General features: G+C 72.9%; 105 protein-coding genes, 2 tRNA genes and 1 riboswitch (1 of these 108 running past the window's edge). Of the genes, 43 read left to right on the top strand and 64 right to left on the bottom strand.

The window, feature by feature from the left end; all coding sequences use genetic code 11:
* Positions 1-236, top strand: the end of a protein-coding gene (nagB, locus tag E2B92_RS21215; protein WP_126883777.1) for a glucosamine-6-phosphate deaminase. Its footprint begins 550 nt before the window's first position; the window shows 236 of its 786 coding nt (coding positions 551-786); the start codon falls outside the window, past its left edge; its stop codon occupies positions 234-236.
* Between the two features lie 57 nt (positions 237-293).
* Here nagB and E2B92_RS21210 read toward each other — a convergent pair whose 3' ends face one another.
* The 4 genes from E2B92_RS21210 to E2B92_RS21195 all read right to left on the bottom strand — a co-directional run bounded on the left by E2B92_RS21210 (position 294) and on the right by E2B92_RS21195 (position 5,141).
* Positions 294-1,811, bottom strand: a complete 1,518-nt coding sequence (locus E2B92_RS21210) for a glycoside hydrolase family 3 protein (RefSeq protein ID WP_126883776.1) — start codon at positions 1,809-1,811, stop codon at positions 294-296.
* 8 nt (positions 1,812-1,819) lie between these two features.
* Positions 1,820-2,638, bottom strand: a complete 819-nt coding sequence (locus E2B92_RS21205; protein WP_126883810.1) for a carbohydrate ABC transporter permease — start codon at positions 2,636-2,638, stop codon at positions 1,820-1,822.
* A gap of 56 nt (positions 2,639-2,694) precedes the next feature.
* Entirely contained in the window at positions 2,695-3,717 is a 1,023-nt protein-coding gene (locus E2B92_RS21200) for a carbohydrate ABC transporter permease (protein WP_126883775.1), read from the bottom strand.
* Between the two features lie 137 nt (positions 3,718-3,854).
* The gene (locus tag E2B92_RS21195) at positions 3,855-5,141 is read right to left on the bottom strand and encodes an extracellular solute-binding protein (protein WP_126883774.1); all 1,287 of its coding nucleotides are present in this window, start codon (positions 5,139-5,141) and stop codon (positions 3,855-3,857) included.
* Between the two features lie 294 nt (positions 5,142-5,435).
* Between E2B92_RS21195 and E2B92_RS21190 the strand changes: the two genes are divergently transcribed.
* The 6 genes from E2B92_RS21190 (at position 5,436) to E2B92_RS21165 (ending at position 13,055) form a co-directional block, all read left to right on the top strand.
* Positions 5,436-6,200, top strand: coding sequence for a GntR family transcriptional regulator (locus tag E2B92_RS21190; protein WP_126883773.1), 765 nt, complete (start codon positions 5,436-5,438; stop codon positions 6,198-6,200).
* Between the two features lie 126 nt (positions 6,201-6,326).
* On the top strand, positions 6,327-8,555 hold the full coding sequence (locus tag E2B92_RS21185) for a carbon starvation CstA family protein (protein WP_126883772.1): 2,229 nt from the start codon (positions 6,327-6,329) through the stop codon (positions 8,553-8,555).
* 8 nt (positions 8,556-8,563) lie between these two features.
* Entirely contained in the window at positions 8,564-8,776 is a 213-nt protein-coding gene (locus tag E2B92_RS21180) for a CstA-like transporter-associated (seleno)protein (protein WP_126883771.1), read from the top strand.
* An 82-nt stretch (positions 8,777-8,858) separates the two neighbouring features.
* Entirely contained in the window at positions 8,859-9,362 is a 504-nt protein-coding gene (locus E2B92_RS21175; protein WP_126883770.1) for a GNAT family N-acetyltransferase, read from the top strand.
* A 54-nt stretch (positions 9,363-9,416) separates the two neighbouring features.
* Positions 9,417-9,539, top strand: a riboswitch (cobalamin riboswitch).
* A 139-nt stretch (positions 9,540-9,678) separates the two neighbouring features.
* A complete protein-coding gene (locus E2B92_RS21170) occupies positions 9,679-12,039 on the top strand; it encodes a ribonucleoside-diphosphate reductase subunit alpha (RefSeq protein WP_126883769.1) in 2,361 nt (786 codons plus the stop codon).
* Positions 12,039-13,055 (top strand): ribonucleotide-diphosphate reductase subunit beta, encoded by a 1,017-nt coding sequence (locus E2B92_RS21165; RefSeq protein WP_126883768.1) that lies wholly within the window; start codon positions 12,039-12,041, stop codon positions 13,053-13,055. The genes E2B92_RS21170 and E2B92_RS21165 overlap by 1 nt, the downstream gene beginning before the upstream one ends.
* A 25-nt stretch (positions 13,056-13,080) precedes the next feature.
* On the opposite strand, the gene E2B92_RS21160 is transcribed toward E2B92_RS21165, so the two are convergent.
* From E2B92_RS21160 to E2B92_RS21120, 9 genes are all read right to left on the bottom strand, one after another.
* On the bottom strand, positions 13,081-13,818 hold the full coding sequence (locus tag E2B92_RS21160) for a D-Ala-D-Ala carboxypeptidase family metallohydrolase (protein WP_126883767.1): 738 nt from the start codon (positions 13,816-13,818) through the stop codon (positions 13,081-13,083).
* Positions 13,819-13,971: 153 nt separating this feature from the next.
* Entirely contained in the window at positions 13,972-14,604 is a 633-nt protein-coding gene (def, locus tag E2B92_RS21155) for a peptide deformylase (protein WP_126883766.1), read from the bottom strand.
* 99 nt (positions 14,605-14,703) lie between these two features.
* A complete protein-coding gene (locus tag E2B92_RS21150) occupies positions 14,704-15,684 on the bottom strand; it encodes a tetratricopeptide repeat protein (protein ID WP_126883765.1) in 981 nt (326 codons plus the stop codon).
* A gap of 105 nt (positions 15,685-15,789) precedes the next feature.
* Positions 15,790-17,082 carry an HD-GYP domain-containing protein gene (locus tag E2B92_RS21145; RefSeq protein WP_399430989.1) on the bottom strand — a complete coding sequence of 431 codons (1,293 nt, stop codon included), beginning with the start codon at positions 17,080-17,082 and terminating at the stop codon, positions 15,790-15,792.
* Complete coding sequence (locus E2B92_RS21140) at positions 17,079-18,533, bottom strand: HD-GYP domain-containing protein (protein ID WP_133087641.1); 1,455 nt, start codon at positions 18,531-18,533, stop codon at positions 17,079-17,081. The genes E2B92_RS21145 and E2B92_RS21140 overlap by 4 nt, the downstream gene beginning before the upstream one ends.
* A gap of 195 nt (positions 18,534-18,728) precedes the next feature.
* On the bottom strand, positions 18,729-19,028 hold the full coding sequence (rsrA, locus tag E2B92_RS21135; protein WP_126888367.1) for a mycothiol system anti-sigma-R factor: 300 nt from the start codon (positions 19,026-19,028) through the stop codon (positions 18,729-18,731).
* Positions 19,025-19,681: a sigma-70 family RNA polymerase sigma factor gene (locus E2B92_RS21130; RefSeq protein WP_198944053.1), complete on the bottom strand. Its 657-nt coding sequence runs from the start codon at positions 19,679-19,681 to the stop codon at positions 19,025-19,027. The genes rsrA and E2B92_RS21130 overlap by 4 nt, the downstream gene beginning before the upstream one ends.
* A gap of 269 nt (positions 19,682-19,950) precedes the next feature.
* Positions 19,951-20,589, bottom strand: a complete 639-nt coding sequence (locus tag E2B92_RS21125) for an alpha/beta hydrolase family protein (protein WP_126888365.1) — start codon at positions 20,587-20,589, stop codon at positions 19,951-19,953.
* Positions 20,590-20,614: 25 nt separating this feature from the next.
* Positions 20,615-21,436 (bottom strand): SOS response-associated peptidase, encoded by an 822-nt coding sequence (locus E2B92_RS21120; RefSeq protein WP_126888364.1) that lies wholly within the window; start codon positions 21,434-21,436, stop codon positions 20,615-20,617.
* A 51-nt stretch (positions 21,437-21,487) separates the two neighbouring features.
* Between E2B92_RS21120 and E2B92_RS21115 the strand changes: the two genes are divergently transcribed.
* The 4 genes from E2B92_RS21115 (at position 21,488) to E2B92_RS21100 (ending at position 25,115) form a co-directional block, all read left to right on the top strand.
* Positions 21,488-22,180: a M50 family metallopeptidase gene (locus E2B92_RS21115; protein WP_126888363.1), complete on the top strand. Its 693-nt coding sequence runs from the start codon at positions 21,488-21,490 to the stop codon at positions 22,178-22,180.
* Between the two features lie 131 nt (positions 22,181-22,311).
* Positions 22,312-23,628, top strand: a complete 1,317-nt coding sequence (aroA, locus tag E2B92_RS21110) for a 3-phosphoshikimate 1-carboxyvinyltransferase (RefSeq protein ID WP_126888362.1) — start codon at positions 22,312-22,314, stop codon at positions 23,626-23,628.
* Between the two features lie 4 nt (positions 23,629-23,632).
* Positions 23,633-24,646 (top strand): ribosome small subunit-dependent GTPase A, encoded by a 1,014-nt coding sequence (gene rsgA / locus E2B92_RS21105; RefSeq protein ID WP_126888361.1) that lies wholly within the window; start codon positions 23,633-23,635, stop codon positions 24,644-24,646.
* Between the two features lie 145 nt (positions 24,647-24,791).
* Complete coding sequence (locus E2B92_RS21100) at positions 24,792-25,115, top strand: DMT family transporter (RefSeq protein ID WP_126888360.1); 324 nt, start codon at positions 24,792-24,794, stop codon at positions 25,113-25,115.
* On the opposite strand, the gene E2B92_RS21095 is transcribed toward E2B92_RS21100, so the two are convergent.
* Entirely contained in the window at positions 25,081-25,722 is a 642-nt protein-coding gene (locus E2B92_RS21095) for a TetR/AcrR family transcriptional regulator (protein WP_126888359.1), read from the bottom strand. The two genes, E2B92_RS21100 and E2B92_RS21095, sit on opposite strands and share 35 nt — an antisense overlap.
* A 124-nt stretch (positions 25,723-25,846) precedes the next feature.
* On the opposite strand from E2B92_RS21095, the gene hisN reads away from it, so the two are divergent.
* Complete coding sequence (gene hisN, locus E2B92_RS21090; RefSeq protein ID WP_126888358.1) at positions 25,847-26,647, top strand: histidinol-phosphatase; 801 nt, start codon at positions 25,847-25,849, stop codon at positions 26,645-26,647.
* 192 nt (positions 26,648-26,839) lie between these two features.
* The gene (locus tag E2B92_RS21085; protein WP_126888357.1) at positions 26,840-27,256 is read left to right on the top strand and encodes a CBS domain-containing protein; all 417 of its coding nucleotides are present in this window, start codon (positions 26,840-26,842) and stop codon (positions 27,254-27,256) included.
* A 69-nt stretch (positions 27,257-27,325) separates the two neighbouring features.
* On the opposite strand, the gene E2B92_RS21080 is transcribed toward E2B92_RS21085, so the two are convergent.
* On the bottom strand, positions 27,326-28,777 hold the full coding sequence (locus E2B92_RS21080) for a catalase (protein ID WP_126888356.1): 1,452 nt from the start codon (positions 28,775-28,777) through the stop codon (positions 27,326-27,328).
* Between the two features lie 153 nt (positions 28,778-28,930).
* Between E2B92_RS21080 and E2B92_RS21075 the strand changes: the two genes are divergently transcribed.
* Complete coding sequence (locus E2B92_RS21075; RefSeq protein WP_126888355.1) at positions 28,931-29,347, top strand: Fur family transcriptional regulator; 417 nt, start codon at positions 28,931-28,933, stop codon at positions 29,345-29,347.
* Between the two features lie 120 nt (positions 29,348-29,467).
* Here the strand turns inward: E2B92_RS21075 and E2B92_RS21070 are convergent.
* The 4 genes from E2B92_RS21070 to E2B92_RS21055 all read right to left on the bottom strand — a co-directional run bounded on the left by E2B92_RS21070 (position 29,468) and on the right by E2B92_RS21055 (position 35,056).
* Positions 29,468-29,541 (bottom strand) — tRNA-Met (locus E2B92_RS21070).
* Between the two features lie 292 nt (positions 29,542-29,833).
* Positions 29,834-31,702 carry a tetratricopeptide repeat protein gene (locus tag E2B92_RS21065; RefSeq protein WP_126888206.1) on the bottom strand — a complete coding sequence of 623 codons (1,869 nt, stop codon included), beginning with the start codon at positions 31,700-31,702 and terminating at the stop codon, positions 29,834-29,836.
* Between the two features lie 248 nt (positions 31,703-31,950).
* A tRNA-Met gene (locus E2B92_RS21060) sits at positions 31,951-32,024 on the bottom strand.
* A gap of 77 nt (positions 32,025-32,101) precedes the next feature.
* Positions 32,102-35,056, bottom strand: coding sequence for a UPF0182 family membrane protein (locus tag E2B92_RS21055; protein WP_126888207.1), 2,955 nt, complete (start codon positions 35,054-35,056; stop codon positions 32,102-32,104).
* A gap of 167 nt (positions 35,057-35,223) precedes the next feature.
* Here E2B92_RS21055 and E2B92_RS21050 point away from each other — a divergent pair, with 167 nt between their 5' ends.
* Entirely contained in the window at positions 35,224-35,784 is a 561-nt protein-coding gene (locus E2B92_RS21050) for a PPA1309 family protein (RefSeq protein ID WP_126888205.1), read from the top strand.
* A gap of 81 nt (positions 35,785-35,865) precedes the next feature.
* On the opposite strand, the gene E2B92_RS21045 is transcribed toward E2B92_RS21050, so the two are convergent.
* The 4 genes from E2B92_RS21045 to E2B92_RS21035 form a co-directional block, all read right to left on the bottom strand.
* A complete protein-coding gene (locus E2B92_RS21045; protein WP_126888204.1) occupies positions 35,866-36,954 on the bottom strand; it encodes a YlbL family protein in 1,089 nt (362 codons plus the stop codon).
* Positions 36,955-37,028: 74 nt separating this feature from the next.
* Positions 37,029-37,199 (bottom strand): hypothetical protein, encoded by a 171-nt coding sequence (locus tag E2B92_RS33010; RefSeq protein WP_185923719.1) that lies wholly within the window; start codon positions 37,197-37,199, stop codon positions 37,029-37,031.
* 189 nt (positions 37,200-37,388) lie between these two features.
* Positions 37,389-37,850, bottom strand: a complete 462-nt coding sequence (locus tag E2B92_RS21040) for a molybdenum cofactor biosynthesis protein MoaE (protein WP_126888203.1) — start codon at positions 37,848-37,850, stop codon at positions 37,389-37,391.
* A 181-nt stretch (positions 37,851-38,031) separates the two neighbouring features.
* Entirely contained in the window at positions 38,032-39,162 is a 1,131-nt protein-coding gene (locus tag E2B92_RS21035) for an SDR family oxidoreductase (protein WP_126888202.1), read from the bottom strand.
* A gap of 190 nt (positions 39,163-39,352) precedes the next feature.
* Here E2B92_RS21035 and E2B92_RS21030 point away from each other — a divergent pair, with 190 nt between their 5' ends.
* Entirely contained in the window at positions 39,353-40,795 is a 1,443-nt protein-coding gene (locus tag E2B92_RS21030; protein WP_126888201.1) for a zinc-dependent metalloprotease, read from the top strand.
* Positions 40,792-41,322 (top strand): NUDIX hydrolase, encoded by a 531-nt coding sequence (locus E2B92_RS21025; RefSeq protein ID WP_126888200.1) that lies wholly within the window; start codon positions 40,792-40,794, stop codon positions 41,320-41,322. Before E2B92_RS21030 ends, E2B92_RS21025 begins: the two co-directional genes overlap by 4 nt.
* Positions 41,323-41,394: 72 nt before the next feature.
* Here the strand turns inward: E2B92_RS21025 and E2B92_RS21020 are convergent, their stop codons facing one another.
* The 4 genes from E2B92_RS21020 to E2B92_RS21005 all read right to left on the bottom strand — a co-directional run bounded on the left by E2B92_RS21020 (position 41,395) and on the right by E2B92_RS21005 (position 45,226).
* Complete coding sequence (locus E2B92_RS21020) at positions 41,395-42,150, bottom strand: AIM24 family protein (protein WP_126888199.1); 756 nt, start codon at positions 42,148-42,150, stop codon at positions 41,395-41,397.
* Positions 42,151-42,168: 18 nt separating this feature from the next.
* Complete coding sequence (locus E2B92_RS21015; RefSeq protein WP_126888198.1) at positions 42,169-42,849, bottom strand: AIM24 family protein; 681 nt, start codon at positions 42,847-42,849, stop codon at positions 42,169-42,171.
* Positions 42,850-42,862: 13 nt separating this feature from the next.
* The gene (locus E2B92_RS21010) at positions 42,863-44,542 is read right to left on the bottom strand and encodes a TerD family protein (RefSeq protein ID WP_133087640.1); all 1,680 of its coding nucleotides are present in this window, start codon (positions 44,540-44,542) and stop codon (positions 42,863-42,865) included.
* Positions 44,543-44,650: 108 nt separating this feature from the next.
* A complete protein-coding gene (locus E2B92_RS21005; RefSeq protein ID WP_126889587.1) occupies positions 44,651-45,226 on the bottom strand; it encodes a M48 metallopeptidase family protein in 576 nt (191 codons plus the stop codon).
* A gap of 232 nt (positions 45,227-45,458) precedes the next feature.
* Here E2B92_RS21005 and E2B92_RS21000 point away from each other — a divergent pair, with 232 nt between their 5' ends.
* Positions 45,459-46,604, top strand: a complete 1,146-nt coding sequence (locus E2B92_RS21000) for a ThiF family adenylyltransferase (protein WP_133087639.1) — start codon at positions 45,459-45,461, stop codon at positions 46,602-46,604.
* A 64-nt stretch (positions 46,605-46,668) separates the two neighbouring features.
* Positions 46,669-48,048, top strand: a complete 1,380-nt coding sequence (locus E2B92_RS20995; RefSeq protein ID WP_126888085.1) for an ABC1 kinase family protein — start codon at positions 46,669-46,671, stop codon at positions 48,046-48,048.
* A 41-nt stretch (positions 48,049-48,089) separates the two neighbouring features.
* On the opposite strand, the gene E2B92_RS20990 is transcribed toward E2B92_RS20995, so the two are convergent.
* The 5 genes from E2B92_RS20990 to E2B92_RS20970 all read right to left on the bottom strand — a co-directional run bounded on the left by E2B92_RS20990 (position 48,090) and on the right by E2B92_RS20970 (position 51,980).
* Positions 48,090-48,287 carry a hypothetical protein gene (locus E2B92_RS20990; protein WP_126888084.1) on the bottom strand — a complete coding sequence of 66 codons (198 nt, stop codon included), beginning with the start codon at positions 48,285-48,287 and terminating at the stop codon, positions 48,090-48,092.
* Positions 48,288-48,396: 109 nt separating this feature from the next.
* On the bottom strand, positions 48,397-48,723 hold the full coding sequence (locus tag E2B92_RS20985) for a hypothetical protein (RefSeq protein WP_126888083.1): 327 nt from the start codon (positions 48,721-48,723) through the stop codon (positions 48,397-48,399).
* Positions 48,720-49,088, bottom strand: coding sequence for a WhiB family transcriptional regulator (locus E2B92_RS20980; protein WP_126888082.1), 369 nt, complete (start codon positions 49,086-49,088; stop codon positions 48,720-48,722). The genes E2B92_RS20985 and E2B92_RS20980 overlap by 4 nt, the downstream gene beginning before the upstream one ends.
* 170 nt (positions 49,089-49,258) lie before the next feature.
* Positions 49,259-49,591: a hypothetical protein gene (locus E2B92_RS20975; protein WP_126888081.1), complete on the bottom strand. Its 333-nt coding sequence runs from the start codon at positions 49,589-49,591 to the stop codon at positions 49,259-49,261.
* A gap of 169 nt (positions 49,592-49,760) precedes the next feature.
* Entirely contained in the window at positions 49,761-51,980 is a 2,220-nt protein-coding gene (locus E2B92_RS20970; protein WP_126888080.1) for an ATP-dependent DNA helicase UvrD2, read from the bottom strand.
* Between the two features lie 191 nt (positions 51,981-52,171).
* Between E2B92_RS20970 and E2B92_RS20965 the strand changes: the two genes are divergently transcribed.
* Positions 52,172-52,414 (top strand): mycoredoxin, encoded by a 243-nt coding sequence (locus E2B92_RS20965; RefSeq protein ID WP_126888079.1) that lies wholly within the window; start codon positions 52,172-52,174, stop codon positions 52,412-52,414.
* Between the two features lie 8 nt (positions 52,415-52,422).
* Here E2B92_RS20965 and nudC read toward each other — a convergent pair whose 3' ends face one another.
* The 5 genes from nudC to E2B92_RS20940 form a co-directional block, all read right to left on the bottom strand.
* Entirely contained in the window at positions 52,423-53,370 is a 948-nt protein-coding gene (nudC, locus tag E2B92_RS20960) for an NAD(+) diphosphatase (protein ID WP_126888078.1), read from the bottom strand.
* A gap of 60 nt (positions 53,371-53,430) precedes the next feature.
* Positions 53,431-54,852, bottom strand: a complete 1,422-nt coding sequence (locus E2B92_RS20955) for a dipeptidase (protein WP_126888077.1) — start codon at positions 54,850-54,852, stop codon at positions 53,431-53,433.
* A 10-nt stretch (positions 54,853-54,862) separates the two neighbouring features.
* Positions 54,863-58,423 (bottom strand): ATP-dependent helicase, encoded by a 3,561-nt coding sequence (locus E2B92_RS20950; RefSeq protein ID WP_126888076.1) that lies wholly within the window; start codon positions 58,421-58,423, stop codon positions 54,863-54,865.
* A gap of 34 nt (positions 58,424-58,457) precedes the next feature.
* Entirely contained in the window at positions 58,458-62,018 is a 3,561-nt protein-coding gene (locus E2B92_RS20945; RefSeq protein ID WP_133087638.1) for an ATP-dependent helicase, read from the bottom strand.
* 143 nt (positions 62,019-62,161) lie between these two features.
* Positions 62,162-62,638 (bottom strand): MGMT family protein, encoded by a 477-nt coding sequence (locus E2B92_RS20940; RefSeq protein ID WP_443070292.1) that lies wholly within the window; start codon positions 62,636-62,638, stop codon positions 62,162-62,164.
* Between the two features lie 188 nt (positions 62,639-62,826).
* On the opposite strand from E2B92_RS20940, the gene E2B92_RS20935 reads away from it, so the two are divergent.
* From E2B92_RS20935 to E2B92_RS20925, 3 genes are all read left to right on the top strand, one after another.
* Complete coding sequence (locus E2B92_RS20935; protein WP_126888515.1) at positions 62,827-65,469, top strand: lysylphosphatidylglycerol synthase domain-containing protein; 2,643 nt, start codon at positions 62,827-62,829, stop codon at positions 65,467-65,469.
* A gap of 137 nt (positions 65,470-65,606) precedes the next feature.
* Complete coding sequence (locus tag E2B92_RS20930) at positions 65,607-67,244, top strand: alpha/beta hydrolase (protein ID WP_126888516.1); 1,638 nt, start codon at positions 65,607-65,609, stop codon at positions 67,242-67,244.
* Between the two features lie 80 nt (positions 67,245-67,324).
* Positions 67,325-68,878, top strand: a complete 1,554-nt coding sequence (locus E2B92_RS20925) for an alpha/beta hydrolase (RefSeq protein ID WP_126888517.1) — start codon at positions 67,325-67,327, stop codon at positions 68,876-68,878.
* Between the two features lie 64 nt (positions 68,879-68,942).
* Here the strand turns inward: E2B92_RS20925 and moeZ are convergent, their stop codons facing one another.
* The 7 genes from moeZ to E2B92_RS20890 form a co-directional block, all read right to left on the bottom strand.
* Complete coding sequence (gene moeZ, locus E2B92_RS20920; RefSeq protein ID WP_126888518.1) at positions 68,943-70,121, bottom strand: adenylyltransferase/sulfurtransferase MoeZ; 1,179 nt, start codon at positions 70,119-70,121, stop codon at positions 68,943-68,945.
* Between the two features lie 61 nt (positions 70,122-70,182).
* Positions 70,183-70,935: a spherulation-specific family 4 protein gene (locus E2B92_RS20915; protein WP_126888519.1), complete on the bottom strand. Its 753-nt coding sequence runs from the start codon at positions 70,933-70,935 to the stop codon at positions 70,183-70,185.
* Positions 70,923-71,912 carry an NAD-dependent epimerase/dehydratase family protein gene (locus E2B92_RS20910; RefSeq protein WP_126888520.1) on the bottom strand — a complete coding sequence of 330 codons (990 nt, stop codon included), beginning with the start codon at positions 71,910-71,912 and terminating at the stop codon, positions 70,923-70,925. Before E2B92_RS20910 ends, E2B92_RS20915 begins: the two co-directional genes overlap by 13 nt.
* A gap of 125 nt (positions 71,913-72,037) precedes the next feature.
* The gene (locus tag E2B92_RS20905; protein ID WP_312846100.1) at positions 72,038-73,078 is read right to left on the bottom strand and encodes a hypothetical protein; all 1,041 of its coding nucleotides are present in this window, start codon (positions 73,076-73,078) and stop codon (positions 72,038-72,040) included.
* A 286-nt stretch (positions 73,079-73,364) separates the two neighbouring features.
* Positions 73,365-75,251 (bottom strand): DUF3492 domain-containing protein, encoded by a 1,887-nt coding sequence (locus tag E2B92_RS20900; protein ID WP_133087636.1) that lies wholly within the window; start codon positions 75,249-75,251, stop codon positions 73,365-73,367.
* Positions 75,252-75,444: 193 nt separating this feature from the next.
* The gene (locus E2B92_RS20895) at positions 75,445-76,740 is read right to left on the bottom strand and encodes a DUF3152 domain-containing protein (protein ID WP_126886042.1); all 1,296 of its coding nucleotides are present in this window, start codon (positions 76,738-76,740) and stop codon (positions 75,445-75,447) included.
* Positions 76,741-76,748: 8 nt separating this feature from the next.
* Positions 76,749-77,720: an alpha/beta fold hydrolase gene (locus E2B92_RS20890; protein WP_126886044.1), complete on the bottom strand. Its 972-nt coding sequence runs from the start codon at positions 77,718-77,720 to the stop codon at positions 76,749-76,751.
* Positions 77,721-77,875: 155 nt separating this feature from the next.
* Here E2B92_RS20890 and E2B92_RS20885 point away from each other — a divergent pair, with 155 nt between their 5' ends.
* The 4 genes from E2B92_RS20885 (at position 77,876) to E2B92_RS20870 (ending at position 79,620) form a co-directional block, all read left to right on the top strand.
* Positions 77,876-78,103 (top strand): hypothetical protein, encoded by a 228-nt coding sequence (locus tag E2B92_RS20885; protein ID WP_126886045.1) that lies wholly within the window; start codon positions 77,876-77,878, stop codon positions 78,101-78,103.
* Between the two features lie 145 nt (positions 78,104-78,248).
* Positions 78,249-78,890, top strand: a complete 642-nt coding sequence (locus tag E2B92_RS20880; RefSeq protein ID WP_126886047.1) for a TetR/AcrR family transcriptional regulator — start codon at positions 78,249-78,251, stop codon at positions 78,888-78,890.
* 85 nt (positions 78,891-78,975) lie between these two features.
* The gene (locus E2B92_RS20875) at positions 78,976-79,203 is read left to right on the top strand and encodes a DUF3107 domain-containing protein (RefSeq protein WP_185923617.1); all 228 of its coding nucleotides are present in this window, start codon (positions 78,976-78,978) and stop codon (positions 79,201-79,203) included.
* Positions 79,204-79,347: 144 nt separating this feature from the next.
* On the top strand, positions 79,348-79,620 hold the full coding sequence (locus E2B92_RS20870; protein ID WP_126886051.1) for a hypothetical protein: 273 nt from the start codon (positions 79,348-79,350) through the stop codon (positions 79,618-79,620).
* A gap of 18 nt (positions 79,621-79,638) precedes the next feature.
* On the opposite strand, the gene E2B92_RS20865 is transcribed toward E2B92_RS20870, so the two are convergent.
* A complete protein-coding gene (locus E2B92_RS20865; protein WP_126886053.1) occupies positions 79,639-80,385 on the bottom strand; it encodes a ferritin-like fold-containing protein in 747 nt (248 codons plus the stop codon).
* Positions 80,386-80,865: 480 nt separating this feature from the next.
* Here E2B92_RS20865 and E2B92_RS20860 point away from each other — a divergent pair, with 480 nt between their 5' ends.
* Both E2B92_RS20860 and E2B92_RS20855 read left to right on the top strand, forming a co-directional pair.
* On the top strand, positions 80,866-82,872 hold the full coding sequence (locus tag E2B92_RS20860) for a DEAD/DEAH box helicase (protein WP_235023906.1): 2,007 nt from the start codon (positions 80,866-80,868) through the stop codon (positions 82,870-82,872).
* Positions 82,873-82,976: 104 nt separating this feature from the next.
* The gene (locus E2B92_RS20855) at positions 82,977-83,858 is read left to right on the top strand and encodes an alpha/beta fold hydrolase (protein ID WP_126886057.1); all 882 of its coding nucleotides are present in this window, start codon (positions 82,977-82,979) and stop codon (positions 83,856-83,858) included.
* Here the strand turns inward: E2B92_RS20855 and E2B92_RS20850 are convergent.
* Positions 83,843-84,760, bottom strand: a complete 918-nt coding sequence (locus E2B92_RS20850) for an NYN domain-containing protein (protein ID WP_126886059.1) — start codon at positions 84,758-84,760, stop codon at positions 83,843-83,845. The two genes, E2B92_RS20855 and E2B92_RS20850, sit on opposite strands and share 16 nt — an antisense overlap.
* A gap of 180 nt (positions 84,761-84,940) precedes the next feature.
* On the opposite strand from E2B92_RS20850, the gene E2B92_RS20845 reads away from it, so the two are divergent.
* Positions 84,941-85,093 (top strand): hypothetical protein, encoded by a 153-nt coding sequence (locus tag E2B92_RS20845; protein ID WP_126886069.1) that lies wholly within the window; start codon positions 84,941-84,943, stop codon positions 85,091-85,093.
* 105 nt (positions 85,094-85,198) lie between these two features.
* Here E2B92_RS20845 and E2B92_RS20840 read toward each other — a convergent pair whose 3' ends face one another.
* The 3 genes from E2B92_RS20840 to E2B92_RS20830 all read right to left on the bottom strand — a co-directional run bounded on the left by E2B92_RS20840 (position 85,199) and on the right by E2B92_RS20830 (position 87,526).
* Positions 85,199-85,804 carry a MarC family protein gene (locus E2B92_RS20840; protein WP_064068460.1) on the bottom strand — a complete coding sequence of 202 codons (606 nt, stop codon included), beginning with the start codon at positions 85,802-85,804 and terminating at the stop codon, positions 85,199-85,201.
* A 77-nt stretch (positions 85,805-85,881) separates the two neighbouring features.
* Positions 85,882-86,751 (bottom strand): PHP domain-containing protein, encoded by an 870-nt coding sequence (locus E2B92_RS20835; RefSeq protein ID WP_126886071.1) that lies wholly within the window; start codon positions 86,749-86,751, stop codon positions 85,882-85,884.
* A gap of 136 nt (positions 86,752-86,887) precedes the next feature.
* On the bottom strand, positions 86,888-87,526 hold the full coding sequence (locus E2B92_RS20830) for a DUF6758 family protein (protein WP_126886073.1): 639 nt from the start codon (positions 87,524-87,526) through the stop codon (positions 86,888-86,890).
* A gap of 173 nt (positions 87,527-87,699) precedes the next feature.
* Between E2B92_RS20830 and E2B92_RS20825 the strand changes: the two genes are divergently transcribed.
* Positions 87,700-88,920, top strand: a complete 1,221-nt coding sequence (locus E2B92_RS20825) for an MFS transporter (RefSeq protein ID WP_126886075.1) — start codon at positions 87,700-87,702, stop codon at positions 88,918-88,920.
* 6 nt (positions 88,921-88,926) lie between these two features.
* On the opposite strand, the gene E2B92_RS20820 is transcribed toward E2B92_RS20825, so the two are convergent.
* A complete protein-coding gene (locus tag E2B92_RS20820) occupies positions 88,927-89,511 on the bottom strand; it encodes a suppressor of fused domain protein (protein WP_126886077.1) in 585 nt (194 codons plus the stop codon).
* Between the two features lie 449 nt (positions 89,512-89,960).
* Here E2B92_RS20820 and E2B92_RS20815 point away from each other — a divergent pair, with 449 nt between their 5' ends.
* On the top strand, positions 89,961-91,094 hold the full coding sequence (locus E2B92_RS20815) for a magnesium and cobalt transport protein CorA (RefSeq protein WP_126886079.1): 1,134 nt from the start codon (positions 89,961-89,963) through the stop codon (positions 91,092-91,094).
* 14 nt (positions 91,095-91,108) lie between these two features.
* Positions 91,109-91,615 carry a hypothetical protein gene (locus E2B92_RS20810; RefSeq protein WP_126886080.1) on the top strand — a complete coding sequence of 169 codons (507 nt, stop codon included), beginning with the start codon at positions 91,109-91,111 and terminating at the stop codon, positions 91,613-91,615.
* Between the two features lie 40 nt (positions 91,616-91,655).
* On the opposite strand, the gene E2B92_RS20805 is transcribed toward E2B92_RS20810, so the two are convergent.
* Positions 91,656-92,441: a hypothetical protein gene (locus tag E2B92_RS20805; RefSeq protein WP_185923619.1), complete on the bottom strand. Its 786-nt coding sequence runs from the start codon at positions 92,439-92,441 to the stop codon at positions 91,656-91,658.
* 176 nt (positions 92,442-92,617) lie between these two features.
* Between E2B92_RS20805 and E2B92_RS20800 the strand changes: the two genes are divergently transcribed.
* From E2B92_RS20800 to E2B92_RS20790, 3 genes are read left to right on the top strand one after another with little or no spacing between them, the layout of a single operon-like run.
* Positions 92,618-93,898, top strand: a complete 1,281-nt coding sequence (locus tag E2B92_RS20800) for a magnesium transporter MgtE N-terminal domain-containing protein (RefSeq protein WP_126886084.1) — start codon at positions 92,618-92,620, stop codon at positions 93,896-93,898.
* The gene (locus E2B92_RS20795) at positions 93,888-94,433 is read left to right on the top strand and encodes a DUF1003 domain-containing protein (RefSeq protein WP_126886086.1); all 546 of its coding nucleotides are present in this window, start codon (positions 93,888-93,890) and stop codon (positions 94,431-94,433) included. The genes E2B92_RS20800 and E2B92_RS20795 overlap by 11 nt, the downstream gene beginning before the upstream one ends.
* Before the next feature lie 42 nt (positions 94,434-94,475).
* Entirely contained in the window at positions 94,476-95,609 is a 1,134-nt protein-coding gene (locus E2B92_RS20790; protein WP_126886088.1) for an Mrp/NBP35 family ATP-binding protein, read from the top strand.
* 60 nt (positions 95,610-95,669) lie between these two features.
* On the opposite strand, the gene E2B92_RS20785 is transcribed toward E2B92_RS20790, so the two are convergent.
* The 5 genes from E2B92_RS20785 to sigE all read right to left on the bottom strand — a co-directional run bounded on the left by E2B92_RS20785 (position 95,670) and on the right by sigE (position 100,602).
* Positions 95,670-96,365 carry a hypothetical protein gene (locus tag E2B92_RS20785; RefSeq protein WP_235023905.1) on the bottom strand — a complete coding sequence of 232 codons (696 nt, stop codon included), beginning with the start codon at positions 96,363-96,365 and terminating at the stop codon, positions 95,670-95,672.
* Positions 96,366-96,492: 127 nt separating this feature from the next.
* Positions 96,493-96,930, bottom strand: coding sequence for a sec-independent translocase (locus E2B92_RS20780; RefSeq protein ID WP_126886090.1), 438 nt, complete (start codon positions 96,928-96,930; stop codon positions 96,493-96,495).
* A 99-nt stretch (positions 96,931-97,029) separates the two neighbouring features.
* Positions 97,030-98,898, bottom strand: a complete 1,869-nt coding sequence (locus E2B92_RS20775; RefSeq protein ID WP_133087635.1) for a S1C family serine protease — start codon at positions 98,896-98,898, stop codon at positions 97,030-97,032.
* A 94-nt stretch (positions 98,899-98,992) separates the two neighbouring features.
* Positions 98,993-99,844: an anti-sigma factor family protein gene (locus tag E2B92_RS20770; RefSeq protein ID WP_126888142.1), complete on the bottom strand. Its 852-nt coding sequence runs from the start codon at positions 99,842-99,844 to the stop codon at positions 98,993-98,995.
* The gene (sigE, locus tag E2B92_RS20765; protein WP_179166401.1) at positions 99,841-100,602 is read right to left on the bottom strand and encodes an RNA polymerase sigma factor SigE; all 762 of its coding nucleotides are present in this window, start codon (positions 100,600-100,602) and stop codon (positions 99,841-99,843) included. Before sigE ends, E2B92_RS20770 begins: the two co-directional genes overlap by 4 nt.
* A 144-nt stretch (positions 100,603-100,746) precedes the next feature.
* On the opposite strand from sigE, the gene E2B92_RS20760 reads away from it, so the two are divergent.
* Complete coding sequence (locus E2B92_RS20760) at positions 100,747-101,412, top strand: O-methyltransferase (RefSeq protein ID WP_126888141.1); 666 nt, start codon at positions 100,747-100,749, stop codon at positions 101,410-101,412.
* 110 nt (positions 101,413-101,522) lie between these two features.
* Here E2B92_RS20760 and E2B92_RS20755 read toward each other — a convergent pair whose 3' ends face one another.
* Positions 101,523-101,690 (bottom strand): DUF3117 domain-containing protein, encoded by a 168-nt coding sequence (locus E2B92_RS20755; protein WP_003966491.1) that lies wholly within the window; start codon positions 101,688-101,690, stop codon positions 101,523-101,525.
* 312 nt (positions 101,691-102,002) lie between these two features.
* Here E2B92_RS20755 and E2B92_RS20750 point away from each other — a divergent pair, with 312 nt between their 5' ends.
* Positions 102,003-102,785 (top strand): enoyl-CoA hydratase/isomerase family protein, encoded by a 783-nt coding sequence (locus E2B92_RS20750; RefSeq protein ID WP_126888140.1) that lies wholly within the window; start codon positions 102,003-102,005, stop codon positions 102,783-102,785.
* Between the two features lie 124 nt (positions 102,786-102,909).
* Here E2B92_RS20750 and E2B92_RS20745 read toward each other — a convergent pair whose 3' ends face one another.
* Positions 102,910-103,500: a DNA-3-methyladenine glycosylase I gene (locus E2B92_RS20745; RefSeq protein ID WP_126888139.1), complete on the bottom strand. Its 591-nt coding sequence runs from the start codon at positions 103,498-103,500 to the stop codon at positions 102,910-102,912.
* Positions 103,497-103,859 (bottom strand): DivIVA domain-containing protein, encoded by a 363-nt coding sequence (locus E2B92_RS20740; RefSeq protein ID WP_399432223.1) that lies wholly within the window; start codon positions 103,857-103,859, stop codon positions 103,497-103,499. Before E2B92_RS20740 ends, E2B92_RS20745 begins: the two co-directional genes overlap by 4 nt.
* Before the next feature lie 127 nt (positions 103,860-103,986).
* Between E2B92_RS20740 and folP the strand changes: the two genes are divergently transcribed.
* A complete protein-coding gene (folP, locus tag E2B92_RS20735; RefSeq protein WP_126888137.1) occupies positions 103,987-104,847 on the top strand; it encodes a dihydropteroate synthase in 861 nt (286 codons plus the stop codon).
* 9 nt (positions 104,848-104,856) lie between these two features.
* Here the strand turns inward: folP and E2B92_RS20730 are convergent, their stop codons facing one another.
* Positions 104,857-105,627: a TIGR00730 family Rossman fold protein gene (locus tag E2B92_RS20730; protein ID WP_126888136.1), complete on the bottom strand. Its 771-nt coding sequence runs from the start codon at positions 105,625-105,627 to the stop codon at positions 104,857-104,859.
* A gap of 77 nt (positions 105,628-105,704) precedes the next feature.
* Positions 105,705-106,796, bottom strand: a complete 1,092-nt coding sequence (gene dapE / locus E2B92_RS20725; RefSeq protein ID WP_126888135.1) for a succinyl-diaminopimelate desuccinylase — start codon at positions 106,794-106,796, stop codon at positions 105,705-105,707.
* A gap of 30 nt (positions 106,797-106,826) precedes the next feature.
* On the opposite strand from dapE, the gene E2B92_RS20720 reads away from it, so the two are divergent.
* A complete protein-coding gene (locus tag E2B92_RS20720) occupies positions 106,827-107,768 on the top strand; it encodes a hypothetical protein (RefSeq protein WP_126888134.1) in 942 nt (313 codons plus the stop codon).
* Between the two features lie 364 nt (positions 107,769-108,132).
* Positions 108,133-108,471 (top strand): ATP-binding protein, encoded by a 339-nt coding sequence (locus tag E2B92_RS20715; protein ID WP_126888133.1) that lies wholly within the window; start codon positions 108,133-108,135, stop codon positions 108,469-108,471.
* Positions 108,472-108,525: 54 nt separating this feature from the next.
* Here the strand turns inward: E2B92_RS20715 and E2B92_RS20710 are convergent, their stop codons facing one another.
* Together E2B92_RS20710 and fdxA are read right to left on the bottom strand one after the other, a co-directional pair.
* A complete protein-coding gene (locus E2B92_RS20710) occupies positions 108,526-109,623 on the bottom strand; it encodes a bifunctional succinyldiaminopimelate transaminase/glutamate-prephenate aminotransferase (RefSeq protein WP_126888132.1) in 1,098 nt (365 codons plus the stop codon).
* 83 nt (positions 109,624-109,706) lie between these two features.
* A complete protein-coding gene (gene fdxA / locus E2B92_RS20705) occupies positions 109,707-110,027 on the bottom strand; it encodes a ferredoxin (RefSeq protein ID WP_126888131.1) in 321 nt (106 codons plus the stop codon).
* A gap of 113 nt (positions 110,028-110,140) precedes the next feature.
* Between fdxA and E2B92_RS20700 the strand changes: the two genes are divergently transcribed.
* Together E2B92_RS20700 and E2B92_RS20695 are read left to right on the top strand one after the other, a co-directional pair.
* Positions 110,141-111,145 carry a GNAT family N-acetyltransferase gene (locus tag E2B92_RS20700; protein WP_126888130.1) on the top strand — a complete coding sequence of 335 codons (1,005 nt, stop codon included), beginning with the start codon at positions 110,141-110,143 and terminating at the stop codon, positions 111,143-111,145.
* A 5-nt stretch (positions 111,146-111,150) separates the two neighbouring features.
* A complete protein-coding gene (locus E2B92_RS20695) occupies positions 111,151-111,975 on the top strand; it encodes a transglutaminase-like domain-containing protein (protein ID WP_126888129.1) in 825 nt (274 codons plus the stop codon).
* Positions 111,976-112,002: 27 nt separating this feature from the next.
* On the opposite strand, the gene E2B92_RS20690 is transcribed toward E2B92_RS20695, so the two are convergent.
* On the bottom strand, positions 112,003-112,674 hold the full coding sequence (locus tag E2B92_RS20690; RefSeq protein WP_235023903.1) for a PepSY domain-containing protein: 672 nt from the start codon (positions 112,672-112,674) through the stop codon (positions 112,003-112,005).
* Positions 112,675-112,880 lie beyond the last annotated feature (206 nt).

Raw genomic sequence — 112,880 nt, 5'->3', positions numbered from 1 at the left:
GCATCGGCACCATCCTGGAGGCCCGCCACCTGGTCCTCCTCGCCACCGGTGAGGGCAAGGCCGAGGCCGTGGCCCAGACGGTCGAGGGGCCGGTCGCCGCCCTCGTACCGGCCTCCGCGCTCCAGTTGCACCCGCACGCGACGGTCGTCGTCGACGAGGCGGCCGCCTCCAAGCTGAAGCTCGCGGACTACTTCCGCCACACGTACGCGAACAAGCCCTCCTGGCAGGGCATCTGAGAAAGCGCCGAGGGGCCCGGTTCCACTGACGGAACCGGGCCCCTCGGCGTACGGCGCTCACGCCCCCGCGAGGACCTCCGCGGCCGCGACCCCGCACACCCGCGCCGCGCCGTGCGTGGCGATGTGCGGCGCCCCGCGCGGCGGCGCCTGGTTCACGCCCATCTCAACGACCGCCGTGTCCGGGCGCACCGCCAGCAGCGCGTCCAGCGCGCCCGCCATCCACGGGTGGCGGTGGGCGTCCCGTACGACCGCGACGATCCGCCGCTCCCCCGCGTCGCGCAGCACCCGCTCCACGGCCGTGTCGGAGGCGTACGCCCCCGTCGTCGTCCCCGGCAGGAGCCGTGCCAGCTCGGGGCCGACGCCCCAGGGGGTCTCGTCACCGACGGCGATGTTGGCGACCGGGGTGAACGCGGCGACATGGGCGGGCCCGGTGAAGGGCTCCCGCGCCCCGGTGACCCGCAGCGCGCGCCGCGCGGCCACCAGGCCGATGCCGGTGCCGGGCGCGGTCCCCTCCTCTGAAGCCGCGCCCGGCTCCGCCTGGGCCCCCCTGGCCCGGTGCGCCTGGGTCCACGACACCAGCGCGCGCACCCGCGCGGCCGCGTCGGCCAGCCGCTCCTCGGACAGTTCGCCGGTCCGTACCGCGTCCACCAGCGCGTCGCGCAGGCGCAGTACGGTCTCCTCGTCGGCCAGGCCGCCGCCGACGCACAGGGCGTCGGCGCCCGCGGCGATCGCGAGGACGGAGCCGCGCTCGATGCCGTACGTCGAGGCGATGGCCTGCATCTCCATGCCGTCGGTGACGATCAGGCCCTCGAAGCCCAGCTCCTGGCGCAGCAGACCGGTGAGGATCTGCGGGCTCAGGGTCGCCGGGCGGTCCGGGTCGAGCGCGGGAAGCAGGATATGCGCGCTCATCACCGATTTGGAACCCGCGGCGATGGCGGCGCGGAAAGGTACCAGCTCACGCGCGTGGAGTGTGTCGAGGTCCACATCGACGCGGGGCATCGCGAGGTGCGAGTCGACGTTGGTGTCGCCGTGCCCGGGGAAGTGCTTGGTGCAGGCGGCGACGCCGGCGTCCTGGAGCCCCTCGACGTAGGCCACGGTGTGGCGCGCGACGAGTTCGGGGTCGGCGCCGAAGGACCGTACGCCGATGACGGGGTTGTCCGGGTCGGAGTTGACGTCCGCGGAGGGCGCCCAGTTGAAGTCGACGCCGCAGGCGGCGAGCCGGCGGCCCAGTTCGGCGGCGACGGCCCGGGTCAGGCCGGTGTCGTCGACCGCGCCGAGCGCGAGGTTGCCCGGGAAGGACGAGCCGGTGTGCACCTCCAGGCGGGTGACGTCGCCGCCCTCCTCGTCGATCGCGACGAGGACGTCGTCCCGCTCGGCCCGCAGCCGGGCGGTGAGCGCCGCGAGCTGCCCCGGCGTGGAGATGTTGCGCCCGAACAGGCCCACCGACATCAGCCCCTCGCCGATGCGGCGCAGCAGCCAGTCGGGGGCGGTGGTGCCGGTGAAGCCGGGCTGGAGGACGGCGAGGGCGTCCCGGGTGAGGGAGCCGGAGGAGGTGTCCCGTACGAGTGTCGTCATGAGGGGCGTTATCCCTTCACTGCGCCGGCGGTCATGCCGCCGACGGCCCGGCGCTGGAGGAACAGGAAGACGATGAGGACCGGGAGGGCGAAGAGCGAGGAGGCGGCCATGGTGGCGCCCCAGTCGCTGCCGAAGGCCGTCTGGAACTGGGTCAGCCACAGCGGGAGGGTCTGCGCGGCCTTGTCCTTGTTGAGGATCAGGACCATCGCGAACTCGTTCCAGGCGGTGATGAAGCCGAAGAGCGAGGTGGACATCAGGCCGGGGGCGAGGAGCGGGAAGATCACCTTGCGGAACGCCTGGCCCCGGGTGCAGCCGTCGATCTGGGCGGCCTCCTCCAGCTCCACCGGGACGGCGGCGATGAAGCCGCGCAGGGTCCAGATGGTGAAGGGGAGCACCATGACGAAGTAGATGGCGGTCAGCAGCGGGATGCTGTTCAGCATGTCGCCGTCGCGGGCGATCATGTACATCACGATGACCATGACCTCCCAGGGCGCCATCTGGGCCATCATCACGCCCAGGACCAGGCCCTTGCGGCCGCGGAACGTCATCCGGGCGATGGCGAAGCTCGCCGCCAGGGCGACCACCAGGGCGAGGAGCACGGCGCCGACGGTGACGGTGAGGCTGTTGGCCACGTACGTCCAGAACAGGTCGACGCCGGTGGCGGTCGGGTAGTTCTCGAACGTCGGCGTGAAGACGAAGACCGGGTCCTTGGTGAGGATCTCGGACTGCGGCTTCAGCGAGGAGCTGAGCATCCAGTAGACGGGGAAGACGAACAGCACGGCCAGGACCAGCGCGGTGAGGTTCTTGGCGACCGTCCCGGGCCGCAGCGGCTTCCTCCGGCGGAGGACCTGGGGGGCGGGGGCCGGGGTGCGGGTGGTGGTGCTCACTGCTCCTCCTCCTGCTTCAGGATCAGGCGGAAGTAGAAGGACATGGCCGCGATCAGCATCACGATGGTCAGGACGGAGATGGCGGCGGCGACGCCGTAGTGGAACTGCCCCTGGCCCTCGATGTAGGCGAAGACGGGCAGGGTCTCGGAGCCGCGGTCGGGGCCGCCGAGGTTCATGGCGTACACCTGCGCGAACGCCTTGAAGATCCAGATGATCTCCAGGAACGTGGTGATCAGGAAGAACGGCTTGAGGTTGGGGAAGACCACGGACCAGAAGGTGCGCCAGCCGTTCGCGCCGTCCATCTTGGCGGCCTCGTACAGCTCGGTGCCGACGGTGGTGAGGGCCGCGTACATGTTGAGCGCGACGAACGGGATCGAACCCCACACCAGCAGGATCATGACGATCACGAGGGTGGAGAAGCCGGTCTCGAACCAGTTGTGCTGCTCGTAGCCGGCGAAGCCGAGGGTGCGCAGCAGCCAGTTGACGACGCCGAACTGCTCGTCGAACAGCCACCGGAAGACGGTGACGGAGGCGACGATCGGCATGGCCCAGGCGAGCATCAGCGACAGCGAGAGCACCAGCCGCATCTTCGTGCCGAGCCGGTTGAGCAGCAGGCCGATCAGGGTGCCCGCGATCATGATCGTGACGACGTTGGCGGCCGTGAAGACGACGCTGCGGACCACGACGGTCCAGAACTCCGAGTCGCCCAGGAGCTGGGTGTAGTTCTCGACGCCGATCCACTCGGGCTTACGGGTGATCAGTTCCCGCCGGCCGACCTGCTGGAAGGAGAGGATCACATTGCGGACCAGCGGATAGAGCAGCAGCACCGCCATGGAGAGCAGGGCGGGGGCTATCAGCAGGTAGGGCAGCACCCCGCGGGGCAGGGAGCGTCTGCCGCGAGGAGGGTGGAGGACTGGGTTCGGGCCGGTCGGGGGCGGCGGGGTCCTCGACTCCCCTGCCGCCTTCCCGGGCGCGTCCTGAGCAGCGGTGCTCACCGCTCCCTGGGAGTCCACGGTCATGGTCTTCTTCCTCGCGGTTCTGGGCTGACCGGGTCATGACCCGGTGGTGCGGCCGGCGTGGGGTTGCCGGTCGCACCACCGGGCGGCTGTGACGACCGCCGCGGACCGCACCCCTGGGGCGGCCCGCGGCGACGCGGCTACTGCTGGTTGACGCGCTCGGTGATCACCTTGTCGGCCGCCTCGCCGGCCTTCTTGGCGTCCTCACCCTTCAGGACCTTGGTCATGTAGTCCTTGATGGGGTTCGGGGCGGTCTCGACGTTCGCCCAGCCCGGGGTCACCGGGGTGATCTTGCCGACGGACGCGGCCTGGGCCATCGCCTCGGCGAACGAACCGGCGGCGGGCTTGAACTGCGCCGCGTCGTTGTTCGGCAGCAGCGCGCCCTGGGTGGCCTCGGCGTACTTGGCCATGTGCTCCTTGCCGGCCGCCAGGGCCAGCCACTCCTTGGCCAGGTCCTTGTTCTGCGAGCGCTCGGACACCGCGAGGTTCGAGCCGCCGAAGAAGACCGAGCCGGGCTTGTCGGCCGTCTTGCCGGGGATCGGGAAGTAGCCGAAGTCGGCGGTCTTGCCTGCCTTCTTCATCGCGTCGATCGCGCCGCCGGCCTCCCAGCCGAGGCCGATCCAGGACGCGACGCCGCCCTTGGGGACGATGTCGGTGGACTGCTGCGGGGTCGCCTCGTCCTTGTCCTTCGGAGCGGTCGAGTACGACTGCAGCTCCTTGTAGAAGTTCATGGCGGCCACGGCCTCGGGGGAGGACAGGCTGCCCTTCCACTTGTCGCCGTCCTTGACGGCCAGGTCGCCGCCCTCGTCCCACACGAAGCCCGCGTAGACGTACCAGCTCTGGCCGGGCAGGTAGATGGGCTGCGACTTGGGGTCGGACGCCTTGAGCTTCTTCAGGCCCTCGATCCACTCGGCGCGGGTCTTCGGCGGGGTCACCCCGGCCTTCTTGAAGGCGGCCTTGTCGTAGACGACGACGCGGTTGGCGGCGTACCAGGGGGCGGAGTAGAGCTTCCCGTCCAGCTCGTTGGAGGCGAGCATGCCCTTGTTCCAGCCTTCGGCACCGAGCTTGGCCTTGTCCTCGGTCAGGTCGGCGAGGCCGCCCGTCGCGGCGTAGCCGGCGGTCTGGGTGTTGCCGAGCTCCAGGACGTCCGGCGGGGCGTCCTCGGAGAGGGCCGTGGTGACCTTCTCCTGGATGCCGTTCCACTGCTGGATCTCGACCTTGACCTTGACGCCCTTGTGCTTGGCCTCGAACTCCTTGTTGACGTTCTTGATCCACGCGTCGGGAGCCGAGCCGTCCATCACCCAGACGGTCAGGGTCTTGTTGCCACCGGCGTCGGTGCCGCCCCCCTTGCCGTCGTCCGAGCCACACGCGGCAATGCCGACCATCATGCCCGCGACGCCTATCGCCGCGATGAGCTTGCGCTTCACGCCACCCTCCTCAGGGATGCCTGCAAACCCTGCCCCCACCGCGAAGCCATACCGGTGTACTGCCCGTGCTGCCCGTGGGACTGGGACCTGATCGTTAATGGTTTAGACCAGTAACCCGGAGCTTGGCCTAGACCTTTAGGGGTGTCAAGGGTGTATAAGAAGGGCAGTCGGGTCCGTTACCGGACCGACACCTGAGGGAGGGCGACGACCCGTGACCGGTCCGTGCCACCATGTGAGCCGCAAGGGACGGAGGAGCCGGTGACGGCAGCAGCACAGGAGTCGGGAAGGCGGGTCATGACCACGGATGGGGGCGGCACCGAGACCGAGGGCGGGAGCGCCACCCGCACCGCGCGCGTGCCCAAGTACTACCGGCTCAAGCGGCACCTGCTGGACATGACGGAGACCATGCCCCCGGGCACGCCGGTACCGCCGGAGCGCACGCTCGCCGCCGAGTTCGACACCTCGCGCACGACCGTGCGCCAGGCCCTCCAGGAGCTGGTGGTCGAGGGCCGCCTGGAGCGCATCCAGGGCAAGGGCACGTTCGTCGCCAAGCCCAAGGTCTCGCAGGCGCTCCAGCTCACCTCGTACACCGAGGACATGCGCGCCCAGGGCCTGGAGCCCACCTCGCAGCTCCTGGACATCGGGTACGTGACGGCCGACGACACCCTCGCCGGGCTGCTCGACATCTCGCCGGGCGGGCGGGTGCTGCGCATCGAGCGGCTCCGCCTGGCCAGCGGCGAGCCGATGGCCATCGAGACCACGCACCTGTCCGCCAAGCGCTTCCCGGCGCTGCGGCGGTCGCTGGTGAAGTACACCTCGCTGTACACGGCGCTGGCGGAGGTGTACGACGTCCACCTCGCCGAGGCGGAGGAGACGATCGAGACCTCGCTGGCCACGCCCAGGGAGGCGGGCCTGCTCGGTACGGACGTGGGCCTGCCGATGCTGATGCTCTCCCGCCACTCGCTGGACGGGAACGGCGAACCGGTCGAGTGGGTCCGCTCGGTGTACCGCGGCGACCGCTACAAGTTCGTGGCGAGGCTCAAGCGGCCGAACGGCTGAGGGCGCGAGCACCCGGGTCGAGCGCAAAGCGTTGCCGTACCGATATGCGGACGGGGGGTGACGCTGCGCGAAACCCTCCCCTAGATTGCCTGCCCATTACAGGTGATCAGTGAGGGGACGTGCACCATGCCAGAGCCGTCGGCACCACCCAACTCTCCACGGACGGGCCTCACTCCGCGGTCCATCGTCATCTGGTCGCTGGTGGCCCTCGCGGGGGCGGCCGGCTGGGCCGTGCTCGCGCTCTCGCGCGGCGAGGAGATCTCGGCCGCCTGGATGCTCGCGGCGGCGCTCGGCTCGTACGCCATCGCCTACCGCTTCTACTCCCGCTTCATCGCGAACCGGGTGCTCAAGGTCGACAAGACCCGCGCCACCCCCGCCGAGCGGCTCGACAACGGTGTCGACTTCCACCCCACCGACCGCCGGGTGCTGTTCGGCCACCACTTCGCGGCGGTCGCCGGCGCGGGCCCGCTGGTGGGACCGGTCCTCGCCGCGCAGATGGGCTACCTGCCGGGCACCATCTGGATCATCGTCGGCGTGATCTTCGCCGGTGCCGTCCAGGACATGGTGACGCTGTTCTTCTCCACCCGCCGCGACGGCCGTTCGCTCGGCCAGATGGCCCGGGACGAGATCGGGCCCTTCGGCGGGGCGGCCGCGCTGATCGCGGTCTTCGCCATCATGATCATTCTGCTGGCCGTGCTGGCGCTGGTCATCGTCAACGCCCTGGCGCACTCGCCCTGGGGCGTGTTCTCCATCGGCATGACCATCCCGATCGCCCTCTTCATGGGCGTCTACCTGCGGGTGCTGCGGCCCGGCCGGGTCACCGAGGTGTCGGTCATCGGCGTCGCCCTGCTGCTGCTGGCCATCGTCGCGGGCGGCTGGGTCGCCGAGTCGTCCCTCGCCGACACCTTCACCCTGGAGCCGGGCACCCTGGTCGTCTGGATGGTCGTGTACGGCTTCCTCGCCTCGGTCCTGCCGGTCTGGCTGCTGCTCGCCCCGCGCGACTACCTGTCGACCTTCATGAAGGTCGGCACGATCGCGCTGCTCGCCGCTGGTGTCTTCCTCGCCCTGCCGACCCTCAAGATGCCCGCGGTCACCGACTTCGCCGGCCGCGGCGACGGTCCGGTCTTCGCCGGCTCGATGTTCCCGTTCGTCTTCATCACCATCGCGTGCGGCGCCCTGTCCGGCTTCCACTCCCTGGTCTCCTCGGGCACCACCCCGAAGATGGTCCAGAAGGAGACCCAGATCCGGATGATCGGGTACGGGTCCATGCTGACCGAGTCGTTCGTCGCCGTGATGGCGATGATCGCGGCCTGCATCATCGACCCCGGCCTCTTCTTCGCGGTCAACTCCCCCGCCGGCGTGGTGGGCACGACCGTGCAGTCGGCCGCCGAAGCCGTCTCCAACTTCGGCTTCACCATCTCCCCCGACCAGCTCGCGCAGGCCGCGGCGGACGTCGAGGAGGCGTCGCTGCTGTCCCGCACCGGCGGGGCTCCGACCTTCGCGCTCGGTATGTCGGAGATCTTCTCGGCGGTGTTCGGCGGCGCCACCATGAAGGCGTTCTGGTACCACTTCGCCATCATGTTCGAGGCGTTGTTCATCCTGACGACGCTGGACGCCGGCACCCGCGTGGGCCGCTTCATGCTCCAGGACACGCTCGGCAACGTCTACAAGCCCTTCAAGCAGGTGAGCTGGAAGCCGGGCGTCTGGTTCGCCAGCGCGGTCGTCGTCGGCGGCTGGGGCTACTTCCTGTGGGTGGGCGTGCACGACCCGCTGGGCGGCATCAACCAGCTCTTCCCGCTGTTCGGCATCGCCAACCAGCTCCTGGCCGCGGTCGCCCTGGCCGTCTGCACCACCCTGCTGGTCAAGTCGGGCCGCCTGAAGTGGGCGTGGGTGACGGCCGTGCCGCTCGCCTGGGACGTGGCGGTCACGCTCACCGCGAGCTGGCAGAAGATCTTCTCCGACGACCCCCGGGTGGGCTTCTTCGCCCAGCGGGACAAGTACCAGGCGGGCATCGACTCCGGGCAGGTGCTGCCGCCCGCCAAGTCGATGGACGACATGCACACCGTCGTCACCAACTCCACGGTCGACGGCGTCCTGTCCGCCCTTTTCGCCCTGCTCATCATCGTGGTGATCGCCGACGCTGGCCGGGTCTGCTTCAAGGCCGTCGCCGATCCGGCCGGTGTGAAGCTCTCCGAGGTCCCGTACACCCCGTCCAGGCTCGTCGCCCCGGCCGGGCTGTTCCCCACGGCGGAGGAGAAGGCGGAACTGGTCGCGGCCGGGGTCGGCCCCGAGGGCGGCATCCGCAAGGAGGGCGGCAGCGGCGACGAGGTGCCGGCCGGGACCGGCTCCCGGTGAGCGCCGCGGTGACCGCACGGCCGGGCGGCAAGCTGCGACGGGCCGTCAGGTGGGTGCGCTGGTACGTCCGGGAGGTGTCCGGCGAGGCCGCGTACGACGCGTACGTCGCCCACGCCCGGCGGTGCGACCCGGACGCCGTGGTGATGACCCGGCGCGAGTTCGAGCGCCGGCGCACCGAGGCGCGGGAGGCGGACCCCCGCGACGGGTTCCGCTGCTGCTGAGCGGGTGACCGCACGACGGGCCGCCGCACTTCCGGGGACGGAAATGCGGCGGCCCGTCGCCGTACCGCCCCACACTCGGACCATGGACATCACCATCAGGGCGGTACGGCCCGAGGAACACGGCACGCTCGCCGGCATCACGGCCCAGGCGTACCTCGGGGACGGGCTCCTGGCCTTCGGCGAGAGCGACGAGTACCTGATCGAGCTGCGGGACGTGGCCCGGCGGGCCGCCGGGGCCGAGGTGCTCGTGGCCGTGGAGCGGGACGAACGGGTGCTGGGCGGGGTGACGTTCGTCGCGGACGGCGGCGGGCCGTGGGCGGAGCTGTCCCGTGCCGGGGAGGCGGAGCTGCGGATGCTGGCGGTGGCCCGGGAGGAGCGGTGCCGGGGCGCGGGCGAGGCGCTGGTACGGGCGTGCGTGGAGCGGGCGCGGGCGGTGGAGGGGTGCCGGAGGCTGGTGCTGTCCACGCAGGCGTCCATGCGGGCGGCGCACCGGCTCCATGAGCGGCTGGGGTTCCTCCGGACCCCCGAGAGGGACTGGCAGCCCGTCCCGGGCGTGACCCTCCGCACGTACGCGCTCCCCCTCTGACGCCGCGACCGACACAACATGTGGGGGGTGGTTCAACTCGCGCCCCCCACATGTATGCTCGTCCTCGCTGTCGCCGCAGGGGAATCCGGTGGAAATCCGGAACTGTCCCGCAACGGTGTGTTGGTGTGCCTTCGCGCATGTACGAGTCCGAAGACCTGCCGGCAGCGCGCCCGGACCGTCCGGCCCGGGTGCCCAGACGTCCGGGCCTCGCGGAGTGGGCCGGTGGACGCGGTGCCATGCGCCCCTGTGCCCGGGCGTGCCCGCTCCCCTGCCCGCGACCGCGGCGGCCCCGAGCCGAGCGAGGGAGAGCCCCCACGTGACCATCGCGCCTGCCGATCCGGTTTCCGCGGTCGAGAGCGACGGAAGCGACGGACCCGGGACCGTGCTGCTGCGGACCCTGACCGACCTCACCGCCGATCTGCCCGACACCGACCCCGGCCGGGTCGCCGCGGCCGCGCTGCGGGGCCGGCACGCCGGTTCGGACGCGGCGGAGCTGCGCGAGCTCGCCACCGAGGCGGCCGCCGGGCTGATCGCCGAGGACCCCGCGTACTCCCGGCTCGCGGCGCGGCTGCTGACCCGGACCATCGCGGAGGAGGCGGCGGGCCAGGGGGCGGTGTCGTTCTCGGCGTCGGTGGCCGTGGGGCACCGGGAGGGTCTGATCGCGGACCGTACGGCCGCGTTCGTCGAGGTCCACGCCGACCGGATGGACGCGCTGATCGACCCGGCCGCCGACGACCGGTTCGGCTACTTCGGGCTGCGCACGCTGTACTCGCGCTACCTGCTGCGGCACCCCCTCACGCGCAAGGTGATCGAGACGCCGCAGCACTTCATGCTGCGGGTGGCGGCCGGGCTGGCGGAGGACGACACCGTCCGGGCGCTGGACGAGGTGGCGGCGCTGTACGGGCTGATGAGCCGGCTGGACTACCTGCCCTCCTCCCCCACCCTGTTCAACTCCGGTACGCGCCACCCGCAGATGTCGTCGTGCTACCTGCTGGACTCGCCGCTGGACGAGCTGGACTCCATCTACGACCGCTACCACCAGGTGGCACGGCTGTCGAAGCACGCGGGCGGCATCGGCCTGTCGTACTCCCGCATCCGGGCGCGCGGCTCGCTGATCCGCGGCACCAACGGGCACTCCAACGGCATCGTGCCGTTCCTGAAGACGCTGGACGCCTCGGTGGCGGCCGTGAACCAGGGCGGGCGGCGCAAGGGCGCGGCCGCGGTGTACCTGGAGACGTGGCACGCGGACATCGAGGAGTTCCTGGAGCTGCGCGACAACACGGGTGAGGAGGCGCGGCGTACGCACAACCTGAACCTGGCGCACTGGATCCCGGACGAGTTCATGCGGCGGGTGAACGCCGACGCCGAGTGGTCGCTGTTCTCGCCGGCCGACGTGCCGGAGCTGGTCGACCTGTGGGGCGAGGAGTTCGACGCCGCCTACCGCGCCGCCGAGGCGAAGGGGCTGGCCCGCAAGACCCTGCCGGCCCGTGACCTGTACGGGCGGATGATGCGGACGCTCGCGCAGACCGGCAACGGCTGGATGACCTTCAAGGACGCCTCGAACCGTACGGCCAACCAGACGGCCGAGCCGGGCCACACGGTCCACTCGTCCAACCTGTGCACCGAGATCCTGGAGGTCACGGACGACGGCGAGACGGCCGTGTGCAACCTCGGTTCGGTCAACCTCGGCGCGTTCGTCTCCGGTGGCGACATCGACTGGGAGCGGCTGGACGACACCGTCGCCACGGCCGTGACGTTCCTCGACCGGGTCGTCGACATCAACTTCTACCCGACCGAGCAGGCCGGGCGGTCCAACGCCAAGTGGCGGCCCGTCGGCCTGGGCGTGATGGGCCTCCAGGACGTCTTCTTCCAGCTCGGGCTGCCCTTCGACTCCCCCGCGGCGCGTGCCCTGTCGACCCGGATCGCCGAGCGGATCATGCTCGCCGCGTACGAGGCGTCCGCCGGCCTCGCCGAGCGCAACGGCCCGCTGCCCGCCTGGGAGAAGACCCGCACGGCGCGCGGGGTGCTGCACCCGGACCACTACGGCGTGGAGCTCCACTGGCCCGAGCGGTGGGAGGCGCTGCGCGCCCGGATCGCCGAGGTCGGCCTGCGCAACTCGCTGCTCCTCGCCATCGCGCCGACCGCGACGATCGCGTCGATCGCGGGCGTGTACGAGTGCATCGAGCCGCAGGTGTCGAACCTGTTCAAGCGCGAGACGCTGTCGGGCGAGTTCCTCCAGGTCAACTCCTACCTGGTGCAGGAGCTGAAGCGGCTGGGCGTGTGGGACGCGCAGACCCGTGAGGCGCTGCGCGAGTCCAGCGGCTCGGTGCAGGGCTTCACCTGGATTCCGGCCGAGGTGCGTGAGCTGTACCGGACGGCGTGGGAGATCCCGCAGCGCGGCCTGATCGACATGGCGGCGGCCCGTACGCCGTTCCTGGACCAGTCGCAGTCGCTGAACCTGTTCATGGAGACGCCGACCATCGGCAAGCTGTCGTCGATGTACGCGTACGCCTGGAAGCAGGGTCTGAAGACGACGTACTACCTGCGCTCGCGCCCGGCGACCCGGATCGCCCGCGCCGCGTCCGCGGCCCCCGCCCTCCCCGTCCAGCAGGTGTCCGAGCCCGACGCCGTCGCCTGCTCCCTTGAGAACCCCGAGTCCTGCGAGGCCTGCCAGTAATGACCACTTCCGCCGAAAAGAACCTCCTCGACCCGGGCTTCGAGCTGACCCTGCGCCCGATGCGCTACCCGGACTTCTACGAGCGCTACCGGGACGCCATCAAGAACACCTGGACCGTGGAGGAGGTCGACCTCCACTCCGACGTCGCCGACCTGGCCAAGCTGACGCCGGGCGAACAGCACCTGATCGGGCGGCTGGTTGCGTTCTTCGCGACGGGCGACTCGATCGTGGCGAACAACCTGGTGCTGACGCTCTACAAGCACATCAACTCCCCCGAGGCGCGGCTGTACCTGTCGCGGCAGCTCTTCGAGGAGGCCGTGCACGTCCAGTTCTATCTGACGCTGCTGGACACCTACCTGCCCGACCCCGAGGACCGCGCGGCCGCGTTCGCCGCCGTGGAGAACATCCCCTCCATCCGGGAGAAGGCGCAGTTCTGCTTCCGCTGGATGGACTCCGTGGAGAAGATCGACCGGCTGGAGACGAAGGCGGACCGCCGGCGCTTCCTGCTGAACCTGATCTGCTTCGCCGCCTGCATCGAGGGGCTGTTCTTCTACGGCGCGTTCGCCTACGTGTACTGGTTCCGCTCGCGCGGTCTGCTGCACGGCCTGGCGACCGGCACCAACTGGGTGTTCCGGGACGAGACGATGCACATGAACTTCGCGTTCGAGGTGGTCGACACCGTCCGCAAGGAGGAGCCGGACCTCTTCGACGACGAGCTCCAGCAGCAGGTCACCGACATGCTGAAGGAGGCCGTGGCGGCGGAGCTGCAGTTCGGCCGCGACCTGTGCGGTGACGGCCTGCCGGGCATGAACACCGAGTCGATGCGCCAGTACCTGGAGTGCGTGGCCGACCAGCGCCTGACGCGCCTGGGCTTCGCCCCGGTGTACGGCTCGGAGAACCCGTTCGCGTTCATGGAGCTCCAGGGCGTGCAGGAGCTGACGAACTTCTTCGAGCGCCGGGTGTCGGCCTACCAGGTGGCGGTGGAGGGTTCGGTCGACCTCGACGAGGACTTCTGAACCCTCCCCGCTCGCCGGGGCCGCCTCAGATGCCGCAGCTCGGCGCGGACCAGTAGCGGGTGGCGCGGTGGTCGACGTGGGTGTGGTCGTCGTGCCCGGGGTAGCCGGGGCCGAGGATGCCGTTGAAGCCGTGGTTGCGGGCCTGCTGGGCCAGCTTGCACAGGGAGTGCGGGCCCGCACCCAGGTCGGCGGCGTCCCCGTACAGGTGGCGGCTGCCGGACGCCCCGCCGACCGCGTCGTTGCAGGCGTGCGAGCGGAAGCCGCTGGTCACGGTGATGGGCTGGTCGCCGAGCGCGTGGCGCATGGCCTCCAGCTTCCACATGGTGCGCAGCGCGTTGGCCTTGGCGGTGGCGGCGTCCACCGCCCCGCCGGCCCAGGTGGTGTTGCAGTCGTTCAGTTCGCCGTAGCTGAAGTGGACGGGTGTGCAGTCGTCGTCCTGGAGGGCGTAGAGCTTGCTGAAGGTGGCGGACCCGGCGATGCCGTCCGCGGTGAGGCCGTACGCGGCCTGGAAGCGCTTGACCGCCGCCGTGGTCGCCGGGCCGTAGGAGCCGTCGACGGCGAGGACGCCGCCGTAGCCGGGGTAGCCGGCGACCCTTATCTGGAGCTGGGTCACGTCCGCGCCGGACGCGCCCTGGGACAGGGTGCGCGACCAGGTGTAGCAGCCGTCCGCGTGCGCGGCGGTGGCGGTGGCGACCACACCGGTCACCGATGCAGCCATGAGCATGACAATCGACAGCAGGAGTCGTGCGGTACGTCCGAGCATCGAGCCTCCATCTCCGAGAGGAACGCCGCCCACGAGCCTGGCCGGGAGGTCCACGCGCGTCAACACCGCACGGGCACCCGTCATTCGTCGGCCCATTGGCGGTCACGCGAAGGCCCCGTCCCGGTCACCGGGACGGGGCCTTCCGCGCGAGGCTCAGTCGTTCGCGACGACCGGGTAGCGCGGCGTGCCCTCGGCCATCTGCTTCAGCGCGTCCTTGCGGTCGCGCTTCGAGAGCCGGTCGATGTACAGGTACCCGTACAGGTGGTCCGTCTCGTGCTGGAGGCAGCGGGCGAAGTACCCGGTGCCCCGCACCCTGATGGGGTTGCCCTGGACGTCCTGGCCGCGCACCACCGCGTAGTCGGGCCGCGCCAGCGAGGCGTACGCGCCCGGCACGGACAGGCAGCCCTCGTTGGAGTCGTCCAGGACGCGCCCCTCCACCGGCAGCTCCTCCAGCACCGGGTTGCAGACCACGCCCACGTGCCGGACGCCCTCGTCGTCCATGCAGTCGTAGACGAAGACCTTCAGGTCGACACCGATCTGGTTGGCGGCCAGGCCCACGCCCTCCGCCGTCCGCTGGCTGGCGAACATGTCGTCCACGAGCCGCGCCAGCTCGTCGTCGAACGCGGTGACGTCCTTGCACTCCTTGTGCAGCACCGGGTTGCCGACCACCGTGATCGGGCGGGAGGTGCCGCGCTCGCGGTACGCGCGCTCGCGCTCCTCGCAGTCCTCCGTGTCGACGATGAAGCCCTCGTCGTCGACCTGCTGAGCCGTCTCCTGCTGCGCCATGTCCGCTTCTGCGCCTTCCCTCGGTACCCGATGCTGCGCCGCGCCCGTACAGCACGCCGCGTTGTGCCCGTACAGCCTACGGGCCGCCGGTGACAGGGGTCAGCAGACTTCCTCGAGATCCCGCCACTCACGGCTGTCCGGGCTGTCCGCCACCCAGCCGTCCAGCAGCCCCCGCACCAGCCCGGCGGGCGCCGCGATGCCGCACTCGCGCTCCGGCACCCACAGCTCGCCCGGCGACCGGTGACCCAGCGGACCCGGATGCCCCGGCTCACTGTGGTCGTGCGGGTCCAGGTGCTCGCCCTCGCCCTCGGCGCTGGGCATCCGCGACTCCGAGCACGCCCGGCACAGCAGCCGGACCGACGACGACCAGTCCTCGGCGGCGAAACCGGCGTCGGCCGCCAGCCGCTCCAGGGCGTCCCGGTCGTCCTCGGTGGCCGCCTCCAGCAGCACCACCCAGGTCGGCACGGGCGACGGTGCCCACAGTTCGATCTCGTCGAACACGGGGAAGCTGTGCCCCGCCGATGTCGTCCGCTCTCCGTTGGGCACCCCGTCGTGCAGCACGACCTCGCCCCAGCGCCGCCCCGAGGAGGGCAGCGGGATGGAGAGCACCTCCATCCGGGCCGGGTCCAGCCGTCGGCCCCACACCACCTCGGCCTCGCCCTCCGGCGACAGCCGTACGGCGGCGCTGCCCAGCTCCATCCCGGTCGGCTCCCCGCCCGCCGCGGCCGCTCCGGGCACCTTCAGCCCGTACGCCTGCCAGGCGCGGCGGGCCAGCGGCCAGTCCTGGAGCGCGGTGGCGGCGATCCCGACGTTCCACCAGTCGGGCGCCCCGGTCTCCTTGTCGAGCAGGGCGACCGCCCGCAGCCCCGCCGTGCGCGCCTGCTCCCAGTCGTGCCGGAACTTGTGCAGGAGCGCCAGATTGAACCAGGACTCCGAGAGCCAGGGCTCCAGGTCCGCCGCACGCGTCAGCAACGCGCCCGCGTCCTCGTACCGCCCGTCCCCGATCAGCGTGAACGCGCGGTCGGTGGCCTGCCGCCACGAGGCGGAGGGCCGATGCCGTACCTTCCCGAAGATCCTCACGATTCCCGCCTGCCGGTCTGCCGGTCGCTGAAGGTCTCTGCCCCCGGACACCCTCTTGTTCGCATCCAACCATGCCGGGTCGCACGCCCGCTCATTACCCATGGGTTACCCAGGGGCCGGGCCCGTGACGCCGCCGCGCGCGAGGACTCTGGCGAGTGACTCCACCACTTTCGGGTGATAGTCCCGCGCGGTGCCCAGTCGCAGCCGCTCCAGCGCGCGCAGCGCCCGGTCCGGGTGCTCCCCGCCTTCCCGGGACAGCTCGTCGTACGCGTTCACCGCCCGGACGATGCGCGCCGGCAGCGGCTGCTCGCGGTACGGGTCGGCCTGGCGCTCCACCACGACCGCGACGGCCGCCGGGGCGCCGGTCTGGCGCACCACGGCGCCGCCGAGCAGGGCGATACGGCGCTGCTCGGCCTCCGGGAGGCGGACCGTGGCCCCTTCCGGTACGGGATCGACCAGGGAAAGCTGTCCGATGTCGTGCATCAGTGCGGCGTACTCCAGAACGGTCAGATCGGGCCCGGACAGTCCCAGCTCGCGCCCGACGGCGCGGCTGAGCGCCGCCACCCGGTGGGCGTGTCCGGGCGACGTGTACCCGGCGATCTCGGTGGCACGCGCCAGGGAGGCGATGGTCTGGCGGTACGTGTCGCGGACGGCGGCGTACCGGCGGAAGGAGAGCTGGGCGAGCAGCAGCGGTACGCAGAAGACGGGCAGCGCCCACAGGCCGGCGACGGCCACGGCCAGGGCGATCACGACCCCGGTGGCGCACACGGCGGAGCCGATGCCGAGCAGGGCGTGCAGCTCGCCGCGGAGGAGCGGCCCGTAGGGGTGACCGGTGCGGGCGCGCACCAGCAGGGCCGCCAGCACCGCGTCGCACAGGGCGGTCAGGACCAGGAGCAGCAGCAGGAACAGGGCGTAGCCCGGCCCCCGCCCGACGGTCCTGATCAGCTCGCCCGAGTTGTACAGGGGCTGGAAGCAGACGGCGGCGAAGGCGACCGTGAGCACCCGGCGGGTCACGTGGTCGCACGCCGGCCCCTGCCCCCGGGCGATTCTCGGTACGGCGCCGACCAGGGCGCCCGCGACGACGACGGCGACGATCTGGGCGACACCGTGGGTGGTGGGCCGGCCGGCGGACTCGCCCAGCAGGGCGTACGCGAGGGCTCCGGCGGCCGCGAGGGGGGCGGGCTCCCTCTCGCCCCGCCGGGCGCCCCAGCGGGCGAGTTCGCCGACCGTGATCAGGAGGCCGAAGGCGAGCGCGGTCCCCGGCTCGGCGATCCCGTGCCACAGGGTCAGGCCGAGCCCGGCCGCCGCGACGGTGGCGGCGGCGGTGCGCAGCAGCACGGCCGTCCCGCGCGGCACTCCCGCGCGGCCCGCCGGCGGCCGTGGCGGGCGGGCGCTCACCGGCCGCCGCCCCGGGCGGGGCCGTGGCCGGTGGCCGGGCGGCGCCCCGCCGGGACGTTTCCGCGCGGGCGGGCCGGGGTCTCGGGGCGCACACCCGCCCGGGCCCCGGGGGCGGGGGCGGTACCGGATGCGGGGGCGGGGGCGGCCACGGTGGGGGGCTCGTCGGCGGTGACCGGTGTGCCCCAGCCGTGCCGGTCGAGCGCGCGGACCAGGGCGCGGACCATCCGGGGGTCGAACTGGCGCCCCGCGCACCGCTCCAGCTCCGCCACCGCGGTCGCCACGGGCCTGGCCCTGCGGTAGGAGCGGGTCGAGGTCATCGCGTCGAACGCGTCCGCGACGGCGACCACCCGCGCTGCCTCCGGGATGCGGTCGCCGCTCAGCCCGTAGGGGTATCCGCTGCCGTCCATCCGCTCGTGGTGGTGGAGGATCGCCTCCCGCGCCTCGCCCAGGAACCCGATGCCGCGCACGATCTCGTGCCCGTACTCGGGGTGCAGCTCGATCACCCGCCGCTCCTCCGGCGTCAGCGGCCCGTCCTTGCGCAGGACCCGCGTCGGAACGCCCAGCTTGCCGACGTCGTGCAGGATGCCGGCGAACCGGATCACGTCCAGCCGGGCCTCGTCCATGCCCAGTTCACGGGCGATGAGCACCGAGGCGTGACCGACCCGTTCACTGTGGCCCCGGGTGTAGGCGTCCTTGATGTCGACGGCCTGGACGAGCGCCCGGACGGTGGCCTGGTGGGCGGCGTGCTCGCGGTGGTACTGGGCGTACATCCAGCAGGAGACGTACATGGGCAGCATGACGAACAGGGCCGCGGGCCAGCCGTACGGGCTGCGCCACAGCACGGCCATCATCAGCCCGACGAGTCCGTGCACGGCGTGCGGGGCGAGTGCGCGGGGCAGCAGTCCGCGCCAGGCGGCGCGCACCGGCACCCGTTCGGCGGTGGCCAGGATGCCGCCGTCGAGGGCGGTGACCACCAGGCAGAAGGCGAGCGCGGCGGCGCCGGCCGGCAGCAGTACGGACGGGAAGGCGCAGGCGGCGACCCCGGCGGGCCCGCCGAGCAGTACGGAGGTGTGCGCGGCCGCCCAGGTGGCGAGGGCGAGCTGCGCGGCGCGCCAGATCCGGCGCGGCGTGGCGGGCCGCCGCTCGACGCGGGAGACCAGCGCGCCCGGCACGGCGGCGAGGGCGGCCGCGGGCGGCGGCAGCAGCAGGGCGGCGGCGAGCAGCACGGGAAAGAACGATCCGGCACCGACCGGAACGGACTCGGAGCCGAGCATCCTGCCGAGGAGGGGGCAGCGGGCGGGCCACTCGCACAGGGCGTAGAGCGCGGCGAGGAGGGCGAGGGCGCGCCAGGGGGTCTGGGCGCCGGGCGTGAGTGCCGGGAGCGCGCACACGACGGCGCACGAGACGGCTCCGGCGATGTACGCGCGCGCCGCTGCCGGAATGCCCACCACCGTCTCCCCGCAGTCCCGTCGAGTCCCCTGTCGGCCAAGGCCAAGGCCAAGTGGACCGTCAGGCTAACGAGTTGGCCGCGGCGTGGCGGCTGGACAAAGCCGATTAGCACCTTCGGGTGATGAGAGGCATATGGCCCGGAAAATGGAGAAGGGGCGCGCCGCGTACGCACGCGACGCACCCCGTGGGACGCGCGTCTACTCCTGGGTCGCGGCCGTCACGTCGTGGTCGGGCACGGTCTCCCCCGACCGGATCAGTTCGATCCGGCCCATGACCTTGGCCCGCAGGTCCGACGGGACGTCGTCGTGTCCGCAGCACCGCTTGACCAGCTTCTTCACGGCCTGTTCCAGCCCGTACTTCTCCAGGCACGGGGAGCACTCCTCGAAGTGCACCTCGAACTTGGTGCAGTCACTGTCGGGCATCTCGCGGTCGAGGAACTCATAGAGGTGGTCCAGGACCTCCGAGCAGTCCGTCTCGTGCGGCTCTCCGCAGCTCATGAGCCCGAGCCTTTCCCGTTGTTCGACGACTCTCCGGCGCCCGCGGGAACCAGCCCGCGTTCGCGGGCGTAGTCCTCGAGCATGCCGCGCAGTTGGCGGCGCCCACGGTGCAGTCGGGACATCACCGTGCCGATGGGTGTACCCATGATGTCCGCGATCTCCTTGTACGCAAAGCCCTCGACATCGGCCAGGTAGACGGCGATGCGGAACTCCTCGGGGATGGCCTGGAGGGCTTCCTTCACGTCGGAGTCGGGCAGGTGGTCCAGCGCCTGGGACTCGGCCGACCGCAGACCGGTGGACATGTGCGACTCCGCGCGGGCGAGCTGCCAGTCCTCGATCTCCTCGGCGGCGCTGCGCTGCGGCTCGCGCTGCTTCTTGCGGTAGGAGTTGATGAAGGTGTTGGTGAGGATGCGGTACAGCCACGCCTTGAGGTTGGTGCCCTCACGGAACTGGTGGAACGACCCGTACGCCTTCGCGTACGTCTCCTGCACCAGGTCCTCGGCGTCCGCGGGGTTGCGCGTCATGCGCAGCGCCGCCGAGTACATCTGGTCGAGGTACTCGAGGGCGTCCCGCTCGAAGCGGGCGTTGCGCTCGGCCGTGGTCTCCTCGTGGCCGTCGTCGGTCCCTGTGTCGGTCCCAGTGACCGGACCCACCTCCTCCAGCGCTGCGGCGGCGAGACCGAGTGCGGACCCGCTCGAATCGGAGAATAGTCGACCTTCCGGGGACAGGTCCTGCCGATTCTTCCCGCCCGGAGCACGGCCCGTCAGGCCAGGGGCGGTCCTGGCCGCCGGCAGCACGGTCCAGTCCAGCTCAGTGGCGGACTGCGACCGGCTCGGGCAGATGGTCGAACCCATGCGACGGACTCCCTCTCCTGGCTCTTCTCTCTCACCGACGCTCGTCACAACACCGGGTGGGCCGTCCGTCATTCCCGCAGCGCCCGGGTCCATGCCACGACCGCCCCGGTGATCACCTCCAGCGCCTGTTCCTGGGTCACGGGCGCCCGCTTGGGCACGGCGAACCCGTGGTCGCCGAACGGCACCTCGACCAGCTCGTGCTCGCCGGCGGGGAACTCCTCCGGCCTGCCGAACGGGTCGTTGCCGCCCTGGACCACGAGCGTGGGCACCCCGGCGCCCAGCAGCTCGTCCGCCCGGGAGCTCTCGGGCCTGCCGGGCGGGTGGAGCGGGAACGACAGGGCGAGCACGGCGTGGGCGCCCAGCTCCCGGGCGGTGCGGCAGGCCACCCGGGCGCCGGCGCTGCGGCCGCCGGCCACCACGGGCGGGCCGGCCGCGCGCAGCGCCGGCCACAGGTCGCGCCAGCCCTCGTCGAGCCGCTTGGGCGCGGGGGCCAGCTTCTTGCCGGCGACCCGCCAGGGCTGCTCGACCAGCGCGACGGTCACCCCGGTGGCGGGCAGGGCCGCGGCGAGCGCCCGGAGGTCGCGGGCCTCGACGCCGCCTCCGGCGCCGTGGCCGAGGGCCAGGACGAGACGGGCGGCGCCGTCCGCCGCGTACCAGGTGATGCGGGCGTCCCCGAGGCCGGTCGGAACGGTTTCGGTGGTGGTCACGCGGCCATCCTGCCGTGCGCCGGGGTCAGAAGAGCGTCGCCTCCTCGGGGGCGGCGATTTCCTCGCGCAGCTCGGGGCCGTTGTTGCGGACGTTGCTGACGGCGGTGGCGACCGGGTGGGCGCGCATCAGCCCGGCGGGCGGCGGGCCGAGCAGGGAGCGCAGGTCGTCCGGGTCGGTGCGGGCGGGATCCAGCCAGGCGTCCCACCGGTCGGGGGTCAGCATCAGCGGCATGCGCGGATGGATGTCGGCCAGCGAGCGGGGGCCCTCGGCCGGGGCCACGCCGAGCGGATCGGTGTCGGCGTCGGTGGTGATCACCGAGCAGGTGGCCCACCACGCCCTGGGGTGGTCCGCCGGCAGGGTGGGGTCGCGCCAGAACTCGTACAGCCCGGCCATGGCGAAGACCGACCCGTCGGCGGGGGTGACGAAGTACGGCTGCTTGCGGGGCCGCTTCTTCCTGCCCTGCTCCTCCAGCTCCCGCTCGGCGGCGCCGGTGACCCACTCGTAGTAGCCGTCGGCGGGGAGGATGCACCGGCGGCTGGTGAACGCCTGCCGGAAGGACGGCTTCTCGTGGACCGTCTCCGCGCGGGCGTTGATCATGCGGGCGGCGCCCTCCGGGGACTTCGACCAGGACGGCACGAGGCCCCACTTCAGCACGCGGAGCTGCCGAACCGGACGGCGGTGATCCGCGTCCTTGTCCTTGAGGGGGCGCTCGAGGACCGCGTACACCTCTTTGGTCGGGGCCACGTTCCAGTCGGGGGCCAGGGTCTCCCGCGGCTCCCACTTCTCTATCCCGAACAGTCCGGTCAGGTCCTCGGGCCCACGACTCGCCGCATAACGTCCGCACATACTTGCCCACATTGCCACGTGCCACCGACACCATAAGGAGCCGTCCGAGAAATGGCCAGCACCGACATCCTCGGTACCCAGCCCGCCCCGGACCTGTGGCTCGTCGCCGTCACCGCCGCGGCCGCCCTCGCCGTGACCGCCCCGTACCGGGTGTGGCGCGTCTCGCGCAACGCCATCACCATCGCCCACGAGGGCGGCCACGGGCTGATCGCGCTGGTCACGGGCCGCCGCCTCGACGGCATCCGGCTGCACTCGGACACCAGCGGCCTGACCGTCAGCCGGGGGAAGCCCACCGGTCTGGGCATGATCCTGACGGCCGCCGCCGGCTACACCGCCCCCTCCCTGCTCGGCCTCGGCGGCGCCTGGCTGCTGGCCGCGCACCGGATCACCCTGCTGCTGTGGATCGCCACGGCCCTGCTGCTGGCCATGCTGGTGATGATCCGCAACGCGTACGGGGCGCTCACCGTCGTCGTGACGGGTGCGGCGTTCCTGCTGGTGTCCTGGCTCACGGGGCCGGACGTCCAGTCGGCCTTCGCGTACGGCGCGGTGTGGTTCCTGCTGGTGGGCGGGGTACGCCCGGTGTTCGAGCTCCAGGCGAAGCGGCGGCGCGGCGGGGCGCCCGACTCGGACGCCGACCAGCTCTCGCGGCTCACGCACGTGCCGGCGGCACTGTGGCTGTTCCTCTTCCACGCGGTCTCGCTCTGCTCGCTGATCGGCGGCGGCCGCTGGCTGCTCGGCCTGTGACGTGCGGGCGCGGCCGCGCGCCCGTCCGTGCGCCCGCCGCACTCCCGTACGAACCCATGGCGACCGATGGGGGCCCCGCCTGCTCGGTCCGTGATCGGCCGTGACCACTTGCCCCGTCTAAAGTGAGGGGCATGACCGAAACCCCCGCACAGCTCGATCTCTGGCCGGCCCCGTACGCACGCGGTGCCGTGGACGCGACCGTCACCGTGCCCGGGTCCAAGTCGGTCACCAACCGGGCCCTGGTGCTCGCGGCGCTCGCCTCCGAGCCCGGCTGGCTGCGCCACCCGCTGCGCTCCCGCGACACCCTGCTGATGGCGGAGGCCCTGCGCACCATGGGCGTCGGCATCGAGGAGGGCGTGGGCCCGGACGGCACGGGCGAGCGGTGGCGGGTCATCCCGGCGGGCCTGCACGGCCCGGCCACCATCGACGTCGGCAACGCCGGAACGGTCATGCGCTTCCTGCCGCCGGTCGCGGCGCTCGCCACCGGCCCGGTCCGCTTCGACGGCGACCCGCGTTCCTACGAGCGCCCGCTGCACGGGGTCATCGACGCCCTGCGCGTCCTGGGCGCCCGGATCGACGACGAGGCGCGCGGCGCGCTGCCGATGACCGTGCACGGCGCGGGGGCGCTGGAGGGCGGTCCGGTGGAGATCGACGCCTCCTCGTCGTCCCAGTTCGTCAGCGCGCTGCTGCTGTCCGCGCCGCGCTTCAACCAGGGCGTGGAGGTGCGGCACACCGGCGCCAGGCTGCCCTCGATGCCGCACATCCGGATGACCGTCGACATGCTGCGCGCGGTCGGCGCCCAGGTCGACGAGCCCGAGACCGGCGGCGAGCCGAACGTGTGGCGGGTCTCCCCCTCCGCGCTGCTCGGCCGTGACCTGACGGTCGAGCCCGACCTGTCCAACGCCCAGCCGTTCCTGGCCGCCGCGCTGGTGACCGGCGGCCGGGTCACCATCCCCGACTGGCCCGAGCGCACCACCCAGCCCGGTGACGCGCTGCGGGAGATCTTCACCGAGATGGGTGGCTCCTGCGAGCTCACCGAGCAGGGCCTGACCTTCACCGGAACGGGCACCGTCCACGGCATCGACGTGGACCTGAGCGAGGTCGGCGAGCTGACGCCCGGCATCGCGGCGGTCGCGGCCCTCGCCGACTCGCCCTCCACGCTGCGCGGCGTCGCCCACCTGCGCCTGCACGAGACGGACCGGCTGGCCGCGCTCACCAAGGAGATCAACGAACTGGGCGGCGACGTCACCGAGACGGCCGACGGGCTGCACATCCGCCCGCGCCCGCTGCACGGCGGGGTGTTCCACACGTACGACGACCACCGGATGGCGACGGCCGGATCGGTCATCGGGCTCGCGGTGGCGGGCGTGGAGATCGAGAACGTCGCGACGACCGCGAAGACCCTGCCGGACTTCCCGCAGATGTGGACCGGAATGCTCGAGGCCTGACGACATGCGCCGCTACGGCAAGCACACCGACGAGGACGACATCCGTTCCCGTCCCAACCGCAAGGGCAACCGGCCCCGCACCAACATCCGCCCCAAGCACGAGGACGCCGCCGAGGGCATGGTCCTCACCGTGGACCGCGGCCGGCTGACCTGCCTCGTCGAGGACCGTACGGTCATGGCGATGAAGGCCCGGGAGCTGGGCCGCAAGGCCGCCGTCGTCGGCGACCGGGTCTCCCTGGTCGGCGACCTGTCCGGCAAGAAGGACACCCTCGCGCGGATCGTCCGCATCGAGGAGCGCGCCTCGGTGCTGCGCCGCACGGCCGACGACGACGATCCCTACGAGCGGGTCGTCGTCGCCAACGCCGACCAGCTCGCCATCGTCACCGCCCTGGCCGACCCCGAGCCGCGCCCCCGGCTGATCGACCGGTGCCTGGTCGCGGCGTACGACGGCGGCCTGGAGCCGCTGCTGGTGCTCACCAAGTCGGACCTGGCCCCGCCCGAGAAGCTGCTGGAGCTGTACGGCGCGCTCGACATCCCGTACGTCGTGACGAGCCAGGACGAGCTGTACGACGGCCACACCGCCGCCGACCGGGTCCGCGAGCACCTGGACGGCCGCACCACCGCCTTCGTCGGCCACTCGGGCGTCGGCAAGACGACCCTGGTCAACGCCCTGGTGCCGGAGGACAGGCGCAGGAGCACCGGCCTGGTCAACGCGGTGACGGGCCGTGGCCGGCACACCACCACCTCGGCGCTGGCCCTCCCGCTGCACCGGGCCGACGGGTGGGTCATCGACACCCCGGGCGTGCGGTCCTTCGGGCTGAACCACGTGGACCCGTCGCGGGTCATCCACGCCTTCCCGGACCTGGAGCCGGGCACGGAGGGGTGCCCGCGCGCGTGCAGCCACGACGAGCAGGACTGCGCGCTGGACGCCTGGGTCGAGGAGGGCCACGCCGATCCGGCGCGGCTGCTGTCGCTGCGGCGGCTGCTCGCCACGCGCGAGCGGCGCGAGGGCGACTGACGGGCGACGCGACCGGCGACGCCACGGCGGGCGAGTCGCGCTCTTCCGCGAATGGCTCGGGCCGGTAAGTGCATAATCGCACCAAGTGACACGAAGCAGTCACCGACATCACTCACCGAGGTCACCGACGCGGGAGGCACTGACGATGGCGTGGCTGCTGGTGATTGTCGCCGGTTTCCTGGAGACGGGTTTCGCCGTCTGCCTCAAGCTGTCCCACGGCTTCACCCGGCTGTGGCCCACGGTCGCGTTCGCCTGCTTCGCCCTCGGCAGCTTCGGCCTGCTCACCCTGTCCCTGCGGAAGCTGGACGTCGGGCCCGCGTACGCGGTGTGGACGGGCATCGGCGCGGCGGGCACGGCCATCTACGGAATGATCTTCCTGGGCGACCTGGTCTCCACCCTGAAGATCATCTCGATCTCGCTGGTGATCTTCGGCGTCATCGGCCTCCAGTTGTCGGGCTCGTCGCACTGAGCACCCGGCGCAGCAGCGAGCCCACGTCCCCCGGGCCCGGCGCGACCACGTACGACAGGGCCAGCCGCACCGCCACTTCGCAGGCTGCCTCCAGGGCGTCGTCGCCCGTCCCGTCCCCGCCCGCCTCCCCGCCCCGGTTGCCCTGCCCCAGGGCGGTTCGCGACCGCTCCCGTACGGCCGCCACCAGTTCACCCGGCTCCGGCGCCCCGCCGTCGGCACGGCGCTGCGCCGGGGGCCCGGCCGGCGCCCGGTGGCGGACGGGCGCGGGGCGGGGCGCGGGCAGCCGGTCGCCCCAGCAGCCGGTGAGCAGGGCGCGCAGCAGCGGACGCGCGTACGCCTCGCCGACGGTCCACTCGGCGACCGAGACGAGCCGCTCGGTCGCGTCCGACCGGGCCCGCAGGGCGCCCTCGACCCCGTACAGATAGGCGTCGGCCTCGCGCCGCACCAGGGCGCGGGCGAGCCCCTCCTTGCTGCCGAACTCGTTGTAGAGGGTCTGCCGGGAGACCCCCGCGGCGGACGCCACGTCGACCATCCGTATCGCCGGCCAGGGCAGTGCCGCGAGCGCCGCCGTGGCCGCGTTCAGCAGTGCTTCTCGGGCGGTGGGCATCGTCGCCTCCCAGGCCGTCGCCTGCCGGGCCGTCGCCTCGGCTTAGCGCTCAGAGTTGACGGGCGGCCACGGACTGTCAATAGGCCCTGCTGAAGCCGCCGATCCCCCGGGATAGAGTCGCCCCATGGCCGATTACCACGATGATCTGCGTCTCGCCCACGTCCTCGCGGATGCCGCCGACGCCGCCACCATGGACCGGTTCCGGGCCCTCGACCTGAAGGTCGAGACCAAGCCCGACATGACGCCGGTGAGCGAGGCGGACAAGGCGGCCGAGGAGCTGATCCGGGGCCACCTGCAGCGGGCACGGCCGCGCGACGCGATCCTGGGCGAGGAGTACGGCGTCGAGGGCACCGGCCCGCGCCGCTGGGTGGTCGACCCGATCGACGGCACCAAGAACTACGTGCGCGGGGTGCCCGTGTGGGCGACGCTGATCGCGCTGATGGAGGCGGGTCCCGGCGGCTTCCAGCCAGTGGTGGGCGTCGTGTCGGCACCGGCGCTGGGCCGCCGCTGGTGGGCGGCGAAGGGGCTGGGCGCGTACACGGGGCGGAGCCTGGCGTCGGCGACCCGCGTCCAGGTGTCGAAGGTGGCGGAGCTGTCGGACGCCTCGTTCGCGTACTCCTCGCTGAGCGGCTGGGAGGAGCAGGGCCGGCTGGACGGGTTCCTGGACCTCACGCGCGCGTGCTGGCGGACGCGCGGCTACGGCGACTTCTGGCCGTACATGATGGTCGCGGAGGGCTCGGTGGACATCTGCGCGGAGCCGGAGCTGTCGCTGTGGGACATGGCGGCGCCCGCGATCGTGGTGCAGGAGGCGGGCGGCACGTTCACCGGCCTGGACGGGGAGCCGGGCCCGCACAGCGGGAACGCGGCGGCGTCGAACGGGCTGCTCCACGAGGAGCTGCTGGGCTACCTGAACCAGCGCTACTGACGCCGGGACGTCACGGGGCTCCCAGGAGGCGTCACCGGCGGCGTTCGGGAACGGTCCGTAGTGGCGTCTGCGCGCCAGGTGGCGCACACCCCTTGTTGAGGCCCCGCGGGGCTGCCACTCTGAGAGTCCCCCCGCTTGTGAACTTGTGAATCTTTTCTCGTTGAGGGATTCACCAAGGAGGTGGCTCCGTCCATGCTCGTCCGTGACGCCATGAGCACGGTGGTCCTCACCATCGGCCCCGCACACACCCTCCGCCAGGCCGCCGCCCTGATGGCGGCGCGCCGCGTCGGCGCGGCCGTCGTTCTGGACCACGACACCAGCGGCCTCGGCATCCTCACCGAACGCGACATCCTGGTCTCCGTCGGCTCCGGCCAGAACCCGGACCTGGAGACGGCCGGCGCGCACACCACCACCGACGTCGTCTTCGCGGCACCCGGCTGGACCCTGGAGGAAGCCGCCCAGGCCATGGCCCACGGCGGTTTCCGGCACCTGATCGTGCTGGACGGCAACGGGCCGGTCGGCATCGTCTCCGTACGCGACATCATCCGCTGCTGGGCACCGGTGCGACTGCGCGCGGCCTCCCGCGAGGCCACCGTGGCGGTGGGGTAGGCACGCGAGAGGGCCGGCCCCCGAGTCGGGGAGCCGGCCCTCTGCTCACGACAAGCGATCCAGCGCTGTTCAGCCGCGCAGGGCCTGGACCGCGGCCTCCAGCCGCTTGCCGTAGTCCTCGTCCGCCTGGCGGAAGTTGTTGATCGCGCGCTCGGCGATGTCGTCGCGCGAGACCTTGGCGATGAAGCCCGCCAGGTTGGCGATCAGGCGCTCCTTCTCCTCCTCCGACATCAGCCGGTAGAGGTTGCCCGCCTGGACGAAGTCGTTGTCCTCGGCGTGGACGGGCGCCTCGTGGTCACCGGTCACCCCGGTGACCGGGACCGGCTGCCACAGCGGGCGGCCGGTCTGGTTCGGGCCGCCGAAGCTGTTGGGCTCATAGTTCTTGGCGCCGGCGTGGCGGCCGTCGTACAGGAAGCCGTCACGGCTGTTCGTCCGCGCCTCGGTGGCGTGCGGCCGGTTCACCGGCAGGTGGTCGGCGTTGATGCCGACGCGGTAGCGGTGGGCGTCGCCGTACGCGAAGAGGCGGCCCTGGAGCATCTTGTCGGGCGAGGGGCCGATACCGGGCACGAAGTGCGCCGGGGAGAAGATCGACTGCTCGACCTCGGCGAAGACGTTCTGCGGGTTGCGGTTGAGCTCCAGCTTGCCGATCTCGATGACCGGGTAGTCCGCGTGCGGCCACACCTTGGTGAGGTCGAACGGGTTGAACCGGTACGTCGCGGCCTCGGCGGCGGGCATGATCTGCACGCCGACGGTCCAGGTCGGGTAGTCGCCGCGCTCGATCGCCTCGCGCAGGTCGCGCTGGTGGGAGTCCGGGTCCTCACCCGCGAGCTTGTTCGCCTCGTCCTGGGTGAGGCACTTGATGCCCTGGTCGGTCTTGAAGTGGTACTTGACCCAGAAGACCTCGCCGGCCTCGTTGTTCCACTGGAAGGTGTGGGAACCGAAGCCGTCCATGTGGCGGTAGCTCGCCGGGATGCCGCGGTCGCCGAACAGCCAGGTCACCTGGTGCGTCGACTCGGGCGACAGGCCCCAGAAGTCCCACACGTTGTCCGCCTCCTGGGAGCCGGTGTACGGGTCGCGCTTCTGGGTGTGGATGAAGTCGGGGAACTTGATGGCGTCCTTGATGAAGAACACCGGGGTGTTGTTGCCGACGAGGTCGTAGTTGCCCTCTTCGGTGTAGAACTTCAGCGCGAAACCGCGCGGGTCACGGACCGCGTCGGCCGCGCCGAGGTTGCCCGCCACGGTCGAGAAGCGGAGGAACGTCTCCGTCTGCTTGCCGACCTCGGACAGGAACTTCGCCCGGGTGTACTGGGTGACGTCGGCCGTCACCGTGAAGGTGCCGTAGGCGCCGGCACCGCGCGCGTGGACCACGCGCTCCGGGATGCGCTCGCGGTTGAAGTGCGCGAGCTTCTCCAGCAGCAACTGGTCCTGGACCAGAACCGGACCACCGACGCCCGCGGTCTCGCTGTTCTGGTTGTCGGCGACCGGCGCGCCGGCCTCCGTGGTGAGCGGTCCCTGCGTCACGTGCGCCTCCTGCGTGAGTCCTGCGTTGTCCTGCAAGTCCTGTCCCTTGGCTAATGCCGTCACCGATCCTACAATGGACTTTGTCTAAGTCAAGCTTGCATCCAAAGCCACACCGATTCGGGACTTAGGTCCCCTGCTGTTAGGCTGGTTTTCATGAGTGACCTGTTGGAACGACTGCGTGGACGCGGCTGGCGGATGACCGCCCAGCGACGTGTCGTGGCCGAGGTCCTCGATGGGGACCACGTTCATCTGACCGCCGACGAGGTGCACGCCCGCGCGGTGGAGCGGCTTCCCGAGATCTCCCGCGCGACGGTGTACAACACGCTGGGTGAGCTGGTGACGCTGGGTGAGGTCCTGGAGGTCTCCACGGACCGCCGCGCCAAGCGGTACGACCCGAACGCGCACCGCCCGCACCACCACCTGGTGTGCGCCCGCTGCGGCGCCATCCGCGACGTCCACCCGACGGGCAACCCGCTGTCGGACCTGCCGGCCACGGAGCGCTTCGGCTTCACGATCTCGGACGTGGAAGTGACCTACCGCGGCGTCTGCCCGGACTGCGCCTCCGCCTGACGGCTCCGATCCCCCTGGACGCGGTCCAGGGGGGCGCCGGGCGCCGCGTACGCGACGCGAACACACCGTGAACACGCCGAAGGCCCGGATCATCGTGATGATCCGGGCCTTCGGTTTCAGTAGCGGGGACAGGATTTGAACCTGCGACCTCTGGGTTATGAGCCCAGCGAGCTACCGAGCTGCTCCACCCCGCGTCGGTGAACACAACCTTACGGGACCGCGTGGACCAGCGCAAATCCATAAGCCTGGCTTGGGCACCGGGCCCGCGTGGGGCTTCCGGGGCGTCGGCTTTCTGGCGCCGGCTTACCGGGCGCCCGGGCAGGGGTGGGTCGGCGAGGCGACCCGGCCTGCCGGGGGCTGGGGCTGGGGCGCTCGGCCCGCCGGGGGCCGGGCGGTCCGCCGGGGGCCGGGCGGTCCGCCGGGAGGCCGGGCGGTCCGCCGGGAGGCCGGGCGGTCCGCCGGGAGGCCGGGCCCATGGGGCTCGGGTTACGCGGTGAGCTCCTGGTGCAGCGCCTCGCTGAGGCGGGCGGCGCGCTCGGCGACCTCGGCCGGGCCGAGCTCGACGGCGCGGGCGCACCAGCGCCTGCCCTCGGTCAGCTCACCCCGGCGGGCGGCGAGCAGCGCCAGCCGCAGGGCGGCCCGCCCGTGTCCCGCCCGGGCCGCGCGGGTCCACCAGAGCGACGCCTCGCGCTCGTTTCCGTCACGGGCGAGCAGCAGGCCCAGGTTGAAGGCGCCGTTGCGGCTGCCCGCCTCGGCGGCCTCGCGGTACCAGCGGGCCGCCTCCGCGCTGTCGCCCCGGGCGGCGGCCAGCATGCCGACCCGGACCTGGGCGCGCCGGTGACCCTGCTCGGCCGCCCGCTCGTACCACTCCTCGCACTCGCTCTTCGGCGCCTGCGGCTCACCGAGCGCGGGCGGCCCGGTGGGCGCCTGGCGGGCGTCCAGCACGGTGGCGAGGCGGAACGCCGCCTCGGCGCTGCCACCGCCCGCCGCGCACCGCAGGTGGCGCTCGGCCTCCTGCTCGTCGCCGTCCCGCAGGCGGGCGATGCCGACCTGGAGCGCGGCCTCGGTGTGGCCGGCCGCGGCGGCCCGCTCGTACCAGCGCAGTGCCGTCTCGTCGTCGTCGCGACCCGCGTAGAGGATGCCCAGGTTGAAGGCGGCGTCGACGCTACCGGCCTCGGCGGCCTTGGAGAACCACGGCTCGGCGCCGTTCGGGTCGCCGCTCTGGAGGAGCAGGATGGCGAGCGCGTTGGCGGCCTCGCGGTGACCCGCGTAGGCGGCACGGCGGTACCACTGCTCGGCCTGGGAGACACGGTTCTGGGCGGCGAACAGGAGCCCGAGGTTGTACGCGCCGTTCACGTCGCCGGCGTCCGTGGCCGCGCGGTACCAGCGCTCGGCCGTCTGGTGCTCGCCCCGGGCGGCGTGCAGGGCGCCCAGCGCGTTGGCGGCGTTTCCGTCGCCGTCCTGGGCTGCGCGCAGCCACCAGACGGCGGCGCTCTCCTCGTCGCCCGCGTCGCGGAGCAGGAAGCCGAGCGCGCAGGCGGCCCGGGACTCGCCGTCCTTGGCGGACGTGAGGTACCAGCGGCCGGCCTCCTTCAGCTCGCCGCGCCGCTCTAGGATGGCCCCGAGGTGCAGGGCGGCGCGGCGGTGACCGCGGGCGGCGGCCTGCCGGTACCACTGCTCGGCGGTCTCGGTACCAGGAGTGGCGGTGGTGTCGTCGGTGGCCTTGCCGTCAGCCTTGCGCTCCAGGGCGCGGGCGAGGCGGTACGCGGCTTCGCGGTGGCCCTGCTCGGCGGCGGCGCGCAGCCACCGCTCGGCGCCGACGTCGCTGCGGTGCTCCAGCAGGTCGGCGAGGGCGTACGCGCCGAGGGCGTGGCCCTGCTCGGCGGACTGGCGCAGCCAGTACTCGGCCGCCGGCTCGTCGCCGCGCTCGCGGTAGTGGCGGCCCAGGGCGTGGGCGGCTGCGGCGGACCCGGCCACGGCGGCGATGCGCCACCAGCCGGCGGCCTCGTCGGCGTATCCGCGCTGGTGGAGGAGGACGCCCAGGTTGTTGGCCGCGGCACGGTCGCCGTCGGCGGTGGCGGCGCGGAGGTAGGGCTCGGCGCCGTCGAGGTCGCCGCGGCGCAGCAGCAGGGCCCCGACGACGCTCATGGCGGCGGTGTCGCCGTTGTCGGCGGCGCGGCGGTGGCGCTCCTCGGTCTCGACGGCGTCGCCGGGCTCGGCGCTGTCCATGGCGGTGCTGTCCATGGCGGTGGTCTCCATGGCAGCGTCACTCATCGCGTCCGCAGCGCTTTCGGTGTGCCGCTGCACAAACCGCCCTGTCTCCAACAGAGTTGCCCTGTCCCCCATAATTCCCATCGTCGCACCACCTGCTACCCGCGTACACCTGGTATACCGCAGCCAGTGAGGTCACTTCAGCGTTTTGTCGACATGCCCACAGGGAGACAAGTCAAACACGTCCCACCCCAACTGCCCCCGTGAGGGGCGTTCTTCACACGAGCCTCGTTCCCCCGGGACCTTCCTCCGACCCGCCCCCCGAACAGCGGAAACACCCCCGGACACAGCAAGGGCCCGGATCCTGGAAGGATCCGGGCCCTTGCTTTCAGTAGCGGGGACAGGATTTGAACCTGCGACCTCTGGGTTATGAGCCCAGCGAGCTACCGAGCTGCTCCACCCCGCGTCGTTGTGTCACCACCGTATCACGGCTTGGGGGACCCCCTGCCCGCCCCGGAGGACGGGCAGGGGGACAGCCGGGGATCAGCCGCCGGAAGCGGGCTTGCCGGCACCGGCCGCACCGGCACCCGGCTTCGGCTTGTCGTCGGCCTTCTCACCGGCGTCCGCCTTGCGCTGGGCGTCCGCGGCGGCGACCCGCTGGAGGGCCGCGGCCAGCTCGTCCTGCGCCTTGCCGTACGCCGTCCAGTCGCCCTTCTTCAGGGCGGCCTCGCTGTCCGCGAACGCCTTCTGCGCCTCCGCGATCGCCTGCGCGAGCGCGGCGTCACCGGTGGCGGGCGGCTTGGTCGGGTCGCTCGGCGGCGGGGGCGTGGTCGGCGTCTCGCCGTCCACCCCGAAGACCGCGTTCAGCGCCTTGGCGAGGTTGTCCTCGAACACCGTGGTGTCCTTGGTCGTGTCGCCTTCCGGCTGGTCCGCGTCGACGTACGACACGGCCACCTTCCGCATCAGCGGGTAGAGCGCGTTGCGGCCCTGCGCGTAGATCGGCTCCACGTACAGGAACCCGCCGTCCAGGGGCACCGTCAGCAGGTTGCCGTACTGGATGTCGGAGTCGGCGCCCTTGAGGTCGCGGACGAACTGGGCGACGGAGGGCAGGCTGTTGAGCTTGTTCTGCACCTGCGCCGGGCCGGGTACGTCCTGGGTGACCCTGAGCAGTCTGATCCGGCCGTAGTCCTTGCTGTTGGCGTCGGCGTCGACCGCCATGAACCCGCCCAGGTTGGGCCGGCCGTTCGGCGTGAACGTCGTCGTCAGCGAGAACTGCTGCTGCGTGTCCCCGGGCATCTTCATGCTCAGGTAGTACGGCGGGACCGCGTTGCCGTCCTTGTTGGTCGGGTCGTCCGGCACCTGCCAGGCGTCACTGCCGCTGTAGAACTGGGCGGCGTCCTGGACGTGGTAGCGGGTCAGCAGCTCGCGCTGGACCTTGAACATGTCCTGGGGGTACCGCAGGTGCTGCCGCAGGCTGTCGTTGATGGCGCTCTTCGGCTCCACCGTGCCGGGGAACGCCTTCATCCAGGTCTTCAGGACTGGGTCCTTGGTGTCCCACTGGTACAGCTTCACCGTGCCGTCGTACGCGTCGACGGTGGCCTTCACCGAGTTGCGGATGTAGTTGACCTGGTTCTGCTGGGCGACGACCGCGCGCGTCTGGTTGCCGGCGGTGAGGGAGTCCGTGGTGGTGTCCCCCAGCGTCGTGCGGGACGCGTACGGATAGCCGTTGGTCGTCGTGTAGGCGTCGACGATCCACTGGATGCGGCCGTCGATGACCGCCGGGTAGGCGTCGCCGTCGATGGTCAGCCAGGGGGCGACCGCCTCCACGCGCTGCTTGGGCGTGCGGTTGTAGAGAATCCGCGAGCCGTCGCCGATGGCGCCCGAGTAGAGGATCTGCGGCTCGCTGAAGGCCACCGCGTAGGCCGCCCGGTTGAAGGCGTTGGAGAGGTTGACCCCGCTCTTGCCCTTGTAGCTGGTGGTCTTCTCGCCGTTCTCCTCGTAGTCGAGCTCCTTCTGCGGGCCGCCGACGATCGAGTACTGCTCGGTCTTCTCGCCGTAGTAGATCCGCTGCTCGTACTTCGGGGTCTCACCGGTGGTCGGCAGCCCGGACTCGGTGAAGATCGGGGAGCCGTTGGCGTCGGTCGCCGTGCCCGTGGCCATGATCGCGCCATAGCCGTGGGTGTACGTGAAGTGGTCGTTGATCCAGTTCCGCTTCGGGATGCCCCGGATGTTCAGCTCACGCAGACCGATGACCGTGTCCTTGCCCTCGTACCGGTCGACGTCGAGCGTGGTCGGGAACTGGTAGTACTTCCGCCGCTGCTCGAGCTGCTGGAAGGTGGGCGAGACGATGTTCGGGTCGACCAGCCGGTAGCTGGCGGCCGTGTCGGCGTCCGCCCGCAACTTGTCCTTGGCCTTGACCGTGGACTTGCCGGAGTAGTTCTCCGGCTTCGTCTGGTCGATGTCGTACGCCTTGCGCGTCGCCTCGATGTTCTTCTCGATGTACGGCGCTTCCTTGGCCTGCTCGTTCGGCTGGACCTGGAACTTCTGCACGATCGCCGGGTACAGCCCGCCGATCAGGATCGCCGACAGGACCATGAGCCCGAAGCCGATCACCGGAAGCTGCCAGGTGCGGCGCCAGAGCGTCGCGAAGAACAGCACGGCGCAGATGGCGGCGATGCAGAACAGGATGGTCTTCGCCGGCAGGTAGGCGTTGGCGTCGACGTACCTCAGACCCGTCCAGTTGCCGGTCGCCTTGAAGTCGCTGGACTTCACCGCCAGGCCGTACCGGTCGAGCCAGTACGCCACCGCCTTCAGGGAGACGAAGACGCCCAGGAGGACGGAGAGGTGACCGGTCGCGGCGGCCGTCGCGCGGGCGCCCGGGCTGGTGATCCGCAGCCCGCCGTACAGGTAGTGCGTGAGGGCCGCGGCGATCAGCGACAGCACGGTCGCCGCGAAGCCGAAGCCCAGCAGGAACCGGTACCACGGCAGGTCGAACGCGTAGAACTTCACGTCCATGCCGAACTGCGGGTCCTTCTGGCCGAAGGGCACGCCGTTGATCCACATCAGCCAGGTGCGCCACTGGCCGGAGGCGGACGCACCCGCGATCAGCCCGACCAGGGCCGTGATCGCCAGGAGCACCCACTTCTTGTACGGGGCCAGTCCCATCCGGTACCGGTCCAGGCTCTGCTGCTCCAGCGACATGGCGCTCAGCGGTGGGCGCAGCCGGTGCGCGAGCCAGATGTTCAGTCCGACCGCCAGGGCCATCAGCAGACCGAAGACGGCGAACAGGCCGATCTTGGTCCACAGAGTGGTGGTGAAGACGGACGAGTAATTGACGGACCTGTACCACAGCCAGTCCGTCCAGAACCCGGCGAACATGACGAAGAGCATGGCCAGCACGGCCAGCACGCCCAGTGTCATGAGCAGGGTACGGGCCCGCCGGGACGGCCGGCCGACTCTGATCCGTGGCCCGGTCGGGCCTCCGCCGCGGTCCGGCATCTGGAAAGCCAACGTGCGCCCCTCGAGTTCGCGGTCGTGTGGTGAAGCAGTGGTGTCGTAAAGCAGTCGTGTGAAGCAGGCCCAGCGATCGTAGAGCCCACTCATGCAACTTACTGAAGCTTTACCTAGTTCCCGACCCGGGGTCGAAAGGAGGCAGGATATTGCCCATGTCCAACGTTTCTCCCTCAGGTCCCCCGATGGCCGCCGGCCCGCTGACCCGCGCGGTGCTCGAGATCGACGAGTACGCGTCCGGCCTCGGCTGGGACCAGCCGGCCCGGCTCTTCGCCCTGGTCGACACCGCACGGCTGCGCTCCCAGGAGCCGGCCCTGGCCGCCCAGCTCGGCCTCGGCTCCGACGAGGCGGCGGCCCCGCTCACCCCGATCGAGCAGGACGAGATCCCCGCCGGCCGGCCGCTCGACGAGTTCCTCGGCACCATCGCCTGGCCCGACGCCGTGGCGGGCTGCGCGCTGACCGTGGAGCGGCTGATGCTGCCGCCGTCCGCCGAGGCCTCCGTCCCGGAGGGTCTCGACGAGGCGGGCCTGGCCAAGTGGGTCGCCGCCCACCCCGACCGCCAGGAGGTCCGCATGACCGTCGCCGTCCTGCGCGACGGGGCCCGCGAGTCGGCGCTCCGGCTGCGCGAGAAGGACTCCCCCACGGAGGTCCTCACCGGCGCCGACCTGGTCCCGGGCCTCGCGGAGGCCCTGGCCGCGACGTTCGAGTCCGACTGACCGACCGCCCGACGGTCCGGGCCTCCGTGCGAGGCCGGGTCCGTGGTCCGGGGCGAGCCGGGACGGCCCCGGGGCCCGGGGTCAGCCCTTCGCGCAGCTCGGCAGGCCGGTGGTGGCGCCCTTGCGGACCTTCTCCAGGGACGCGACCGCGTCCTTGATCGTGTCCACCTTGATCAGGGTGAGCCCGTCGGGCGTGTCGGAGGCAGCCGCCGCGCAGTTGTCGGCGGGCGTCAGGAAGTACCTGGCGCCCGCGTTCCGCGCGCCGACCAGCTTCATCTCGATGCCGCCGATGGGGCCGACCTTGCCTGTGTCGTCGATCGTCCCGGTGCCCGCGACGAACCTGCCGCCGGTCAGGTCGCCCGGGGTCAGCTTGTCGACGATGCCGAGGGAGAACATCAGGCCCGCGCTGGGGCCGCCCACATCGGCGAGCTTGATGTCGACGGTGAACGGGAACGTGTGATCGGTCCCCGCCTGGATGCCGACGATCGCCCGGTCGCCCTCGTCGGACGTCTTGGTGGTGAGGGTGACCCGCTCGGTCGTGGTGGGCTCCCGGCCCGCCTTCTCGGCGGCGGCCGCGTCCTTCGCCGGGACGATGGTGAAGACCACGTCCTCCTTCGGCTTGTGCCTGGTGACGAGCTTCGCGACGTCCTGCGGCTCCTTGACCGGCGTACCGTCCACGGCCTTGATCACGTCACCCGCGTGCAGCGTGCCCTCGGCGGGGCTGTCCTTCTGGACGGAGGAGACGACCACGCGGGACGCGACGGGGATGCCGAGCTGTCCGAGGGCGGCGACCTTCGCGCTCTCCTGGGACTGGCTGAACTCCTCGGCGTTCTCCTGGGTCGACTCCTCCTCGGTCTTGCCGTTCGGGTAGAGCGTCTCGTGCGGCACCACGACGCTGTCGTGGGCGATCCAGCCGTACACCGCCTCGACCAGGTTCATCCGGTAGTCCGCACCGGTGACCCGGACCGTCGTCATATTGAGGTGCCCGGTCGTCGGGTAGGTCTTGTGGCCGGAGATCTGGAGCACCGGCTCGCCGTCGGCCTCGCCGAGCGTGTTGACCGTCGGTCCCGGGCTCATCTCCGCGTAGGGCACCCGGAAGAACACGCCTGCGCAGAGCAGCGCGATGAGGACGAGGGTGGAGGCGAGCATCGTCGCGGTGCGGCGGGGCATGGAACGACAGTACGGGACGCGTGTGTCCGTGCACCCCCGGGGCCGGTCCGTACGGGGGCGGCGCGGAGAGCCGGTCAGGCCGTACCGCTGCCCGAGTGGGACCTCTCCATGACCTCGCGGAAGCGCGCGTAGCCCGCCAGTTCGGCCACGTCACCGGTGGTCCGGTCGCGTGAGGCCCAGCTTCCCCATATCGCAGCACCGATGGCGGCGAAGAGCGGAATCAGCAACCAGGCGAGAACTGCCATCGCGACCTCCCGTCCCCATGATCACAACGCACTGACTGATCAGCAGATTAACCATCCGCCGGTTCAACGCTCACGCCAGGGGTCGGGTTACGCAAATCGGACGCTTGGCCACCGTACGGATCCGGTCGGCGGGCGCCGCCCCTCCCCCGGACTCCGTCCGGGGGGACCCTCACTACACGTGCTTGAAGCTCAGCAGGCGCCGACCCACTCCTCTGTGCCGTCGGAGAAGCGCTGGTGCTTCCAGATCGGCACCTCGTGCTTGAGGTCGTCGATCAGCTTCCGGCACGCCTCGAAGGCCTCCGCGCGGTGCGGGCACGACACGGCGACGACCACGGCCAGGTCGCCGACGGTCAGGTCGCCCACCCGGTGCACGGCGGCGAGGGCGCGTACGGGGTAGTCGGCGACGACCTTCTCCGCGACGCGGCGCAGCTCGGCCTCGGCCGTGGGGTGGCGGGAGTACCCGAGGGCGTCGACGTCGGCGCCGCCGTCATGGTTGCGCACGGTGCCCACGAACAGGGCGGTGCCACCGGCCGCGTCGTCGCCGACGGCGCGGAAGACCTCGTCGAGGGAGAGCGGGGTGTCACGGATCGCCAGCAGCCGGATCGGGTCCGCCGCCGCGCGCTCGCCGGGGTGGTCGTACGTGGGTGCCATGCGGCCATCGTGCCGCACGGGACTGACATCGCGGAATAGCGTTTTCGACCTGCCCGGCCACGCGCGCGTTGGAGCCTCCTACAGCACCCGCCGCACCGGCTTCCACGGGCTGCGGCGCCCACGGCCCCCGTGGGCGGCTCCGCGGCCCGTCACCGGTGCGGGCCCGGCCGGCCCGGGGCGGTCACAGGCCGCGGCGCTTGCGTGCCCGGCGTACGAGGGCCGCGGTGCCCAGCAGGGCCACCGTCGCGCCCGCGGCCCCGGCGGCCGTGGCGTCCTTGCGGCCGAGGCGGCGGCCGGCGACCGTGTGGCGGCCCTCCACCTCCTCCAGGAGCGCGGCGAGGACCTCCTCGTTGGTCCACCCCGGCCGCCAGCCCGCGTCGTGCAGCCGTCCGACGCTGACCACCCACGGATGCATGGTGTACGCGAGGTCGCCCGCCGGTGACGGAGTGAGGCCGATGCGGTGCAGCCGGGCGGCCGCCCCCAGGGCCACGGCCGACGGCAGCTCCATGCGGCGGATGCCGCTCAGCTCCTCGACCTCCTCCTGCTCCAGCCAGCCGTCGCAGCCGACCGCGAACTCGCCCTCCACCTTCTCCAGCGCCGCGTACTCCAGCGCGCTGACCAGGTCCTCGACGTGGCAGAACTGCCAGGCCGGACGCGATCCGGCGACCACCAGCAGCCGGGGCGACTCGAAGTACCGCGTCAGCGCCGTGTCCGTCCCGCCCACCAGGACGGCGGGGCGCACGACGGTGACGTTCAGGCCGGGGTGCGCGCGGGGCGCCCGGCGGGCCAGGCGTTCGATCTCCAGCAGGTCGCCCACACCGGTGGCCTCGGCGGTCGCCCGCAGCTCGGCGTCCTCGGAGAGCGGGATGTCGTTGTCGGGCAGCGCGCCGTAGACCATGGCGGAGGTGCACAGGACGACCCGGTGGACGCCCGCCGCGGCCGCGGCGGTCAGCACCGTCTGCGTACCGCGCACGTTGTACGCCGTACGGGCGGCCGCGTCGGTCTCCAGGTCGAGGTCGAGCGCCAGGTGCACGACGACGTCGGCACCGCGCAGCTTCTCGGCGATGGCGGGGTCCCGCACGTCGAGGATGTGCCACTGCGCCTCGGAGACCTCGCCACGGCGCTCGTCGATGGCGATGACCTGCTTGACCTCCTCGGACGCGGCGAGGCGCCGGGTGAGCAGGTCTCCGACGCCGGACGCGGCACCGGTGACCGCGACGACGGGGCCGCGGCCGGACTGGGTTGAGTTGTTTCGCCTCTGGCGAACTTCGGCGCCGCGCTCTGCGGGAACCTGCGGATCTGGGGAACTCACCGGGCGTCTCCAGCGGTTGTCTTCAGTACGTACGTGTATGACGCGTACGTACCAGGTGGCGTCCATCCTGCCGCAGGCCATGAGCCGGTGGAGCACCGAGCCCACATCCGGCTCGGATGTCTACGCTGGTGGTGTTGTCGGGCAGCCGCCGCCGGCAGGAAGCCGGCGGCCCTACGAGCCGAGGAACCCCGTGAGTGACACCCCATTCGGATTCGGCCTTCCGCCGGAGGAGCCGGAGGACGGCGACGAAGGCAAGAAGAAGGGACCCGCCGAAGGTGGCAAGGGTGCCGGTGGGAACCCCTTCGGGTTCGGCGGCATGCCGGGCGGCGGGGACAACCCGTTCGCCGCGATGTTCGGTTCGCTGAACCCCGCGGACCTGGGCGCGGCCTTCCAGCAGCTCGGACAGATGCTGAGCTATGAGGGCGGTCCGGTCAACTGGGACATGGCCAAGCAGATCGCCCGCCAGACGGTCTCGCAGGGCACGTCCGACGGCACCAAGGACGCCAGCGTGGGCCCGGCCGAGCGGGCGGCGGTCGAGGAGGCCGTGCGCCTCGCCGACCTGTGGCTGGACGGCGTGACGTCCCTGCCCTCGGGGGCGAGCACCGCCGTGGCGTGGAGCCGCGCGGAGTGGGTCGAGGCGACGCTGCCGGCCTGGCAGCAGCTCGTGGACCCGGTCGCCGAGCGGGTCGGCGCGGCGATGGGCGACGTCCTGCCCGAGGAGATGCAGGCCATGGCGGGCCCGCTGATCGGCATGATGCGTTCCATGGGCGGCGCCATGTTCGGCCAGCAGATCGGCCAGGCCGTGGGCGTCCTGGCCGGCGAGGTGGTCGGTTCGACCGATGTCGGGCTGCCCCTGGGGCCGGCCGGCAAGGCCGCGCTGCTGCCGCTGAACGTGGCGGCGTTCGGCAAGGACCTGGGCGTGCCGCAGGACGAGGTCCGGCTGTACCTGGCGCTGCGCGAGGCCGCCCACCAGCGGCTCTTCGCCCACGTGCCGTGGCTGCGCTCGCACCTGTTCGGCGCGGTCGAGGGGTACGCCCGCGGGATCAAGGTCGACACCGGCAAGCTGGAGGACGCGGTCGGCGGGCTCGACCCGTCCAACCCGGAGCAGTTGCAGGAAGCCCTCCAGCAGGGCATGTTCCAGCCGGAGGACACCCCGGAGCAGAAGGCCGCCCTGGCCCGTCTGGAGACGGCTCTGGCGCTGGTCGAGGGCTGGGTCGACGCGGTGGTCCACGAGGCCGCCAGGACCCGTCTGACGTCCGCCGACGCGCTGCGCGAGACGCTGCGCCGCCGCCGCGCCTCGGGCGGTCCGGCCGAGCAGACGTTCGCCACGCTGATCGGTCTGGAGCTGCGGCCCCGCCGGCTGCGCGACGCCGCCCGGCTGTGGGCGTCGCTCACGGACGCGCGGGGTGTCGACGGCCGCGACGGCCTGTGGGAGCACCCGGACATGCTGCCGACGGCGTCCGACCTGGACGACCCGGACGGCTTCGTCCACCGCGAGCACCTGGACTTCTCCGAGCTCGACAAGATGCTCGGCGAGGCCGCCGGCCGGGACGGCCGCGCCCAGGGCGAGGGCGGCACGGGCCAGGGCGGCAAGGGCGAGGACGGCACGCGTGAGGACGACTCCGACAAGTGACCCTGCACGATGACGCCGTCCTGGTACTGAAGGCGTACGAAGGGTCCGGGGACCAGGCGGAGCTGCGCCAGGTCTACCTGGACCACCTGTCGGCCCACCCGGACGGGATGTGGAAGGCGTGCGGGGCCGGGCACCTGACGGCCAGCGCGCTGGTGGTGGACCCGTCACGGGGGCGGGTCCTGCTCACCCTGCACAAGAAGCTGGGCATGTGGCTCCAGATGGGCGGCCACTGCGAGCCCGGGGACGAGACGGTCGCCGCCGCCGCGCTGCGGGAGGCCACGGAGGAGTCCGGGATCCCCGGGCTGACGCTGATGGCGGGCGGCCCGGTCCGGCTGGACCGGCACCCGATCCCGGCTCCCTGCCACTGGCACCTGGACGTGCAGTATCTGGCGGTCGCGCCGCCGGACGCGGTGGAGGCGATCAGCGACGAGTCGCTGGACCTGCGGTGGTTCGGTTACGACGAGGTGGCGGCCGTGGCCGACGCCTCGGTCGTCCGGCTGGCCGAGGCGGCCCGCGCGGCGCTCTAGGACCGGCGCGCGATTCAGGGGCACGGGTAAGGGGCGGTCACCGTGGTGACCGCCCCTTACCCGTGTGTCGCGTCAGTTCCAGGCGTTGTTCTGGTTCTGGGCGTGCGCGCCGTGCTGGCCGACGCCGAACTGCGCCCCCACGCCCTGCCCGATCTGGGCGTTCTGCGGCGGCATGACCTCGCTGGGCTGGACGAGCGCGAAGCCCTCGCCCAGGAAGCTCAGTTCCCAGCCCTCGCCGGTGGAGCCGCGCCGGCGGCGGACGTTGGACGAGTGGGTCTGCGCCTGCATCTGCACGCGCAGCGACGACGACCAGGCGACGATCGCGTCCGCGTCGGCGTTGACGTACTTGTCCGGGGTGACCTGCATCATCAGCGGCTGGCCCGAGGTCATCAGGGCGACCTTGCCCCGGCCGGAGATGTTGAGCTGGTACTTGCCCGACCCCGAGATGCCGTACTGGCTGTCCACCGCGATGACCTCGGTGTGCAGCGTGGAGTCCAGCGCCAGCACATAGGCGCTGTCCACGGTCATGCCCTCCTGGTCGACGTCCACGACGTGGATGTATTGGGCCAGGTTGGCGAAGTAGACGGTGCCCTGCCCGGAGCAGCGCATCAGGTCCAGGCCCTCACCGGTGTTGGCGCGGGCGCGGCGCTGGTTGTTGTTCTGGTACTCGCCGTCGAAGTCCATCAGCCCCTGGTACGCGACCATGGCGCCCTTGCGGGCGAGGACGTCGTCGTGCCCGGTGAGCGTGACCCGCAGGAGCTGCGGGTTCTGGACGACGTACCGCTCCTGGCTCTGCTGTTCGGTGTGGCTGAAAAGCGGGCTCTGCATGGTGTTTCTCGCTCCCCCTCAGCCCCGGATCCGCAGGCGGTCGGTGCTGTCCTCGCTCGGCTGTACGACGACGATGCCCTGCCCGGAGAAGGCCATCTGGTACGCCTCCCCGCTGCCCCGCCCGATCAGGGAGGAGGCCTTGAAGCTGCGCTTGCCCTTCACCTTCAGGGCCGGCGACCAGGCGACGAGCGCGTCGGGGTCGACGTACGTCTCGTCCTCGCCCCGGCCGCAGTCGACGACGATGGGGGTGCCGCGCGAGGTCAGGGCGACCCAGCCGGTTCCGGCGAACTGGACGTTCCACAGTCCCTGTCCGGCGAACTTGGCCATGCCCTTGACCCTCTCGGCGCCCCACTGGAGGTGCGCGTCGAAGGCCAGCACATTGGTGCCGTTGACGGACAGCGCGTCGTTGTTGAGGTTGATGACGACGACGTCGGCGCCGTAGTCGGCGAGGTAGAGCAGCCCGTCACCGGAGCACTTCATGACCGGTGCGCCCTCGCCGGTCACCCACTGGGAGGCGATCTGGCGGACGGCGGGCGGGTTCGGCTCGTACTGGACGAAGCCCTCGTAGGCGACGACGGAGCCGGTGCGCGCGAACAGGTCCTGGCCCGAGGCCATGGCGACCTTGAGCATGTGGCGGCCGTGGTTCTCCATGCGTGCCGCGACGGGGGTCGGGGCGTAGCCCGCGAGTTGCTGGTTCATGGTTCGGGCTCCCTCAGACCTCGTAGGGCTGGACGACGATGAAGTTGCCGGGAGCGCCCCGGAACTGGAGGTTGACGGTCTCCCCGCTGTGGCCGGGGTAGGCGTTGCGGCGGAGCCGGACCTGGCTGGACAGGATCACCTGCGAGGCGGACGACCAGGCGACGACGGCGTTGCAGTCGGCGAAGGTGGTCGGGGTGACGGGCAGGACGACCGGGACGCCGTGCGTCTTGACGACGACCGTGCCAGTACCGGTGAACTGCATGGTGAACAGCGCGCCGCCGGGGATGCCGTGGCCCTCGATGCGGCGGACTTCGTACTGGAGCGTCTCGTCGAAGGCGAGCACGTTCTCGGCGGAGACGCAGATGCCGTCGCCCTGGAGCTCGATGGGGTGCAGGTGCGCCCCGTTCTCGGCGAGGAACACCTGGCCGCGGCCGGTGCAGCGCATGAGCTGCATCTCCTGGCCCGTGGCGTTGCCGACGATGCGGCCGGAGAAACCGGCTCCCTTGTACCCGAATTCGACCTTGCCCTGGTACATGACCATGCTGCCCTGCCGGGCGAGGACGGGCGTGCCGCCCATGGCGAGGTCGACCCGCATGAGCTGCTGGTTCTGCGGCGTCCAGCGCTGACCGGTGGCGGTCTCGCGGTACTTCTGGAGCGCGGCCTCGAGTCCGGGCCCGGACTGGGGCGCGCCCTGCGGCATGCCTCCCGGGGGCATGCCTCCCATGGGCGGCTGCTGCCCGTAGGGCTGGGCGTACTGCTGCTGGCCGTAGGGGGCCGCGGGCTGCTGGCCGTACGGGGACGGCGCACCGTGCGGTGGTGTCTGGCCGGGCACCTGGCCGTACTGCGGCTGCTGCGGCGGCTGCCCGTACTGCGGCTGCTGGGGCGGCTGGCCGTACGGGGACGCCGGGGGCGGCGGGGTCGGCGCGGCCGGTGCCATGGGCGCGGCCAGCGTCGGCGCGGTGTGCACCGGCTGCTGCGGCGGGGCCGGGGCGGGCGCGGGTGCGGGTGCGACGGGCGCGGGTGCCGCCGGGGCGGGCGCGGGTGCCGCCGGGGCGCCGAACGACGGGGCGGGCTGCGGTGCCTGCGGCGTGGCCGGGGCGGCGAAGGCGGGCGGCGCGAAGGACGGCGCCGCGGCCTGCGGCTGCTGCGGGGCGGCCGGCTCCTCCTCGGCGACCTCGCCGCCGAAGTTCTTGAGCAGCGCCTCCAGGCCTCCGTCGAAGCCCTGGCCGACGGCGGCGAACCGCCACACGTCCTTGAGATAGAAGTCACCCAGCATCACCGCGCGCTCGGTGCTGAACTCCGAGCCGTCGAACGCGTACCGGGCGACCTCCTCGCCACCGGCGACGATACGGATGTATCCGGGGCCCACCTGGGACATCTGTCCGGCGCCGTCGATCGTCGCGGTGAAGGACAGCTTGTGGATGTGCGGCGGGATGCGGTCGAGCGTGACGCGGAAGGACTCGGTGTCGCCGGCCTGCGCGCCCAGGAGCTGGATGGACTCCTCGGGCGACTTCGGCTGGTTGAAGAAGATGAAATACCGGTCGTCCGAGAGCTGCTCATTGGCGTCCAGGCCGAAGCAACTGATGTCGAAGGTCAGCCCTGGAGCGGCGATCTGCACACCCACGTACAGATCGGTTCCGGGCGTGAGATCGCTGATCTTGGCCTTGTGGCCCCGTTGGAATTCCCTGGCCATGCGTAACGACCGTCCCCCATCCCGATTTTTGAATGCGTCGCGCCAGGCTAACGGCTGGCGACGACATTGAGCCAAGTCGGGACTGTTTCGGTACAGGATCGGTGAATGTCACTCTCCGCGAGCGGCCGGCAGGTGCGGCAACCGGCCCGCCGCGACGACGCCTTCGAGGTATCCCCGGGCCCGTTCGGTACGCGGGTAGGCCTCCAGCAGCCGCCAGAACCCCGGCCCGTGGCCGGGCACCAGCAGGTGGGCCAGCTCGTGGACGAGGACGTAGTCCACGACGTACTCCGGCATGCCCTGCAAGCGGTGCGACAGGCGGATGCTGCCCTCCACCGGCGTGCAGGACCCCCACCGGGTGTTCTGGTTGGTCACCCATCGCACGGACGTCGGCCGCGCCCTGCCGCCGAAATACTGGGCGGACAGCCGCTCGGCCCGCTCGGTCAGCTCGGTGTCGCCGAGGACGCGTCTGCTCTCCTGGGCGGCGAGCTTGTCGAGCATCACGTTCACCCAGCGCCGCTCCTCCGCCTCCGACATCCGGGCGGGGATGAGCACGACGGTGCGGTCGCCCTCGCGGTAGGCGGAGACGGTCCTGCTGCGCCGGGTGCTCCTGCGGACCTCGACCGCACTCGTCCCCGGGCCACGGGACGGGTCGCTGGTCGGACTGCGCTGTGGGTCGGCGGGCACGCCCCGACGTTACCCGCTGTCAGCGGGGGAAGTCCCGCCTCCGGAACGGTTGGCGTGTGATCCATCCACAGCCTGCACCATTTGAACGACTAATGCACCGGGCCTGTGGACAACTTTCCCCGGCTGCCCTCGCCGCCGGGCATTCTGCTCCCGGGAGATCGGCGAAGACCGCCGGGAGATCGCCGGAGACGGCAGTGGATCACCGCGGCGGATGAGGATCACGGGGGCGGATATGCATCCGATGGTGAAGCCCGCGCTGCGGCGTGCCTGGCGGAATCTGCAGTACGTGCAGTTCGGGGCGGCGCCCGCGCACGCGGTGGTGGTCGGCCCGGTGGACACGACCACGGGCAGTCTGCTCGCGCTCTTCGACGGGACGCGGGGGCTGGGCCCGCTGCGTGAGGAGGCCCGGGCGCTGGGGCTGCCGGACGGGCGGCTGGAGGCGCTGCTGGACCGGCTGGCCGAGGCGGGGCTGCTGGACGACACGACGGCCGGCGCCCCGGCGACGGATGCGCTGCGGAAGGAGGACGGCGCACTGGACCGGCTGCGCGCCGACCTCGCGTCGCTTTCCGTGGTGTACCGCGAGCCGGGCGGGGCCGCCCTGCGGTTGGCGGCGCGGCGGGGGATGCGGGTGCAGGTGAGGGGCGCGGGGCGGGTGGGCGCCGGCATCGCGGCCCTGCTGTCGGCCGCGGGGGTGGGCCGGGTGGAGGTGCTGGACGGGGAGCGGGTCGAGCCGTGGGACGTGACGCCCGGCGGGCTGCCGGCGGAGGCGGTGGGTGAGCGGCGAGCCGCGGCGGCCCGGCGGCTGGTGGGGCGGTCGGCGCCGGGCGGCAGGGCGCCTCGGGCGGCGCGTCCGGGGAGCCGGGCGGGATCGGAGCCGGGGCTGTCGCTGGTCGTGGTCGCCCCCCGGGACGGCCTGGGGGCGTACGCCCCGGACCCGGTGCCCGCCGACGACTGGGTCGCCACGGGCACGCCTCACCTCTACGCGGGGGTGCTCGAGGCGACGGGGGTGGTGGGCCCGCTGGTGCTGCCCGGGGGCACGGCGTGCGCGGGGTGCGTGGAGCTGGAGCGGTCGGACCGGGACCCGGCGTGGCCGCGGATGCTGGCACAGTGGCGTTCGGGACGGCAGAGCAGGGTGCCGGCCTGCGATCTGGGCCTGGCCGCCGCGGTGGCGGGTCTGGCGGCGGCGCATGCGCTGGCCTTCCTGGACGGGGAGTTGCCGGCGAGCACGGGCGCGCGGTGGGAGGCTTCGCTGCCGTTGCTGGAGTGGCGCTCGGAGCGGATGACGCCCCACGCGGGGTGCCCTTGCGGGGCGGCCGGACGCACTCGGGGGGTGCACGCCTCGGGCCCCGCGAGCGGGCAGGACACAATGGCTGGGTAACCGCGGTCGACGGAGCGCCGCCGATGGCGAACACGGCACGGCAGGCTGGGATTTGGAGGGGCGCATGTCTGATCTTCCCCGGAAGGCGGTAACCCGTACCGCCAAGTTGGCCGCGTTGCCCCTGGGCTTCGCCGGCCGGGCCACGTGGGGGCTGGGCAAGCGGATCGGGGGCAAATCCGCGGAAATCGTGGCGCGGGAGCTTCAGCAGCGCACCGCGGAGCAGTTGTTCCGCGTGCTGGGCGAGCTCAAGGGCGGTGCGATGAAGTTCGGGCAGGCGATGTCCGTCTTCGAGTCGGCACTGCCGGAGGAGATAGCGGGGCCTTACCGGGCGGCGCTGACCAAGCTCCAGGATGCGGCTCCGCCGATGCCGACCCGGACGGTCCACGCGGTGCTGGAGGAGCGGCTCGGCGAGCAATGGCGGGAGCTGTTCCTGGAGTTCGAGGACAAGCCGTCGGCGGCGGCGTCGATCGGCCAGGTGCACCGGGCCGTGTGGCACGACGGCCGTGAGGTCGCGGTGAAGGTGCAGTACCCGGGGGCGGGTGAGGCGCTGCTGTCGGACCTGGCGCAGCTCGGCCGGTTCGCCCGGCTGCTGGGGCCGCTGATCCCGGGCATGGACATCAAGCCGCTGATCGCGGAGCTGCGGGACCGGGTCGCGGAGGAGCTGGACTACGCCCTGGAGGCCACGGCCCAGCGGGAGCACGCCGAGGAGTTCGCGGACGATCCGGATGTGGTGGTGCCGGGTGTGGTGCACCAGTCCGATCAGGTGCTGGTGACCGAGTGGATCGACGGCATACCCCTGTCGGAGATCATCGCGGACGGCACGCCGGAGCAGCGGGACCGGGCGGGGCAGTTGCTGGCGCGGTTCCTGTTCTCGGGGCCGGCCCGGACGGGGCTGCTGCACGCGGACCCGCACCCGGGGAACTTCCGGCTCCTGCCGGCGGCGGAGGAGGACGGTGACGACGCGGCGGACTGGCGGCTCGGCGTCCTGGACTTCGGCACCGTGGACCGGCTGCCCGGCGGCCTGCCGGAGACCATCGGGGCCTGTCTGCGGCTGACCCTGGAGGGCGACGCGGAGACGGTCTACGAGCTGCTCCGCGAGGAGGGTTTCGTCAAGGAGACCATCGACCTCGACCCGGACGCGGTCCTGGAGTACCTGCTGCCGATCATCGAGCCGGCGGAGGCCGACGAGTTCACCTTCACCCGGGGCTGGATGCGCGGCCAGGCCGCCCGGATCGCCGATATGCGTTCCCCCGCGCACCAGTTGGGCAAGCAGCTCAATCTGCCGCCCTCGTACCTGCTCATCCACCGTGTGACGTTGAGCACCATCGGGGTGCTGTGCCAACTGAACGCCACGGTGCGGCTGCGGGAGGAGCTCGAGTGGTGGCTGCCCGGCTTCCTTCCCGAGGACGACGCCGATCCTGCCCCGGCGGAGGCGCACGTCTGACCGCGGTGGGGCCGCTGCCGGCCCCGCCGGTCACCGCCGGGTCACCACCAGGCGGAGTCGAGTCTGCTCTCGATGGCTCTGAGGTGGGCCCGGGCGCAGTCGTCGCAGAAGTAGAGACGGCTGCCGTTCTCCACCGAACAGGTCCAGGTCACCGGGAGGCTGTCGGCGGTCGCGCCGCAGCGGGAACACACCACGCTCGGCGCATCCGGCTGCGCGGGGGGAGAAGTCCGCTCGTTCACTACGAGACGATAACTCCGCCGGACGGCTCGGGCGGGGCGCAACGCACCGCGGGGACCGGTCCGTGACGGACCGGTCCCCGCGAGTGGGAGTGGCAGTGCCCGGACGGCACTAGTGCATGACGGCCATGGCCAGCGCACGGCGGGCGCGCAGCGAGACGCGCTCGGCGCGCCGCTGCATGCGCCGGGCGGCGACCAGGCGCAGGGCCTGGCGTTCCGCGTCGGCTTCCCGCAGGCGCTCGTGCATATGGGCACGGGCCAGGGCTTCTTGGATGAGTTGCATCTCACGGTTCCTGTTCTGACGCGAGGCGTTCGCGCCGATGGTGCTGACGGCTGGGGTGGCGGAGCCGGACGGCTCGCTGGTGGAAGAGGTCATCGGGGCCTGCTTCTGGGGATCGTGCGTGAGGGGGCGGTCGATGGTTCCGGCGCGGACGTTCATGCCGTGACCGGGTTCTTGCGCGGGCGGCCACGGGGCCGCTTGCGGGCGACGACCACACCCTGGACGAAGAGCTCACCGCCCCAGACGCCCCACGGCTCGCGCCGCTCCTTGGCGCCCGCGAGGCAGGCCGCCATGAGCGGGCAGGTGCGGCAGAGGGACTTGGCGTACTCCACGTCGGCCGGCGACTCGGCGAAGAAGACCTCCGGGTCGTAGGAGCGGCACGGGACGGGTACGCCGAGGTTCTCGATGGCGTCGTCGAGCGCGGTGAGCGCGGTGAGGGGGGTCAAGGTGGGGTCCTCCGTGAGGCCGGGCGGGGGGATCGTCTCGGAAGGCGGTACGGACGGGGCGTGCGCTTCGAGTTGCACGGTGTCTTTTTCCTCGTCTGGTCGGTCCGGCCTGTTGGCCGGTGGGCTGGTACCGGGTTGTGCTGCGTACCGAGGCCCCTTCGCTCCGTTCCGCCCGTTCGGGCAAAACAGAAGGGCCGCGGATCCCGGGTGGGGTTCCGCGGCCCTGAAGGCGCCGGCCTGATCCTGGATCAGGCTGGATCACTCCAGGGTTCGAGCCCACGGAAGGCCCACATCGTGTGGTGCTGCTGCGTCTGCTTCGTGATGTCGGCACTGGCCGCCGCAAAGGCATAGGCCTGGGCCTTGCCTGCTGCTACTCCTGCTGCCAGTGCCTTGGTCGGTCGCTCATTGCGCTCCCGGGCCGGAAGAGCGGCCAGGAGCATGGCGGGACGCACGGCCGCGAAGCCGGGCAGACCGGTGCCAGGGAACGCCGAACCGGAGAGGCCGAGCGAGCAGGCGGAGACGACCGAGCGATCGGTCATTTTGGCGGTGGTGCTGACGAAGCTGGTGTTGATGCTGATCACTGGAATCGCCTCCTCTCGGCGTCTCGGGGGGATCGGTCGGAACCGGTCCCGCGCGTATTCGGATAAGTACAGCACGAAGACAGGGCTTCGGAGAAGCCGCTGTTTCCGTGGTTAAGAACCTATGGGGCTTGACGGGGCGGGCGCAAACTATTTTTGCGACGAGTTTGGATCAGTGCTCGCCGTCCCCCTCGTCAGGCTCCTGACCTGCGCAAATGGCCAGGACGTCGGCGCCGAAGCGCTCGAGCTTCCGTACACCCACGCCGGAGATCCGAGCCAGCTCGCCGTCCGTGCCGGGGACGGCCTCGGCGATCGCCATCAGCGTCTTGTCGGTGAAGACGCAGTACGGGGGCTGGGCGAGGCGCCGGGCCTGGTCCGAGCGCCAGTCCCGCAGCCGCTCGTAGAGGCCCTCGTCCATGTCGGAGGGGCAGTCCTCGCAGCGCATCAGCTTGATGTCGCCCGCGTCGGTGAGCGTCGCGCCGCACACCCGGCACCGCACGGGTCCGCGGCGCCCGCGCCGCGCACCGCCCGCCGTGCCTCCGCCCCGCTCGGCCCCACCGGCACCGCCGCGGCCCGCGGTGCGGGCGCCGGGGGCGGCGGAGCCGGGGCGCAGCCCGGCCAGGAACCGGGTGGGCCGGCGCGAGGCACGGCCGCCCGGGGAGCGGGCGAGCGCCCAGGACAGGGAGAGGTGGAGCCGGGCACGGGTGACGCCCACGTACAGCAGGCGGCGCTCCTCCTCGATCTGCTCATCGGTCTTGGCGTAGGTGATCGGCATCATGCCCTCGGTGAGGCCGACCAGGAACACCGCGTCCCACTCCAGACCCTTGGCCGAGTGCAGTGAGGCGAGGGTGACGCCCTGGACGGTCGGGGCGTGCTGGGCGGCGGCCCGCTCGTCGAGCTCGGCGACCAGGTCGCTCAGGGTGGCACCGGGCCGGGCGCGGGCGAAGTCCTCGGCGAGCCGGACCAGCGCGGCGAGGGACTCCCAGCGGTCGCGGACCGCGCCGGACCCGGCGGGCGGCTCGGTGGTCCAGCCCTTGGTGGACAGCACCGCCCGCACCTGCGAGGGCAGGTCCTCGGCGTCGTCCAGCAGTGAGTCGTTGCCCCCCGCGCGGGCCGCGCCGCGCAGGGCGACGCCCGCTTCGCGTACCTCGGCCCGCTCGAAGAAGCGCTCGGCGCCGCGAAGCTGGTAGGGCACGCCCGCGTCGGCGAGGGCCTGCTCATAGACCTCGGACTGGGCGTTGATCCGGTAGAGCACGGCGATCTCGCCGGCCGGGACGCCCGCGGCGATCAGGTCGCGGATGCGGCGGGCGGTGCCTTCCGCCTCGCTGGGCTCGTCGGCGTACTCGGTGTAGACCGGGTCGGGGCCGGGGTCCCGCTGGGAGACGAGCTCCAGGCGGTGCTCGGCGGCACGGCCGCGGGCCTGGGCGAGCAGCCCGTTGGCCAGGTGGACGACCTGGGGTGTCGAGCGGTAGTCGCGGACCAGCTTCACGATGGTGGCGTTGGGGTGCCGGGTGCGGAAGTTCAGCAGGTGGTCGGGGGTGGCGCCGGTGAAGGAGTAGATCGTCTGGCTGGCGTCGCCCACGACGCACAGGCTGTCGCGGTCGCCGAGCCAGAGGTCCAGGAGGCGCTGCTGGAGCGGGGAGACGTCCTGGTACTCGTCCACCACGAAGTGCTGGTACTGGCGGCGGATCTGGTCGGCGATGTCGTGCCGGTCCTGGAGGATGCCGACGGTGAGCAGCAGCACGTCCTCGAAGTCGATGGTGGCGCGGTCCCGCTTGAGCTGCTCGTACAGGGAGTAGATCTGGCCAATCTCGGCGGTGTCGCGCGGGGCCTCCCGGTCGGCCTTGGCGACGGCGGCCGGGTAGTCGGCGGGGACGGTCTGGGTGACCTTGGCCCACTCGATCTCCCCCGTGACGTCGCGGAGCTCGTTGCGGTCGAGCCGGACACGGCAGCGGGCGGCCGCCTCGGCGACGAGCTGCACCTTGCGCTCCAGCAGCCGGGGCATTTCCCCACCGACGGCTTTCGGCCAGAAGTACTGGAGCTGGCGGAGGGCGGCCGAGTGGAACGTCCGCGCCTGCACACCGCCCGCGCCGAGCTGCCGCAGCCGGCCGCGCATCTCGCCGGCGGCGCGGTTGGTGAACGTGACGGCCAGCACACTGCTGGGCTGGAGTATGCCCGCGCGGACCCCGTACGCGATGCGGTGGGTGATCGCGCGCGTCTTGCCCGTGCCGGCGCCCGCGAGCACGCACACCGGACCGTGCAGGGCGGTCGCCACTTCACGCTGCTCGGGGTCCAGCCCGTCGAGCACCGCGTCGGCGTCCGGCGGCGCGGCCAGGAACTGGCTCGGGCCCGGGGCCTGCGGGAAGAGAGTGGAGTGCGTTGCTGCTGTCACCCTGCCATGCTGCCAGGTCCCCCGGTGCGGACGGGACGGTTGTCCACAGGGCCGGGCCCGCGGTCGTACTAGTACGACGACCTCACACAGTCCTGCGGAACGCGTCCGGGAATGGTGAGGGGGACCCGTACGTTCTGCCTCTGGTGCCACCGCGGCACCCACCCCCGAAGCGACCCCGAGGAGCGCAGACGATGCAGGGCAGCCTGACGATGTACAGCACGACGTGGTGCGGCTACTGCCGGCGGCTGAAGAGCCAGATGGACCGGGAGGGCATCGCGTACACCGAGGTCAACATCGAGCAGGACCCGGAGTCGGCCGCGTTCGTGGAGAAGGCCAACGGGGGCAACCAGACCGTCCCGACCGTGCTCTTCGCGGACGGGACGACCCTGACGAACCCCTCGCTGGCCCAGGTGAAGCAGAAGATCGGCGTCTGACGCGGGCGTCAGGCGACGTTTCCGGGCTTTGGCAGCGGCTTGCCGTACCAGAGCTCGATCAGGCGGGCCGCGATCGAGATTCCGTACGGGGGAAGGACCTCGCCGGACTCGAAAGCGGCCCGCAGCTCTTCCCGGGAGAACCAGCGGGCCTCCTCGATCTCGTCCCCGTCCACGTTGATCTCCGAGGACGTGGCCCGCGCCATGAAGCCCAGCATCAGGCTCGACGGGAACGGCCACGGCTGGCTGGCGACGTACTCCACCTCGCCGACCGTCACCCCGGCCTCCTCGAAGACCTCCCGCGCCACCGACTGCTCGATCGACTCGCCCGGCTCCACGAAGCCGGCCAGCGTCGAGAAGCGGCCCTCCGGCCAGTGGACCTGCCGGCCCAGCAGCGCCCGGTCCTCCTCGTCGGTCACCAGCATGATCACCGCCGGGTCGGTACGCGGGTAGTGCTCCGCGCCGCAGGCCGGGCAGCGGCGGATGTGCCCGGCGGCCGCGATGACCGTGCGCTCGCCGCAGCGGGAGCAGAACCGGTGCAGCCGCTGCCAGTTCTCCAGGGCCACCGCGTGCACCATCAGCCCCGCGTCACGCGGCGACAGCAGCAGGCCCGCCTCGCGGAGCCCGGCGGGCCGGGCGGACTGGTCCATGCGGCCCGGGAGGGCGTCCTTCTGGAGCGCGAAGTAGCTGACGCCCTCCGCGTCCGTCCCCAGGAAGTACCGGTGGGTCTCGGTGACCGGGGCCTCGAAGGCGGGGGTCATGACCAGTTCGGTGCGGCCGTCGGGGGTGTCGTCGATCAGGACCTGCCCACCGGACACCACGAAGACCCGGGTGGTCGGGTGACTCCACGCAGCGGCCAGCCACGCCTCGTCGAGACGGTGGTGGGCCGCGCGGTCGATGCCGCTCGGGGCGGTGAGACCGATGGGACGGTGCCCGGCCTCGTTACTGATGGTGCTCACTGTGCTTCCAACTCCCCCGGTGGATGGGTTCTCCTGGGTGTCTGTTCAGCGGAGTGCGGCTCAGTGGACCGCGGCTCGGCGGAGTGCGGTGGACAGGTCGCCCCACAGGTGGGCGGTCGCCTCCACGCCCTTGAGCAGCAGGTCCAGCTCGACCTTCTCGTTCGGTGCGTGCCAGCCGTCGGACGGTACGGAGACGCCCAGGAACAGCACGGGCGCGGCCAGGACGTCCTGGAGGTCGGCGGCCGGGCCCGAGCCGCCCTCGCGGGTGAAGCGGATCTTCGCGCCGTCGAAGGCCCTGCTCATCGACCGTACGACGGACTGGAGCGCCGGGTGGTCCAGCGGCGTCAGGCAGGGGCGGGTCGGGGCACCGAAGGTGATCTTGTGGCGGATGCCGGCGGGCACCCGGGCGGCGACCCAGTCGCGTACGGCCGCCTCGACGGCGTGCGGGTCCTGGCCGGCCACCAGGCGGAACGACAGCTTGAGCTGCGCCGACGACGGGATGATCGTCTTGCCGCCGGGGCCCTGGTAGCCGCCCCCGATGCCGTTGACCTCGGCGGTCGGGCGGGCCCAGACCCGCTCCAGGGTGGAGTAGCCCGCCTCGCCGAGCGTCCCGTACGAGGCGGCGGTGGCCAGCCACGACGCCTCGTCGAACGGCAGCTCGGCGATCAGCTCGCGCTCGGCGTCGGTCAGCTCGGCGACACCGTCGTAGAAGCCGGGGATCGTCACCCGCTCGTCCTCGTCGTGCAGCGCCGCCACCAGGCGGGCGGCGACCGTCGCGGGGTTCGGGACGGCGCCGCCGAAGGAACCGGAGTGGATGTCCTGGTCGGGGCCGTACAGCTCGATCTCGCAGTCGGCCACGCCCCGCATGCCGGTGCACACGGTGGGCGTCGTCTCCGACCACATGCCGGTGTCCGAGACGATCACGGCGTCGGCGGCGAGACGGTCGCGCTGCCGCTCGACGAGGGCGCGGAAGTGCGGGGAGCCGGACTCCTCTTCACCCTCGACGAGGAGCTTGAGGTTGACGGCGGGGGCGGTACGGCCGGTCAGCGCCAGGTGGGCGCGCACGCCCAGCGTGTGGAAGAACACCTGGCCCTTGTCGTCGGCCGCACCGCGCGCGTGGAGCCGGTTCCCGCGGATCACCGGCTCGAAGGGGTCGGTGTCCCAGCCGTCCTCGCGGGCGGCGGGCTGGACGTCGTGGTGGCCGTAGACCAGCACGGTCGGGGCGCCTTCCTCACCGGAGGGCCACTCGGCGAAGACCGCCGGGGCGCCTTCGGTCTCCCACACCTCCACGACCGGGAAGCCGGTCTCCGTCAGCTTCGCCGCGAGCCACTCGGCGCTGCGCCGCACGTCCGGGGCGTGGACCGGCTGCGCCGACACGGACGGGATGCGCAGCCACTCGGTCAGGTCGTCGAGGAAGGCGGCGCGGTGCTGGGCTATGTACGTCCGTACGGTCTGGACGGCGCTGTCCGGGGTCTCGCTCATGCCCTTGAGCCTATCCGGGATCGGGGCCCGTCCCGTCGGCCGTCCCACGGAGCAGGATGCGCTCGAGCCCGTCCCGCCCGGGGAGGTCGTCGGGGCGTACGACCTCACCCGTCCGTACGTAGACGAAGGCGGCCGTGACCGCGTCGAGCGGCAGCCCGTGCTGCTCGGCCCAGGCGAGGCGGTACACCGCGAGCTGGAGGGGGTCGGCGGTGCGGGAGCGGTTGGTCTTCCAGTCGACGATCTCGTACGTGCCGCTCTCGCGGTCGCGGTAGACGGCGTCGATACGGCCCCGGATCACCCGGCCCGCGAGGGCGAGCTGGAAGGGCGCCTCGACGCGGTGCGGGGTGCGGCGGGCGTACGGGGTCCTCTCGAACGCCTCCTTCAGGGCGGCCAGGTCCCGCTCGTCGGCGATCTCCGGCTCGTCGCCGTCCGCCTCCCCGCCGGGCAGGTCGTCGGGGCCCGGCACCGGCAGCGGCAGCTCCTCGAAACGGGCCTCCACCCACGCGTGGAACCGCGTCCCGCGCCGCGCCGCGGGCTGCGGCGGTCGCGGCATGGGCCGGGCCAGCTCCTGGGCGAACGCGTCGGGGTCGGCGGCCAGCCGCAGGAGCTGGGAGGCCGACAGGGACGGTGGGAGCAGGACGTCGCGGGTGGTGGCGCGGGCGCGGAGCAGCTCACCGGTGAGGGCGTCGAGGTCGCGGTCCCAGGAGGCGATGGTGCGGGCCTCCTCGGGGGTGAGGCGGTGTTCCGTGCCGTGCCTTTCCGGCTCCGGGGGCGGGCCCGCGCGCCGGGGCGCGGGCAGGGACGGGTGCGGCGCGGCGGAGGTGCCGGTCGCCCCCACTGGGCCGCCGGAGGTGCCGGCCGGCTCCGCGCCGTCGGCGGCCGAGGGCCCGGCGGGCGGCTCGGTCGCCCAGTCGTCCCAGCCGGCGGGGTCGTCGGGGTCACCGGAGTGGTCGGGGCCGTCGGGCCACGGCTCGTCCATGTCCGCGAGGTCGTCGGGCCACGGTCCGTCCGCGAGGTCGCCCGGCCACGGCTCCCCGGGATCGGGGCGGTGCCCGGTGGTGGCGGGCGGCACGGGCTCCGGGTGGGCGTCCAGGTAGGCCATGACCTTGTCGGCGGCGGCGCGGCGGTGGGCCAGCGAGACGGGGTCCAGGGGCAGCGGCCAGGCGTGGTCGGCCGTGGACTCCTGGAGCATCGGGTTCTCGGCGTCCTCGGCCGGCTCGTCCGCCCAGGCCTCGATCTCGCCGAAGCCCGCCGCGCAGTGGTCGTACAGCGCGTCCAGGAACGCGGACGGGCCCCGGGGGCGCTTCTGGGAGGGGCCCCACCAGTGGGCCGAACCGAGGAGCAGGGTGCGGGGGCGGGTGAAGGTGACGTATCCGAGGCGGAGCTCCTCGGTGTGCTGGTGGTCCTTCATGGCGTCCTTGAAGGACTTCAGTGCCTTGGCGTCCCAGTCCTCGATCGCCGGCAGGGTCGGGGCGTCACCGCGCAGCCCGTGCGGCAGCACCTGGGGCTGGGAGGTCCAGGACTCACGGGACCTGGTGCTGGGGAACTGGGAGGTCACCAGCCCCGGGACGGCCACCACGTCCCACTCCAGGCCCTTGGACTTGTGGGCGGTGAGGACCTTGACGGTGTTCTCGCCGCCCGGCAGGGCGTTGTCCAGGCCCTTCTCGTACTGGGCGGCCGTGCGCAGGAAGCCCAGGAAGGCGAGCAGGGTCGCCTCTCCGTCCAGGGAGGCGAAGCCGGCCGCTGTGTCGAGGAAGTTCGCGAGGGTCTCGCGGCGCCGGGCCGCCAGGGCGTGCGGGGAGGCGGACAGCTCGACCTCCAGGCCGGTGGTGCCCAGGATGCGGTGCAGGACGTCCATCAGCGGGTCGGCCAGGGAGCGGCGCAGGTCGCGCAGCTCGGTGGCGAGGCGGGCGAACCGCACCCGCGCCTCCGCGGAGAACGGCAGGCCGTCGTCCTCGCCGGCCGGCTCCAGGAAGGTGTCCAGAGCGTCGGCGAGCGAGATCACCTCGGCGGGGTCGACGCCCTCGACGGCCGCCGCCAGCCGCTCGTCGGGGTCCGTGTCGCCGTCGTCGCGGGCCCGGTGCACCAGGAGCCGGGCGCGGCGCCCCAGCAGCGCCAGGTCGCGGGCGCCGATGCGCCAGCGGGGGCCCGTGAGCAGCCGTACCAGGGAGGCGTTGGCACCCGGGTCCTGGAGGACCTCGCAGACGGCGACCAGGTCGGCGACCTCCGGCAGGTGGAGCAGCCCCGACAGGCCGACGACCTCGACGGGGACGTCCCGGGCGACCAGGGCGGCCTGGATCTCGGGAAAGTCGGTGGCCGTACGGCACAGGACCGCGATGTCGCCGGGCTCCTTGCCGGTGCGCACGAGGTGGGCGATGGAGTCGGCCAGCCAGGCGATCTCCTCGGCCTGGGTGGGCAGCAGGGCGATCCGGACGGTGCCGTCGCGCTCCGCGCCGGGCGCCGGGCGCAGCGCCTCCACGCCCGCGTGCATGGCGCGCAGCGGCTCGGCGAGGCCGTTGGCGAGGTCCAGGAGGCGGCCGCCGCTGCGGCGGTTCTCGCTGAGCGCGAAGCGGGTGGCGGGGGTCCCGTCCGCGTACGGGAAGTGCTCGGGGAAGTCGTCCAGGTTGGCGACGGACGCGCCGCGCCAGCCGTAGATCGCCTGGCAGGGGTCGCCCACGGCCGTCACCGGGTGTCCGCAGCCGCCGCCGAAGAGGCCGGACAGCAGCAGCCGCTGGGCGACGGAGGTGTCCTGGTACTCGTCCAGGAGCACGACCCGGAATTCGCCGCGCAGGATTTCCGAGACCTCGGGGCGGGTGAGGGCCAGCTCGGCGGAGAGGGCGATCTGGTCGCCGAAGTCCAGCAGGTCCCGCTCCCGCTTGGCCGCGCGGTAGCGGATGACGAGGTCGGTGAGCTCGCGGCGGGCGGCGGCCGCCTCGGGGACCTTGCGGAGGTCGGCGTTGGTGAGGCGGGCGTCCGCGAGGGCGTCCAGGAGCGCGGAGTCGTGGCGGAGGAGGTCGGTGGGGCGTACGAGGTGTTCGGCGAGCTCCGCGTCGAGGGCCAGCAGGTCGCTGACGAGCGTGGGGAACGACTTGGTCAGGGCGGGGTACGGGCCGGGCGCCTCGCGCAGCACGCGCGCGGCGAGCTGGTAGCGGGTGGCGTCGGCGAGGAGGCGCGTGGTGGGCTCCAGGCCGATGCGCAGGCCGTGGTCGGTCAGGAGCTGCCCGGCGAAGGCGTGGTACGTGGAGATGCGCGGCTCACCGGGCGGATTGTCGGGGTCGATGACGTCGGGGTCGGTCACCCCGGCCCGGACGAGCGCCTTGCGGACGCGCTCGGCCAGCTCGCCCGCCGCCTTGTTGGTGAACGTCAGACCGAGGACCTGCTCGGGCGCGACCTGGCCCGTGCCGACCAGCCAGACCACCCGGGCGGCCATCACCGTCGTCTTGCCGGAACCGGCTCCGGCCACGATGACCTGCGGGGCGGGCGGCGCGGTGATGCAGGCCGTCTGCTCCGGGGTGAACGGGATGCCGAGGAGCTCCTTGAGCTGCTCGGGGTCGGTCAGGCGAGTGGTCACGGTCAACGAGGCTAACCGCCCGCACTGACAGCGCTCACTCCACGATGTGGCGGCCCTCGGGGCGGGCGCTGCACGAGGCCTGGAACGCGCAGTGGGTGCAGTGCTGGCCGGTGGTGGGGGTGAAACGTTCGTCCAGGACGCGGCCGGCGGCGGTGGCGAGCAGGTCGCCGACCCACGCGCCGTCGAGCGGTTCCTGGGCCTGGACCTTCGGCAGCCGCTCGCCGCCCTCCTTCTTGGGCGCGGCCTGCCGCAGGTGTACGAGTTCGGCGCCGCCGGGCTCGGGGCGCCGGCCGCCGAAGACCTCGTCGACGGCGCCCTCGCGCACGGCGAGCTGGTACACGGCGAGCTGCGGGTGACGGGCCACCTCGTCCCGGGTGGGGGCGGACTTGCCGGTCTTGAAGTCGACGACGTACGCGCGGCCGTGCTCGTCGGCCTCGACGCGGTCCATGGAGCCCCGGATGCGCACCTCGTACCGCCCCGCTTCGAGGGTGACGTCGAAGTCGTGCTCGGTGGCGGCGGGGGTGCGGCCGCCGCGGTCCATGACGTGCCAGCGCAGGAACCTCTCCAGTGCCACGCGCGCGTGCTCCTTCTCCTGGGCGGACTTCCAGGGGGCGTCGAAGGCGAGCGCGTCCCAGACGGAGTCCAGGCGTTCCATGAGGACGGCCAGGTCGGCCGGGGTGCGGCCGGAGGCGACCTCGTCGGCGAGGACGTGGACGACGTTGCCGAAGCCCTGGGCGGCGGTCGCGGGCGCGTCCGCCTTGACCTCGCGGCCCAGGAACCACTGCAGGGAGCAGGTGTTGGCGAGCTGGTCGAGGGCGCTGCCGGAGAGCGCGACGGGGTGGTCGCGGTCGCGGAGGGGCACGGCCGCGTGGGTCGGCTCGTACAGGCCCCACCAGCGGTAGGGGTGGGCGGCGGGTACGAGCGGCTGCCCCTCGTCGTCGGTGAGCGCGGCGAGCCGGGCCAGGCGCCGGGCGGCGGCGTCCCGCAGCGCCGGGGTCGCACCGGGGTCGACGGTGGTGGCGCGCAGCTCGGCGACGAGCGCGGCCACGGCGAGCGGGCGGCGGGGCCGGCCGGTGACGTCCTTGGGCTCGACGCCGAGTTCGGTGAGGAACCGCGAGGGCTGGTCGCCGTCGTCGGCGGGCGCCTTGACGGCGGTGACGACGAGCCGGTCGCGGGCGCGGGTGGCGGCCACGTAGAAGAGGCGGCGTTCCTCGGCGAGGAGGGCGCCGGGCGTGAGCGGCTCGGCGAGGCCGTCGCGGCCGATGCGGTCGGCCTCCAGGAGGGAGCCCCGGCGGCGCAGGTCCGGCCAGAGGCCCTCCTGTACGCCGGCCACGACGACCAGGCTCCATTCCAGGCCCTTGGAGCGGTGGGCGGTCATGAGGCGTACGGCGCCGGGGCGTACGGGCCGCCTGGACAGGGTGTCGGCGGCGATGTCGTGGGCGTCGAGCTCTTCGAGGAAGTTCAGCGCGCCGCGCCCGCCGGTGCGCTCCTCGGCGCGGGCGGCGGTGTCGAACAGGGCGCACACGGCGTCGAGGTCGCGGTCGGCGTTGCGGCCGGCCGCGCCGCCCCGGAGCGCGGCACGCTGGAGGCGGGCGGGCCAGGGGGTGCCGTTCCACAGGAGCCAGAGGGCCGCCTCGGCGGTGCCGCCGTCCGCCAGCAGCTCGCGCGTGTCGCGCAGCAGCGCGCCGAGCCGCTGGGCGCCGCGGGCGTACGCCGGGTCGTGGGTGACGAGCCGCTCGGGCTCGGCGAGGGCGCGGGCGAGCAGGACGTCGGAGGGCGGCGGCACCTTGTTGCCGCCGGCCCGTTCCTCGTCGCGCAGGGCGCGCCCGAGGCGGCGCAGGTCGGCCGCGTCCATGCCGCCGAGCGGCGAGGTGAGCAGGCTGATCGCCGTCTCGGTGTCGAGCCAGGGCCGGACCTGCGCGGGAGCGTCGTCGTCCCGGAGGACCGCGGTGGCGTCGCCGGCCGGGGCGTCGCCGGGGGCGGTGGCGGGGTCGCCGGGCGCGGCGGGGTCGCCGGGCGCGGGGTCGCCCGGGGCGGCGGTGGCGGGGTCACCGGGCGCGGGGTCGCCCGGGGCGGCGGTGGCGGGGTCACCGGGCGCGGGGTCACCGGGCGCGGCGGGGTCACCGGGCGCGGCGGTGGCGGGGTCACCGGGCGCGCCACCAGCCGGAGCCGATGCACCACCCGAAGGGTCGGGGGCGGCGGGTGCGGCCGGCGGGCTTTCCGGGGTGGCGGCCGCGCGCAGGGCGGCCAGCAGGGGGGCGACGGCGGGCTCGTGGCGCAGGGGGACGTCGTTGCCGTCGACCTCGACCGGGACGCCCGCCGAGGTGAGGGCCCGGCGCAGGGTGGGGATGGTGCGGCCGCCGGCGCGGACCAGGACCGCCATCTCGTTCCAGGGGAGGCCGTCCTCCAGGTGGGCGCGGCGGAGGATGTCCGCGATGTTGTCGAGCTCCGTGGAGGGCGTCGGGAAGGTGTACGCCTCGGCCCGCCCGCCGTCCCGGACCGCCGCCAGGTCCCGGTGCGCCCGCGCCTTGTCGGCGGGCAGGCGCGGCAGCGGCATCCGCGTGGTCAGCAGGCGCGTGGCCGACAGCAGGGCGGCGCCCGAGCGGCGCGAGGTGGTCAGGACGGCGACCGGCGCGGGGCGGCCGTCCGGGCGGCGGAACATGTCGGGGAAGTCCAGGATGCCGTTGACGTCGGCGCCCCGGAACGCGTAGATCGACTGGTCCGGGTCACCGAACGCGTACAGGGTCCGTCCGCCGCCGGCCAGTGCCCGCAGCAGCCGCACCTGTGCCGGGTCGGTGTCCTGGTACTCGTCGACGAAGACCGCGTCGTAGCCGGGCAGCGCCGCCGAGCCGGCCAGCGCCACCGCCCGGTGCACCAGCTCGGCGTAGTCCAGCACGCCCTGCATGTCGAGCACGTCCAGGTACTCGGCGAGGAACGCGGCGGCCGCCGACCAGTCCCGCCGCCCGGTGCGCGCGGCGAAGTCGGCGAGGGCGCGCGGTCCCAGGCCCAGCTCCCGGGAGCGGGCGAGCACCGCCCGCACCTCGTCGGCGAAGCCGCGCGTGGTCAGGCAGGCCCGCAGCTCGTCGGGCCAGTGGATGCGCGCCAGTCCCTCGCGCTCCAGGTCGAGCTGGCCCGCCAGCAGCTCGCGCACCGCGAGGTCCTGCTCGGGTCCGGACAGCAGCCGCAGGGGCTCCGAGAACAGGTCCGCGTCCTGGTGGGCGCGGATCAGCGCGTAACAGAAGGAGTGGAACGTGGTGGCCTGGGGGGCGCGCGTGGCACCGATGCGCGCCGCCATCCGGTCGCGCAGCTCCACGGCGGCCTTGCGGCTGAAGGTGAGGACCAGCATCCGCTCCGGGTCGGCGCCCCGGGCGACGCGGGCGGCGACCGCCTCCACCAGCGTGGTCGTCTTTCCGGTGCCCGGTCCGGCCAGCACCAGCAGCGGGCCGCCGGGATGGTCAACCACAGCGCGCTGCGATGCGTCCAGGAGAGGGGGGTTCACGGGGGCCGGCGGGGTACGCACCAGTCGGTACGCGCCCGGGGTCCGCCCGCGAGATGGCGTACGCCCGGTGGTAATCGAGGAGGAGCTCACGTGGATCGCCGGTCCTGGTGGGTGTGCTGGTGCTGAGGATGCTGGGTGGGTGCGGTGGGCACGCTACGCGGAACGACGCTACGCCCACTCCCCCCGGTCGTGACGGCCGTTCCCCCCGTACCCGCCGTGCCGCCGCGCGGCCGGAGCCATCACCTGTGAGCCATCGCACTCGCGCCGCCGCCGGAACCGTCACCGCCGCCGTTACCGCCGGAGGTGCCGTCCCAGCGCGCCCGGCGCATGTCGAGCCGCGGCAGATGGTCCTCGCCGTGCCGCGTCGCCTCGCGCAGCGGGGTGCCCTCCTCCCGGTAGTGACCGAGGGCACGCAGCTCGTGGCCCGGCAGGAGCCGGCCGTCCGCCCGCACCACCCGCCACCACGGCACCGCGCCGCCGTAGAGCGCCATCACGCGCCCCACCTGGCGCGGACCGCCCACCCGCCGCCCGCCGGCCCGGTCCGACCGCCCGCCGCCCTCGTCCGACCGGCCGCCGACCTCATCGGGCAGTCCGCCGGCCTCGTCCTGTGCGAGCCATTCGGCGACGTCCCCGTACGTCATCACCCGGCCGGGCGGGATCAGCTCGGCGACTTCCAGCACCCGTTCCGCGTACTCCGGAAGCTCCTCAGCACTCACCCGGTCCATCCTGCACCACACCACCGACAACGCGGGCAATGCACCCTGATGGCCCCCGGCACGGCCCGGTCATGCCACCATCTTCCGGGCGGTGACCGGTGATACGAGATCAACAAGACACAGACGCGGCGAAGGGGCAGGATGTGCGGCCTCCCGAAGTGGCGACCACTTCGGGGCCTCCTGAGACGATGGAGAAGAAACAGACGAAGGAGACGGTGTGCGTGAACGCGGAGAGCCACATCGACCGCGTCTCCGGTGACGAGCCGCTTCTGGCCGCACGCGTGCACCGGCCGTCCGACCTGCTGCGCCTGCTCGTCGGCATCCTCGCGATCGGTGTCGTCATCGCCATCGCCGCCTTCGCCCACGCCACCACCACCGGCCTGGAAGAGGACATCAGCAAGGGCACCGGCCAGGCCCCCGACGTCTTCGTCAAGGTCGCCGGGCTGGTCTCCAGCATCGCCGTGCTGCTCGTCCCGGTCGCCTTCGCGATCGAGCGGCTGATCAAACGCGACGGGCTGCGCATCGCGGACGGCGTCCTCGCCGCCGTACTGGCGCACGGTGTCACCCTCGCCACCGACCTGTGGGTCGCCAGGGCCGCGCCCAGCACCATCCAGGAGGCGCTGACCCAGCCGCAGGCGGGGGGCGGCCTGTCCGACCCGGTCCACGGGTACCTGGCTCCGGTCATCGCCTACATGACGGCCGTGGGGATGGCCCGCAGGCCGCGCTGGCGGGTGTCGCTGTGGGTGGTGCTGCTGCTCGACGCGTTCGCGATGCTGGTCGCCAACTACACCACGCCCTTCTCGATCATCCTGACGATCCTGATCGGCTGGACCGTCGCCTACGGCACGCTGTACGCGGTCGGCTCCCCCAATGTCCGCCCCACCGGGCAGACGCTCCTGGCGGGCCTGCGCCACGTCGGCTTCCGCCCGGTCACCGCGATGCGCGCCGAGGACCTCACCGACCTGGCCGAGCAGGGCGACCGGGGCCGGCGCTACCTGGTCACCCTGGAGGAGGGCCCCCCGCTCGACGTCACCGTCGTCGACCGCGAGCAGCAGGCGCAGGGCTTCTTCTACCGGGTCTGGCGGCGGCTGACGCTCCGGGGCATCACCACCCGCCGCTCCATCCAGTCCCTGCGCCAGGCGCTGGAGCAGGAGGCGCTGCTGGCGTACGCGGCGATCGCGGCCGGCGCCAACGCGCCCAAGCTGATCGCCACCTCCGAGCTCGGCCCGGACGCCGTGATGCTGGTGTACGAGCACCTCGGCGGGCGTTCGCTGGACGCGCTGGACGACAAGGAGATCACCGACGAGGTCGTGCGGGGCGCCTGGCAGCAGGTGAAGGCCTTGCAGTCGCGGCGTATCGCGCACCGCAGGCTGACCGGCGACGCCCTTGTGGTGGATCGTTCCGGCAAGGTGATCGTCACGGACCTGCGGGGCGGCGAGATCGCGGCCGGCGACCTGGTGCTGCGGATGGACATCGCCCAGCTCCTGACCACCCTGGGGCTGCGCGTCGGGGCCGAGCGCGCGGTCGCCGCCGCCGTGGACGCCCTCGGCCCGGACCGGGTCGCGGACTGCCTGCCGCTGCTCCAGCCGATCGCGCTGAGCCGGTCGACCCGCGCCACCCTGCGCAAGCTGGCGAAGGAGCGGGCGCAGCGGGAGCGGGAGGCGGTGCTGGCCGCCTCGGAGGCGGCCAAGCACGCCCGTATGGAGGGCCACGCCGAGAAGACCGAGGAGGAGAAGCGGGCCGACCGCAAGGCGGTACGCGCGGAGAAGCAGGCCGAGAAGCGCGCCCTCGACGAGGCCCTGGACGAGGCCCGCGAGGAGGACCTGCTGGTGCAGATCCGGCAGCAGGTGCTGCTGATCCGCCCCCAGGCCCCGGTGGAACCGGCCCGGCTGGAGCGCATCCGGCCCCGCACCCTGATCAGCATCATCGCGGGCGCCATCGCCGTGTACTTCCTGATCTCCCAGATCTCCAAGGCGTCGCTGTCCGTGTCCACGTTCGCCGAGGCGGACTGGGCGTGGGTCGCCGTGGCGCTGCTCTTCTCGGCGGTGAGCTACGTGGCGGCCGCGATGAGCCTGCTGGGCTTCGTCCCCGAGCGGGTGCCGTTCGGGCGGACGGTGATCGCCCAGGTGGCGGGGTCGTTCGTGAAGATCGTCGCCCCGGCGGCGGTGGGCGGTGTGGCGCTCAACACCCGGTTCCTCCAGCGGTCGGGGGTCCGGCCGGGGCTCGCGGTGGCGAGCGTGGGCGCCTCGCAGTTGTTCGGGCTCGGGGCGCACATCCTGCTGCTGCTGTCCTTCGGCTACCTGACGGGGACGGAGAAGACGCAGGACTTCACGCCGTCCAGGACCGTGATCGCGGGCCTGCTGACGGTGGCGGTGCTGGTGCTGGTCGTCACGGCCATCCCGGGCCTGCGCAAGTTCGTCGTGACCCGTCTGCGCTCGCTGTTCGCGGGTGTGGTGCCGCGCATGCTGGACGTGCTGCAACGCCCCACGAAGCTGCTCACCGGCATCGGCGGGATGCTGCTGCTGACCGGCGCGTTCGTGCTCTGCCTGGACGCGTCGATCCGCGCCTTCTCGGGCGGGGCTCAGCCCCTGAGTTACGCGAGTCTCGCCGTGGTGTTCCTCGCGGGCAACGCCCTGGGCTCGGCGGCGCCGACGCCGGGCGGCGTCGGCGCGGTGGAGACCACCCTGACCATCGGTCTGGTGGCGGTGGGCGGCCTGGCCACGGAGGTGGCGGCACCGGCCGTGCTGCTCTACCGCGTGATGACGCTGTGGCTGCCGGTGCTGCCGGGGTGGTTCTCGTTCAACTACCTCACCCGTAAGGACGCCCTCTAGGGGCCGCCCGCCCCGTGCGCCCGTGCCCCGCCCGGCCGCACAGGCCCCGCCTCACCTGCCCCGGCCGCCGAGCCCCCGGGCCACCCGCATGGACCTCGTCACGGGCGCCGGGCGGGACCCCGGCGCACCATGGGTCCATGACCTCCCGCGCCGCCCGGCCCGCCGCCACCCGCACCCCACGGCGTGCCGCCGCGCGCGCTCCCCGCTCCGCCACCAGGCCCGCGACGCGCTCCGCCGCCGTGCTCGCCGCCGCGACCGCCACCGTCCTGATGGCCGCCGGCTGCTCCGGCGACGGCGACCGGGGCGGCCGTGACCCGGACCGGCCCACGGAGCTGACCACCCAGAAGCTGACCTGGGAGGACTGTCCGGCGCCGTCCCTTCAGGAGGGCACGGGAACCGCCCCCTCCCCGCTGCCCGGCGGGACGAAGTGGGAGTGCTCCTTCATGCAGGCCCCGCTCGACTACGCCGACCCCGGCGGGGAGACCATCGAGCTGGGGCTCATCCGGGCCAGGGCCACCGACCCGGCGAAACGTATCGGCTCGCTCATCTTCAACTTCGGCGGCCCGGGCGGCTCCGGCATCACCGCCCTGCCCTCCTTCGCCAAGGAGTACGAGTCCCTGCGCACCCGGTACGACCTGGTCAGCTTCGACCCGCGCGGGGTCGGCCGCAGTGAGGGCGTGGAGTGCCAGGACGACTCCGAGCTGGACGCGTTCTTCGCGCTGGACTCCACGCCCGACGACGCGGCCGAGGAGCGGACCTTCCAGGACGGTCTCCAGCGGTTCGCCGCCGCCTGCGAGGAGAACTCCGGCGACACGCTCCCGCACGTCGGCACCTCCAACGCCGCCCGCGACCTGGACCTGATGCGGCAGGTGCTCGGCGACACCAAGCTGCACTACTTCGGCATCTCGTACGGCACCGAGCTGGGCGGCGTCTATGCCCACCTCTTCCCCGGGAACGTCGGCCGGGCGGTCTTCGACGCCGTGGTCAACCCCAACGGCACCGCCGAGCAGGGAGCGCTCGGCCAGGCCAGGGGCTTCCAGCTCGCGCTGAACAACTTCGCCGAGGACTGCCTGCGGCGCGGCGACGCCTGCAAACTGCCGGGCAGCAGCGTCAAGGAGATCGAGGACTACATCTCCGGTCTCCTCGCCCAACTGGACAAGAAGCCCATCGCCGGCATCGGCGACCGCAAGCTCACCCAGTCGCAGGCCACCAACGGCATCCTCCAGTCCCTGTACTCCAAGGAGTACTGGCCCTACCTGGAACAGGGCCTCGACGAGGCGGACGGTGGCGACGGCGGCCTGCTCCTCGCGCTGTCCGACTCCATGAACGGCCGCGACCAGAACGGGAACTACAGCAATCTCCAGGCCGCCAACGCCGCCATCAACTGCGTCGACGACAAGGCACGCTTCTCCGCCGAGCAGACGAAGGCCAAGCTCCCCGAGTTCCGCACGGCGTCCCCCCTCTTCGGCGACTTCCTCGGCTGGGGGCTGCTCACCTGCTCCCAGTGGCCGGTCGGCGGCACATGGGACCACCCCGACGTCAGCGCGCCGGGCTCGGCGCCCATCCTCGTCGTCGGCAACACCGGTGACCCGGCCACCCCGTACGCGGGTGCCGCGGCGATGGCCGCCGCGCTGGGCAAGGGCGTCGGGGTGGAGCTGACCTACGAGGGCCAGGGGCACGGCGCGTACAACAGCGGCGACGCGTGCGTGAAGCGCACGGTGGACGCCTACCTGCTGGACGGCAAGGTCCCGAAGTCCGGCACGGTGTGCCCGTAGCCGGGTGGCGGCGGCCGGCTCGGGGCGCTGTCGGCGGCCGTGCCTAGGATGGAGATCCGGTACTGGAGTTGGGGGGACACATGTCCATGCGGGTACGGGCCGGCGGCCCGGCGGTCGCCGCGGCGCTGGTGGCCGCGCTGGTCTCCGGCTGCGACAGCGGCGGTACGGACGCGGGCGGCGGCACCGGCGGCTCCACCGGCGGCTCCTCCCGGAGCGGCGCGATGGCCGGCCTGCCCGCCGCGCTCACCGGCCAGAAGCCCGACTGGCGCGCCTGCGAGGCGCCCAAGGGCGGCGAGAAGCCCGGCTCGCAGTGGCGCTGCGCGAGCGTGAAGGTGCCCCTGGACTACGCGAAGCCCGGCGGCGAGACGATCTCCATCGCGCTGATCCGCCAGGAGGCCCGCGACAAGGACCGCCGCATCGGCTCCCTCCTGTTCAACTTCGGTGGCCCCGGCGCCTCCGGGGTGACCGCCATGCCGCGCATGGCCGGGGAGTACCACGAGCTGGGCGCCCGCTACGACCTGGTCGGGTTCGACCCGCGCGGGGTCGCCCGGAGCTCCGGGGTGACGTGCCGCGACAGCGAGGACCAGGCCGCCTCCCTGGAGCGGGTCGACCTCACCCCGGACACGCCCGCCGAAGAGGCCGCCTTCATGAAGGACGGCGCCGACTTCGGCGCCGGCTGCGCCGAACGGTCCGGCAAGGTCATCGCCCATGTCACCACGAGCAACACCGCGCGGGACCTGGACCTCGTCCGGCATGTGCTCGGGGACGAGAAGCTCCACTACATGGGCTTCTCCTACGGCACCCAACTGGGCGGCACGTACGCCCACTTGTTCCCGCGCAATGTCGGCCGCACGGTCCTGGACGCGGTGGTCGACCCGACGGCGGACAGCGCGGGCCACGCCCGCAACCAGGCCATCGGCTTCCAGCGGGCGCTGAACAACTACTTCGCGTCCACCGGCGAGGGCGCCGCGGCGGGCAACGCGCGCGTGACGGCGCTGCTGAAGCGACTGGACCGCGAGCCGCTGTCCACCGCCGACGGCCGCACACTCACCCAGAGCCTCGCGCTCACCGGCATCGCGGCGACGCTGTACTCGGAAGAGACGTGGCCCTATCTCACCAAGAGCCTCGAGGAGGCGGAGACGGGCCGGGGTGGCGCCCTGCTGCGCCTCGCCGACATCTACAACGACCGGGAGCCGGACGGCACCTACGGCACGCAGGCGCATTCGCAGCGCGCCATCTCGTGCGCCGACAGCAGCAGCCGGCCGACGGTGGCCGAGGCCAAGGCGCTGCTGCCGGAGTTCCGGAAGATATCGCCGGTCTTCGCCGAGTTCATGGCCTGGGACACAGCGGGCTGGTGCGCCGACTGGCCGGTGAAGGGCGAGGGCGTCACGCCCGAGGCGAGCGCCCCGGGCTCGGCCCCGATCCTGGTCGTCGGCACCACGGGCGACTCGGCGACGCCCTACGAGGGCGCCAAGAAGATGGCCGACGAGCTCGGTGCGGGCGTCGGCGTCCTCCTCACCTACAAGGGCGAGGGGCACGGCGCGTACGGCAGCGGCAACGCGTGCGTGCAGGACACGGTGAACGGCTACCTGCTGGACGGCAAGGTCCCGGCGAGCGGCACGACCTGCTCCTGAGCGCCCCCGGGAAGCGTGAGGGCCGGACCCGCACCGGGTCCGGCCCCACTCACGAACGTGCGGTCTAGTAGACCGGCTTCTGCGGCTCGATCTGGTTGACCCAGCCGATGACGCCACCGCCGACGTGCACGGCGTCCGCGAAGCCCGCGGACTTCAGCACGGCGAGGACTTCCGCACTGCGGACACCCGTCTTGCAATGCAGGACGATCTTCTTGTCCTGCGGGAGGTCCTGGAGGGCGGTGCCCATCAGGAACTCGTTCTTCGGGATCAGGCGGGCGCCCGGGATCGAGACGATCTCGTACTCGTTCTTCTCGCGGACGTCGATGATGTCGATGTTCTCGCCCTCGTCGATCCACTCCTTGAGCTGCTTGGGAGTGATCGTCGAGCCGAGCGCCGCCTCCTGGGCCTCCTCGGACACGACGCCGCAGAAGGCCTCGTAGTCGATGAGCTCCGTGACGGTGGGGTTCTCGCCGCAGACCGCGCAGTTCGGGTCCTTGCGGACCTTGACCTGGCGGTACTGCATCTCCAGGGCGTCATAGATCATCAGGCGGCCGACCAGCGGGTCGCCCACACCGGCCAGGACCTTGATCGCCTCGGTGACCTGGATGGAGCCGATGGACGCGCACAGCACGCCCAGCACGCCGCCCTCGGCGCAGGACGGGACCATGCCCGGCGGCGGGGGCTCCGGGTAGAGGCAGCGGTAGCAGGGGCCGTACTCGGACCAGAAGACGGAGGCCTGGCCGTCGAAGCGGTAGATCGAACCCCACACGTACGGCTTGTTCAGCAGCACGCACGCGTCGTTGACCAGGTACCGCGTGGCGAAGTTGTCCGTGCCGTCGACGATCAGGTCGTACTGGCTGAAGATGTCCATCACGTTGTCGGCCTCGAGCCGCTCCTCGTGAAGGATCACGTTCACGTACGGGTTGATGCCGAGCACGCTGTCGCGCGCCGACTCGGCCTTGGAGCGGCCGATGTCGGACTGGCTGTGGATGATCTGCCGCTGGAGGTTCGACTCGTCGACCTCGTCGAACTCCACGATGCCGAGCGTGCCCACGCCGGCCGCGGCCAGGTACATCAGGGCGGGCGAGCCGAGGCCGCCGGCGCCCACGCAGAGCACCTTGGCGTTCTTGAGCCGCTTCTGCCCGTCCATCCCGACATCGGGGATGATCAGGTGGCGGGAGTACCTGCGGACCTCGTCTACGGTGAGCTCGGCAGCCGGCTCGACCAGGGGTGGCAGCGACACGGGGACTCCGTTGGTCGGTAGTCAGTACGGTTGTTCTCCCGTAACACTGCCACGGCCCTCCTCATTCCGAGACACCCGGTCCGACCTGCGAGACGATTTCGTCCCAGTAGCCGGGCAGAGCCGCGAATGGATCGTTTTGTCCGGTGCGGTCGGTGAAGAAGATCGTTCCGGCGCCCTGCCAGCGGGCGATGCGCATCGCCTCGTCGAGATGGGTGCGCGGCACCCCGTGGACGAGGTGGGCGAACCGCTCCGGCGGATGGTCGGCGGTCCACTCCGGCGCCTGCGACCAGCGGTATTCCGACCACGGCCCACAGAAGGTCACCAACTGGTCGGCGATCTCGGCGTACCCGGGGTACGGGTGCGAGCCGTGCCCCAGCACCAGGTGCCCGCCGTCGCCGCCCTCCAGGATCACCTCCAGGGTGGCCGTCGTGCGCCGCACGGCGGCCAGGTCGGCCCGGTCCGTGGGACAGCGGTCCAGCAGGTAGCCGTCCACCAGGTACCAGTCGAGGTAGCGGTGGGCGTCGGAGACGATCTCGCCGAACGGGCGTGAACCGTGGCGCAGGTCCACGTGCCCCAGGACCCGGACGCCCGCGTTGCGCAGCTTCCCAGCGGCCTCCAGGCAGTGCGGGTCCGGCCGGGCGCCGGGGCCGTCCGCCACATTGAGGACGGCCCAGTGCAGGGGTGTGCCGGGGCGGGTCAGCTCCGCCCACTCCACCGGGGCGAGCAGGGGGTGGGCGTAGCCGGGCACGCCGAAGCCGAGCCGTTCGGCACCGGTCGCGGAGAGCCCGGTGTCCGTACTGGTCAGATGCGGCACGCGGCCTCCATCCAGATGTCGGCCAGGGACTCCTCCAGGTTGATGCGGGGCCGCCAGCCGAGCCGGTCGCGCGCGGTGCGCACGTCGGCCTGCTGCCAGCTCCCGCAGCCGTCGGGGTACGGGTAGGGCGTGGCGGACAGGTGCTCCGGGGCGCTCTCGCCGCGCTGGGCGCCGATGGAGGCCATGGACCCCATGGCGGCCGACAGGGGGGTCCTGGCCGGCGGTGCGTCCAGCTCGTGCAGGGTGCCGGAGTACCCGGCGACCCTCGCCAGGACGGCGGCCGCGTCGCGGAGCCGTACCGCGCGGCCCGTGCCGATGTTGACGATGCCCTGCGCCGCCGAGAGGGAGGCGGCGTGCACGGCCCGTGCGACGTCGCGCACGTCGACGAAGTCGCGCTGGACGCCCAGGCTGCCCAGCTTGAGCTCGCCGTCGCCGGTCTGCATGGCGCGCCGCATGGCTTCCGCGAGCCGGCCGAGCGGCGACCCGGCGGGGGTGCCCGGCCCCACCGGCGAGAAGACCCGCAGGACGACCGCGTCCAGCCCGGAGCCGAGCACCAGCTCGGTGGCGGCCAGCTTGGAGACCCCGTACGGGCCGCCGGGGCGCGGCACCGCGTCCTCCGCGGTGGACGAGCCGGGCTGCGAGGGCCCGTACTCGGACGCGCAGCCGAGCTGGACCAGGCGGGCGCCGCAGCCGCTGCGGCGCAGCGCCTCGCAGACGGTGGCGACGGCGACCGTGTTGTGCCGGGTCAGCTCGCGGGCGCCGCCACGGGTGGCACCCGCGCAGTTGATCACGACACCGGGGTGGACGGCGTCCAGGAACCGGGTCAGCGCGCCGGGGCTTCCGCCGGCGAGGTCGAAGCGCACGTCGGCGTCGTCGCCGCGACCGAGGGCGGTGAGGTGGACGGCCGGGTCGGCGAGGAGCCGGTCGGCGACGAAGCGGCCGAGGAACCCGTTGGCACCGAGCAGCAGCACCCTCATCGCGCGCCCCCTTCGCGCCGACCGGCTGTTGCGGGGGTTTGGGGGGTCATGTCCTTTGTCTCCTTGTGCTGATGAAGGTCGGTGAAGGGGTGTACGGGGCCCGGCCCGGCGTTCCGGTGGCCGGGTCAGGTGGTGGTGGCGGCGCCACCGGCATGGGCGGAGGCCCGGGCGAGTACGGCGGTGGCGTACGCCAGCAGGGCGAGGGCGGCCGCCGCACACGCGAGCGTGGGCACGGCGGCGGCGCCCCAGGTGTCGACGACCGCCCGGACGGGCCGGGCGAGCGCGTCGCAGCCGGGCAGGCGGCCGGCCAGGACGGCCGCCGGGGCGAGCGCCTCGATGGCGGCCGCGGCGAGGAGCCCGGCCGCGGCGGCCCGGGGGAAGCCGTGGACGGCGAGCAGCCGGGCGAGGAACAGCAGGGTGCCCAGGGCGAGGGCGGCCCCGCTGAGGGACGCCTCGTCGACGGCGGCGCCCACGAGCGCGAGCAGCCCGGTCAGGACGGCCCCGTGCAGCGCGACGACCCCGAGGAGCAGCGGGCGGGCGCCCGCGGCGAAGTCGGCGACGCCCCGGCTGGTGGCGAGCCTGCCGCGGGCCCGTACGGCGAAGAGGTGCGCGCACCAGGCCGCGGGGGCCACGGCGAGGGCGAGCCCGAGCAGCGGCGCGGTGTCCGGGGGCCCGGGCCGGTCGGGGCCGCCTGCCAGGAGCCGGACCAGCAGGCCGTCGCCGAACAGGGCGTACGCGAGGAGGAACCCGGTCCACGCGCGCGTGCCCCGTGCCGTGCGCCCGGCGCGCAGGGGGCCGCGACGGAGGCAGACGGTGAGCGCCACGGCGAGCCCGGCCGCGCCGGCCGCGCCGATGGCCGCCCGCAGGGGCCCGCCGGTGGTGGCGAGTCCCGCGGCGGTGAGCGCGCCCAGGGCGCCGGGCAGCAGGTACGGCAGGGCGGCCCGGCCGTTCCAGGCGGTGTCCGGCTCGCTTCCGGCGGCCGGGAGCGGCCGGGCGTCGTCGTCACCGCGCGGCACGCGCGCGTACAGCTCCTCGGCGAGCGAGAACACGTCCCGGTGCCGGTACCGGGCGGCGGACCGGTCGGTGAGCCCGTGGGCCTCCAGCCCGGCGGCGATCTCCAGCGGGTCGACCGCCCGTTCGCACAGCTCCCGGTGCCGGTGCAGCAACGCCTTGACGGGATCGCCCGCCCCGCGCCGGGAACCCCCGGAAGGGCCCCCGCGCGCCGGGTCGCCGCCCGGCCCGGCAACGGACCGGCCGGAAGCGGGCGCGCCGGCAGCGGACGCGCCGGCAGCGGACCGGCCGGGCTCGAACGCGCCGGGCTCGGCCTGCCGCGGAGCGGACCTGCCGAGTGCGGGCTCCGACAGGACGGCTTCGGCACGGCTCGCCCAGGGGGCCGGGCCGGGTACGGAACTCCCGCTCCGGGGGTGACCGCCGGGCAGTGGTGTGCCTTGCTCAGACATGGCCGTCCGCCCTCCCCCCGAACGCGCCGCCGACCGCGGGAAGGCCCACGACCACCCGCGCGGCCGCGCCCCCACCGAGCACACCGCCCACACCCACACCCCCGGTCCCACCGGGCACACCGCCCGCGCCGAGCGCCCCGGCCGCATCGGCCACCCCAGCCGCCCCGCTCACACCCACCCCAGCCGTCGGGCCGCCGCCGGCCGGTCCGGCCGGAGCGGCGTCCCAGGGCTGCGGGGCGGTCGCCCACGCCGGGGTCGTGGCGCCGGCCGGGCGGCGGCCGGTCCAGTGGCCCGGCAGATGCGCCTCGGCCGGGTGCGCGAACGGCCGGGGCTCGCCGTCCGCGCCGATGGCGTCCGCGTCGCGGCGCACCGGGGCGTGGGAGATGAGCTCCAGGTAAATGCCGTGAAATGCCGCGAGGTTCTGCTCCACCGTGAACAGCTCCAGTGCGCGGGCGCGTGCGGCGGCGCCCAGCCGTTCGCGGCGCGCCGGGTCGCGCATCAGCGCCAGGCACGCGTCGGCGAGCGCCCGCGGATTGCGCGGGGGCACGACCAGTCCCGTACCGCCGATGACCTCGACGACCGCGCCCACGTCCGTCGAGACGGTGGCCCGCCCGCAGAGCATGGCCTCGACCAGGCCGACCGGGAAGCCCTCGACCACGCTGGAGAGGACGACCACACCGGCCGCGGCGTACGCCTCGGTGAGGTCCGGGGCGTACGGCCCGCCGAGGTCCTCGAAGGAGACGGGATTGTCGCCCACGGCGTGGGCGCCGGTGGCCTCGTCGGGAAAGAGCTGGGCGGCCAGGGCCTCGCAGTGCGCGCGATAGGTGGCGGACCCGGTCTCCCGGACGGGCGCGGAGACGATCCTGAGCCGTGCCGCCGGTTCCTGGCGGTGGACCTCCGCGAAGGCGTGCAGGAGGCCGACGAGGTCCTTGGCCGGATCCGTCCGGCCCACCCACAGCAGCGTGTACGGGTCACCGCCGTCGCCGCTCTCGCCCACCGCGGCGAACCGCTCCGCCTCCATGCCCGGGTAGACGGTCCGCAGCTTGGCGCGGTCGGCGCCGCACCGCTCCTGCCAGCGGCGGGCGTGGGTGTTGCCCGGCGTGACGACGGCGGCCTGCCGGTACACCTCGGCGGCCAGGCAGCCGTGGAAGGCGGCGAGCAGGGCGCGCACCGGCGTGCTGAGCCGCGCGCCGGTGTCCGCGAGGTAGTGCGCGCGCAGCGGGACGCCGTACTCCGTGACCAGCAGCGGAACGCCGAAGAAGCGTTTGGCCACCAGCCCGGGCAGGGCCGCCGCACCGCCGGAGGCCGCGTGGCACACGTCGACCTCGCCGAGTCCGTCCTCGCCGTACCAGTCGGGCGAGAGGGGGCGGAGGGCGCGTTCCAGTCGGTCCAGGAAGGTGAGGTGGTCCAGCAGGGTGGCGCCGTGCACGCTCCGGCGTGCGCCGCGCGTGCGACGGGCGGACTCCAGGGCGCGGACGGCGGTCTCCGACCGGAGCGCGGTGGGCAGCCCTCCGTACGCGCGGCTCAGCTCGGCCAGCCCGTACAGCCCGGCCGCGAAGCCGTCGGCGGCGGTGTCGCGCGGCCCGGACAGGGCGGTGGCGAGCTCGGTGAAGCAGGTGGTGAAGTGCCGGCGCTCACGCCTGCCGTACGCGCGCCCGCCGCGCCCCTCGTCCCCGGGGGCCCACAGCGGCGCCGTGCGGACGCGGCGCACCTGGGGCGGGAGCGGAAGCCAGCCGCCGTCCTCCTGCCGGGCGCTCCGGCTCAGCGCGTGGACGTCGAATTCGTGCTGCGCGAGGCCGCGCACGAGCCGGTCGCACCAGAGTCCGGACTCGCCTGTGGCATACGGGTATCCACCGTCGGTGAGCAATCCGATCCGCACGAGTACACCCCCGATCTCCCTTGTGTGCGGCCACCGTTGGTCCGGCGACTCACAGCGGGAAGAACGTAAGCGGATATGCCGGTGGCGCGATGGACGGTTGTCCGTTGCGCCACCGGAAGGGGTGAATGCTCGTAACTTTCCTGCACCCGTCGCGTTTCGACGCGCTACAGGCCGCTACAGGTCAATTGCCCGATCAGGCGCCGGGGTGCACCCACGGGTTGGGGCGGCACTTGATGCCCTCGACCTCCAGCGACTTGGTCTGCTGCTGCATCACCGGGGCGAGCGCTCCGGGGGTGCGGCAGGTCACGTGGTTGTGCCCCAGCCGGTGCCCGACCTCGTGGTTGATCAGCATCTGCCGGTACGGAAGCATCGCGCCCACGCCGTACGTCTCCGAGCCCTGGGCCCACCGGTACGCGTTGATCATCACGCGCTCGGTGGCGGCGGAGTCGCACGAGACGTTGTCGACGGTCGTGTCCAGCCCGGACTTGGCGCACCAGACGCCGGTGGTCCCCGGGCTCGCCAGGGTGATCACGAACTCCGCCTCGCCGCTGGAGATCCGCTCGAACGTCATGGCGCCGCCGTGCGCCCAACTGCGGTCGTCGTTCAGGGTCTGCTGGACCGCCCGCGCGAACAGCCCGGAGTCGAGGCCGAGCCCCTTCTCGACGTCGATCCGGTAGCGCACCTTGCGCCCCTTGCCCGGCGCCGGGTCGGTCCCCGGGACCACCTCGAAGACGCCGGAGCCCTTCAGCTTCGGGTCGAGCGGAAACCGCTCGGTCATGAGCGTGGCGTACGTGGGGGGCGCGGCGCGCCGCGCGGCCTCGGACGGGGCGCCGCGCTCGTCGGAACGGTCCGAGCGGTCCCCGCTGCCGGCGTCCGCCACGCGCCCGCCGGCCTCGCTCGGGGGGCGGGAGGCGGAGCTGTCCGGTCCGGTGCCGGTGACCTGGCCGGCCACGACGACGGCGAGGACGGTGGTGACGGCCGCCGCCGCGATGCCGGTGAACGTGCGTCCCAGGCCGCCGCCGCTGCGGCCGCCCGTCGCCTTCGGGTCCTCACTCCCCGCGCCGGGCTCCCCGGGTCCGCCGGCCGCCGCCTCGGGCCGCGGACGGTCGAACGCCTCGACGAACTCGCGCCGGGGGCCAGGTATCCGGGCTCCGGCGCCCACGCCGGTCGCCGGCGTCCCGGGCTGGGCCGGCCGCGATGCGGGTACGCCGCGCCAGTCGCCGTACCGGCCGGGCTCGCCCCGGCTTCCGCCGGGCTCGCGCTGCTCGGGGTGGCCGCCGCGCACGGGCTGCTGGGTGCCGTGGTGCTGCTGAGCGTGCTCCTGGTGCTGCTGGTACTGATGAGCGTGCTGCTGCGGGTGGTGCTGTTCGGGGGGCGCCGCGGTCTGTTTTCGCCGTCGCCCGCCACCGGGACGCGCCCCCTCGCGCACCGCGCCCGTGGCCTGTTCGGAGCCCTGAGGTGCGGGGCCTTTGCGGCTGTGTCGTCCCACGCCCCGGATCAGCTCCTGTCTCGGTGGTCGGTGTCGTCGATCAGTTCCCTCACGGCCCGGGCGACCGTCTCGGGGTACTCCATCATCGCGACGTGCCCCGCGTCCGGAAGCGCCAGCAGCCGCGAGTCGCGGAACGCGGCCGCCGCCCTGCGGGCCATCCGGAAGGAGACGAGCTGGTCGCGCCCGCCGTACACCAGCAGCGTCGGCGCGAGCACCCGCTCCGCCTGCCGCCACAGCCCGTGCTGGCCGCCCAGCGTGTAGGCGTCGACGATGCCGCGCGCCGAGCGGGCCATCGCGTCCCAGAAGTACGGCAGCCTCAGGCGCCGCTCCATCTCCTCCACCGCGTTGCGGAAGCCCTCGTCGGTGACCCGCCCGGGGTCGCCGTAACACAGGGCGAGTACCCCGCGCACCCGCTGCTCCGCCGTCCAGTCCCGGGTGAGCCGGGTGAAGAGGGAGGCGACGCCGGGCAGCGCGAGCAGCGCGGTCGGCCAGGCGCCGCGCTGGGCCCGCAGCTCGGGCAGCGCGGGCGAGACGAGCGTCAGCGTGCGGACCAGGTCGGGCCGGACGGCCGCGACGCGGGTGGCGACGGCGCCGCCCAGCGAGTTCCCGATCAGGTGGACGGGTCCGCGCTCGCCGGCGTCCAGCAGCCGGATGACCGCGCGGGCGTGCGCGGTCACGGAGTAGTTGCCGTCGTCGGGGGGCGGGGAGTCGCCGAAGCCGGGCAGGTCCACCGCCTCGCCGTCCACGACGTCCTCGAGCAACGGCATCAGGGCCGACCAGTTCTGCGACGAACCGCCGAGCCCGTGCACGTACAGGGCGGGCGGCAGCCCGGTGCGGTCCGAGGGCCGGTAGCGCACGTTCAGCGTCAGGCCGGGGAGCGTCACGCACCGCAGCCGCTCCCCCGCCGCGACCCGCACGGCGCTCACGCGCGGCCCCGCCGCGGTGGCGGCGACGGCTTCCGGCAGCTCGGTCGAAGACATGCGGCAATGTTACGAGACGATCACGCAGGCACCGGTGTGTTCGCCGTCACAGATCGTATAGCGCCGGAAAGGGGTACCTCCTAGGCTCGTACGTGAGGGCAGTTCGCCCAGGCCCCCGCCCGCCATGTGAACCCCACCCGTGTGAAAGGGAGCCCATGACCGTCGACCCGACCGACCCGGAGACCTTCGAACGCGACGACAACGGCGCGACGACCGCGGCGTTCGACGAGGAGACGCCCGAGGCGGACGCCGCCGAGCAGCACACGGAGCTGCGCCAGCGCACCGACGAACCGCTGACCCGTATCGATCCGGCCGTGGCGAACCCCGCCGACGCCGCCGAGCAGGCCCGCGTGGTGGATCTCGACGAGGACGACTACCGCTGATTTGATCCGTTTAACGTTGAATCTCCGGCTACCAGAGGCGTCCGGTACGTGAAATTCTGCGCTCGCACCGCGCACAGCCGGGTTACCCAAAAGTACGATGGCGGGCGCGGCGCACAGCGCGCAAGGATCGATTTTGGGAGGCGGCGTGACAGCCATCGAGCAGACAGAGGCGGCGCGCCCGCGGGGCACGCGCCTGCCGCGCCGAGCCCGACGTAACCAGCTCCTGGGCGCGGCCCAGGAAGTGTTTGTCGCACAGGGATACCACGCGGCCGCGATGGACGACATCGCGGAGCGCGCGGGCGTCAGCAAGCCGGTGCTGTACCAGCACTTCCCCGGAAAGCTGGAGCTGTACCTGGCCCTGCTGGACCAGCACTGCGAGTCGCTGCTCCAGGCCGTGCGTACGGCGCTGGCCTCCACCACGGAGAACAAGCTGCGCGTGGCGGCCACCATGGACGCCTACTTCGCGTACGTGGAGGACGAGGGCGGCGCGTTCCGCCTGGTCTTCGAGTCCGACCTGACCAACGAGCCGGCGGTGCGCGAGCGCGTCGAGCGGGTCTCGCTCCAGTGCGCGGAGGCCATCTCCGAGGTCATCGCGGAGGACACGGGGCTGTCCAAGGACGAGTCGATGCTGCTGGCCGTGGGGCTGGGCGGTGTCTCACAGGTGGTCGCCCGTTACTGGCTGTCCAGCGAGTCGTCGATCCCGCGCGACAAGGCGGTGGAGCTTCTGACGTCGCTGGCGTGGCGGGGAATCGCCGGCTTCCCGCTGCACGGCTCGGAATCCCACTGATGATCGGTGTCGTCTCTCCGGGCTAATGTGTGCAGCGTACGGCGCGGCTGACCGCGCATCGCTGACCGTTCGGAGGGACATAGCCGTGGAGGTCAAGATCGGCGTGCAGCACGCGCCCCGGGAGATCGCTCTGGAGAGCGGGCAGTCCGCCGAGGAGGTGGAGCGCGCGGTGGCCGACGCCCTGGCCGGCAAGACGCCGCTGCTCAGCCTGACGGACGACAAGGGCCGCAAGGTCCTGGTGCCGTCCGACCGGATCGCCTACGTGGAGATCGGCGAGCCGGCGACGCGCCGGGTGGGCTTCGGGGCGCTCTGAGCGCTGCGGCGGTACGACGCGAAGGCCCGGCGGGGCGACCCGCCGGGCCTTTCCCGTGTCCCAGGAGCAGGATTGCGTTTCAGACGCATCGGGTAGTACGGGCTGTGACCGTTTTGCCCGCCCCGCCGTCCGCGAGGTGATCCAGTGATCTGGGAAGCTTTCGGCTCCGTCGTCCTCGGACTCGCGCTGTCCTGGGCCGCCGCCCAGCGGCTGGCCGACCGGCTCCCGTCACGCCGCGTGGTGCTCGGCGCGGGCGTGCTGGGCGCCCTGTTCGGCGCCCTGATCACCCATGCGGCTCTCGGCCCCGGCCATGCGCTGGGCACCCTGCTGGGCGCGGTCGCGGTGACGGCGGTCGTGCTCTCGCTCCTGCTGCGCCCGGCCCGCCGCCTGCGCCGCTCGGCGGCGACCCAGACCTGACCGGGAACGCCGGGTCCGTCAGGCGGCCAGCCCCAGGGCGGCCATGCGCTTGGTGTGGGCCTTGGTGATCCGGGAGAACATCTCGCCCACCGCCGCCAGGTCGAACCCGTCCGCCACGCCGCCGACGAGCATCGTGGACAGCGCGTCGCGCTCGGCCACCACCCGCTGGGCCTGGGACAGGGCCTCACCCATCAGGCGGCGCGCCCACAGCGCCAGACGCCCGCCGACCCGGGGGTCGGCCTCGATGGCGGCGCGCACCTTCTCGACGGCGAAGTTGCCGTGACCGGTGTCGTCCAGCACCGCCAGCACCAGCGCGCGGGTGTCGGAGTCCAGCCGGACGGCGACCTCGCGGTAGAAGTCGCTGGCGATCGAGTCGCCGACGTACGCCTTGACCAGGCCCTCCAGCCAGTCGGACGGCGCGGTCTGGCGGTGGAAGTCGTCCAGCGCCTTCGCGAACGGCTCCATCGCGGCCGTCGGCTCCGCGTCGATGGCCGTCAGCCGGTCCCGCAGCCGCTCGAAGTGGTGGAACTCGGCCGACGCCATCTTCGCCAGCTCCGCCTTGTCGGCGAGCGTCGGCGCCAGCTTCGCGTCCTCGGCCAGCCGCTCGAAGGCCGCCAGCTCGCCGTACGCGAGCGCGCCGAGCAGGTCCACGACGGCGGCGCGGTACTGCGGCTCGGCGGAGGCGCCGGCCCAGTCGAGGGCGGCGATCCCGGTCGGTTCTTCGGCGGCGGCGGCGGAAGCGGCGGCGTTGTCAGGCGTCTCCATGAAGCGCACAATAGCCCGCCCGCCGTGCGTCCGAAGGCCCTGGTCATCCACTGTGACCTCCCCCTCCTTATGAATTGGCCCAACACACCTGCGCGGATCCGGGGTACAGTGGTAATGCGCCTGCTGGGTACTCAGTCATGTTCGTATGTACGCGGCGGGCCATCTCATGAATGAGGATGCCCGGTCGGTGGCCCGATCGGCTCCGACCCGACAGCCCTCCGTGCGCATGGCCGCACATGAGGGGCCCCTCAGCGGTATGACGCTCGAGCGACGGCAGTGGTCCCGCGCCACCCGGCAGCGGTCTTGACGACCAGCGGCCGGCCGCAACCGGCACGGTACGACCCCCAGCGTTCGCCTCATGCCGCGTCTCACAGAAGAGGCAGCACCCTGACTACGACTTTCCGAGAGCTCGGGATCCTTCCCGAGACGGCCGAGGCCCTCGAAGCCGTCGGCATCACGTCCCCCTTTCCCATCCAGGAGATGACCCTTCCGGTCGCGCTCTCCGGCACCGACGTCATCGGCCAGGCCAAGACCGGCACCGGCAAGACCCTCGGTTTCGGTCTTCCGCTGCTGGAGCGCGTCACCGTCCCCGCCGACGTCGAGGCGGGCCGGGCCAGGCCCGATCAGCTCACCGACGCCCCGCAGGCGCTCGTCGTCGTCCCCACCCGAGAGCTGTGCACCCAGGTCACCAACGACCTGCTCACCGCCGGCAAGGTCCGTAACGTCCGCGTCCTCGCGATCTACGGCGGCCGCGCCTACGAGCCGCAGGTCGAGGCCCTCAAGAAGGGCGTCGACGTGATCGTCGGCACCCCGGGCCGCCTCCTCGACCTGGCCGGGCAGCGCAAGCTGGACCTGTCCAAGGTCAAGGCCCTCGTCCTCGACGAGGCCGACGAGATGCTCGACCTGGGCTTCCTGCCCGACGTCGAGAAGATCATCAACATGCTTCCGGCGAAGCGCCAGACCATGCTGTTCTCGGCGACCATGCCGGGTGCGGTCATCGGCCTGGCCCGCCGCTACATGTCGCAGCCCACGCACATCCGCGCCACCGCGCCGGACGACGAGGGCGCGACCGTGGCGAACATCGCGCAGTACGTGTACCGCGCGCACTCCATGGACAAGCCCGAGATGGTCTCGCGCATCCTCCAGGCCAACGGCCGCGGGCTCGCGATGATCTTCTGCCGTACGAAGCGGACGGCGGCGGACATCGCCGAGCAGCTCGAGCGGCGCGGCTTCGCCTCCGGCGCGGTCCACGGCGACCTCGGCCAGGGCGCCCGCGAGCAGGCGCTGCGCGCCTTCCGCAACGGCAAGGTGGACGTCCTCGTCTGCACCGACGTCGCGGCGCGCGGCATCGACGTGGACGGCGTCACGCACGTGATCAATTACCAGTCGCCCGAGGACGAGAAGACCTTTCTCCACCGCGTGGGCCGTACCGGCCGCGCGGGCCGGAAGGGCATCGCCGTCACGCTGGTGGACTGGGACGACATCCCGCGCTGGCAGCTCATCAACAAGGCGCTGGGCCTGGACTTCAACGACCCGGTCGAGACCTACTCGACGTCCGCGCACCTGTACACGGACCTGGACATCCCGGAGGGCACGAAGGGCGTCCTGCCGCGTGCCGAGCGGACCCGTGCCGGTCTCGACGCGGAGGAGCTCGAGGACCTCGGCGAGCCGGGCGGCCGCGGCGGCTCGCGCGGCCGGCGCACGGAGCGCACGGAGCGTACGGAGGAGCGCCCGGCGCGCACCCGTACGCCGCGCCAGCGCCGTCGCACCCGGAACGGCGCCCCCGTGACGGCCGACGCGCCCGTGGCGGCCGAGGCCCCGGCGGCGACCGCCGAGGCGGGCGCCCCGGCGGTCGACGAGGCCCCCGCGCCCCGTACGCCGCGCCGGCGCCGTACCCGCACCCGTGCGGGCGCCCCGGCGGCGGAGGCCGTGGCCACCGTCCCGGTGACGCCGGTCGCCGAGCCGGAGGCCGCCCCGGCCGCCGAGCCGGAGCCGGAGGCCAAGCCCCGCCGCCGCACCCGCAAGGCCACGGCCGCCCAGCCGACCACCGACGCGCCGGTCGCCGAGCCGGAGGCCGCCCCGGCCGCCGAGCCGGAGCCGGAGGCCAAGCCCCGCCGCCGCACCCGCAAGGCCACGGCCGCCGAGCCGGCCACCGAAGCCCCGGTCGCCGAGACCGAGGCCGACGCCAGGCCGCGCCGCCGCACCCGCAAGGCCACGGCCGCCACCGAAGCCACCGTGGAAGCCGCCGCGATCCCCGTCGCCGACGCCGAGGCCAAGCCCCGACGCCGCACCCGCAACGCCGCGACCGCCGAGCCGGTCACCGAGGCGCCCGCCGCGGTCGCCGAGACCGAGGCCGACGCCAAGCCGCGCCGCCGCACCCGCAAGGCCACGGCCGCCGAGCCGGCCGCCGAGGCCCCGGTCACCGACGCCGAGGCCAAGCCGCGCCGCCGGACCCGCAAGGTCGCGGCCGCTCAGGCCGAGGGCTGATCGGGACCGTCACACCCGGCACACGAGCGAGGCCCCGTCCCCTTCGAGGGGGCGGGGCCTCGCCGTACCCGCGCCCGGCGGCCCGGTCCCGATAGCCTCGTGTCATGAGTCGCCCGCCCACGTTCACCCCGCCCCCCTGTGCCCGTGCCCGCACGCTGGCCACGTCCCGCGGTGACTTCGCCGTGCTGGACGCGGCGCCCGCCGACGGTACGGAGCCGAAGGGGACGGCGCTCCTCCTGCCCGGCTACACCGGCTCCAAGGAGGACTTCATCGCCATGCTCGAACCGCTCGCCGACGCCGGCTACCGCGCCGTCGCCGTCGACGGTCGCGGGCAGTACGAGACCGCCGGACCGGACGACCAACTGGCGTACGAGCAGGACGAGTTGGCGCGCGACGTGCTGGCGCAGGCGGCGGCGCTCGACAGCGGCCACGTGCACCTGCTCGGCCATTCGCTCGGCGGGCAGATCGCCCGGGCGGCCGTCCTGCTCGACGCGGCGCCCTTCGCCACGCTCACGCTGATGTCGTCCGGTCCCGCCCAGGTCGCGCCCGCCCAGCAGGAGAAGATCAAGCTGCTGAGCGACGCGCTCGCGGTGATGACGATGGGTCAGGTGTGGCAGGCCATGCGCGCCCTGGACCCGCCGGAGGACGCCGACGAGGGCGGCAGCAACCGTGAGGACCTCCGCCGCCGCTGGCTGCGGCACAGTTCGGCGCAGCTCCTGGCGACCGGCCGCCGGCTGACCGTCGAGCCGGACCGGGTCGACGAGCTGGCCGCGCTGCGTCCGCCGCTGCCCGTGCATGTGATCTCGGGCGTCCGGGACGACACCTGGCCGGTGCCGCTCCTGGACGCGATGGCGGACAGGCTGGGCGCGCACCGGACGCGGGTGGAGGGCGCCGAGCACTCGCCCAACACGGACCGTCCGCTGGAGACCGCCGCGGCGGTGGCACGGTTCTGGGACGGCCGTACCGGTGGTCAGAACCGCGACTGAAGGTGCTGCCAGAAGCCGTCCCGCAGCGACCGCCGCAGTACCGCGTGTCCGCGCAGGGACCGGCTCAGCAGCCGTTCCGCCTCGATGAGCAGGTCCTGGTCGACCGGTCCGGGCAGGTAGGGGTGGCCGGGCAGCAGCTCGGCCATCGCGGCCTGGCCGCGCTCCGCCAGCCATGTCTCGGCGATCCGGGCGCCGACGAAGCGCACCTCGTCCCGTGACGGCGGCGGCTCGCCCTCGCTCTCGTACGTCGTCACCGGCCGCCGGGTGACGTAGGGGCGGCAGAAGTCGAGGTCGAAGGTGCGGGCGCTGTCGGCCTCCCACAGGAGGGGCTCGGCCTGGTTGCGGCCGTCCGCCGCCTCGATGCCCCAGAGGTGGACGCGCGCCCCGTACCCCTGCGCCGCCTCGACCGCCGGGACGAGGTCCTCGTCGCCGCCGACCAGGGCCGCGTCGCTGATGGCGCGGTGGCGGGCGAGCGACTCCAGGTCGCTGCGGATGAGGGAGTCGACGCCCTTCTGCTGGTTGTTGGCGTTGAGGTTGCCCAGCCGGACCTTGACGTCGGGGAGTTCGGCGATGGCCTGCTGTTCGGGGGTGTGGATGCGGCGGCGGGCGCCGTCGTACCAGTAGACGCGCAGCAGGCGGCTGTCCGCGAAGATCGTGCGGGCCGTGTCGATGAACGCGTCGATGAGCCCTTCCGCGTCCAGGTCGAAGGAGCGCCGGTCCTCGGTGCCCGCGACAAGCAACCCGGCCGCAGCATGGACGTAACCGGCGTCGACGAAGATGGCGTGCGTCGAGGGCGTCTTGGCGACCTCGGCCAGCGTCCGCTGGAGGAGCTCATTGGTGCGCTCCAGGCGGGCGCCGAGTGCGGTGAGGGTGGGAGCGGGGAGCTCCGGATGGTCGTTCATACGGGGCTCATTGTCCGACGCCTCGCCCCCGGCCGCCACCACCCCACCGGCCGTTACTTAGGCGCTCGAAAAATTTCTTTAGCGTAGGGAATGTTTGCCCCCTACACGACGTTGGCACTCATACACAGGAACACACAGTTCTCCATCTGGAGGATCAACTCAGGACGAAGGGAGAAGCCCATGCGCTTCGAAATCCTGCGACTCGACGACGTCGACGGCACGCCCGTGGACAGCACCGTCGTGGACGCCGCCTCCGTCAACGGGATCGTGCAGCAGGCCGCCTCGATCGGCCAGCGCATCTGGATCCGCCCGGCCGGGACCACGGCCTCGTAGCACGTACGCCGCTTCGCACCGCGCCCCCGCGCGGACTCCGGCACCCGAGGAAGGGCCCGGAATCCGCACGGGGGCGCAGTGGTGTCCGAGGGGCGCGGTGGTGTCTCAGGCGCCCTGGATGACCTGGGTGACGCCGTTGATGATCTGCTGCACCGCGATCGCCGACAGCATCATCCCGGCGAGCCGGGTCACCAGGACCACACCGCCGTCCTTGATGACCCGGATGATCAGCAGCGAGTAGCGCATGGTCAGCCACAGCACGACGTGCATGGCGACGATCGCGGCCCACACGGAGACCTGGCCGCTGACCCCCTCCGCGTGCTGCACGGCGAGGATCACCGACACGATGGCGCCGGGTCCGGCCAGCAGCGGCATGCCCAGCGGGACGAGCGCGACGTTGACGTCCTTGGTCTGCTTGGGCTCGTCGGTCTTGCCGGTCAGCAGGTCGAGCGCGATCAGGAGCAGCAGCAGCCCGCCCGCGATCATCAGCGCGGGCACGGAGACGTGCAGGTACGCCAGGATCTGCTGGCCCAGGATGCCGAAGACGGTGATCACGCCGAAGGCGACCGCGACGGCCTGCCAGGCCATCCGGCGCTGGACCTTGGTGGCGCGCCCGGAGGTCAGCGCGAGGAAGATCGGGGTGATCCCGGGGGGATCCATGATGACAAAAAGGGTGAGGAAGAGGGAGCCGAAGACGGCGACGTCGAACACAGTGAGGGCCTTGCGGGAAGAGGGTCGTACGGAGAAGTGCGGGGGTGCGGTGGGTGCGGGCGGCGTGCCCCCCGGAGCTACGCCTGGGAGGAGGTGCCCCCGGTGCCCGGGACCGGGAACGCGCCGGTCGCACGGCGGGTGATCTCGCCGTAGATCTCGGGGTCGGTGGTGTGGTCGCCGAGACGGCAGGTCTTGCGGGTGCCGTGGTAGTCGCTGGACCCGGTGGTCAGCAGGCCGAGGTCGGCGGCGAGCCCGCGCAACCTGGCGCGCGTCGGCTCGTCGTGGTCCATGTGGTCGATCTCGATGCCGTCGAGGCCGTACGCGGCGAGGTCGGCGATGACCGGCTCGGGCACGGTGCGGCCGCGCTTGGCGGCGCCGGGGTGGGCGAAGACGGTGACGCCGCCGGCCGCCTTGACGAGGCGGATCGCGGTGAAGGGGTCGAGCTCGTGCTTCTCGACGTACGCCCGGCCTCCGTCGGCGAGCCACTCGGGCGTGAAGGCGTCGGAGACGCTGGGCACCACGCCGAGCTGGACGAGCGCCTCGGCGATGTGCGGCCGGCCGACGGACCCGTCACCGGCGATGGCGGCGACCCGATCCCAGGTCACGGGCACGCCCAGCTCCTGGAGCTTGCCGACCATGGCGCGGGCGCGCGGGACGCGGTCGTCGCGGACCAGCTCCCGCTCCCGGGCGAGCTCGGGCTCGTCGGGGTCGAAGAGGTAGGCGAGCATGTGGACGCCGGTGCCGTCGATGCGGCAGGAGAGCTCGGCGCCCGTGACGAGCGTGAGGCCCTCGGGCAGCGCGGCGATCGCCTCGGCGTGGCCGCGCGTGGTGTCGTGGTCGGTCAGCGCGACGACGTCGAGCCCGGCCGCGGCGGCGCCGCGCACGAGCTCGGCGGGGGTGTCCGTACCGTCGGAAGCCGTGGAGTGGGTGTGCAGGTCGATGCGCACGACGCGTGACTCCGGGGCTCGGGACGGACAGGGGACGGCTCCAGGATACCGGCCCGCGCACCGCCCTCCCGCCGCCCGCGCGCGCCACCGGCGCGGCCGCCCGTCCGCGGCGCCGGATCGCCCGCCCCGGGGGCCGTCAGTCCAGCAGCCTGGGGCTCAGGGCGCCGCAGGGCAGGAGTTCCACCTCCGAGCCGGCCTCGCGCAGGTCGGTCAGGACGAGTTCGTCGTACATCAGCAGCCCCGACTTCTCGGGCCAGACGACGGCCCAGAGCCACAGCCCCCGGGCCTCGCCCGCGAAGACCGCCCGGTCCTGCGGGGCGTCGTTGACGTGCCAGAGGGGGGTGGGCCGGCCGGCGGCGAGGACCTTGGCCTGCGGGCGGGTGCCGGTGCACATGTGCGGCCCGGGGTCGGGGCCGTCGATCCCGGCGTACCGCGCGCCCAGGCCGACGCCCGGCTCCTCGGCCACCAGCAGAAGCTCCCCCACGCCTCCGAGGGGGGCGGGGCCGGAGCAGGCGACGACGGTGGCGCGGCCGCCGCTGCGGTCGTCGCCCGCGTAGGCGACGCCGGTGAACAGCCACCCCACGGGCAGCGGCCAGGGCATCCAGACGGGGACCTCGGCCCGGTGCGTGACGACGCCGAGCGCTTCGACGCTGGGCGGGATCACGGGTTGCAGCGGGTGCACGGCGCCGTGCACGTCGCACTGCCATGAGTCGGAGAAGAGACCGGGCGTCCTGACCCGGCCTCCGCACTTCGGGCAACTGGGTTCGCCCCTCATAGCGTTCAACGGTCCTCCCCGGCCGTCGCCCCGTCAAGGACGATCACCCGTCCGGTGTGCCGTTCCCGCCCGGGTTTTTCCATGCATCTTGCACCCATTAGCTTGCCCAACTTATTGTGTGTATATACCAACTACTTTGGTGCCCGGGGCGCCACCACACGGAGGGAGCGGTCATGCGGCGAGGCGATCCGTTCGACGAGGGGGCCGCCGGCATCCTGCGGCAGCCCAGGGCCGTCTGGGCGACCGCGGGCGCGTCCGTCGTCGCCTTCATGGGCATCGGGCTGGTGGACCCGATCCTGCCGTCCATCGCCCGGGGACTGCGCGCCACGCCCAGTCAGGTGTCGCTGCTGTTCACCTCGTACTTCCTGATCACCGCCGTCGCGATGCTGATCACCGGCTTCGTCTCCAGCCGCATCGGCGGGCGCAGGACCCTGCTGGCCGGGCTCGCGCTGGTGATCGTCTTCGCCGCCCTGTCCGGGACGTCGGGCTCGGTCGGGGAGCTGGTCGGCTTCCGGGCCGGCTGGGGGCTCGGCAACGCGCTGTTCGTCTCCACCTCGCTCGCCGTGATCGTCGGCGCGGCGGCCGGCGGCAGCGCGGCCGCGATCCTGCTGTACGAGTCGGCCCTCGGCCTCGGCATGGCCTGCGGGCCGCTGGTGGGGGCCGTCCTGGGGGACGCGAGCTGGCGCTACCCGTTCTTCGGCACGGCCGCGCTGATGGCGGTGGGCTTCCTGTGCGTCGCCGCGTTCCTGCGGGACCAGCCGAGGCCGGCGCGCAAGACGTCCCTGCTCGACCCGCTCAGGGCGCTCGGCCACGGCGGGCTGGCCTCCGCCGCCGCGTCCGCCTTCTTCTACAACTACGCCTTCTTCACGGTGCTCGCCTTCACACCGTTCGTGCTCGACATGACGCCGTACGGGTCCGGCGCGGTGTTCTTCGCCTGGGGCGTGCTGCTCGCCGTCTTCTCCGTCCTGGTCGCGCCGCGGCTCCAGGAGCGGTTCGGGTCACTGCGGGTGCTGGGCGGCTCGCTGGTCCTGCTCGCCGCCGACGTGGTCGTCCTCGGGTACGGCGACCACACCACCGCGATCGTCTGCACGGTCCTGTCGGGCGCCTTCATCGGCGTGAACAACACCGTGTTCACCGAACTCGCGCTCGGCGTCTCCGACGCGCCGCGCCCGGTGGCCAGCGCCGGCTACAACTTCGTGCGCTGGTTCGCGGCCGCCGCCGCGCCCTGGCTGGCGCCCCGGATCGAGGAGTGGAGCGACGTCCACATGCCGTTCGTGGTGGCGGGCGCCGCGGCGGCCACCGGCGCGGGCATCGTCTGGGCGCGCCGGCGCTCGCTCACCCATGACGCCGAGGAGCGGCGCGCGGGGCGGCCCCGGCCCGCGCTGGCCAACTGACCGCGCTCAGTCCAGGGTTACGGACCTGCGCAGCGGGTCGCGCAGGTCCGTGCCCGCCGCCAGCCACCGCTCCTGGAGCGCCTGCGCACCGTGCACGCGCTTCCACGCCGCCTCGTTGGGCGTCATCGGCAGCAGCGGCAGGAACCGCACCGGGTCCATCGGCGCGTCCAGCTCCAGGTCCTCCACCAGCCCGCCGGACTCCGCGACGAGCACGGAGGTGAAGGGCGCGCCGGGCCACAGGGGTTCGCCGGTGTCCAGCGACGCCCCCGGGGCCACGACCACGCCCTCGACCTGCGGGGAGGCGGCGAGGACCGCGAGCGGGCGCAGCACCTTGCCGGTGTCGGCGAGCCCCGCGCGCACGGTCAGGAGCAGTTCGGCGCGCGGGCCCTTGACCGGGTCGGCGAGGGCAGCGGTCGGGTCGGTCATCGGCTGGGCCGACATCCCGAGGGTGGCGTACCTCACCAGGTCGCCGTCCGTGAAACGGAGGACCTCGATGCGGTCGGTGCCCAGGAACGTCACCGCGGCCCGCGCGTCCGGTTCTCCGAGGGCGGTACGCAGCCGGGCCTCGACCAGAGCAAGAACTTCTCCCATGCGGCGAGCATAGAACGCGTATGGAAGGGGCAAAGTAAGGGATTGACCCTCAGTCGGCTGATAGTGTTGGCCGTCTGCTGGTCGGGACAGCACGCCAAGCGTTGCTTTCCAGTCCCGACGACACGTCATCCCCCACGGGGGACCGGCCGGAGGAGGTGGGGCTGCGGTGGATCGAAGTCGACCGTGCAGTACCAACCGTTCTTCCGCCCGCGGCTTTTCTCTGTGACCTGAGAGGCATCTCACCTGCCTGCTCCCGCTCGTCCTCGTGGAGCGTGAGTGTGAGGTCATGGCTTTGCGCACGACGGAAGAGCACACCGTTTTGCCTGTCTGTAGCGAACGCCGTCACCGCGATCCCGCGGTGCCGCCCGCTTTGCGGACGTAAGGAACGCCACGTCCCCATTCCGGGCTGTGCCACGCCCCGCGACGGCCTCTCCGTGAAGGAGCCAGCCATGTCGATGATCCGTGACCTGCGCGCAGCGGTACGCCCCTCCCTGCGCAAGAGCACTTCTCCCTACAACACCTACAACTCCTACGACGCGACCCGTGACCCGTCGACGTCCACCGCGGTCGTCGACTGCGCCGTGTACCGCGACGGCCGCCGGCTCAAGGACGACACGGCCGACGCGTGCCTCACGCCGCGCGAGGCCATGCGCCGGGTGCGCGAGGACGGCGGCTTCGCCTGGATCGGGCTGCACGAGCCGACGGAGGCCGAATTCGCCGGTATCGCCGCCGAGTTCGGGCTGCACCCTCTGGCCGTGGAGGACGCGGTCCACGCGCACCAGCGGCCGAAGCTGGAGCGGTACGACGACACGCTGTTCACCGTCTTCAAGACGATCCACTACGTCGAGCACGCCGAGCTGACGGCGACCAGCGAGGTCGTCGAGACCGGTGAGGTGATGTGCTTCACCGGCCGGGACTTCGTCATCACCGTCCGGCACGGCGGCCAGGGCTCCCTGCGCAACCTCCGCCACCGCATGGAGGGCGAGCCGGAGCTGCTGGAGAAGGGCCCGTCGGCGGTGCTGCACGCGATCGCCGACCATGTGGTGGACGGCTACATCGCCGTCGCCGACGCGGTCGAGATCGACATCGACCAGATCGAGATCGACGTCTTCTCACCGCCCGCCAAGGGCTCGACGCGCGGCGCCGACACCGGGCGGATCTACCAGCTCAAGCGCGAGGTGCTGGAGTTCAAGCGCGCGGTGTCGCCGCTGCTGCGGCCCATGCAGTTGCTGAGCGAGCGGCCCATGCGGCTGGTCGACCCGGACATCCAGAAGTACTTCCGGGACGTCGCCGACCACCTGGCGCGGGTGCAGGAGCAGGTCATCGGCTTCGACGAGCTGCTGAACTCGATCCTCCAGGCCAACCTGGCGCAGGCCACGGTCGCCCAGAACGAGGACATGCGCAAGATCACGTCCTGGGCGGCGATCATCGCCGTACCGACGGCGGTGTGCGGCGTGTACGGCATGAACTTCGACTACATGCCCGAGCTGCGGTGGAAGTACGGCTACCCGCTGGTGCTGGCCGGGATCTCGGTGATCTGTTTCGCGATCCACCGCACCCTGAAGCGGAACGGGTGGCTGTAGCTAAGCTGCCTGCCATGACAGACGCACTGCTCGGCCAGGCCCTCGTCGAGGAGGCCACCAAGAAGTCCGGCCTCATCTGGGTACGGGGCGCGGGCCCGGCCCGGGCACTGTGGCACGTGTGGGTCGACGGCGCGGCGCACGTCGTCGGCGACGGGCCGGGCGAGCAGCCGCTGCCGGGACTGGCGGACGGCTCCACCGCCGAGGTCACCGTGCGCAGCAAGGACAAGGGCGGCCGGGTGGTCGCCTGGTCGGCCACCGTGGCCGAGCTGGCCCCCGGCTCGGAGCCGTGGGAGGCGGCCGTCGCGGAGCTGAAGGGCAAGCGGCTGAACGCCCCGGACGCGGAGACGATGACCGACCGCTGGGCGCGCGAGTGCCGGGTGCTGCGCCTGACGCCCGGCGAGGCGACGACCGCCCACCCGGACGGCTCCCTCGCCGCGCGCCCGCTCCCCACCACGGCGACCACCCGCCACCCGATCCCGGCGGCGCTGCCGCGCCTGCTGCTGAAGCGCCGCAAGCGCTGACGCCCGCCGCCGCGCCCCGGGGGCGTCCCGGCGGGCGGCGTCAGTCGCTGGTGCGGGGAAGCTGGCGGCCGTAGTCGAGGGTCTCGTCCTTGGAGGGCGGCGCCAGGGGGAAGGTCTTGTTCCAGTCCGACAGGACGACCACGCCCGCGCCGCCGCCCCGGGCGAACTGGAGCGGGAAGGGCGTGCCCTCCAGGGAGACGTCCAGCGTGCCGCCCTCGCCCTGGGCGCCGCCGGCGACCTTGATGGTGCGGATGCCGCCGATCTTGGAGCGGTCACCCTTGACGACGTCGCCGTGCAGTTCCAGCAGCCCGCGGAGCAGCACGTTCATCTCGGTGAAGCCGCGGAGCTGCTTGTAGGAGGGGTCGTCCTCCGGCACCTTCACGTACTTGTCGTCGAGCTTGTCGGCCGCCTCCGCGCCGGAGTCGTCCTCGCCGCCGCCCTGGCCGGCCCCGTCGCCCTCCGCGCTCGTCCAGAAGTCCGCGTCCGCCTTGAGGTACAGCGCGTCGCCGATCCGCAGCAGCTCGAAGGTGGTCGTCCTGGTGACCACCGACCCGGCCGCCCCGCTCTGGTTCAGCCGCATGTTCAGCTTGTACGTGCCGCCCTTGCTGACCAGCGACCCCGAAAGGCGTACCGCCTTCGCCCCGGCCGCCGCCGCCCGCGCCTTGGTCTCGATCTCCGTGGCGGAGAGCTTTCCGACCCCGTTCGTTCCCGCGTCCGGATCGGGCGGTTCCTCCGCGCAGGCGGTGAGCACCGCGGTCAGCCCGACACAGAGTGCGACGGGGAGGGCGGCCCGGCGGGCGCGCGAAGCCGGGGCGAGAAGGGTCACCAGCGCACTGCCTCTCATCAAACCGTGGGGGGTTGGCAGACCGCAGCGTACCTGTGCCTTCTACGGCGGTCGGCAGAGAGCCGTACGGACGCCCTGCCTGGGCGACCCGCACCAGGACGGGCTAGCCTGAATCGGCACGAAAGTCCGGAATTCCGGCAGACGAGGAGGTGTGCGGCATGGCGGCAGGCGCGCCCCGGATCTTCGTCTCGCACCTCGCCGGCGTTCCCGTCTTCGACCCCAACGGCGACCAGGTGGGCCGCGTCCGTGACCTGGTCGCCATGCTGCGGGTGGGCCGCCGCCCGCCCCGCCTGCTCGGGCTGGTCGTCGAGGTCATCGGCCGCCGCCGCATCTTCCTGCCCATGACCCGCGTCACCGGCGTGGAGTCCGGCCAGGTGATCACCACCGGCGTGCTCAACGTGCGCCGCTTCGAGCAGCGCCCCACCGAGCGCCTGGTCCTCGGTGAGCTGCTCGACCGGCGTGTACGGCTCGTCGAGGACGGCTCCGAGGTGACCGTCCTCGACGTGGCCATCCAGCAGCTCCCGGCCCGCCGCGACTGGGAGATCGACAAGGTCTTCGTCCGCCGGGGCGGCGGCGGGGCGCTGCGCCGCAAGGGCGAGACGCTCACCGTCGAGTGGTCGGCCGTGACCGGCTTCTCGCTGGAGGAGCACGGGCAGGGCGCCGAGAGCCTGGTCGCCACCTTCGAGCGGATGCGCCCGGCCGACCTCGCCAACGTCCTGCACCACCTGACGCCCAAGCGCCGCGCCGAGGTCGCCGCGGCCCTCGACGACGACCGGCTCGCCGACGTACTGGAGGAGCTGCCCGAGGACGACCAGGTCGAGATCCTCGGCAAGCTCAAGGAGGAGCGGGCCGCCGACGTCCTGGAGGCCATGGACCCCGACGACGCCGCCGACCTGCTCTCCGAGCTGCCCGAGGAGGACAAGGAGCGGCTGCTGACGCTGATGCGGCCGGACGACGCCGCCGACGTACGCCGCCTGATGTCGTACGAGGAGCGCACGGCGGGCGGGCTGATGACGACCGAGCCGATCGTGCTGCGCCCCGACGCGACCGTCGCCGACGCCCTGGCGCGCGTGCGCCAGCAGGACCTGTCCCCGGCCCTCGCCGCCCAGGTGTACGTGTGCCGGCCGCCCGACGAGACGCCCACGGGCAAGTTCCTGGGGACGGTGCACTTCCAGCGGCTGCTGCGCGACCCGCCCTTCACGCTGGTGTCGGCGGTCGTCGACACCGACCTGGAGCCGCTCTCCCCGGACACCCCGCTGCCCGCCGTCACCCAGCACCTCGCCGCCTACAACCTCGTCGCCGCCCCGGTGGTCGACGAGAGCGGCTCGCTGCTGGGCGCCGTCACCGTCGACGACGTACTCGACCACCTGCTGCCCGAGGACTGGCGCGAGACGGAGTTCGAGGCGGAGGGCGAGAGCGAGGTCGCGCATGGCGCATGAGCGGACGGGCGAGCCGCCGGTGCCCCGCATCCGGCTGGACCAGCCGCGCATCCGGCGGCCCAAGCTGCTGCCCGCCTACGACCCCGAGGCGTTCGGGCGGCTGTCGGAGCGGATCGCCCGCTTCATCGGCACCGGGCGGTTCCTGGTCTGGATGACGGTGATCGTCGTCGTCTGGGTGGTGTGGAACATCTCGGCCCCCGGCCACCTGCGCTGGGACGAGTACCCCTTCATCTTCCTGACCCTCGCCCTGTCCCTCCAGGCGTCCTACGCGGCCCCGCTGATCCTGCTGGCGCAGAACAGGCAGGCCGACCGCGACCGGGTCACCCACGAGCAGGACCGCAAGCAGAACGAGCGGTCCATCGCCGACACCGAGTACCTGACCCGCGAGATCGCGGCCCTGCGGATGGGCCTCGGCGAGGTCGCCACCCGCGACTGGATCCGCTCCGAGCTGGAGGACCTGGTGCGCGAGCTGCACGAGCAGCGCGAGGTATTCCCGCACGGCGGTACCCGGGGAAGTGACGAAGCCGACCGCTGACGGGCTTCCCGGAGGCCGGGTCCCGCGCCGTACCATCTCCATATGGTTACGGAAGACGCGGTGCGCGAAGCACTGGCGACGGTGAACGACCCCGAGATCAACCGACCGATCACCGAGCTCGGCATGGTCAAGTCGGTGGAGATCGGTGCGGACGGGGCGGTCGCCGTCACCGTCTACCTCACGGTCTCCGGCTGCCCCATGCGCGAGACGATCATCACGCGCGTGAGCGAGGCGGTCTCCCGCGTGGAGGGCGTCACCGGCGTCGACGTGACGCTCGACGTCATGAGCGACGAGCAGCGCAAGGAGCTGGCCGCCGCGCTGCGCGGCACCACCGCCGAGCGCGAGGTGCCGTTCGCCAAGCCCGGCTCGCTGACCCGGGTGTACGCGGTGGCCTCCGGCAAGGGTGGCGTCGGCAAGTCCTCCGTCACCGTGAACCTGGCCGCCGCGATGGCCGCGGACGGGCTGAAGGTCGGTGTCGTGGACGCCGACATCTACGGCCACAGCGTGCCCCGCATGCTGGGCGCGGACGGCCGCCCGACCCAGGTCGAGAACATGATCATGCCGCCGTCGGCGAACGGTGTGAAGGTCATCTCCATCGGCATGTTCACCCCCGGCAACGCGCCGGTGGTGTGGCGCGGCCCGATGCTGCACCGCGCGCTCCAGCAGTTCCTCGCCGACGTGTACTGGGGCGACCTGGACGTGCTGCTGATGGACCTGCCCCCGGGCACCGGTGACATCGCGATCTCCGTCGCCCAGCTCGTGCCGAACGCCGAGATCCTGGTCGTCACCACTCCGCAGCAGGCGGCGGCCGAGGTCGCCGAGCGCGCCGGTTCCATCGCCGTGCAGACCCATCAGAAGATCGTGGGCGTCGTCGAGAACATGTCGGGCCTGCCCTGCCCGCACTGCGACGAGATGGTCGACGTCTTCGGCACCGGCGGCGGCCAGAAGGTCGCCGACGGCCTGACGAAGACCACCGGCGCGACGGTGCCGGTACTCGGCTCCATCCCGATCGACGTACGGCTGCGCGAGGGCGGCGACGAGGGCAAGCCGGTCGTCCTGAGCGACCCGGACTCCCCGGCGGGCGCGGCCCTGCGCTCCATCGCGGGCAAGCTGGGCGGCCGTCAGCGCGGCCTGTCGGGCATGTCCCTGGGGATCACCCCGCGCAACAAGTTCTGAGCGCGCCCACGCGGAAAAGGGGCGGCCCCGCACGGGGCCGCCCCTTTCGCGCGTCCGCTTCTACGCGTACGCCGTGATGTCCCGCACCACCGAGAAGCCCAGGCCGTACGCGCTCATGCCCCGTCCGTACGCGCCCAGATGGACCGCGGCCCCGGCCGTGCCGGCCAGCACCCAGCCGAACTCCGACTCGCGGTAGTGGAACGGCGTCGGCACTCCGTCGACCGGCAGGGAGAGCGTCGACCACTCCGGCCCGTTCAGGTCGTCGGCCAGCTCGAAGGCCGTCTCGGTCTGCTGGTCCAGCCAGTCGTCACGCAGCGCGTGGTCGAGCTGCGCCGGCCAGGTGTACGCCAGCAGCCCCGACCCGGCCAGCCAGGCGGCGGACGACACGGTGGTGGCGTCGAGCACCCCCGTACCGTCGCCGCTGCGGCGCACGGGGCTGGCGGCGACCGTCACGACGACCGCGAACCGCTCCCTCTCCGCCCCGGCCCCGTCCAGCCGGTCCGGCCGTATCGACGGCTCGTCGCCGTGGCCGGTCGAGCCGTGCTGCACCGTGCCGTCGGCGGACGTGCCGACCTGCATCAGCCAGCGCGGCCCGGTGAACGCCTCGTCCAGCCCGTACCAGGGGAATGACGCGCGCAGATAGCCGTCGACCGTACGCCGGGCCGCGGGCACCCCCTCGGGCGCCCCGGTCGCCTCGGACGTCGATGTGGTGCTGGGTGCGGCACCCTGCGCCCCTACCCGACTCGTCGTCTCCATCTGCCCGGCCGCCTCCTCATCCGTGGAGTCCGGTACGGCACGCCCCGACGGGCGTTCTCGCAACCGGACAGATGGAGAGGATAGCCACCTTGCGGGAGCTCTTTCCGGAAGGGCGGCCGGGAGGGGTTCAGGTGGCGTCGGCGTCGAACGGCGGACGCTCGGCCCGGCCGGGGCCGTCGCCCTTCTTCAGCAGGTCGGGACCGGTACCGCCGCCGTTGACCGCCGCCGGGACGGACGCGTCCGGCTCGTGGCCGTTGACCGCGTCGGCGACGTCGTTGATCTCCTTCTTGAGATCGAAGCTGCTGCGGATTTCCTTGAGGTCCTCGTTCTCCGTGAGCTGCTTGCGGATGAACGTCTTGGGGTTCAGGTCCTCGAACTCGAAGTCCTTGAACTCCGGACCCAGCTCGCTGCGGATGTCCTGCTTCGCGTTCTCCGAGAAGTCACGGATCTTGCGGATGAAGCCGGAGACGTCCTGGATGACCTTCGGCAGCTTGTCCGGGCCGAAGACGAGGACGGCAAGGACCACGAGCGCCACCAGCTCGAGTGCGCCTATGTCATTGAACACCTTGCTGCTCCTTCCGGCCCGGGGCCCGTAACACGGTACCTGGCCCGGCTGCCGGGGCGGTACCTCGTGGTGGACCCCCGGTGGCCCGCCGATGGCCGTTCAGCCACCGGCGGAGGAACCGAGGGTCAGCGTCTTGGTCTGCTCCTTGCCGGCGCGTTCCAGCGTCAGCTCCAGTCGGTCGCCGGGGCGGTGGGCGCGGATCTTGACGATCAGCTCCTCGCCGCTGTGCACCCGCTGGCCGTCCACCTTGGTGATCACGTCACCGGGCCGGATGCCCGCCTTGGCCGCGGGGCCGCCGGGAATGACGGAGGCGCCGCCGTCCTGGGCCTTCTCCCCCACCCGGGCACCGTCGCCGGTGTACTTCATGTCGAGGCTCACACCGATGACGGGGTGGTTGGCCTTGCCGGTGTTGATCAGCTCCTCGGCCACCCGCTTGCCCTGGTTGACCGGGATCGCGAAGCCGAGACCTATCGAGCCGGCCTGGCCGCCGTCGGCTCCCGAACCGCTGTCGGCGGCACGGATGGCGCTGTTGATGCCGATCACCCGGGCCTTGGCGTCCAGCAGCGGACCACCGGAATTCCCCGGGTTTATCGGCGCATCGGTCTGGAGGGCGTCGACGTAGCTGATGTCGCTGCCGTCGCCCTTCTCGCCGCCCGCCGTGATGGGCCGCTCCTTGGCGCTGATGATGCCGGAGGTCACGGTGTTCTGGAGGTCGAACGGGGCGCCGATGGCGACGACCGGGTCACCGACGCGGACATTGTCGGAGTTGCCCAGCGGCAGGGGCTTGAGGTTGGAGACGCCCTTGACCCGGACGACCGCCAGGTCGTACCCGCTGTCCTTGCCGACCAGTTCGGCCGCGGCCGTCTCGCCGCCGCTGAAGGTGACGGTGATGTCGCCCGAGGCGCCGGCCGGGTCCACGACGTGGTGGTTGGTGAGGATGTGGCCCTGCTCGTCGAGGACGAAACCCGTGCCCGTGCCCTGCTCGCCGCCGCCGCTGACGTGCAGGGTGACCACGCCGGGCAGGGCACTGGCCGCGATGCCGGCGACGCTGTCGGGCGCCCGGTCGCCGTCCTCGGGACCGGCCTGGGGCAGCTCGACCGTGGCGAGGCCGCCGTGCCGCTCGATGTACGCGCCGACACCGCCGCCGATCACGCCGGTGAGGCCCGCGAACAGCAGCGCGGCGACCACGGCGAGGCCGCGCCGCCCCTTGCGCCGTCCCGGCACGGAGCCGGGACGGGTCAGCGGCTGCTGCGGCCCGCCGGGCCTGCTCCAGGGGTCGTACTGGAGCCACTGGGTCGGCTGGGGCTGCTGCGAGGGCTGCGCGGGCTGTTGCGGGGACTGGGACTGCTGGGGGAGCTGGGGCTGCTGCGGGAGCTGGGGTTGGTGGGGCTGAGGCTGCTGGGGCGGCTGGGGCGGCTGCTGTGGTGTGTGGTGCTGCTGCGTCGGCTGGGGTGCCTGGGGTTGCTGTGGTGCCTGGTGCTGCGGCGGCACGGGCGGCTGCGGGGGCTGCGGTGCCGGGTGGTGCGGCGTGACCGGCTGCGGCGTCCCGTACGCGGGCGGGACGGCCGTGCCGTGCGCGGGGGTCGCCACCGGGCGCTGCACGGGCGGCGCGGGCGCCCAGGGGCCCGGCTCGCCGTAGGGCGGGGTGCGGTACTCGTCGGGCTGGTGCAGGGGCTGCGGGCGCGCCGGTGCCTCGACCGGCTGCCGCTGCCCGGTGACGGCCGGGTGCGCCTCCGGTGCCTGCTCGGGGGCCGGCTGCGGTGCGGGGGCGACCGCCGTGGCGGCGGGGGCCGGTTCGGGTGCCGGGGCGGGCGTGGTGTCCTCGGGGGCCGCCGGGGCGGCGGGGCCGGGCTCCGCCGACTCGGCCGCCGACCGGTCCGTCACGGTCTGCTGGTCCGTCACGGTCTGCTGCCGCGCCGGGCGGCTCCACCACTTCGGCTTCGACCCCGTGGGCTTCCCGTCGTCCATGTTCTCCCCGCTGCGTGCCCGTCCGCGCCCCTGTGGGGCGCCCCTGCGCGTGATTCAACCAGGTCCGGTGGCCGCCGCGCAGGGGGGCGGCCGGTCAGCGGCCCGCGGGGAGCGGCAGCGAGCTGGGCGACGGGGTCGCGGCCGGGGTCAGCCCGCCCGCGGTGGCGAGGTGCGACGCCGGCCCCGTGGGACGTATCAGCGGCGCGGGCGGCGAGCTGTTCAGCGCGCTCACCACGCCCAGTGGGGACGCCGACAGAAAGGGATGGACGCCCGGGCGCTGCACCGCGTGCAGCGGGATGGCCGACAGCGGCCCGGACGGCCGCTCCGTCGTCCGCACCGGCCCGTACCCTCCGCCCCGGCGGCGGCTGTTCTCGCCCGCGCCCGCGCTCGGGGCCTGGCCGGGCGACCGCAACGGCGTGACGCTGTTGCCCGTGCCGTCGCCGCGTGCGTCGACCGTGGCGACCGTCGGCAGGGCGCCGCCCAGGGCGATCGCCGCGAACGACACCGCGCTGGCGGCCGCGAACGCGAACCTCCGGCCGCGCCAGGCGGAGCGCTCGGGCTCCTGGCGGTCCACCTCGTGTATGCGGAAGCCCGGCTCCGGTCCGGCGTAGCCGAAGGCGTCGGGTCTCACCGCGAAGACACCGTCGCCGCCGAGCCGTCCGGGCCGGGGCCCGAAGGGGCCCGACCTGTCGTCGTCACCGCCCGGAGGCCCCCCGGGCAACCCCTGGAGGCGTGCGAGCAGCCCCTCGGAGGGGGGCGGCGGGGCGGCCTGGGCGAAGACGTTCTTCAGCCGGCGCTGCGCGTCGGCCTCGGCCTTGCACTTGGGGCAGGTGGCCAGGTGGGCGAGGACCCGCTCGCGGGCGTCATGGCCCAGCTCGCCGTCGACGAGCGCGGCGAGGCGGTCCCCCAGATGCTGTTCCGCGGGGGTCGGACTTGTGCCACTCACGCGGGTCCGCCCTCCCCGCCCACGGCCACGAAGGTGCGCTGCTCGGCCCGGGCCTCGGGCGATCGGTGCTTGAGCGCCTTGCGCAGGTGGGAGCGCCCGCGGTGGATGCGGCTGCGGACGGTGCCGAGCTTGACCCCGAGGGTCGCGGCGATCTCCTCGTACGACAGCCCTTCGATGTCGCACAGGACGACGGCCGCGCGGAACTCGGGCGCGAGGGTGTCGAGGGCCTGCTGGACGTCGGCGTCGAAGTGCGTGTCGTGGAAGACCTGCTGGGGGGACGGCTCGCGGCTGGGCAGCCGCTCCGCCGCGTCGTCGCCGAGCGCGTCGAACCGGATGCGCTGCTTGCGGCGCACCATGTCCAGGAAGAGGTTGGTGGTGATGCGGTGCAGCCAGCCCTCGAAGGTGCCGGGCGTGTACGTGGACAGCGAGCGGAAGACCCGGACGAAGACCTCCTGGGTGAGGTCCTCGGCGTCGTGCTGATTGCCCGTCAGCCGGTAGGCGAGGCGGTAGACCCGGCCACTGTGCGTGCTGACGATCTCCTCCCAGGAGGGCGGAGTCCACGCCTGCGATTCCGCATCCGAGGCGAAGGTCGCGGTGGTGGGTGCGAAGTCGGCGGGCATGGAACGGTCAGCGGTGTCGGTCACGGATTTCGGCTCACCCGCCGACCTGAGAAGGCGCCGCAGCACTCCTCCCCGATCCACAGGCGCAGCCGCACCTCCCCTATCGGCTCTGGTGGTGTCCAGTGGAGCCCCTACCATAGCCACCTCGCCCGTTAGCTCCGGATAAGAATCTTTACGTGAATTTGGGACCGTCTTCGGCTCTTGATCCATGTACTCCCCCCACCCCTCCATAACGCGCGGTCCCATCTGCGGGTTCCCGGTCCCGAACGGCTACAGTCACCGTTGCGCCAACTACGGGGACAGGAGAGGGTCATTACCGCCAACCGGCAGACGAGCTGGGCGTTCGCCGACGCCTTTGTCGCCGAGGACGAAGCGCTGCGCTGGGCCCGTGACCGGGCCCGGGACGCGGGGCTGCCCTCGGTGTCGCCAGGCACCGGCGCCGCGCTGCGTCTGCTGGCGGCCACGGCGGACGCCAAGGCGGTGGCGGAGATCGGCACCGGGACGGGCGTGTCCGGCATCTACCTGCTGGAGGGCATGCGCCCCGACGGGGTGCTGACCACGGTGGACCCGGAACCGGAGCGGCAGCAGTTCGCCCGGCAGGCGTTCCGGGCGGCGGGCTTCGCCGGGAACCGGGCCCGTTTCATCCCCGGCCGCGCCCTCGACGTGCTTCCCCGGCTCGCGGACGGCGGCTACGACCTCGTCTTCTGCGACGGTGACCGCACGGAGTGCCTGGAGTACCTCGCTGAATCGTTGCGCCTTCTGCGCCCGGGTGGTCTGGTCTGCTTCGAGGGCGTCTTCGCGGACGGCCGTACGGTCGACTCGGCGGCCCAGCCGGCCGAGGTGCTCCGCCTGCGCGAGCTGCTGCGGGCGGTGCGGGAGAGCCAGGAGCTGCTGCCGTCCCTGCTGCCGGTGGGCGACGGGCTGCTGTGCGCGGTGCGGCGGGGCTGACGGCGACGCGCGGCGGGGCTGAGGCTGGGGCCGGGGGCAACGAAAACCCCGGCCGGTCGCGTCACCGCGTACCGTGCCGGGGGCCCGTGGAATACAGGGGTCGATCCGCCTCAGCCGACGACCTTCTTGAGTGCGTCGCCGAGCGCGTCGGCCTCGTCCGGAGTCAGCTCGACGACAAGCCGACCGCCGCCTTCGAGCGGAACGCGCATGACGATGCCCCGCCCCTCCTTGGTCACCTCGAGCGGGCCGTCGCCCGTCCGCGGCTTCATGGCCGCCATGCTCGTTCCCCTTCCTGAAACCAGCTCATCGTCGCCGACGGCCCTCTGGCATGGGCACGCATCACCGGCATCGAACACATTGCTTCCAGGTCATTATCCCGCATGGCAGGACCCGATGACCAACATCGGTCGGCATCGCTTGCGCAACGCGCTCTCGCAAAACCGTCCATTTCGGCGATACGCCTGCGATACTTCGCCACCGCACGCGACGACGGCCCCGGACATTCTTTGACGCAGGTCACATGTCCCGGCCCGATGATCTCCGCCATGCTGGGCGGGACATCACCACCGGAGCCGCGAAGGGGACCCGCCATGGCCGACACCGTGCTGTACGAGGTGAGCGACGGACTCGCCACGATCACGATCAACCGGCCCGACGCCATGAACGCGATGAACATGGAGGCGAAGGTCGCCCTCCGTGACTCGCTCCTCGCGGCGGCGGAGGACTCCGCCGTACGGGCGGTCCTGCTGACCGCGACGGGCAGGGCCTTCTGCGTCGGACAGGACCTCAAGGAGCACGTCGCGGTGCTCGGCACCGAGCACACGATGAGCACGGTGCGGGAGCACTACAACCCGATCGTCCGGGCCATCGCCGGGATGCCCAAGCCGGTCGTGGCCGGGGTGAACGGCGTCGCGGCCGGCGCGGGCTTCGGCTTCGCCCTGGCGGCGGACTACCGGGTGGTGGCCGACACGGCGTCGTTCAACACCTCCTTCGCCGGGGTCGCCCTGACCGCCGACTCGGGCGTCTCGTGGACCCTGCCGCGGGTGGTGGGCCCCGGGCGGGCGGCCGACCTGCTGTTCTTCCCGCGTTCGATCACGGCGCAGGAGGCGTACGAGCTGGGCATCGCCACCAAGGTGGTCCCCGTGGACGACCTGCCCGGCGAGGCCGCCGCGGTCGCCCGCACCCTCGCGGCCGGCCCGACGCTGGCGTACGCGGCGCTGAAGGAGTCCCTGGCGTACGGGACGGCCCACACCCTGGACGAGGCCCTGGAGAAGGAGGACGAGCTCCAGACGAGGGCGGGCGCGTCCGCGGACCACGGCATCGCGGTGCAGGCCTTCCTGGCCAAGGAGAAGCCCAGGTACCTGGGCCGCTGACCCCCGCGGCGCGGTCGGGGTGCGGGCGCCCGGCGGACCGGTCGCCCGCACGGGCGAGCCGCTCACCGGGCGCCGGTCCGGTATCGGGGCGCCCGGGGTCCGGGCGCCGGGTCCCGGTCCTGGATCAGACCACCGCGCCGCCGCGGGCCACGCAGTCGGTGAGGTGGTCGTCGACCAGGCCGCAGGCCTGCATCAGGGCGTACGCCGTCGTGGGGCCGACGAACCGGACCCCGGCCTTCTTGAGCTCCTTGGACAGGGCGGTCGACTCCGGCGTGACCGCCGGGACGTCGGCGAGGGTGCGGGGCGCCGGGCGGGAGGCCGGGTCCGGGGCGAAGGACCAGATCAGGGCGTCCAGCTCGCCGGGCTCCCAGCCGGCCAGGACGCGGGCGTTGGCCAGGCAGGCGTCGATCTTGGCGCGGTTGCGGATGATCCCGGTGTCGGCCAGGAGCCGGTCCCGGTCGGTGTCGGTGAACTCCGCCACCGCGGCGATCGCGAAGTCGTCGAACGCCCGGCGGAAGCCCTCACGGCGGCGCAGGATCGTCAGCCAGGACAGGCCCGACTGGAAGGCCTCCAGGCAGAGCCGCTCGAACAGGGCGTCGTCGCCGTGGACCGGGCGGCCCCACTCCTCGTCGTGGTACCGGACGTAGTCCTCGGTGGACAGGCCCCAGGGGCAGCGCGGACGGCCGTCCGGGCCGGGCACGGCCGCGCCGGTCACCGGCCCTCCTCCTCGCCCCGCTCGGGGCCCGCGACGGGACCGGCTCCCGGGCCGGCTCCCGGGCCGGCTCCGGGACCGGAGTCCCCCGCCCGGGCGCTCGCCAGCGCGGCCTCCAGCTCGGCGATCCGCGCGTCCCGCTCGGCGAGCTCGGCGCCCAGCCTGCCGAGGACGTCGTCGACCTCCGCCATCCGGTAGCCGCGCGGCGCCAGCGGCAGCCGCAGCGCGTCGACGTCGGCGCGGCCGACGGGCCGGGTCAGGGGCAGCGGATCCACCGTGTGCTCCGGCGCCGCCTCGGGCAGCACCTCGCTCTCCCCGCCGCCGATGACGGCGAGGGTGACCGCGGCAACGACCACGACCATCGCTACAGCCAAGAACCAGAACACGACCGTGCCTCTCCACCGGGAGCGAAAACCCAACGCTGCCGATCGTGCCATGCGCCACCGACGGTTAAGGTCGCAGGCGACGAACGCGAGGAGGACAAACGGGATGCTGCGCTTGGGACGGCGTGAATTCGACGCGCACGAGCCGGTGATCATGGCCATCGTGAACCGGACCCCGGATTCCTTCTACGACCAGGGCGCCACGTTCCGCGACGAGCCGGCGCTCGCCCGGGTCGAGCAGGCGGTGTCGGAGGGCGCCGCCATCATCGACATCGGCGGGGTGAAGGCCGGCCCCGGCGAGGAGGTGACGGCCGAGGAGGAGGCGCGGCGCACGGTCGGGTTCGTGGCCGAGGTGCGCAAGCGGTTCCCCGATGTGGTGATCAGCGTCGACACCTGGCGCCACGAGGTGGGCGAGGCGGTCTGCGAGGCGGGCGCGGACCTGCTGAACGACGCGTGGGGCGGGGTCGACCCGCGGCTCGCGGAGGTCGCGGCGCGGTACGGCGCGGGTCTGGTGTGCACGCACGCGGGCGGCGCGGAGCCGCGCACCCGGCCGCACCGGACCACGTACGACGACGTGATGGCCGACATCCTGCGGGTGACGGTCGGGCTGGCGGAACGCGCCGCCGGGCTGGGCGTACGCCGCGACGGGATTCTGATCGACCCCGGTCACGACTTCGGGAAGAACACCCGGCACAGCCTGGAGGCCACGCGCCGGCTGGGCGAGATGACGGCGACGGGCTGGCCGGTGCTGGTGTCGCTGTCCAACAAGGACTTCGTCGGCGAGACGCTCGACAAGCCCGTCAAGGAGCGGGTGCTGGGCACGCTCGCCACGACGGCCGTCTCGGCGTGGCTCGGCGCCCAGGTGTACCGCGTCCACGAGGTGGCGGAGACCAGGCAGGTGCTGGACATGGTCGCGTCCATCGCGGGCCACCGCCCCCCGGCGGTCGCCCGCCGGGGCTTGGCGTAGCCCTGCCGGTCAGGGGTGGCCGGGGCCGGTCTCCTTGGTGACCAGGGCGACCGCCTCGTCCACGTCGTCCGTGACGTGGAAGAGCATCAGGTCCCGCTCCGAGGCCTTGCCCTGGGCGATCACCGTGTCGCGCAGCCAGTCGACCAGGCCCGACCAGTACTCCGTGCCGAACAGCACGATCGGGAAGCGGGTCACCTTCCGCGTCTGGACCAGGGTGAGGGCCTCGAACAGCTCGTCCAGGGTGCCGAGCCCGCCCGGCAGGACGACGAACCCCTGGGCGTACTTCACGAACATCGTCTTCCGCACGAAGAAGTAGCGGAAGTTGACGCCGATGTCGACGTGCGGGTTCAGCCCCTGCTCGAAGGGCAGCTCGATGCCCAGGCCCACGGAGACGCCCTTCGCCTCCCGGGCGCCCTTGTTCGCGGCCTCCATGGCGCCGGGCCCGCCGCCGGTGATCACCGCGAAGCCGGCCTCCACCAGCGCCCGGCCGATCCGTACGCCCGCCTCGTACTCCGGCGTGCCCTCCGGGGTGCGGGCCGAGCCGAAGACGCTGATCGCGCTGGGCAGTTCGGCCAGCGCGCCGAAGCCCTCGACGAACTCCGACTGGATGCGCATGACGCGCCACGGGTCGGTGTGGACCCACTCGGAGTCGCCCGCGGTGTCCAGCAGCCGCTGATCGGTGGTACCGGGCTGGACCTGCTCCCGGCGGCGCAGTACCGGCCCCAGCCGCTGCTCGGCCAGCGCTCGCAGTCCTTCGGCCTCGGCCTCGGGGTTGCCCATGATCCGCTCCCTCCGCTGAACATCGTTTCCCGCTCAGGGTAGGGCGACGGACGTGACAAAAGGCGAAATTACGGAGGTCAGGCAGTGAGCCAGTCGTACAGTCGCCGTTCACAGTGGGTGATCTTGTCGACCGCGACGTGCTCGTCCCGCTTGTGCGCGAAGAGCGCGTCACCGGGGCCGTAGTTGACGGCGGGCACGCCCAGCGCGCTGAACCGGGACACGTCCGTCCAGCCGAACTTGGGCTGCGCGGTGCCGCCGACCGCCGCCATGAAGGCCGCGGCGGCCGGGTGCGACAGGCCCGGCAGGGCGCCGCCGGTGTGGTCGTCCACCACGAACTCGTCCACGCCGCAGTCCGCGAACACCTCGCGTACGTGGGCCTCGGCCTCCGCCATGGAGCGGTCGGGCGCGTAGCGGTAGTTGACGACCACGGTGCACGCGTCGGGGATGACGTTGGTGGCCACGCCGCCCTCGATGCCGACGGCGTTCAGGCCCTCGTGGTACTCCAGCCCGTCGATCACCGGCCGGCGCGGTTCGTACGCGGCCAGCCTCGCCAGGATCGGGGCGGCGGCGTGGATGGCGTTGGACCCCATCCAGCTCCGCGCGGAGTGGGCGCGCTCGCCACGCGTGCGGAGGTGGACCCGCAGCGTGCCCTGGCAGCCGCCCTCGACCTGGCCGTCGGACGGCTCCAGCAGGACGGCGAAGTCGCCCTCCAGCCACTCGGGGTGTGCCTCGGCCACGTGCCCGAGGCCGTTGAGGTGGGCGGCGACCTCTTCGTTGTCGTAGAAGACGAAGGTGAGGTCCCGGTTGGGCTCGGGGACGGTCGCCGCGATGCGGAGCTGGACGGCGACGCCCGACTTCATGTCGGAGGTCCCGCAGCCCCACAGGATGCCGTTCTCGTCGAGCCGGGAGGGGACGTTGTCCGCGATCGGCACGGTGTCGATGTGTCCGGCCAGCACGACCCGCTCGTCCCGGCCCAGGTTCGTCCGGGCGACGACGTTGTTCCCGTACCGGTCGACCGTCAGGTGCGGCAGCGTGCGCAGGGCCTGCTCGATCGCGTCGGCGAGGGGCTTCTCGGTGCCGCTGACCGAGGGGAAGTCGACGAGCGCGGCGGTGAGCGCCGGGCCGTCCTGGGTGAGGTCCAGCTTGGTGGCGGGCGTGGTCTCGGACATGGTGACGAGCCTATCCCGGCCTCCAGTACGGTGGGCTGCGTGTCCGAGTCCACCCGTCCCCGCCGGTCTCTCCGGCCCCGCCGCCTGAGGATCGCCGTCGCGCTCGGCGTCCTGCTGGCGGTCGTCGCGTATGTGGTCGTGCAGTACGTGACCGGCGGCAAGGGCGCCCCGCAGTGCGTCGTGGGCAGCGGGAACAACACGTACCGGTTCACGCCGGAGCAGGCGTCGAACGCCGCGACGATCTCCGCCGTGGGGACGTCGCGCGGGATGCCCGAGCGCGCGGTCACCATCGCGCTGGCGACCGCCCTCCAGGAGTCGGCCCTGCGCAACATCCGGTACGGCGACCGCGACTCCCTCGGCCTGTTCCAGCAGCGGCCCTCGCAGGGGTGGGGCACCGAGGCGCAGATCCTCGACCCCGTCTTCTCGGCCGGGAAGTTCTACGACCACCTCGCGAAGGTGCCGGGCTACTCGCGGCTGCCGCTGACCGTGGCCGCGCAGCGGGTGCAGCGCAGCGGTTTCCCCCAGGCGTACGCCAAGCACGAGCCCGACGCCGCGCTGCTGGCCGCCGCCCTCACCGGGCGGGCGGCCGCGTCCCTGACCTGCACCTCGGGCAGCACCCCGGTACGGGCGGGCGACCCGGCGAAGGTCCGGGCGGAGCTGCGGCGCGCCTTCGGCACGCGCACGGTCGCGGGCGGCGGCTCGGCGCCGGACATCGCGGTACCGGTACGGGCGGCCGCCGCCGGCTCGGCCGGCCCCGAGGGCGCGACGCGCGGCGGCGAGCCGCCGGGTGAGGGCTCGCGTGACGGCTGGGAGCTGGCCCAGTGGGCGGTGGCCCGGGCGGGCACCCTGGGGCTGGCCGAGGTCACGTACGCGGGCCGCGTGTGGAGCGCGGCGGAGTCGCAGGACGGCTGGCGCACGGCCGGCTCCGGCGCGTCCCGGTCCGACGAGGTCCGCATCCGGGTGGCGCGGTAGCGGTGGCCCCGCCTTCGCCGCCGACCTCTGCGGGGGCGACCCTGCACGGCCCCGCCCGGCCGCCGGCGGCTGTCCGGCGTCCGTGCGTCCGTACGGGAATTCCTTCGGGTGGGGGAATCCGCATCTCGTCATCGGCCGGAATTGGTCCAGGGCCACTTTTCCTTGCGGGCAGCGGGAAGTGACGGTTCTGCGCGCATGGGGAACCGGCTCGTTTGCCCGTTTTTAGGGGGAGCCGATAATGCGACGCATTACCAACTCTTTACCTCGGGTCACCGCAACCTTCCACGGTCCCCGGCCGGTTGTCACAGCGTCCGATCGTCGGACAGGCACCACCGTCAACGTCCTCTCCCGTCGAAGGAGCATCATGTCCCTCCCCCTGACCCGTCGGATCGCCCGTGCCGCGCTGCTGATCGCAGCGGGCGCAGCTCCCGTGGTCGGTGCGGCCGGCTCCGCGAGCGCCATGGACCTTGCCAACACCCCCGAGCTGGGCGGCGTGAGCAGCCTCGACACCGCCTCGGCGACCGAGGCCGTTCCCGCCGCCGGGTCGACCGTGTCGCAGGCGGGCGAGGCCACCACGCCCGTCGCTCAGAAGGCGGCCGGTGACGCGGCCGGCGGCGCCGGCGAGATCGTCGGCGGAGCCGCGGGCGCGGCGCCCACCGGCGCGCTCGGCGGCGTGCCGGCCCTGCCGGGGCTCGGCAAGTAACCGCCGGCGTACGCGAAGGGCCCGGGGGGACCTCCCCGGGCCCTTCGCATGCCGTCAGCCCAGCCGCTTGACCGCGGCCTCAACCCGCTCGTCGGTGGCCGTGAACGCCACCCGTACGAACCGCTCCCCCGCCGCGCCGTAGAAGTCGCCCGGCGCCACCAGGATGCCCAGGGACGCCAGGTAGGCCACGCTGTCCCAGCACGGCTCGTCGCGGGTCGCCCACAGGTACAGGCTCGCCTCGCTGTGCTCGATGCGGAAGCCGTGCGTCTCCAGCGCCGTGCGCAGTGCCGAGCGCCGCGCCGCGTACCGGGCCCGCTGCTCGGCCACGTGCGCGTCGTCGCCGAGCGCCGCGACCGTCGCCGCCTGCACGGGCGCGGGCGTCATCATCCCGCCGTGCTTGCGGATCTGGAGCAGCTCGCCGAGGACGGCCGGGTCGCCCGCGACGAACGCGGCACGGTAGCCCGCCAGGTTCGAGCGCTTGGACAGCGAGTGGACGGCGACGATCCCCTCGTACGAACCGCCGCACACGTCCGGGTGCAGGACGGAGACGGGGTCGGCCTCCCACCCGAGCTCCAGGTAGCACTCGTCGCTGAAGACCAGGACGCCGTGCTCGCGCGCCCAGGCGACGATCCGGACCAGCTCGTCCTTGGGGATGACCTTGCCGGTCGGGTTGGACGGCGAGTTGAGCCACAGCAGCTTCAGCCCGGCGGGGTCCAGCTCCGTCGGGTCGTCGTAGACGACCGGCGTCGCGCCGCACAGCCGGGCGCCGACCTCGTAGGTCGGGTAGGCGAGCCGGGGGTAGGCCACCACGTCACCGGCGCCGAGGCCGAGCTGGGTCGGCAGCCAGGCCACCAGCTCCTTGGAGCCGACCACCGGCAGGACGTTGGTGTGCGCGAAGCCGCGCGCGCCCAGGCGCCGCTCGCACCAGCCCGTGAGCGCGTCGCGCAGCTCCGGGGTCCCCCACACCGTCGGGTAGCCGGGCGAGTCGGCCGCGTCCACCAGGGCGCGCCGGATCACCTCGGGGACCGGGTCCACGGGCGTCCCGACGGACAGGTCCACAATGCCGTCCGGGTGGGCCACGGCCGTCTTCTTGTAGGGCTCGAGCCTGTCCCAGGGGAAGACGGGGAGGCGTGCGGAGACGGGGGAGGACACGGTGCTCGCTTTCTTGGTGCGGAGAGGAGAAACGCGTCGGTCCCGTACAGCGGCGGGAGCCGTACGGGACCGGAGGGGCGCGATCAGCCGTTCTGCGGCGGCAGGCCGGCGATGAAGGGGTGGTCGCGCTCGATCAGACCCAGCTTCGAGGCACCACCGGGCGAACCGAGGTCGTCGAAGAACTCGACGTTCGCCTTGTAGTAGTCCTTCCACTCCTCCGGAGTGTCGTCCTCGTAGAAGATCGCCTCGACCGGGCAGACCGGCTCACAAGCACCGCAGTCGACGCATTCGTCCGGGTGGATGTACAAGGACCGCTGGCCCTCGTAGATGCAGTCGACGGGGCACTCCTCGATGCACGCCTTGTCCTTGACGTCGACACAAGGCTGCGCGATGACGTAGGTCACGCTGGTCGTTCCTCCTCGGTAGGGCTGGTTGCGCGGGAGCGCGGCGTCGTCGATGCCCGCACCTAGTATCTCCGTTCTCGGGACGGAACCGAACAGGAGGGGCGGACAGAGCTGTGGAATTCACTGCGGGCGGACGGCTGGAGGTTCGTATCGGCCCCTCTGACGTGGGAAAACGAGTCTCCGTCCGCCGGTTGAGCGACACTGGAGCACAGCCGGAGAAGTTCACCGACACGGTTGGTGTTCTCACATCATGGACCGAAGGTGTGCTGCTGATCACACGACGGACCGGTGAGACCGTCCGTATCCCGGAATCGTCGCTGGTGGCGGGCAAGGTCGTACCGGCCGCCCCGGCCCGCCGCAGAGGCCCCGCGGCCGGTTTCGAGGAGCTCGCCCGGGCGACCGCGCGCGCGTGGCAGCCGGTGGAGAGCGAACCGCTCGGCGAGTGGACGCTGCGGGCCGCCGACGGGTTCACCCGGCGGGCCAACTCGGTGCTGCCGCTCGGTGATCCCGGCATGCCGCTCGACGACGCCCTCGCACGCGTGCGTGCCTGGTACGAGCAGCGGGGCCTGCCGCCGTACGTGCAGGCGGCGACCGGCGCGGAGGGCACCCAGGAGCGGCTGTGCGCGGCGCTGGAGGAGCGGGGCTGGCGCCGGGACGTCACGGCGGAGGTACGCATCGGGGCGCTGGCGCCGGTCGGTGACCTGGAGGCGGGCGCGGACGTCCGGCTGTCCCGGTCCGTGGACGGGGCGTGGCTGCGCCGCTACAACCGCTCGGGCACGCCCGGCCCGGCCGTCCTGCACGTCCTGGGCAGCGGCCCCTCGGTGTGGTTCGCCTCGGTGCCGGGCGCGGGCGGCGTGCCCGCCGCGATCGGGCGGTGCGTGGTCGACGGCCGCTGGGCCGGTTTCATGGCGGTCGAGGTGGACCCGGCGTTCCGGCGGCAGGGGCTGGGCACCGCCGTGATGGCGGCGCTCGCCCGGCGGGCGCTGGAGGAGGGCGCGTCGGCGGCGTGGCTCCAGGTGGAGTCGGACAATGGGGGTGCCCTCGCCCTCTACGAAGGGATGGGCTTCGCCGTGCACCACCTGTACCACCACTTCCGATCTCCCGAAGCGGGTACGTGAGGCGTATGCACACCACCGAGTGGCGCCGCCGGTTCGCCGAGGAGGTCCGCGAGGAGCGGCCGGACCTCGCCTCGTTGTGCCTGCTGGTGGGCGCGGAGGCGGACCCGGCGCTGGGGCAGGCCGGGATGGACGCCGCCGAGATCGAACTGGACCGGCTGGCCGGCCTGCTGCCGTTCGGGCTGCGCGGGCCGCGCTCCTGGGTGGCGGCGCTGGCGGGGCTGCTCGGTGACCGGTGCGGCTTCCACGGCACGCCCGGCGACTACCAGCGGCTGGAGTCGTCGCTGCTGCCCGAGGTGCTGCGGCGCCGCCGGGGGCTGCCCATCCTGCTGTCGGTCGTGTGGATGGAGGTGGCGCGGCGGGCGGGCGCACCGGTGTACGGGGTCGCGCTGCCGGGGCACTTCGTGGTCGGGTTCGGCGACCCGGAGGAGCGGGTGCTGGCGGACCCGTTCGCCGGGGGCCGGGCGCTGACCGGGGCGGACGCGGAGCTGCTGGTGGCGGGCGCCACCGGGGAGCGGCTGCACCCGTCGATGCTGGTGCCGGCCGACCCGCTGGAGATCGTGCTGCGCATCCTCAACAACATCCGCGCCTGGGCCTCCGTGCGCCCCGAGCGGTCGGACGTGGCCCTGTGGGCGGTGGAGCTGTCGCTGCTGCTGCCGGCGCACCCGGCCCGGCTGCGCTACGAGCACGCCCAGCTCCTGGTGCAGCGCGGCGACTTCCTGACCGGCGCGGCGGAGATGGACGCGTACGCGGAGGTGGTGGCGCCGGTCGAGCCGACCGTCGCGGAGACGGTCCGCCACCGCGCCCGGGCGGCCCGCGCGATGCTCAATTGACCGGCGGGCCCGGCGCGGGTCGCCCGGTCAGTCGCGGTCGACGTGCTCGCGGACGACCTTGCCGCTTCGGGTGTCGATGTCGTACGTCGTCTTGTACCAGTCGTTCGTCGTGACGACGTCCACGGACCACACCGTGTCGTCCAGCTCGACGGCGGTGATCGTGCCCTTCGTGCGGTCGGTCGCGGTCTTGGCGGCCTGCTGCGGGGTGACCTTGGCGGCGCCCACGCGAGCGGCCAGCTCCCGCTTGTCCTCCGGGTCCTGGCCGGGGTCGACGCGCGACTCGGTCACCTTGCCGGTGACGGCGTCGACGCGGACGGTGTGGGCGGTACCGTCCCCGGCGGCGACGGTGGTGTCCCACTCGGGGGTGCGGGGGCCGGGGCTCGGGCTGCCGACGGCGGCTCGCGCCCACCTCAGCTCGATCTCGGTGAGCTTCCCGCCCTCCACGCCGCCGACCGCCGTCGCGGCCGCCTTGTCCCAGGGCACCTTGGTGGCCTGGATCAGGGCCTGGCGCTCCGCCTGGTCCTCGGTGTGGCGGCGCTGCGACGCCGGGCCGGAGCGGCTGCCCTGCGGGGAGGGCGCGGCGGCGGCGACCCGTGAGCCCCCGGTGTCCCCGCAGGCGGTGAGGAGCGGGGCGGACGCGACGGCGGCGCACACGGCGGCGGCGACGGACACGGTACGGAGGCGGAGCTGAGCGGTCATGTCCGCACCGGTAACCCCTGGGGCGCGTGCGCATGCCGGGGCCGCGGCGGTCTCACCCGAAAGGCCCCCGCCCGGAGTCGGACGCTGTTGGTTAATTCCGCCCCGCTGGGCTTCATCCAGCGGGGCGGAGTGCTGCAAAGGGTGAGGTCCGGGTGCGGGCGAGGGGTCTGCCGGTGAGCCAGGCGTCGATGCGGGTGAGGTTGATG

The organism is Streptomyces sp. WAC05374, assembly GCF_004353505.1.
GTDB lineage: Bacteria > Actinomycetota > Actinomycetes > Streptomycetales > Streptomycetaceae > Streptomyces.
Note: the sequence above shows the minus strand (reverse complement) of the source record. Positions and strands in the feature narration are given on the sequence as shown.

Coding starts and splice junctions, on each gene's coding strand:
- E2B92_RS21020 (WP_126888199.1), bottom strand. CDS start 42,150: ATGCAGAGCCCGCTTTTCAGCCACACCGAACAGCAGAGCCAGGAGCGG.
- E2B92_RS21085 (WP_126888357.1), top strand. CDS start 26,840: ATGCTCGTCCGTGACGCCATGAGCACGGTGGTCCTCACCATCGGCCCC.
- E2B92_RS21100 (WP_126888360.1), top strand. CDS start 24,792: ATGGCGTGGCTGCTGGTGATTGTCGCCGGTTTCCTGGAGACGGGTTTC.
- dapE (WP_126888135.1), bottom strand. CDS start 106,796: ATGTCCGAGACCACGCCCGCCACCAAGCTGGACCTCACCCAGGACGGC.
- E2B92_RS21045 (WP_126888204.1), bottom strand. CDS start 36,954: ATGCCCCGCCGCACCGCGACGATGCTCGCCTCCACCCTCGTCCTCATC.
- def (WP_126883766.1), bottom strand. CDS start 14,604: ATGGCGCAGCAGGAGACGGCTCAGCAGGTCGACGACGAGGGCTTCATC.
- E2B92_RS20740 (WP_399432223.1), bottom strand. CDS start 103,859: ATGGTCGTGGTCGTTGCCGCGGTCACCCTCGCCGTCATCGGCGGCGGG.
- hisN (WP_126888358.1), top strand. CDS start 25,847: ATGGCCGATTACCACGATGATCTGCGTCTCGCCCACGTCCTCGCGGAT.
- E2B92_RS20885 (WP_126886045.1), top strand. CDS start 77,876: ATGACCGTCGACCCGACCGACCCGGAGACCTTCGAACGCGACGACAAC.
- E2B92_RS20815 (WP_126886079.1), top strand. CDS start 89,961: ATGTCGATGATCCGTGACCTGCGCGCAGCGGTACGCCCCTCCCTGCGC.
- E2B92_RS20755 (WP_003966491.1), bottom strand. CDS start 101,690: ATGGCGGCCATGAAGCCGCGGACGGGCGACGGCCCGCTCGAGGTGACC.
- E2B92_RS21050 (WP_126888205.1), top strand. CDS start 35,224: ATGTCCAACGTTTCTCCCTCAGGTCCCCCGATGGCCGCCGGCCCGCTG.
- E2B92_RS21175 (WP_126883770.1), top strand. CDS start 8,859: ATGGACATCACCATCAGGGCGGTACGGCCCGAGGAACACGGCACGCTC.
- E2B92_RS21185 (WP_126883772.1), top strand. CDS start 6,327: ATGCCAGAGCCGTCGGCACCACCCAACTCTCCACGGACGGGCCTCACT.
- sigE (WP_179166401.1), bottom strand. CDS start 100,602: ATGGTAGGGGCTCCACTGGACACCACCAGAGCCGATAGGGGAGGTGCG.
- folP (WP_126888137.1), top strand. CDS start 103,987: ATGCTGCGCTTGGGACGGCGTGAATTCGACGCGCACGAGCCGGTGATC.
- E2B92_RS20935 (WP_126888515.1), top strand. CDS start 62,827: ATGGAGAAGAAACAGACGAAGGAGACGGTGTGCGTGAACGCGGAGAGC.
- E2B92_RS20965 (WP_126888079.1), top strand. CDS start 52,172: ATGCAGGGCAGCCTGACGATGTACAGCACGACGTGGTGCGGCTACTGC.
- rsgA (WP_126888361.1), top strand. CDS start 23,633: ATGCGCCGCTACGGCAAGCACACCGACGAGGACGACATCCGTTCCCGT.
- E2B92_RS20730 (WP_126888136.1), bottom strand. CDS start 105,627: ATGGGCAACCCCGAGGCCGAGGCCGAAGGACTGCGAGCGCTGGCCGAG.
- E2B92_RS20695 (WP_126888129.1), top strand. CDS start 111,151: ATGCACACCACCGAGTGGCGCCGCCGGTTCGCCGAGGAGGTCCGCGAG.
- E2B92_RS21015 (WP_126888198.1), bottom strand. CDS start 42,849: ATGAACCAGCAACTCGCGGGCTACGCCCCGACCCCCGTCGCGGCACGC.
- E2B92_RS20750 (WP_126888140.1), top strand. CDS start 102,003: ATGGCCGACACCGTGCTGTACGAGGTGAGCGACGGACTCGCCACGATC.
- E2B92_RS20810 (WP_126886080.1), top strand. CDS start 91,109: ATGACAGACGCACTGCTCGGCCAGGCCCTCGTCGAGGAGGCCACCAAG.
- E2B92_RS20925 (WP_126888517.1), top strand. CDS start 67,325: ATGTCCATGCGGGTACGGGCCGGCGGCCCGGCGGTCGCCGCGGCGCTG.
- E2B92_RS21040 (WP_126888203.1), bottom strand. CDS start 37,850: ATGGCACCCACGTACGACCACCCCGGCGAGCGCGCGGCGGCGGACCCG.
- E2B92_RS20850 (WP_126886059.1), bottom strand. CDS start 84,760: ATGAACGACCATCCGGAGCTCCCCGCTCCCACCCTCACCGCACTCGGC.
- E2B92_RS20795 (WP_126886086.1), top strand. CDS start 93,888: ATGGCGCATGAGCGGACGGGCGAGCCGCCGGTGCCCCGCATCCGGCTG.
- E2B92_RS20845 (WP_126886069.1), top strand. CDS start 84,941: ATGCGCTTCGAAATCCTGCGACTCGACGACGTCGACGGCACGCCCGTG.
- E2B92_RS20995 (WP_126888085.1), top strand. CDS start 46,669: ATGTCTGATCTTCCCCGGAAGGCGGTAACCCGTACCGCCAAGTTGGCC.
- E2B92_RS20910 (WP_126888520.1), bottom strand. CDS start 71,912: ATGAGGGTGCTGCTGCTCGGTGCCAACGGGTTCCTCGGCCGCTTCGTC.
- E2B92_RS20690 (WP_235023903.1), bottom strand. CDS start 112,674: ATGACCGCTCAGCTCCGCCTCCGTACCGTGTCCGTCGCCGCCGCCGTG.
- E2B92_RS20785 (WP_235023905.1), bottom strand. CDS start 96,365: ATGGAGACGACGAGTCGGGTAGGGGCGCAGGGTGCCGCACCCAGCACC.
- E2B92_RS21075 (WP_126888355.1), top strand. CDS start 28,931: ATGAGTGACCTGTTGGAACGACTGCGTGGACGCGGCTGGCGGATGACC.
- E2B92_RS21200 (WP_126883775.1), bottom strand. CDS start 3,717: ATGACCGTGGACTCCCAGGGAGCGGTGAGCACCGCTGCTCAGGACGCG.
- E2B92_RS20715 (WP_126888133.1), top strand. CDS start 108,133: ATGTCCCTCCCCCTGACCCGTCGGATCGCCCGTGCCGCGCTGCTGATC.
- E2B92_RS20820 (WP_126886077.1), bottom strand. CDS start 89,511: ATGGGAGAAGTTCTTGCTCTGGTCGAGGCCCGGCTGCGTACCGCCCTC.
- E2B92_RS20985 (WP_126888083.1), bottom strand. CDS start 48,723: ATGAACGTCCGCGCCGGAACCATCGACCGCCCCCTCACGCACGATCCC.
- E2B92_RS20800 (WP_126886084.1), top strand. CDS start 92,618: ATGGCGGCAGGCGCGCCCCGGATCTTCGTCTCGCACCTCGCCGGCGTT.
- E2B92_RS21190 (WP_126883773.1), top strand. CDS start 5,436: ATGACCACGGATGGGGGCGGCACCGAGACCGAGGGCGGGAGCGCCACC.
- aroA (WP_126888362.1), top strand. CDS start 22,312: ATGACCGAAACCCCCGCACAGCTCGATCTCTGGCCGGCCCCGTACGCA.
- E2B92_RS20860 (WP_235023906.1), top strand. CDS start 80,866: ATGACCCTTCCGGTCGCGCTCTCCGGCACCGACGTCATCGGCCAGGCC.
- E2B92_RS21055 (WP_126888207.1), bottom strand. CDS start 35,056: ATGCCGGACCGCGGCGGAGGCCCGACCGGGCCACGGATCAGAGTCGGC.
- E2B92_RS20830 (WP_126886073.1), bottom strand. CDS start 87,526: ATGAGGGGCGAACCCAGTTGCCCGAAGTGCGGAGGCCGGGTCAGGACG.
- E2B92_RS21095 (WP_126888359.1), bottom strand. CDS start 25,722: ATGCCCACCGCCCGAGAAGCACTGCTGAACGCGGCCACGGCGGCGCTC.
- E2B92_RS21120 (WP_126888364.1), bottom strand. CDS start 21,436: ATGTGCGGACGTTATGCGGCGAGTCGTGGGCCCGAGGACCTGACCGGA.
- E2B92_RS20825 (WP_126886075.1), top strand. CDS start 87,700: ATGCGGCGAGGCGATCCGTTCGACGAGGGGGCCGCCGGCATCCTGCGG.
- E2B92_RS21160 (WP_126883767.1), bottom strand. CDS start 13,818: ATGCTCGGACGTACCGCACGACTCCTGCTGTCGATTGTCATGCTCATG.
- rsrA (WP_126888367.1), bottom strand. CDS start 19,028: ATGAGCTGCGGAGAGCCGCACGAGACGGACTGCTCGGAGGTCCTGGAC.
- E2B92_RS20930 (WP_126888516.1), top strand. CDS start 65,607: ATGACCTCCCGCGCCGCCCGGCCCGCCGCCACCCGCACCCCACGGCGT.
- E2B92_RS20890 (WP_126886044.1), bottom strand. CDS start 77,720: ATGTCTTCGACCGAGCTGCCGGAAGCCGTCGCCGCCACCGCGGCGGGG.
- E2B92_RS20790 (WP_126886088.1), top strand. CDS start 94,476: ATGGTTACGGAAGACGCGGTGCGCGAAGCACTGGCGACGGTGAACGAC.
- E2B92_RS21210 (WP_126883776.1), bottom strand. CDS start 1,811: ATGACGACACTCGTACGGGACACCTCCTCCGGCTCCCTCACCCGGGAC.
- E2B92_RS20865 (WP_126886053.1), bottom strand. CDS start 80,385: ATGGAGACGCCTGACAACGCCGCCGCTTCCGCCGCCGCCGCCGAAGAA.
- E2B92_RS21115 (WP_126888363.1), top strand. CDS start 21,488: ATGGCCAGCACCGACATCCTCGGTACCCAGCCCGCCCCGGACCTGTGG.
- E2B92_RS20775 (WP_133087635.1), bottom strand. CDS start 98,898: ATGGACGACGGGAAGCCCACGGGGTCGAAGCCGAAGTGGTGGAGCCGC.
- E2B92_RS20855 (WP_126886057.1), top strand. CDS start 82,977: ATGAGTCGCCCGCCCACGTTCACCCCGCCCCCCTGTGCCCGTGCCCGC.
- E2B92_RS21165 (WP_126883768.1), top strand. CDS start 12,039: ATGACCACTTCCGCCGAAAAGAACCTCCTCGACCCGGGCTTCGAGCTG.
- E2B92_RS21010 (WP_133087640.1), bottom strand. CDS start 44,542: ATGGCCAGGGAATTCCAACGGGGCCACAAGGCCAAGATCAGCGATCTC.
- E2B92_RS33010 (WP_185923719.1), bottom strand. CDS start 37,199: ATGGCAGTTCTCGCCTGGTTGCTGATTCCGCTCTTCGCCGCCATCGGT.
- E2B92_RS21000 (WP_133087639.1), top strand. CDS start 45,459: ATGCATCCGATGGTGAAGCCCGCGCTGCGGCGTGCCTGGCGGAATCTG.
- E2B92_RS20955 (WP_126888077.1), bottom strand. CDS start 54,852: ATGAGCGAGACCCCGGACAGCGCCGTCCAGACCGTACGGACGTACATA.
- E2B92_RS21065 (WP_126888206.1), bottom strand. CDS start 31,702: ATGGGAATTATGGGGGACAGGGCAACTCTGTTGGAGACAGGGCGGTTT.